Source organism: Streptomyces sp. NPDC048600 (assembly GCF_055587025.1).
Genome location: NZ_JBVJGZ010000004.1, coordinates 199,486 through 303,677, shown reverse-complemented (window position 1 = coordinate 303,677; position 104,192 = coordinate 199,486). Strand labels below are relative to the sequence as shown.

Here is a 104,192-nt window from a genome sequence, read left to right as displayed (position 1 = left end):
TCGCGAGGGAGGTGTTTTTTTTTTTCTTTTGTAGTGGGGGTTCTTCGTTTTATGGACCAGGGGCGATTTGAGAGGCAAACAGCGAAAGGGACGCGCCCCCCCCCCCCCCCTCCCCCCCCCCCTCGCCTGCTCCGTTGTGCGGATGTCACTCTCGGCCGCCGTGCCGCCGCGCTCGTTCCGGCTGCGGCAGGCGGCGCGGCGTCGGCGGTCCGCCGCGGATCCGGCCCTCGTCGTCCAGCGCGATCGAGGCCACACCGATGTCTCGGCCGCCGTCCTCGCCCCGACCGGCCGCACCCGGTCGTCGCCGGCGAGGACGGCGGCAGCCCGGTGGCGCCGGTCAGTGCGCCATGTCCTGCTCCTGCTCGCCCGCGTGCGCGGCGGTGAGCAGGTCCCCGAGGTGGCCGGCGATCGCGCCGACGGTGGGGTGGTTCCACAGCAGCGTGGCCGGCAGGGCGACCCCCAGGTCACGCTCCAGCGCGACCCGGATCGCCGCGGCGAGCAGCGAGTCGACGCCCGCCTCCGTCAGCGGCCGGTGCACCGAGACCGCGTCCGGCTGCGCGCCCAGCACGTTCGCCACCCGGCGCCGCACCTCGTCGAGCAGATACGCCGACAGCTCCTCGCCGTCCAGCTCCATCCAGTCCGGCACCTCGGCGGGCTGCGCCGAGTCGTCCCGGGCCAGTTCGGAGAGCAGCGCGGGCCGCGGACCGGTGTGCCCGCGCAGCAGCCCCAGCACCGCCACCACCGCGCCGGCCGGCGCCGCGGCCGTCTGGTCGAAGGCCCGCAGCGCCTGGTCCGGGGCGATGTCGCAGGTGCCGCGCGCGGAGAGCTCCATGTCCGTGGCCTGGGCGGCCGTGGCCATGCCCATGCCCCGCCAGCTCGTCCACGCCAGGGCCACCGACTCGGTCGCCCCCGCCGCCCTGCGGTGCGCGGCCAGCGCGTCCAGGTAGGCGTTGGCGGCGGCGTACGCGCCCTGGCCGGGCAGGCCCAGCAGCGGGCCGGCCGACGAGAACAGCACGAAGAAGTCCGTCGAGCCGGGCGGGAACAGCTCGTGCAGGACCAGCGCGCCGTCGACCTTGGGCCGCATGACCGCGCGGACCGCGTCCTCCTCCAGCTGGTGCAGCAGCGCGCTGTGCACCGTACCGGCGGCGTGCACCACACCCCGTACCGGCGGCAGGTCGAGCGCGTCCAGGGCGGCCTTCACGGCGGCCGCGTCGGTGATGTCGGCCGCGACCGTCCGCACGGTCACCCCCGCCGCCTCCAGCCGGCGCAGCGCGTCGACCCGCGGGTCGCCCTGCGCCCACTCGGCGCGCGGCGGGACCGGCGTACGGCCCAGCAGCACGATCCGGCGCGCACCCCGCGCGGCGAGATGGCCGGCCAGCTCCAGACCGAGCACACCGAGACCGCCGGTGACCAGGTACGTGCCGTCCGGGCGGCAGGCGAACTGCGCCCCGTCCGCGGCCGGTTCGGCGGGCAGCAGGCGCACGGTGTGCACCTCGCCGTCCACCACCGACAGCACCGGCTCGGCGGGCCGCAGATGCAGCAGCGCGAACAGCGGCTCGACGGGAAGCTGCGACCAGGGACGGGCCGGCAGATCGACGACACCGCCCCAGAAGTCGGGGTGCTCGCTGGCCGCGACCCGGCCCAGACCCCACAGCGGGGACCCGGCGAGCGAGGAGGCGTCCGCGCACTCGCGCACCCCGCGCGTCAGGCACCACACCACCGGCTTGCGGCCGGGCAGCGCGGCGATCTCCGCCATCAGGCGCACGAACTCCGTCGCCACCTCGGCCGGTTCGGCGCTGTCGGGGGCGTAGAGGACCTGGTCGGCCTCCTCCAGACGGCGGCGCGAGACGCTCACCGTCACCCCGCGCGCGGCGGCCTCCGGCACCAGCGCGCACGCCAGCTCCGTCGGGCCCAGCACCAGCAGCGTGCCACCGGGCCGGTTCGAGTGCGCGGTGGTGTCCAGCGGGAAGGGCTGCCAGGCCGGTTCGAAGCGCTCGGCGCCGGTGCGCTGCTCGTCGGACAGGTCGCCGTCGAGCTCGCCGTAGCGCAGCCCGCGCAGCGTCACCACCGACTCCTCGCCGTCCGCCTCGCCGCGTACGTCCACATGCACGGTGAGCGGCTGGTCGGGGTCGAGCCGTACGTCGATGACGGCGGTGCGCGGCGCCGGGCCGCGGCGGGTGACCCGGTCGATGTACGCGGGCATCCGCAGCACGGCCGGGCCGGAGAAGATCACCGAGGCCATGGACAGCGCCGCGTCGAGCACCGCCGCCCAGGTGGCGTCCCGGTCGGCGCGCACCGACGCGGTCAGCGTGCCGTCGCCGCTGTACAGCTCCTCGATCGTCCACGGGTAGCCCATGTCGGCCACACCGAGCTGCGCGAGCCGGTCCACCACGTGGTCGGGGTCGAGCACGTCGGAGGCGCCGGTCGGGCCGAGCGGTTCGGCCGACGCGGCCGAGCGGTCCCCGAGGGTGGCCGTGGTGTGGGTGAGCCAGGCGTTGTCGGGCGAGCCCAGCGCGCGCGAGACGAGCCGCAGTCCGCTCTCGTCGGACACGATCTGCACCTGCCGGGTGTCCTCCTGCGGCACCACCACCGGCTGGCGCAGATGGACGTCCGTCAGGGTGTCGGTGCGGCCCGCGGTGAAGAAGGTGTTCAGCAGCACGGTCGCCGGCACGATCTCCGTGCCCAGCACCGGGTGCCGGCGCGGGTACGGGCGGGTGCGCAGGTCGAGCGTGGTCTGCCAGACCCGTACGTGCGAGCCGTGCACGGCCGCCTCGGTGCCGAGCAGCGTGTCCTGCGGCGAGGGAGCGTCGAACCGGCCGTCCACCCAGTGCCGTTCGTGCCGCCACGCCGTGGTGGGCAGGTCGGCGAGCGCGCCGCCGGACTGGAGCACGGCCCAGTCCACGGGCACGCCGTGGCAGTGCAGCCGGGCCAGCGAGGTCAGCAGCGTCAGCCGCTCCGGCTTGTTGCGGCGCAGCGACGGCACGACCAGCGCGTCGCCCGCGCCGCCGAGGGTCTCGGTGATCGAGTGGCTGACCACAGGGTGCGCGGACACCTCGAGGAACAGGCGGTGCCCGTCCTCGACGGCCGCCCGCACCGCCTGGTGGAACCGGACGGCGTTGCGCAGGTTCCCGGCCCAGTAGCGGGCGTCCTGCGGCAGTCCGGCGCGCGGGTCGTCCACCGCCGTCTGGTACAGCGGCACACTCGGGGTGCGCGGCTCCAGATCGGCGACCGCGGCGGCCAGTTCACCGCTGATCAGGTCCATCTGCGGGCTGTGGAAGGCCACGTCGGAGTCGATGCGGCGGACGGTCCAGCCGAGCTCCGTCCACTGTTCGGCGGCCTCGTCCACCGCCGGGATGTCACCGGCGACCACGGTCGAGGCGGGGGCGGCGGCGATCGCCGCGCACAGCGCGTCCGTCGCGCCGATGCGCTCCCGGACCTCCTCGAACGGCCGGTCCACCATGATCATGGCGCCCTGGCCGGCCACCTTGCGCAGCAGGGCCGAGCGGCGGCACACCAGCCGCGCCCCGTCCTCCTCGGTGAGCGACCCGGCGGTGACCGCCGCGGCGATCTCACCGACCGAGTGACCGATGATCGCGGCGGGCTCCACGCCGTGGCGGCGCCACACGGCGGCCAGACCGATCTGCACGGCGAACAGCATCGACTGGATGATGTCCACCGAGCCGAGGTCACCGCCGGTGAGCACCTCGCGGGGCGTGACGCCCAGCTCCTCCGCGAAGACGGGCCCGAGCCGGTCGATCGCGGCGGCGAACACCGGCTCCCGCTCCAGCAGTTCACGGCCCATGCCGGACCACTGGGCGCCGTGCCCGGAGAACACCCAGACCGGCCGCTCCGGGCGCCCCGGGAACTCCCCGGTGACGACCCGCTCGTGCGCCTCGCCGTCGGCCAGCGCGGTCACCGCGGCGGCCAGTTCCGTCTCGTCCGAGGCCAGGACCACGGCACGCGCGCCCAACTGGGCCCGGCGGTGGGCGAGGGTGTGGCCGAGGTCGGCCAGGGAGTGCGCGCCGAGGGAGTCCCTCAGCCGTGCGGCCTGTGCGGCGAGGCCCGGGGCGGTCGCCGAGGAGACGGGGAAGAGCAGGGGGCCTTCGGCCGACGCGGCGGGGGCCTCCTGCGTCCCGTCCGCCACGGCTCCGGCGTCGGGCGCCTGCTCCAGCACGACGTGCGCGATCGTGCCGCCGTAGCCGTAGCTCGCCACACCCGCGCGCCGCGGGCGCCCGGTCTCGGGCCACGGCGTCGGCTCGGTCACGACACTCAGCCCCGAGGTCTCCCACGGGATGTCCCGGCGCGGCCCCTCCACAGTCACGGTGGGCGGTATCAGACCGTGGTACATCGCGAGCGCGGTCTTCACCAGGCCCGCGACTCCCGCCGCCGCCTCGCAGTGGCCGATGTTGGTCTTCACCGAGCCGATCAGACAGGGCTGTCCGGCGCGGCGTCCGGCGCCCACCACCTCGGCCAGCGCCGACGCCTCGATCGGGTCGCCCACCCGGGTGCCGGTGCCGTGCGCCTCGACGTAGTCCACCTCGGCCGGGTCCACGCCCGCCGCGGCGTACGCCTTGCGCAGCAGATGCGCCTGAGCGGCGGGGCTCGGCGCCATGATGCCGTCGGTGCGGCCGTCCTGGTGCACCGCGCTGCCGCGGATCACCGTGATGACACGGTCGCCGTCGCGACGGGCGTCGGACAGCGTCTTGAGGACGACTACCGCGCAGCCCTCTCCGCGGCCGTAGCCGTCGGCCGCCGAGTCGAAGGCCTTGGAGCGGCCGTCGGGCGAGATGGCGCCCGCGTGGTCCAGGACCGTGGTCAGACCCGGGCCCGCCATCAGCATCACACCGCCCGCGAGGGCCACCGGCGTCTCCCCGGCGCGCAGCGCCGCGCACGCCTGGTGGATCGCCACCAGCGAGGACGAGCAGGCGGTGTCGACCGCGACGGACGGGCCGCGCAGGTCGAAGGTGTAGGAGATGCGGTTGGGCACCCCGCACAGCGAGGAGCCGATGCCGGTCCACGCCTCGACGCCCGGCAGGTCCTCCAGCAGGCGCCGGCCGTAGTCGTCGGTGCCCACGCCGATGAACACACCGGCGTCGCTGCCGGCCAGCGCGGGGGCGGGGATGCCCGCGTGCTCCAGGGCCTCCCAGGCCACCTCCAGCGCGAGCCGCTGCTGCGGGTCCAGCTGGCGGGCCTCGGTGGCGGAGATGCCGAAGAAGGAGGCGTCGAACCCGGCGATGTCCTCGAGGAAGGAGCCGTGGTCGGTGACCCGGGAGAGCACCGCGGCGTTCTCCCGGGACTGCGCGCGCTGCGGCGCCCAGCGCTCCTCGGGGATCGGGCCCGACACGTTCACCGCGTCGAGCAGCAGCCGCCACAGGGCGTCGGGGGAGTCGGCACCGGGCAGACGGCAGCCGATGCCGACCACCGCGATCGGCTCGGCGGCGTTCGACGGCTGGGGGTTGAGGTCGTTCATGGCGTCACCGCTCACGGGTCGGCGTCGGCCGCTGTCGGCGACGCGGGGAAGGCAGGGGGCGCGGGAGAGGAGGGCGCTCAGGCATACATGACCGCCTTGTCCCAGTCCTCGCCCTCGGCGAAGAGATAGCGGGCCTTGAGGATGTCGCGCTGCGCGGTCAGGGCGGAGGCGGGCACCAGCGTGCCCAGTGGCAGGGCGGTGATGCGGTGCGGCACACCCAGTTCGCGGTCGACGGCCGCGCCCAGCTCCTTGGCCGCACGCTCACGCACCGCGTCGGGGGCCTCGAACTCCAGGACCACGGCGTCCCGTTCGGCCCTCGCCCGCCAGAACAGCACCTCGTACTCGGCCGGCAGGGAGAAGACCAGCTCCTCCAGCTGCTGCTGGGTCACCGAGGAGGAGCCCACCGGATGGGCGGTGCCCGCCCGGCCCAGGACCCGCACGGTGGGCAGCAGCCAGCCGCAGCGGCACGGCGCGTCGGACACCTCGACCTCGTCGGCGAGGTTGTAGCGCAGCAGCGGCATCGCGTCGCGGTACAGCGGCGTGACGACGATCTGGCCGCGTCCGGTCGGGGACAGCCTGCCGGTGGCCGGGTCGTACACCTCGAACACCGCCCGGTCCGCCCACAGATGCAGCGTTCCCTCGGGGCACTGCCCGGCGATCGTGCCGGTTTCCGTGGAGCCGTACTCCTCGACCAGCGGGATGCCGCCCCAGACCTCGCTCAGCCGCCGCCTGCGCACCTCGGTGAGCGGCTCGGCGGCGGTGAAGAAAGCGCGCAGGTGGGGGAAGTCGCGCTCCGGGCGCAGTCCGGCCGCCCGCGCGGCGGCCGCGAGCATGGCGATCTCGGTCGGGTTGCACCAGACCAGCGTCACGTCCAGGGAGCCGAGCACCCGCACCATGCGGGACAGCGGGGTGGCGAGCGAGCGGGCGTCGCCGGGGACGACGGTGGCCCCGCGCAGCCGGCCGGCCGCCTGGGCCAGATGCCCGGTGATGACCAGCCCGTAGGGCGTGCGCACCAGGAAGGTGTCGGACGGGCCGATGCCCACCCACTTGCGGGCGAAGCGTTCGGCGAGGTCGGTCCAGTCGCCGTCGGTGTAGTAGGAGGCGGTCGGCTCACCGGCCGTGCCGCTGGACTCGTGGTAGGTGGCAAGCTCCTTGCGGGGCACGGCCAGCATCCCGAACGGGTACTGGTCGCGCAGGTCCTGCTTGGTCGTGAGCGGGACCTCGGCGAAGTCGTCGGCGGAGCGCGGAACTTCACGGCCCTCGTAGCGGGCTGAGTAGAACGGCGAACGCAGCGCCTGGGCGAGCACCCGCGGCAGCCGGGCCCTCTGAAGCTGTGCGAGTTCGGCGGGACTCGACCAGTCGCCCTGCTCCGGACGCGACGTGGACATGACTGCTCCCCTCGTGGATGCCTGACCGCCGACGGGGACACGGCTCGGCGGGATCGCGGCCAGCACAACATCCGGGGCGCGCGCGGATCGCGAGTAGTGGCTACTTATTCGGGCCGCCACGGGCCTCCTGCGCAGGCCGTGGGCGGGTTCCACCCACGAGCCGGGGCCGGAGGGCGGTCGACCGGATGAGTACCGGCCACTCATGAGCGACGGGCACGCGTGATGTTGTGCTGGCGCCCAGGCATCCCCTGCCGCTTGCACACGGATCGAGCCAGAAGGAGTCGGCGCGATGAGGACTGCGCACCTGTACCTCGCCGGGATCGGCAGCCATCTGCCGCCCCTGTTCCCGGCCGAACAGGCGGTCGCGGAAGGCCTGTACGACGAAGGCGCCCGGGAGGCGTCGGGCATGGTCTCGGCCGCCGTCAGCGAGTCCACCCCCGCGCCGCAGATGGCGATCGAGGCCGCCCGGGCGGCCCTGGCGGACTCCGGGCACGGTCCGGACGACATCGGCGTCCTGCTGCACAGCTACACCCACCACCAGGGCCCCGACGGGTGGTCCGCGGTGCACTACATCCTCAACAACACCGTGGACCGGCCCGTCCCGGCCGTCGAGGTCAAGCAGGGCTGCCTCGGCATGATCGCCTCCCTGGAGATCGCCGCGAGCCGGCTGATCGCCAACCCCACCCATGACGCCGCGCTGATCACCACCGGCGACAACTACTCCACCCCGGGCGTCGAACGCTGGCGCGCCTCGGGCCTGTTCGTGCTCGCCGACGCGGGCTCCTCGGTCGTGCTCTCGCGCCGCTCCGGCTTCGCCGAACTGCTGGCCGTCGGCTCGCTGTCCGACTCCTCCATGGAGATCCTGCACCGGGCCGGCGAGGAGTTGTTCCCGCCCGGCGTCACCCGCGGCCGGGGCCTGAACTTCGCCGAGCGCGCCGAGAAGGTCCGCGAGCAGTGGGCCGAGGGCAAGGCCCCGCCCATCAAGAACTTCGGCGACCGGGTCGCGGAGATCACCGAACGCACCCTGAAGGAGGCCGAGGTGACGTTCGACCAGATCACCAAGGTCTGCCACGTCGGCATGGGCCGCCCCGCGCTGGAGGCGATGTTCCTGCTGCCGCTGGACGTGCCCGAGGAGAAGACGGTCTGGGAGTACACCAGCACCATCGGACACACGGGTGCCGCCGACCTCTTCCTCGGCCTGGAGCACGTCTGGCGCACCGGGCAGGTCGTCCCCGGCGACCACGTCCTGCTGATCGGCGCCAGCACCGGCATGGAGGCCGGCGCGGCCGTCGTACGCATCACCGAGCCCGCACCGGAAGCCGAGTAGGAGCCCGTGATGCTCGACGGATGCACCCCCTGGCCCGAGGACGTCGCCCGGCACTATCGCGACCAGGGCATCTGGACCGGCGAGACACTCGGCGGTGTGCTGCGCGACCTGGCCGCCCGGCACGGTGACCGCACCGCGCTCGTGCACGGTGAGCGCCGCGTCTCCTACACCGAACTCGACCGCTGGGCCGACCGGCTGGCCCACGGCTTCGCCGCCCACGGAGTGAACGCCGACGACCGGATCGTCGTCCAGCTGCCCAACGTGCCGGAGTTCGTGGCCATCGTCCTCGGACTGCTGCGCCTGGGCGCCAAGCCCGTGTTCTCGCTGCCCGCCCACCGCTCCACCGAGATCACCCACCTGGTGGAACTGAGCGGCGCCGTCGCCTACGTCGTGCCCGAGACGCACCGCGGCCACGACCACCGCGAGCAGGCCCGCCAGGTGCGGGCCGGCACCGGCACCCTGAAGTCCCTGTTCGTGCTCGGTGAGAGCACCGAGGGGTTCGTGTCGATCGCCGAGGTGGAGGCGGCTGCCCCCGAGAACCCGGCGCCGCTGCCCGAGCCCGACCCGGCCGACGTGGCGTTCTTCCTGCTCTCCGGCGGCACGACGGCCCTGCCGAAGCTGATCCCGCGCACCCACGACGACTACGTCCACATGTCGCGCCGCGCCGCCGCGGTCTGCGAGTTCACCGAGGACGACGTGTATCTCGCCGTCCTGCCCATCGAGTTCAACTTCGCCTTCGGCTGCCCGGGCGTCGTCGGCATCCTCCATGCGGGCGGCACCGCCGTCCTCGCCGACACCCCGAACCCCTCCGACTGCTTCCCGCTGATCGAGCGGCACGGCGCCACCGCCACCGCGATGGTCCCCTCCATCATGGCGCTCTGGCTCGATGAGGCCTCCTGGACCGACGCCGACCTGTCCTCGCTGCGGCTGGTGCAGGTCGGCGGGGCGCGGATGCTGCGCGAGTTCACCGAGCGGATCGAGCCCACGCTCGGCGCGAGGCTCCAGCAGGTGTTCGGCATGGCCGAGGGACTGCTCACCTTCTCCCGGTCCGACGACCCGGACGAGTCGGTGCTCACCACCCAGGGCAAGCCGGTCTCCGAGGCCGACGAGCTGCGGATCGTCGACGACGAGGGCCACGAGGTGCCGGCCGGCACCGTGGGCGAGCTGATCACCCGCGGCCCCTACACCCTGCGCGGCTACTACCGCGCCCCCGAGCACAACCGCCGCGTCTTCACCGAGGACGGCTTCTACCGCACCGGCGACCTGGCCAGGCTGACCGAGGACGGCGACCTCGTCATCGAGGGCCGGATCAAGGAGGTCATCATCCGCGGCGGCGACAAGATCAACGCCGGGGAGGCCGAGGAACTGCTGCTGCGGCAGCCCGGCATCACCGGCGCCGCCGTCATCGGCGTGCCCGACGAGTTCCTCGGCGAGCGGATCTGCGCGTTCCTCGTGGCCGAGGGCGACGAGATTCCGCTCGCCGACATCAAGCGGGCCGTGCACGCCCAGGGCGTCGCCGAGTACAAGCTGCCCGACGTCGTGCGCTACGTACCCGAACTGCCCCTGACCCCGCTCGGCAAGGTCGACAAGAAGGCGCTGGCCGCCTCGGCCGCGGCCGCAGAGAAAGGCTGACGTGGACACCATGACGCCGCCCACCGAACACGAGCTGCGCGCGATCCTCGCCCCCGTGCTGGGCATCGAGCCGCGCGCCATCGACCCCGACACCAGCCTCGTCGTGCTGGGCATCAGCTCGCTGGAGGTCATGCGCCTGGTCAGCCGCTGGCGCAAGCAGGGCGTCCGGGCCGACTTCGAGGCGCTCATCGGCGAACCGACCCTCAAGGGCTGGCTCGCCCACTTCGCGACCCTCGCCGGACCCGAGGGCCAGGCCGCCGGGGAGGCGCGATGAGCACCCTGCTGATATCCGGCGGCACCGTCTACACCGCCGACGCCCAGGAGTCCGTGCACGCCCGCGGCGCCGTCCTCGTCGTCGACGACCGGATCGTGGCCGTCGGCCCCGCCGCCGAGGTCGAGCGGGCCGTCGCCGCCCTCACCCCGGAGCAGCGCGGCGACCTGCGCACCCTCGACGCGAGCCGCATGATGGTGCTGCCGGGCCTGGTCAACGACCACTGGCACGAGATGTTCGCCATGGGCTTCCCGCTGCGCGGCGCCCTGCGCCCGGTCTCGGACCGCGAGGACCAGGTCGCGTTCCTCGGCGGCGGCGGCAGCATGCACGAGGTCTCCGCCACCTTCGACCGCTTCGACGACCTGATCGCCGGCCTCACCCCGGACGAGGCCCAGGCCATCGCCGAGTACTCGATGTGGACCCAGCTGCGCGGCGGTGTCACCACCCTCGGCGACATGGGCTCCCTCAACCGGCCCGCCTCGATGGTCGCCGCCGCCCGCCGACTCGGTCTGCGCTTCTCCGCCAGCACCTGGGCGAGCGACGCCGTCTGCCCGGCCGACGCCACCGGGTTCCGGCGCACCCGCGACGCCGACACGATCCTCGCCGGTGTCGAGGAACTGCTCGGCCAGGTCGCGAAGGACACCACCGGCCGGCTGCGCTGCCGCCCCAGCATCGCCTACGTCACCAACATGACGGACGAACTCGCCACCGGCATGGCGGACCTGATCGCCCGTCACGACCTGCCGTTCGCCACCCATGTGGGCGCCCTGCGTCACGAGGCCGACGTCCTGCGCGCCTACTACGGCTCCACCGGACTGCGCCGCCTCGCCGAACTCGGCCTGGTCGACGAGCGGCTGACCGCCGCGCACGCCGCGTTCCTCGACGACGACGAGCAGAAGCTGATGCTCGCCGGCCACGCCCACATCAGCCACTCGCCCGCCAAGTACGGCCCCTCCGGCGAGTCCGCGGTCACCGAGACCGGCGTCGTGCCCGCCCTGCGCCGCGCCGGACTGGACGTCTCCCTGTCCACCGACGGCTCCTCGCTGCCCAACGCGGGCATGGCGGAGGCCATGCGCGCCGCCTGGCAGATGTACAACGAGCTGAGCGCCGACCAGACCGAGGTACGGCCCACCGACGCCCTGGCCATGGCCACCCGGCTCGGCGCCAAGGGCCTGCGCTGGGACGACCAGGTCGGCAGCCTGGAGCCGGGCAAGCAGGCCGACCTGGTGCTGATCCCCACCGACGACTACCGCTATCTGCTCAACTCCCGCCCGCTGGAGAGCTTCCTGTGGCTCGGCGGGTCCGCGGACGTCGACACCGTCATCGTCGGCGGCCGCACCCTGATCTCCGGCGGCAAGGGCGTCGAGGCCGACGAGAACGGGCTGCGCGAGCGCTACCTCGAGGCCCTGCGCGGCTTCACCACCCGCGTCCTGCGCGTCCCCGACGAGGTCGTCGGACGTGTCCTCGGGCAGGTGTCGCGATGACCGCCCTGGTCACCGGCGCGGCCGGCGGCATAGGCACCGAGATCGCCCGTGCCATCGCCGCCTCCGGTGCCCCGGTCGCCCTGCTCGACCGTGACGCCGACGCCCTCGGTGAACTCGCCGAGTCCCTGGAGGCCGACGGCCGGCGCGTGCTGCCGGTCCCCGTCGACGTCACCGACAGCGCCCAGGTCGACGCCGCCGTCGCCAAGGCCGAGGCCGAACTCGGGCCCGTGGAGCATCTGGTGAACGCCGCCGGAGTGCTGCGCAGCGGCCCCGCCGGGGACCTCAGCGACGAGGACTGGAACACCACCTTCGCCGTCAACGCCACCGGTGTCTTCCACACCAGCCGTGCCGTGGCCCGGCTGATGGTGCCGCGCGGGCGGGGCGCCATCGTCACCGTCGCCTCCAACGCGTCCGCCACCCCGCGGATGTCGATGGCCGCCTACTCGGCGTCCAAGGCGGCCTCCGCCATGTTCACCAAGTGTCTCGGCCTGGAACTGGCCGCCCACGGCATCCGCTGCAACGTGGTCGCCCCCGGCTCCACCCGGACCCCCATGCTGACCGCTCTCCAGGGCGACGCGGCCGAGCGGGCCTCCATCGACGGGGTGCCCCGGGACTACCGGGTGGGCATTCCCCTCGGCCGTATCGCCGAGCCAGGGCACATCGCCGACGCCGTCCTGTTCCTGCTCTCCGAGCGCGCCGCCCACATCACGATGCACGAGCTGACCGTCGACGGCGGAGCGGCCCTGGGCGTCTGACCGGCGGCCAGGACCCGGGTTCCACCACCGGGCCTTCGGCACCCGGACCCCGACCGGGGCCGCCCTCGGACCTCTCGGACCCTGACCCGACCAGGCCCGGGAGCGGCCCCTCCCGCCTCCGCCGCCCGTCCCCACCCGGAAAGGACCCCACGTGGCGATCGCGCCGATCGACCCGTACCCGATGCCGTCCGCGGCCGAGCTCCCGGTGAACACCGTCTCCTGGTCCGTCGACCCGCAACGGGCCGTGCTGCTGGTGCACGACATGCAGCACTACTTCCTCGCCCCGTTCGCCGAGCACGCCCGGCCCCGTACCGACCTGATGGACAACGTCATCGCCCTGCGCGAGCGCTGCCGGGCCCTAGGCGTACCCGTCGTCTACACCGCCCAGCCCGGCGGCATGAGCGACGAACAGCGCGGCCTGCTCAAGGACTTCTGGGGAGCCGGGATGTCCGCCGAACCGGCCGACCGCGAGATCCCCGGCCCGATCGCCCCGCGTTTCGGCGACACCGTCCTGACCAAGTGGCGGGCCAGCGCCTTCCACCGCACCGGCCTTCTCGACCTGCTGCACGAGCACGGCCGCGACCAGCTCGTCATCTGCGGGGTCTACGCGCATGTCGGCATCCTGCTCACCGCATGCGACGCGTTCGCCCACGACATCCAGCCGTTCGTGGTCGCCGACGCCGTCGCCGACTTCAGCCCCGAGTACCACCACATGGCCCTGGAGTACGCCGCGACCCGGTGCGCCGTCACCCAGCCCACCGCCACCGTCCTGCGGTCGCTGACCGCGGCGGCGTTCGCCGGCGCCGGAGGCGCGTGATGAACACGCTGGAGGAACTGGTGCGCACCGGGGGCCCGTTCGCCCTGCTGCACCGTCCCGAACGCGGCACCCCCGGCCATGTCGACCTGCTGACGGGCGAGTTCACCGAGGTCGCCACCACGCAGGAGCTGCCGGTGCCCGACTTCGGCGACCCCGACACCCACGAGGTCCTCGCCGTCCTGCCGTACCGCGTGGTCGGCGAGCGCGGCTACGAGCACCACGGCGACGACGACGCCAAGGAGCCGCTGCTCGCCATGCGCGTGCGCGGCCAGGAACGACTGCCCGTCGCCGAGCTGCTCGACCGCGTCCTCGCCTGGCCCGTCAGCACCGACGAGGGCACCTTCCACCCCGACGACGAGGCGTACGGCGACCTGGTCCGCCGGGTCCTCGCCGAGGAGATCGGCCGCGGCGAGGGCGCCAACTTCGTCCTGAAGCGCAGCTACATCACCGAGATCCACGACTGGTCCGTGCGCACCGCGCTCGCCCTGTGGGGCCGGCTGCTGCGCGGCGAACCGGGCGCCTACTGGACGTTCCTGATCCACACCGGCACCCGTACGTTCATCGGCGCCAGCCCCGAGCGGCATGTCAGCCTCGACGACGGCGTCGCGGCGATGAACCCCATCAGCGGCACCCACCGCTACCCGCCGGGCGGCCCCACCGAGGAGTCGGTGCTGTCCTTCCTCGCCGACGCCAAGGAGACCAACGAGCTCTACATGGTCCTCGACGAGGAACTGAAGATGATGAGCCGCGTGTGCGACACCGTGCACGTGGTCGGGCCGAACCTCAAGGAGATGGCCCATCTCGCCCACACCGAGTACCACGTCGTCGGCACCACCACCCGCGACGTCCGCGACATCCTGCGCGAGACACTGCTCGCGCCGACCGTGACCGGCAGCCCTGTGGAGAGCGCCTGCCGGGTCATCGCCCGCACCGAGCCCACCGGCCGCGGCTACTACTCCGGCGTCGCCGCGCTCATCGGCCGCGACGCGGCCGGCCGCCGCCGCATGGACTCCGCCATCATGATCCGTACGGCGGACATCGACGGCACCGGCCGCATGGACCTCGGCGTCGGCGCCACCCTCGTCCGTGACTCCGACCCCGCCAAGGAGGCCGCGGAGACCGCCGCCAAGGCCGCCGGACTGCTCCGCGCCCTGGACCGCACCGGCACCACCGCCGCGCCCACGGCCGCGCTCGGCGGCCTGCCGCGGGTGCGCGAGGCCCTGGAGCGGCGCAACGCCCCCCTGGCACCCTTCTGGCTCGGCGCCGCACCCGCCCGGCCCGCGTCCGGACAGAAGCTGCTCATCGTCGACGCCGAGGACACCTTCACCTCGATGTGCGCGCTCCAGCTGCGCAGCCTCGGCCACGAGGTGGACGTCCGCCGCTTCGACGAGCCGTACCGCATCACCGGCTACGACCTGGTCCTGCTGGGCCCCGGTCCCGGCGACCCGCGCGAGCGCAGCCACCCGAAGATCGCCCATCTGCGCGCGGTCACCGGCAGCCTGCTCGACCTGCGCATCCCGTTCGTCTCCGTGTGCCTGAGTCATCAGGTGCTCTCCGGGCTGCTCGGCCTGGACCTGCGCCGCCTGCCGTTCCCCAACCAGGGCGTGCGCCGCACCATCGACCTCTTCGGCGCCCCCACGCCCGCGTACTACTACAACACCTTCGCCGCGCACAGCGACACCGGGCTGCTGGACAGCCCGCTGTGCCCCGGCACCGTGGAGGTCGCCCGCGACCCCGCGACCGGCGAGGTGCACGCCCTGCGCGGCCGCGGCTTCGCGTCCGTGCAGTTCCACCCCGAGTCTGTGATGACCCGTCACGGCACGGAGATCCTCGACACCCTGGTCACCGGCGCACTGGCACCGGTGCCGCACGAAGCGGAGCTCTTCGCGTGACCACTGTGGCCGACCTTCCCGACGCCCATCTCGTGCAGAGCTGGCGTGCGCTGCCCGCCCGCCAGCAGCCCCCCTGGCCCGACCGCGCCGCCCTCGGCGCGGCCGTCGCCACCCTGGAGGCCAGTCTGCCGCTCGTCGTACCCCGTGAGTGCGACCGGCTGCGCAGCCGGCTCGCCGAGGTCGCCCGCGGCGAGGCCTTCCTCGTCCAGGGCGGCGACTGCGCCGAGTCCCTGGACGCCGTCAACGCCACCTCCATCTCGCTGACCGCCGGTCTCCTGCAACAGCTCGCGACCGTCCTCGGCTACGCCCTGTCCCGCCCCACGGTCACCGTCGCCCGCATGGCCGGCCAGTACGCCAAGCCGCGCTCCAAGCCCACCGAGGTCCGTGACGGCGTCGAACTCCCCGTCTACCGGGGCGACATGGTCAACGGCCACGCCTTCGACGCCGCCGTCCGCACCCCCGACCCGCACCGGCTGGTCCGCGCCTATCACGCCTCGGCCGCCACCCTGAACCTCGTACGGGCCTACGGCAACAGCGAGTCGGCCGGATACGCCCACGCGCTGGAGGGCGTCCTCGCCTTCGCCGGGTCCGGCCCCGCCGCCGCCCGGTACCGGCCGCTCGCCCGGAGCATCGTGGGAGCGGGCGGCTTCACCGGCTCCGGCGGCTGGCACACCCCCGGCGAACTGTTCATGTCGCACGAGGCGCTGCTCCTCGACTACGAGGCCGCGTTGACGCGCGTCGACCCCGCGACCGGACAACCGTACGCCACCTCCGGCCACCTGCTGTGGATCGGCGAGCGCACCCGCCACCCCGACGAGGCGCACGTCGACTACTGCGCCCGCATCGCCAACCCGCTCGCCGTGAAGGTGGGCCCCTCCGTCTCCGGCGACGAACTGCTGCGCCTCGTCGACCGGCTCTCGCCCGACAACGAGCCCGGCCGCCTCACCCTGGTCTCCCGCATGGGCACCGGCCGTGTCCGCGAGGCGCTGCCCGCCCTGGTGGAACGCGTCGTCAAGGAAGGCCGGTCCGTCGCCTGGGTCTGCGACCCGATGCACGGCAACACCGTCACCGCGCCCACCGGCCACAAGACGCGCCGCTTCACCGACGTCCTCGACGAACTCATGGGCTTCTTCGAGGTGCTGGGCTGCGCCGGGGCCCACCCGGGCGGGGTGCACCTCGAACTCACCGGCGACGACGTCACCGAGTGCGTCGGCGGCGGCATCGGCTTCGAGGACCTCGACAGCCGCTACCTCTCGCTGTGCGACCCCCGGCTCAGCCGCGAGCAGTCCCTGGAACTCGCCTTCCGTCTCGCCGAACGGCTCACCACCGGGAGCGCGTCGTGATCACCGGCGTCCTGACGGGCGCCCCCACGGCGCCCGTCCCGGTGGGCACCGCCACCGTGCCCGGCCCGGTCATCACGACCGGGCTGCTCGCGGGCATCCTGCCCGCCGGGGCGGCCACGGCCGAGACGCGGGCCGGTGAACTCCCCGACAGCGAACTCTTCCCGGAGGAACGGGCGTTGATCACCCGGGCCCTGCCCAAGCGGCGGGCCGAGTTCACCTCCGGCCGCGGCTGCGCGCACCGGGCGCTGGCCGGACTCGGTCTCGCGCCGGTGCCCGTCCTGCGCGGACCCAAGCGCGAGCCGCTGTGGCCCGCCGGGGTCACCGGCAGCCTGACCCACTGCCACGGCTACCGCGCGGCGGCCGTCGCCCGGCAGTCGGACTACGCCTCGATCGGCATCGACGCCGAGGAGGACAAGCCGCTGCCCGAAGGGGTGGTGGACCGGATCGCCCTGCCCGCCGAGCGCGCCCAGCTCACCAGGCCGGGCGGCCCGCACTGGGACACCCTCCTGTTCAGCGCCAAGGAGAGCGTGTACAAGGCATGGTTCCCGCTGACCGGCCGCTGGCTCGGCTTCGAGGACGCCTACCTCACCCTCCACCCCGGCGGCACCTTCGAGGCCCGTCTCCTGGTCGCAGGCCCTGTCCGCGTCTTCCACGGCAACTGGGTGGCCCGTGACGGCCTGCTGATCACCGCGATCGCCCACTCGGCGGCACAGCGCCGCTGACCGCGCGACACCACACCGCACGACGGCCGCGGGCCCCCGGACCACCTCCCCGCGGCCGACCTCCACGGCCACCCGGCCGCCTCCGAGCGGTACGTACGATCGGCGCGTGACGATCACCTACGACTGACGCGGCGAGGTCGACGACCACTCCCTCGACGCCCTGCACACGGAGGGCTTCGGCGGCCCGCCGGGCCGCATCGCCCGGCTCGAGCGGCACAGCCTCGGCTGGGTCTGCGCCCGCGCGGACGGTGCCATGATCGGCTTCGTCAACGTCGTCCGGGACGGGGGAGTCCACGCCTTCCTCCTGGACACCGTCGTCGCGGTACCCCACCGCTCCCGCGGGGTCGGAGCCCGGCTCGTCGCCCTAGGGCCCTTCTGACGAATCTCCGCGGCGTCGCGACGCCCGGCACGTACCCTCGCCGCACGGCGCGGAGCGACAGGTGGCTCCGCCACATGACCCTCCGCACCGCACACCGATCGCACGCACCGAACGCCGCTCCTTCTCCCACGGAGATCCATCAGAAGGGCCCTGGCCGCCGAAGAGGCCCGCGCCGCCGGCTGCCGCTGGCTCCATGTCGACTTCGAGGACCGGCTGCGCCCGTTCTGCTTCGACACCTGCGGCTTCCGCGAGACGGCCGCCGGGCTGATCTCTCTCCAGTCCTCCGCCGGTACTCCGCCCCCGGCCGCGCTTTGGCGGGTGGACGGCTGCGCCCTCGGCGTTTACCCTCCGACTCAACTAGTAAATTTATTGAGTACGTGAGCGAGGGATCATGCACCCGTTCCGCAAGGCCGTCGAGAACCGCGACTCCGCCGCCATAGAGGCGCTGCTCGCCGAGGACGTCGTGTTCACCAGCCCCGTGGCCTTCAAGCCGTACCCGGGCAAGGCGATGACCGCCGCGATCCTGCGGGGGGTGCTGCGGGTCTTCGAGGACTTCAGCTACGTCAAGGAGATCGCGAACCCCGACGGCCGCGACCACGCGTTCGTGTTCACGGCGACCGTCGCGGGCAAGCAGATCCAGGGCTGCGACTTCCTCCACTTCGACGAGGAGGGGAAGATCGACGACTTCATGGTGATGGTCCGCCCGCTGTCGGCGGCGCAGGCGCTGTCGGAGGCCATGGGAGCGCAGTTCGACAAGATCGCGGAGGAAGCGGCGGGCGAGTGACGGGGCGGGCGGCCGCCGGACCGGGGTGCCCCGGCCGGCGGGGCGCCCGGATGCGGCTCGCCTTCCCCCGCCGGGCGAGGGGAGGGCGAGCCGGGTGCGCGGTGGTCAGACCGCGTCGGAGAGCGCCGCGAACTCCTCGTCGGTGAGGGCGAGGGACGCGGCCCGGAGGTTCTCCTCCAGATGGGCCACCCGCGAGGTGCCGGGGATCGGCAGCATCACGGGGGAGCGGCGCAGCAGCCAGGACAGGGCGAGCTGCGCCGCGGTCGCCTCGTGCTGCTTGGCGGCTGCCTCCAACGGGCCTCCGGGGCGCGCCAGTCGGCCGGTGGCCATGGGGTACCAGGGGATGAACGCGATGTTCTCCGCCTCGGCGTAGGCGAGGACGTCCTCGGCGCCGCGGTCGGCGAGGTTGTACAGGTTCTGCACGGAGACGATCTCCGCGTGGCCGCGCGCCTCCTTCAGCTGCTCGACGCTCACCTCGGAGACGCCGATGTGCCGGATCTTGCCCTCGTCCTGGAGCAGCTTGAGCTCACCGAGCTGGTCGGCGAGCGGCACCCGCGGGTCGACGCGGTGCAGCTGGTAGAGGTCGATGCGCTCCAGCCCCAGGTGGCGCAGGCTCAGCTCCACCTGCTGGCGCAGATACTCCGGCCGGCCCACCGGCCGCCAGTCGTCGGGCCCGGACCGGGTCAGGCCGCCCTTGGTGGCGATGACCAGGTCGTCGGCGTACGGGTGGAGCGCCTCGCGGATCAGGCGCTCGCTGACGAAGGGGCCGTAGGAGTCCGCGGTGTCGATGAAGGTCACGCCGAGTTCCACGGCCCGTCGCAGGACGCGTATCGCCTCGTCCGGATCCTTCGGCTCGCCCCACACGCCGGGCCCGGTGAGCTGCATGGCGCCGTAGCCGAGCCGGTGGACGGGCAGGTCACCGCCGAGTGCGAAGGTGCCGGAAGCGGCGACGGGGCGGTCGCTGGAAGGTGAGCTCATGGTGGCGTTCCTTGTCGTACGGGCGGATGTCGACGGCCGCCGGTGAGCGCCGACTCGACGCCGCCCCCGACGGGCCCGCCCGTCAGTCTGTGGGACACCCGGCCCGGTGGCGGCGAGACCGGGGCCCACCATGTCAGGTCGGCTGCCCGAAGGGCCCTCGGCCGGTCGGCCACCGCCGTCCGGCCGGCCCGGCCCGGTCCCGTCGTCAGGCGAGCTTCTTGAGGACCTCGGCCGCGAGCGGGGCGGAGGAGGCGGGATTCTGGCCGGTGACCAGGTTGCGGTCGACGACCACGTTCGGCGCCCACGGCTCGCCGGCCCGCACGTCCACGCCGGCCTCGGTGAGACGGGTCTCCAGCAGCCACTTCGCCTTGTCGGCGAGACCGGCCTGAGTCTCCTCGGCGTTGGTGAACGCGGCGACCCGGTATCCGGCGAACGCGTTGGAGCCGTCCTCCAGGGTGGCGGCGAGCAACGCGGCCGGGCCGTGGCAGACCACGGCGAGGGGCTTGCCGGAGGCGAGGGTGTCGACGAGGAACTTGCCGGAGGCGGCGTCGACGGCCAGGTCCTCCATGGGGCCGTGGCCGCCGGGGTAGAAGACGGCGTCGAAGTCCTCCGGGCGGGCGTCCTCCAGCCGGATCGGGGCATGGAGCTCGGTGAAGGAGTCCAGCGTCGCGGCGACCTTGTCGGCGTTCTCCTGGCCGCCGTTGACCTCGGGCGCGAGGCTGCCCTTGTCGACGGTCGGCACGACACCGCCGGGGGTGGCGACGACGATCTCGTGGCCGGCGGCCTTGAAGGCCTCGTAGGGGGCGGCGGCCTCCTCGGCCCAGAAGCCGGTGGGGTGCCGGGTGCCGTCGGCGAGCGTCCAGTGGGTGGCGCCGGTCAGCACGAAAAGGATCTTGGACATGATGTCTCTCTCGAGGGTGCGGGCCCGGTGCGGGCCCGAGGGACAGGGCGGCACGCTCCGACGGTCCGCGGGATCCGATGTCCCGCGTCCGGACCGCCGGTGCGGCGATGTCCTCGAAGGTAGGCCGGTGATCCCCGGGTGACCAATGGGGAATCCGATGCCGGGCATCGGAATTCCGATGGATTCCGCGGGAATATGTTCCGCACGCCGCTGACCTGCACAGATGCTACGGCCGGGTCGGTGCCGGGGCGCCGAGGGCAGTACGCCGGTGGGGCGAGCGGCGACACGCCGGCCGCTCGCACCCCTCGGCGGGCCGACCCCGCTGGTTCACCTTGTCGTGCGCGGCGCCGCACGGCCCCGGCCGCCGTCCCGTCACCGCCCCCGCCCGCTTCGCGGCGCGGGCGGCCGCCGCTCCCCGGGGGCGCCGTCGAGCAGCCGGGCGAGGACGAGCATCGTCTCCAGCCGGCGGTCGGTGCCGGGCAGGGAGTCCCGGGTCACCTCGGCGATCTGCCGCAGCCGGTAGCGGACCGTCTGCTCGTGCACGAACAGCCTGCGGGCCGTGGCCACCGCGTTGTCCCCGCTCTCCAGATAGCTGAGCAGCGTGCGCAGCAGCGGTACGCGGCGGCGCTCGGGCAGCGACAGCAAGGGCCCCAGCGTCTCCGCCGCCACGGCGTCGAGCAGATCACCCGCCCTGGAGGCCACCAGAGCGGCGAGATGGTCGGCGCAGTCCAGCGGGGCCGCCGAGGGGAGCAGACCCCGCAGCGTCAGATCCACGGCGTGGCGGGCCCAGCGCAGCGAGTCCGCGGCGCGGGCGACCGGTACCACCGGACCCAGCGCCGCTCCCTCCGTCCGCAGCAGCGGGAACGGCTGCCGGTCGCCCGGCAGGATCACGAAGGGCGCGTCGGGACGGTGATGGGCCAGCGCCTCGTCCGGCAGCACGGCCCGCTCGGTGCGGGTGCCCGGCGGCAGCGCGAGCACGGTGACGGTGTCGGGCAGCGGCCACTTCGCCGCCTCCGCCAGGGCCGACAGCGACGAGAGGTCCATCGGCAGGTCCGCCACGAGCGCGTCCCGCAGCCGGGCCCGGCGCCGCCGCCCCGGTAACTCCTGCCCGCCCTCCTGCTCGAACCCGCCGAGCGCGGAGTCGACCGCGGTCTGGATCAGCGCACCGGCGCTCTCGATCAGGAACTCCAGCGTCGCCTCGGGCCATCGCAGGCGGTACGCGTCCTTGATGAACCGCCTGCGGGCCACCTGCCCGGCCACGCCCAGGGCCGTCCGCAGGGTGTCGACCGAGTGCCCGGCACGGCTGTGCTCCGCACCGATCCGCTGGTACAGCGCGGTCAGTTCGGCCGTCTGCGCGCCCCCGCCCGGCCCGGGGCCGAGCGTGGCGAGGAAGAGGCGCACGGTGCGTTCCACGATCCGGCGCACGGAGAAGTCCGGTGTGTCGTTGAAGGCGTCGGCGTACAGCGGCAGATGGGCCGCCACCTCGTGCTCCATCTCCCGCACGGCGGCCGGGACATGGCGTCCGAGGAGCCGGCGCAGTTCGTGCGGGGGCGGTGTGGCGGCGTAGGGCCGCGCCAGGGCGGTCGACGACATGGGCACGCTCCGGGGAGGACGGACTGTGGGGGGCGTCATCGTGGAACGCCCGTGCCGTGTGCGCCAAGCCTTGCCCGGCCGGGGCGGCCAAGACTGTCACCGCCCTGACACTTCTGCCCCCACCCGCTGTCGGTCACCTGCCAGGAATCGCTCACCGGGATGCCGGGTGCGGGCACCGGGGCCCGCGGCGGTGGGCTCAGGGCGTGGGCCTCACGGCGGCGGTGACTCGCGGGCGGTGCGCCCCGGGCACCGGCCTCACGGAAGCGGTGACTCGCGGACCCGGGGGCCCGACACGCCGAGCCCCGCGTGCGGGGCGAGCGCCAGCACGCCCACCTTGCCCGTGTGCCCACCGCGCTGCACCAGCCGGGCCGCCTCACCGGTCGCCTCCAGCGGATAGGTCACCGACAGGGCGGGCCGCAGCAGCCCGAGCTCCAGCAGGCGCTGGGTGGCGGCCTGTTCGTCGAGGTTGGCGCCGTGGCTGCCGATCACCCGCTTGAGCCGCATCCACAGGTACCGGTTGTCGAACTCGTGCAGATAGCCGGTCGTCGACCCGCAGGTCACCACCGTGCCGCCGCGCCGCACCACGTACACCGACACCCCGAACGTGGCCCGCCCCACGTGCTCGAACACGATGTGCGGGTCCTCACCGACGGCCGCCCTGATCAGCCGACCGAGCCGGCGCCCGGCCACGGACGGGTTCGCGGGCGTCCCCGCGTCGAGACCGATCTCCCGCCGGTCCACGACGGCATGGCAGCCGAACTCCCGCGCCCGGCGCGCCTTCTCCGCGCTGGAGACCACTCCGACGGCGATCCCGCCGCCGGCCCGCACGAACTGCGCGGCGTAGGCGCCGAGTCCGCCCGCGGCGCCCCAGATCAGGACCACGTCGCCCTGCTTCATCCGGGCGCCCCGGTCACCGACCAGCATCCGGTAGGCGGTGCCCGCGCACAGCGGACTGCTCGCCGCCTCCTCCCAGGTCAGATGGGCGGGCTTCGGCAGCAGCTGACTGGCGCGGGCGACACAGTAGTGCGCGAGGCCGCCGAAGTTGGTCTCGAACCCCCAGGCCAGCTGTGCGGCGCCCAGCATGCCGTCGGCGTGCGTGGCCGGGTCCTCGGCGTCGACGTACGCGGGCGTCACCACGACCCGGTCGCCGACCCGCCAGCGCCGCACTCCCGCGCCGGCGCGGACCACGATCCCCGCCGCGTCGGAGCCGATCACATGCTGCGGCGCGTCGTGCCGGGCGGCCCACCCGCCCTCGCGGCCGAACTGCCGCAGGAACGAGAACGTCGGCACCGGCGAGAACATCGCCGACCACACGGTGTTGTAGTTGATGCCGCTGGCGAACACGGCCACGAGCACCTCGTCCGGGGCGAGTTCCGGCAGGGGCACCCGGCCGACATGGATCGACTTGCGGACGTCCCTGTCGTCGACGCCGGAGAACATGCCGACGTCCTCGGCCCGCAGATGGGCGGCCAAGTAGGTGGAGGGCAAGGGCAGTTCGGCGAGTTCGGCGGGCGTGGCGCCGGCCACCGCCGCCTCGGCGAGCGGATCGCGTTCCATGGGATTCCTTTCGGGCTCGGCCCGGTCCGGGTCAGATGGGCGGCAGCCCGAGTCCGGCGGCGAGCGTCGGCCACGACGCCTCGAACTCGTGCCGCCAGGACGACCAGGCGTGCGAGCCGCCCTGGTACAGATGGGTCCGCGCGGGCACGCCCAGTTCGGCCAGGCGCGCCGTGAACCCCCGCGCCTGTCCCCATAGCGTCCCCTCCAGCAGCGCGCCCTCCAGATTCCCGAAGTCGCCGCCGGGTGTCCCTCGCCCCTGCGCGATGTACAGACGGGTGCCGGCGAGTCGTCCGGCGAGCGCGTACGGGTTGTGCGCGGCCCAGTTGACGCGCTGGAGCAGCGGGCTGCCCCACAGCGAGACGGGCGGCAGCTGCTCCCGGGCCACGATCGCGTGCACGACCGTGACCATCCCCGGCGCCGTCGTGTCCAGGACACCGCTGTAGGAGGCCGCCGCGCCGAAGGAGCCGGGTCTGCGCGCGGCCAGGGCGAGTGCGCCGTAGCCGCCCGTGGACACCCCGGCGACGGCCCGCCGGGAGCCCGCGTGGAAGGTGTCGCGCAGCACTCGCGCGAGCTCGTCCAGCTGGAACGTCTCGTAGTCGGGGCTCGTGCGGCCGAAGTTCCACCAGTCGGTGGGGATGCCGGTGGGGCCCGAGGACGGCATCACGGTGATGACGTCCTGGCTCGCCAGGAAGCCCTCGACGTCCGTCTCCCGAGTCCACGACGTGTGGTCGTCGTGCGCGCCCTGGAGCAGATACAGCACCGGCCGCTCGCGGTCCGGCGCGTCGGCGTACGACCGCGGCAGCAGCACCCGTACGGGGACGTCGGCGCCCACGGCCGGGGAGCGCACGGTCAGGTCGACGGTGCGGTCGTCGAGCCACCGCTGTCCGACGACCCGGGCGTCGACGGCCGGCGGTGTGCCACTGGCCGTGTGCAGGGCGCCGACGGTGGCGAGGAGGGCGGCGACGACGGTGAGGGCCGTCGCGCGCGGGGATCTGTGGCGGCGGTGTCGGGGCATGACGGCTCCGTTTCGGTCTGCCTGCCGAGAGGGTCAGCCGGCGGTGAGGGCCTGCGCCAGCCGGACGGCCAGCGCGTTCACCACCGGCGGGTCGAGCAGTTCCAGGTGATGGCCGGGAAGCGGGGCGAGGGTGAGGTCGGCGCAGTACGCGTCCCAGCCGAGCGCGGCGTCCGTCCGCTCGTAGCGGGTGTCGCGCACGGTGTGCGGGGCGGGCCGGGTCGCGCGGTAGAGGAGCGTACGGCCGCGGTAGGGGCCCGGCGTGTGGCTCTCTCCCGTGCGCAGGTCCAGGTACGAGGCGCGCTGGTGCGCCAGGGCCGCCGCGGGAGGGCCGGCGGCCTCGCGCAGCAGCCGGAGCACGAGGTCGATCCGCCCGGCGTCGTCCAGGCCGGCCAACCGCCCGTAGGGGATGTCCAGTTCGGCTCCGTACGTGCGGCGGACGTACGCCGCGAAGTCCGTGAAGCGGCGCCGGGCCTCGTCGGCCGGTGCCTCGCCGGCCCGGGGCGGCAGCGGGAGCACCGAGTCGATCAGGACGAGCGCGCCGACCTCGCCGTGCGCGGACAGCTGCCGCGCCGCCTCCTGGGCGACGACTCCGCCGTAGGACCAGCCGCCCACGATCCACGGTCCGTCGGGCCGCAGCAGCCGGACGCGACGGGCGAACTCGGCGGCGCGTCCGGGGACGTCGGCCGGTTCCTCGACCCGGTCGAACCCGAACACGGGCCGCTGTCCGTCGAGCCGGTCGGCCAGGCGGGCGTACACCTCGGACGAGCCGCCCGCCGCGTGCGCGAGGAACAGCGGGGTGTGCGGACCGTCGCCGGGGAACACGCGCAGGACCCCGGAGGTGCCCGTCGGGGAAGTCGCCCGAATGGGCTCGGGGGTGTCCGGTGGAGGCGTCCGCGGCGATGGTTCGAGGGTGTCCGGTGGAGGCGTCCGCGGGGATGGCTCCGTGGCACCCGACGGGGGAGTCGCCCCTGCGGGCTCGGTCGTCTCCGCCCGCTCCGCGCCGGGGAGGAGACGCGCCAGTTCGCGCAGGGTCGCCCGGCGCAGCAGGACTCCCGGCTCGGGTGCCGCCCCGAACTCCCGCTCCAGGGCCGCGCGGATCCGCACCGCCATGAGCGAGTCGAGGCCCAGATCGGAGAGCGCCACATCGGGGTCGAGCCGGTCGGCGCCGTGGCCCAGCACTCCGGCGGCCAGCAGGCGCAGCCGCTCCAGCGGGGTCGCCCCGGACTCCGGTGCCCTCGCCTCGGTGGGCGGCGGCTCGGGTGTCTCGCCCGCCCAGAAGCGCCGGTGGTGCCAGCGGGGCGAGGGCACGTCCACGATCCGCGCGCCCCGGTGCAGCGTCTCCCGCGGGGCGGGCGGTGTCACGCCGTGCACCAGGAGCGAAGCGAGGGAGGAGCGGAAGGTGACCGCGTCGTCGGTGTCCCTGAGCAGTGTGGGCAGGACCAGGGACGGCCCCGCCCCCACGGCCTCCAGGGTGCGGCGCAGGGCGTGCGGCTGGGTGGCGTGCGGGGCGACCTCGACGAACACCCGGTGTCCGTCCTCGGCCGCCGCCCGCACCGCCTGCGTGAACCGCACCGGCCGGCGCAGATTGGCCAGCCAGTACGCCGTGTCGTACGGGTCGGCGGCCCGGGGATCGTCCAGGACCGTGGAGTAGCGGCGGTGCGCGGGCGGGGCGTGGGGAACCTCTCCCAGCCCGGCGGCGAACGCCCCCAGCAGCGGGGTGACGTCCGGGGAGTGCCCGGCGCCGGACACGGGCAGCCTGCGGGCGAAGCCGCCGTCGGCGGTGACCCGGGAGACGAGCGCGTCGACGTCCGCCGCCGGGCCCGTGACCACGCACTGAGCGGGCGCGGAGTGCACGGCCACGGTCAGCGACCGCGACGGCCCCACGAGCGGCGCGATGCGGCCGGCCGGCAGGTCCACCACGGCCATCGCGCCGCCGCGCAGGGTCGACAGCAGCCGGGAGCGCACCGCGACCACGCGCGCTCCCGTCTCCGGATCGAGGGCCCGCGCCGCGACCGCGGCCGCGATCTCGCCGAGGGAGTGACCGATCACCGCCGCCGGTTCCGGGCCGTAGGACCGCCACAGCTCGGCGAGCGCGACCTGGAGGCCGTAGAGCACCGGCATGACGACGGCGGGCGAGGACAGGTCGGCGTCCGGCTCGGTCGCCGCGCGCAGGGAGACCCCGGCCGTCTCGCGCAGCACCGGCTCCAGCCGGTCCACTGCGGCGGCGAACGCCGGTTCCGAGGCCAGGAGTTCGCGGCCCATGCCGGGCCACTGCGACCCGTAACCGGAGAAGACCCACACCGGCCCCGGGGCCGGTGCCGCGAGCTGCCCGCCCGTGACGAGGTGCGCGTCCGGGGCGCCGACCGCCATGCGGCGCAGCGCCGTCTCGGCGGTGGCCCGGTCCCGGGCGACGACGGCGGCGCGCCGCGGGCCGCGACCGGTGCGCCCCGCCAGGGTCCGGCCGAGGTCGCGGAGCCGGGTGCCGGCGCCCTCGGGGGAGCCGAGCCACTGCCCCAACTCACCTGCCTGGGAGCGCAGTCGGGCGTCCGTCGGGGCGTCGAGGAGGAGCACGGCAGGCTGTTCCCGCGGCGCACGGGCACCGCGCGGCAGCGGGGCGCGGTGCTCGGTGAGCGCCACATGCGCGTTCGTGCCGCCGATACCGAACGCCGAGACTCCCGCGGTCGCCCGGCCCGAGTAGCGCGGCCAGGGCTCGGGCGAGGTCACCACGCGCAGACGCAGCGCGGCGAAGTCGATGTGGGTGCTGGGCCGTACGAAGTGGAGCTGCGGCGGGAGTTCGTCGTGATGCAGGGCCAGCACCGTCTTGACGAGCCCGGCGATGCCCGCGGCCGCCTCCAGATGCCCGAGGTTCGCCTTCACCGAGCCCAGCAGCAGCGGCTGCTCGGCGGAGCGGTCCCGCCCGAGCACCGCTCCGAGCGCGCTCGCCTCGACCGGGTCGCCGAGCGGTGTGCCGGTGCCGTGCGCCTCCACGTAGTCCACCGACGCGGCCCGCGGGCCGTGCGCCCGCGTCAGCAGGGCCCGCTGTGCGGACGGGCTGGGGGCTGTCAGGCCGTTGGAGCGGCCGTCGGAGTTCACCGCCGTGGCCGTGACGACGGCGAGGACGCGGTCGCCGTCACGTTCGGCGTCGGCGAGCCGTTTCAGGACGACGACCCCGCAGCCCTCGCCGCGCACCATGCCGTCGGCGGCCGAATCGAAGGCCTTGCAGCGGCCGTCGGCAGCGAGTGCACCCGCCCGCTGGAAACCTGCCGTCACGGCGGGCGAGAGCAGGACGTTGACGCCGGCCGCCAGCGCCAGGTCGCAGGTACCCTCCCGCAGACCGCGTACCGCGTGGTCCACCGCCACCAGCGACGACGAGCAGGCCGTGTCCACGGCCAGGCTGGGGCCGCGCAGGTCCAGCGCGTACGACAGCCGCCCCGCCGCCACGCCGAGCGCGGCCCCGCTCACGGTCCACGGTGTCACCGTGTCCAGGCCTGCGGTGGTGAGACGGGCGTAGTCGCTGCCGCTGATGCCGACGAACACCCCGGTCCGGGTTCCGGCGAGGGACGGGGCGGGCAGTGCCGCGTGGTCGAGGGCCTCGCGCGTGACCTCCAGCAGCATCCGCTGCTGAGGGTCGAGGGCGACGGCCTCGTCGGCTGCGACACCGAAGAACTCCGCGTCGAATCCGGCCAGGTCGTCGAGCACACCCCCATGGCGGCTGAGTCCCGGGGGCAGCCCCGCGCCGGGCGGCAGGAACGCCCGCCAGCGTTCCTCGGGCACGATGCCGACGGCGTCGCGGCCCTCCGACAGCAGCCGCCAGTACGCGGCCGGCGAGTCGGCCCCGCCCGGGAAACGGCACCCCACCCCGACGACGGCGACGGGTTCGGCCCCGTCGGCCGGGGTGCCGGCGTTCGCGAGAGGCGCGGTGCCGCCCTTGCCCTCGGTCCCGTCGACACGCCCCGCGTCGCCTCCCGACCCGGCCCCGTCCTCCGGCCGCGCCCCGGACGTGAGCGCCGCCACCAGGGCGCCCGGCGTGGGCGACTCCCACAGCAGTGTGGGCGGCAGCCGTCGCCCCGTGATCTCGGCGAGCATGCCGCTGAGGGCGACGGCGTCCCGTGAGGTGAGACCCAGTTCGGCGAAGGGCCGGTCGTCGGTCACCTCGGCGGGCGCCACGCCGTACCACGCGCCGAGTCGCTCGACGAGCAGCTCGCGGACACGGCCGCCGGGGCTCGTCGCGGCGCTCATCGCGGGGCTCCCGCCGGGGAGCGCAGGGCTCCCGTCAGGAACCGCTCCCGGCACGCGGCCCTCGCCACCTTCCCGCTCGAGGTGCGTGGCACCTCCCCGGCCGGGACCAGCACCAGTTCGGACAGCCGCAGGCCGTGCCGCGCGGCGACCGCGCCGCGGGCCGCCAGGACGGCCTCGCGCAGCGCCGTCGCGTCCACCTCCGCGCCCCGGACTGTCTCCGCGACCACCACGAGATCCTCGTCCCCGGGCCGGTCCGCGCGCGGGACGCGGAACGCGGCGAGCCGGTCGCGGCGCACCAGCGCCACCGCGGACTGCACGGACTCCTCGATGTCCTGCGGGTAGTGGTTGCGGCCGTCCACGATGAGCAGGTCCTTCAGCCGTCCGGTCACCACGAGTTCGCCCCGGTGCAGCGCGCCGAGGTCACCGGTGCGCAGCCAGCCCCCGCGGAAGGCGTCGGCGGTCCGCTCGGGCCGCTTCCAGTAGCCCGCGGCGACATTGGGCCCGCGGACCTGGATCTCGCCGACGCGGTCCTCGTCGAGCACGGCCCCGGTCTCCGGGTCCGCGATCCGCAGCTCCTGCCCGACCGGCCGCCCGCACACGGTGAGCCGTGCCGCGCCGCCCGGACGCTCCTCGACCCGGCCCGCCGCCAGCGCGGCCGGGTCGCACTCCAGCACCCTCGGCGGCTCGGTGCACCAGGCCGCGGCCACGAACACCGTCGCCTCGGCGAGACCGTACGCGGGGCTGAGCGCCTCGTCGGGCAGGCCGGTCGCGCTGAACCCGGCACGGAACCGCTCCAGGGTGCCCGGCCTGACCGGCTCGCTGCCGTTGAGCAGCGCGGCGACCCGGTCGAGCCGCAGCCCGGCCGTCTCCTCCTCGCCGACGCGGGTGACGCAGTAGTCGTAGGCGAAGTTGGGGGCGGCGCTGATCGTGCCCCGGTAGCGGCCCAGCAGCCGCAGCCAGCGGGCCGGCCGTTCCAGGAAGGCCACCGGGTCCAGCAGGACGGAGGCGTACCCGGCGTACACCGGTGCCGCGGCGCTGAGGATCAGTCCCATGTCGTGGAACAGCGGCAGCCAGCCCACGGAGGTGCTGTGCCGCGGTGCGAGTCCGAAGGCGAGGGTGGCCTGCCGGGCGTTGGCGACGACGTTCGCGTGCGTCACCATCACGCCCGACGGGCTGCCGGTGGAGCCCGAGGTGTACTGGAGGTAGGCGATGTCGTCCGGAGCGGTCCCGGGCGGTTCGAACCCGGGCCCGGCCGAAGGGAGTTCGTCCACCGCCGACACGGGCACCCCCTCGCCCGCGAACGCCCGAACGGCCTCCCGGGAGGCACTGTCCGCCAGCAGCCGGGCGGGTTCGCAGTCGTCGAGCACGGCCCGCAACCGGCCCGCGTGGCCGGGCAGTTCAGGGCCGAACAGCGGTACGGCGACCACGCCCGCGTACAGGCAGCCGAGGAACGCCGCCACGTAGTCCAGGCCCTGCGGCAGCAGCAGCGCCACCCGCTCCCCGGGACGGACCGTGCCCACCAGGTGCGCGGCGACCGACCGGGCCCGGGCGTCCAGGGCGTCCCAGGTGAGCGTGCGATGGGTGCCGGGGGAGTCCGGCTCGGGGAAGTCGACGTAGGTCAGGGCGCGTTCCTGGGCCCGGTGGACGGCCCAGTGCCGCAGCCGGTCGGTCAGCGACGACGGGTTCTCGGGTGGCGGCTCGGACATCTCGGCGACTCCCCAGGGGCGACGGGCTGTGCGGCTCGAGGCCCAAGGCTGGGGTGTCGCGGGGTGCGGGTGGAAGGCGATGCGCTGACAGTTCGTCCGGGCCGGACTGTCAGCGCGATGACAACCAGCGCGATGCCCGGGCGGCCGGCCCGCCGCTGCTCCTGGGCGGCCTTCGTCCAGGCCGCGGCCGCCGCGGCCGCCGTGGTCGTCGGCTTCGTCGGCCTGGTGTGGTTCTTCGAACGGGTGCTCGCCCCCGCCGGGGCGGCCCAGGGATCGCGCGAACGGGTCGGCGGAGCGCCGGGCCGGCGCGCGGACCGATGTGGCTGTGCCGTGTCTGGTCCACGGCCGCGCCACCGGATCACGACCCGTGGGACGTGCGTGAAAAGATGAATCGGTCATCCCCGCGAGAAAGGCGCTTTTTCATGTCCAGGGTCAAGCTGACCACGAACCACGGCAGCATCGTCATCGAGCTCGCCGACGCCGAGGCGCCCAAGTCGGTCGAGAACTTCCTGACGTATGTCAGGAACGGTCACTACAACGGAACGATATTCCACCGTGTGATCGACGGCTTCATGGTCCAGGGCGGTGGCTTCACGGCGGAGATGGCGCAGAAGCCCACCCTGGCGCCGATCACCAACGAGGCCGACAACGGCCTGAAGAACATCGCGTACACCGTGGCGATGGCGCGCACCGGCGAACCGCACTCCGCCACGGCGCAGTTCTTCGTCAACGTCTCCGACAACGACTTCCTCGACCACAAGGGCAAGACCCCCAACGCCTGGGGCTACGCCGTCTTCGGCCGGGTCGTCGAGGGCCAGGACGTGGTCGACCAGATCAAGAAGGTCCGCACCGCGACCCTCCGGGGCCACCAGGACGTGCCCACGCAGCCCGTCGTGATCGAGTCCGCCGAGATCGTCGGCTGACACCGGCGGCACGGCTACCGTCCTCGCCTTCGACCGTCGCGCCGCACGAGCGGCCGGGGGTCGAAGTGCGTGGCGGGACGGCCCTGTTCCGGCCGGCCTCCGGTCCGTCCCGCGGTCCGCCGGACATGCGGAACCGCTGCCGCGGACGGACAATGAAGGGTGGGGGGTTCCGAGTTGGCCAGGGTACGCGGGCCCGTCGAATCCGCGGACATTCGTAGGGCATCGAGCACCTTGCACACGTGAGGAGTCACCATGCCCATGCTTCTCATCAAGGGCTTCTACGACGTCAAGGGCACCCAGCCGGACGGGGACACGGTCGCCTTCACGGCCGAGAACCCGGAACACTGGGACCTCGTCGGCGGCGGGCGCGGGCGTGCCGTCGAGCACAGCGCCACGGGCCGGGCCAAGCTGCGGCTCGACGCCGTCGACGCACCCGAGACGCACTACGGACCCGGCAGGGTCCACCAGCCGCTGGAGTTCGCCCACGCGGCCCGTGACGAACTGCTCAACTGGCTCGGTTTCACCGACGTCCAGCGCGCGGGCAACGAGACCGTGACCGCCACGGTCCCGGAGACGGTGCCCGGCTTCGTCCTCACCCGCGCCGCCGACGTCCACGGCCGCTGCATCGCCCTCGCCGGACGCGGCACACACACAGAGGAGAGCGGCCGGGAGATCGACGTGAACGAGGCGGAGCTCGCCTCGACCGTCAACCACCGTCTCATCGCGGCGGGTTTCGCCTATCCGATGTTCTACCGCAGCCTGTTCACCTCGCTGCGGGCCGAACTGGCCGCCAGGGCGACGGAGGCCCGGGACACCGGCCGTGGCCTGTGGTCGGCCGACGTCACACTCACCGGCGCGAAGATCACCGGCCTGGGCACCATCACCGACGAGGCACTGCTGTTCCCCAAGCTGTTCCGCCGCCTGGTGGACTACCTGGCTCTCGGCATGCCGCTGAGCTGCCTCCCGGCCTATCTGGCCGGCGGGGGCGACCGTTACTCGATCCTGTCCACCGGTGAGCGCTGCGTGGGCCTCCACCGCGTCGTGGAGGTCACCGACGGCCAGACCGTGCGGATGACCCGGCCTCCCGAGGACCTGCTCTTCGAGGACGCCTGAGCCCGGACGCGGGGCAGCCGAACGGGGGGCCAGGGCCTCGGTCCTGGCCCGCCGTCACGCCCCGGGTCCGGTGGGCTCCCGTCGGCCGGGCGGGCCCGGGGCGTGACGGCGGGCCAGGCGTCCGTTCACCAACTGGGCCTACGACCTGCGGCCCCGCTCGATCAGGGCCTTCCGCACCGTGCGTACGTCCTCGTTCCGCACCGTGCGTACGTCCTCGTTCCGCACCGTGCGTACGTCCTCGTTCCGCTCGCCGTACCGGACGTCGGACGGAGCGACCATGACGACTCCGCTCCTGGTCTCTTCCCGTCTCCCGCGACCTGCGGCCGTGGGGCCGCGACCGTCCGGAATCGTGACCGACCGGGGCTGTGACCGACCGGGGCCGCGGTGCGGCGACCGGCGCCGATCCATTCGCCGGGCCCACGCTACGGAACCGGCGTCATCGTGGCGTCACGTCCGCGTCAACGCCGTGACGGCCGCGCCGGGCCGAATTGCAGGCGCTGTACGGCGGGCAGAAAATGATGAGGGCACGGCGCGTTGGGAGAATGGTGGTGGCTGCTCCTCCCCGGCTGCGACTGCTCGGCCAGTTCCATCTGGAACTCGCTGCCGAGACGGTCGAGCTTTCCCACAACGGCCAGCGGGTGATTGCGTACATGGGACTGCGCGGTCAGGTCTCGCGCACGGTCCTCGCCGGCACCCTGTGGCCCGAGGTGACCGAGGAACACGCGCGCGGAAGCCTGCGGACCACGCTGTGGAAGCTGCCCCGCGGCGAACCACCCCTGATCGGCTGCTACGGCGACACCCTGCTCATCACCCCCGCCCTGCGCGTCGACGTGCACGCCCTGACGCAGACGGCACTCGGCGTCGTACAGGGCGACGCCGAGGAACTCGACGACCTGCCCCCGCTGGGCATCCTGACCGGAGAGGACCTGCTGCCCGGCTGGGACGAGGACTGGGTGCTGCTGGAGCGAGAGCGGCTGCGCCAACTGCGGCTGCACGCGCTCGACGCGCTCGCCGAGGCCCTGGTGCGGCAGGACAGGCCCGCTCTGGCGATGGAGGCGGCCTGGGCGAGCGTACGCGCGGAACCGCTGCGGGAGAGCGCTCACCGTGCCGTGGTCTCGGCGCATCTCGCGGAGGGCAACGTCGCCGAGGCGGTGCGTCACTTCGAGGCGTTCCGCCGCATGCTCGACGAGGAACTCGGCGTGCCGCCCTCGCCCCGGTTCGCCCGGATGATTCCCGAGCGCCCCGGGGCCGGCGGCCGGAAGGCGGAGTCGGGCACCAGTGCGTTCGCGACTACTGGATCGGCTTCGACGACCCCCTCGAAGGACGCGTCCACTCCATGTACCTGGACGTCGAGGGACACGTGAGCACCGGGATCGGCAACAAGTTCGACGAGACCGCGCGGGACGACTCCGCGCCCACGGAGAGCGAGCGTGCGCTGTCCCTTGCCGCCGCGGGCCGCCCGCGGTGGCTGGTCGACGACGTCGACACCGACGCCACGCCTGAGGCACTCGTGGGTGTTCAGGTGGTGCGGCGCAGGCCCCCGGGCGTCTCGCTACCCGCTCCGGGTTCGGCACTCGCTCCGGGTTCGGCACCCGCTCCGGTCTCGGCACCCGCTCCTGTGCCGGGAGCAGCAGAGGACGCGGGCGGCATCGGGGGCAGGCCCTCGGCCAGGCCCGGCAGCAGTACGGGTTCCAGCCGGACCCGGTCCTGTGCCGCCAGGTACTTCGCCAGCCCCGCGGGCCGATAGCCGCTGACCCGGTCCCAGCGCTCCTTGGCCGGCACCGCCAGGAACTCGTTGCCGTCGGGCCGGCCCTCGTCGTCCACCGCCTCGCCGATCGGCCGGTCGAAGGGCTCGGACAGCCGGTACATCCCCTTGCGCGAGACATGCATCGGACCCGAACTGTCGGGCCGTACCCGGAAGTCGACGTTCTCCTCCGGCCTCATCACCTTCGGTCCCGACTCGCTCAGCGCGTCCGCGCCGAACTCCAGCCCGTGCCTGCGGGCCTGGTCGGCCATCCACAGCAGGGGGATGTCCGACAGACCCGTCTCCTTGTAGCCGCCACCGACATCGCAGTGCACCCCGGAGAACCACACCTGCTGGAGCTCCTGGCCCTCGCGGGCCGCGCCGGGCCGCTGGTGCCAGAGCGTCGGCCGGAACGCCGAGCGCTGTTCGTCGACGGCCAGCGCGTGGAAGGCCGCCCGGACCCAGCTGCTCAGATCGGTGTTGTGGAAGGCCCAGCGCGCGTTGAACCGCCGCGCGGCCGGCTGGAGCCAGGCGGCGCTCGGATACGGGATGCCGAGGGCGCCCACGGTGTCCCACACCCCGACGAAGCGGATCTCCGTCTCCCGTGCGTACGAGCGGCGGAACAGGGTGGATGCCGCGCCGTTCGGCGACTCGATGCGGCTGCGGTACAGCGCCCAGGCGTCCGGGATCCGGTCGGCGTGGTCCCGGCGCAGGATGCCGCAGTTGCGCACCAGCCCCGACAGACTGCGGGCGGTGAACGCGCCCCGGCTGAAGCCGAACAGGAACAGTTCGTCGTCGGGCTCGTAGGTCTCGACGAGGAAGCGGTAGGCGTCCACGACGTTGCGCGACAGGCCCACACCGAACGCGCCCCCGCGCAGCCGGTCGCGCCGGTGCGTACCGACACCGCTGTCGTAGTAGACGCGTTGTTCCTTGCCGCCGGCGGTACCGGGGACGACCGACAGGGCGACCTTGGCGACATTGGTCTTGCTGGGCTGGTCGGCGGAATTCCACGTGCCGTCACAACAGACGACGAGACGTTTGGCCATGACCATCCCTCCTCGCGAGAGCGCGGAGCGGCGCACAGCACCACTTCCATGCTCGCACCACACGGCGGGCCTCGCCAGGCGGAGGGCACGCGAGCGCGCACCGCCCCGCAGGCAGGGTTGGGGCGGGGTGCGACCAGGCCGGCCGGCCGTGCGCCGCGGCGGCTCGTTCGAGAGGCCCGCCCTGTTCGGGGCACGGCGTTCCGACACCCCGTCAGACCGCGCTCCCGGCCGGGCCCGTCACCGACGGCGTCCATCTGACTCGCCGCCCGGTCCTGGCTTCGACACGGTACGGCCGACGGAGCCGTGGCCGTGACGGAGCTCGACCGGGTACCCGTACGCGGTGCGGGGCGGTGGCCTGTCGGCCCGGCCCAGCCCTCTGTTCCGCAGACCCCTGTCGCAATTTCCTACTCGCCGGTAATGTGCGGACCCGTCCGCGATACGGGGAGTGGCATGGGCACCGTCACCGAGTTCGACGCCGTCGCCGAGCACGAGAGGACGCGGCTCGCGCTGGCCGGCGTGATCACCCGGCTCGTCGCGCTGCTGCGTGACGTACCCGACCCCGACGCGGCCTCCGGGGTCCCGAAGTGGACGGTGGCGGACGTCGGCGCGCATCTCGCGGCCGTGTACCTCGCGTTCACCTCGGCGGTCTCCACCGAGGAGGCCGTGGACTGGGACACGCTCCTGCTCCCCGGCGACGTGACCTTCGCGGACCGGATCACCGCGCTGAACGCCACGTCGATCGCCCTCCTCGGCCCCGACGAGCGCGCCCGGCCGGGCGAGTCCGTCGCCGAACGGGGCGAGAGGTTCCTGCGGGCGACCGAGGGACTCGCCCCGGACACCCCGGTCCCCACGCCCTGGTACGGGCCCGAGGCCGCTCTGACCCTGGCGACGGCGACCGGCATGCTGCTCAGTGAGAGCCTCCTGCACGGCCTGGACATCGCCCGCGGCGTCCGGCGCCCCTGGCCCGTCGGCCAGGACGAGGCCCGGCTGGTGCTCGGGCAGACCCTCCCGACGATGATGCCGCCGGCCCTGGACAAGGACCGCGCCCGCGGTGTCAGCGTCGCCTTCGATCTCGCGATCAAGGGCGGACCGCGGCTCGCGGTCGTCGTCGACGACGGGGCGATGACCGTGACCAGGAACGCCCCGCCGCGTACCTACGACTGCCGGATCACGGCGGTTCCGGCCGCGTTCCTCCTGGTCTCCTTCCATCGCGCACCCATGTGGCGGGCGATCGCCCTCGGGCAGCTGCGCGCCGGCGGCCGCAAACCCTGGCTCGCCCCACGGCTGAGCACGCTCACCGCCATACCCTGACCCGCCGGGCGACCGTTGTCAGTGGAGCGTGACAGCATCCGGTACATGAACTCCACCCCCACCCCTCTGCCTCCCCTTCCCCGTGCGAAGCCCGGCGAAGTGCTGCTCCTCTGCGCCTGTTACGAGGACGACGGCCGAGCCCGGTGGGGCGGACTGCTCGGCGAGATCGACGGCCGCCCCGAGGACGGCGTCCTGGTCCTGGACGGCCACCGCACACGGCTGCGCCCGGTCGAGGGCACCGGCTGGTCCTACCTGCGCGGCGGCAGCGTCCCCGCGCTGGTGCCGGACGGCGGCGACACCGCGCCGAGAGTCCTGGTCATGGCGGACATCCCCGTGGCCTACGGCGGCGACGGGCCGCTGCTGGTCGACCTGGCGGAGATACCCGGGCGCGGTGTCAGGGTCCCCTCGTCCCGCCTCGGCGCGATCCTGGACCAACTGCTCGGCGAGGAGCTGACGTTCGACGACCTGGTGCGTGGCATGGACACCCGCGGCATGTACCAGGGGGACTGCGGCCGGCCGGCGTTCCCTGCGCCCACGAACCCGTCGCGCCGGTCGTTCCCGCCGCTGACCGCGACGGACGCGTGTCTGCTGGTCCGCACCTGCTTCGACGACGACGAGGGCTGGCGCGCCCTGCTCGACGAACTCGGCGGCGCCGACGAACTGGGCTGGGTCGGCGCGGACCCGGACCTGGACGACATCGACGTGGACCACTTCCCCCTCACGGCGCTGGCCGTCGACGACCGGGCCTACGAGGGCCTCCTGCCGGGCCAGGTGCCCGCCCTGGTGCCGCCCGAGGAGCACACCACGCTGGTCGCCCTCGCCGACACCAGAACCTTCACGCAACCCGGCCGCCCGCTCACCGTCGTCGACCTCTACGACGCCCCGGGCCACACCGCGGTCCTCCCCTGCGACCAGGTCGGCTCGCTGGCCTGCAACCTGGACATCGCCAACATGGACTTCAGCGACTTCGTGGCCGTGGAGGGCGTACGGCCGTGGTGGGAGGAGTGACCACGGACGACCCCCGTGACGCCCGCGACGAACCGAGGCCGCCCGGCCCGACGCCGTGCCGTGGCTGAACCGCACACCGGGGGACCGCCGGGCACCACGCCGCCGGCCCCGGTCACATGCCCGTCGGGGCCGCCGCTCAGGCGCCCTGGCGTGTCAGGTAGTCCTCCCTCAGGGCGTCCAGGATCTCCGCCGCCTCGGTCAGGTCCGCGTGGCGGCAGCGGCGGGCGGCGGCCGTGAGGCGGACGACGGCGTCGTCGTAGCGTTCGAGGCCGTTGCCCTCGATCAGGGCGGCGACGCGGACCGCCTCGGCGCGGGGGACCTCGCCGTGCTCGCCGCCCCGTTCGTGCGCGGCGACGGCGGCCTCGGCCTGGATGAGGGCCTCGGGGAAGCGTTCGGCCTCGGCGAGGACACGGGCGCGGCGGTAGTGGACCGTGCCGGACTCGTACCAGGCGGTGAAGGTCTCGGTGTCCTCCGGGACGGCGGCCGCGACGGCGTCGGCGCGGGTGAGGTGTCCGAGGGCCTCGTCCACGCCGTCGGCACCACGGGCGAGCATGGTGAGCCGCGCGAACTCGCACATCATGTGCGTGATCAGGGACGGGTTCGCGGCCACGGCGTGCGCGGCCACGGCGCGTTCGTACGCCGTGGCGGCCGCGTCCCAGCGGTCGGCCATCGCCAGCGCGATCGCCGCCTCGGCCGCGACCAGGGTCTGGATGGCGGGGTCGTCCTCCCAGCCGGCGACGGCGTCCGCCAGCCGCAGGAACTCCTCGGCCGAGGCCAGGTACTCCGACAGCTCGCGCAGCCCGCGCGCCAGCGTCAGCCGGGCCTGGGCGCGCAGCCGTTCGTCCAGGGAGCCGGCCGCCTCGTCGGACAGGACCGACTCCAGCACGGCGACGGCGTCGGCCTGCTGCCCGCCGCGCGCCAGCACGTCCGCGAGCTGGAGCCGCGCCTCGGTGGCGTCGTCGAACGCCGACTCCTGGTCGTAGCGCGTCGCGGCTTCCGTGAGATGACGTACGGCGCCGGTGAAGTCGCCGGAGTGCGCCGCGGCATGGCCGACGAGCGAGTACGTCGCTGCCATCGGGAACTCGGTGTCGTCGTGGCGGACGGCCTCCACGATCGCCTGGTGCAGCACCTCGGCGGCCTCGGCGGGCTCGTCCTTGGACAGCAGGATCTGGCCGAGCATCGCGAGCGGACGCGTGGCGCGCCACGGACGCCCGGCCTCCGCCACGTCCTTCAGGGCCGCGCGCATCTCCTCCTCGGCCCGGTCCAGCTCACCGCGCCGCGCCGCCAGCTCACCGACGAACTGCCGTGCGTTGGCCACCTGGTGGGGCATGCCCAGCCGCTCCGCCTCGGAGCGCAGCCGCCGCGTGGCGTCCTCGAACCGCTCCAGGGCCAGGTCCGAGGCCTCCGGCAGCTCCCGCAGCACGTCCTGGTGCGCGGCGTACGCGCAGGAGAACAGCAGCGCGAGGTACTCCAGTTCACGCTCCGACCCCACCTCGGAGCCGAACGCGGCCTCCTCCTCGCCGACCGGCTCACCGGACAACGGCACCTCGGCCAGCAGCCGTTGGGTCTCCCGCAGCACCTCGTCGAGTTCGGACCGGGCCGACTCGGGAGCGGCGTCCACGGCGTCGGGGATCGTCGACCAGGCCAGCGCGCGGGTACGGGCGGAGAGCGCGTGCCAGGGCATGCCGAGCCCGGTGAACAGCTCCGCGGCACGCCGCAGTTCCGCGACGCTGTCCGTGCGGCTGCCGTCGTCGTGGGCGAGCAGCCGCGCGCGGTGCTCGGCGAGCTCCGCCTCCAGCAGGTCCGCCGGGCCGAGTGAGTCCTCGTGCGCTCCGCTGCCGTCCGCGAGACGCTCGGTGACGCGGGTCCACACGCGGATGCTGCCCGGGTGACCCTCCGTCGTCATACGCCGCGCCTCGCGCACCAGGGACACGAAGTCGTCGGGCAGGTCCGCAGCCGTGCCACGGACGGCCGCGGTGGGCGGCGCGGCGGCCGGGGTGCGGGTGACGGCCGTGCGCAGTCCCAGCGGCAGCGGCTCGTCGAGCAGCGGACGCTGGGCCAGACGCGCACCGCGGCGCTCCCCGACGGCCGGTGTGCCGTTGCGCGCGTCGAAGGCAGAGACCAGCTTCTCGGCCTCCGATCGTACGTGCGCGAGGAGTTCGAGCGCGGTCCAGCTCCGGCCGGGCGGGCCCGCGACGGGTGTGTCGGTGTGACCGTCCTCGGCGAGCCGGGCGAGCAGCACCTCGACGCCGGTGAGGAAGCCCAGCCGGTCCAGCGGTGCGCCGGTCGCCTCGAACAGCGGCCGGTTCTCGGCGAGGATCTCCAGCCCGCGGCCCTCGTTGCGCGACAGCGCGCAGAACTCCAGGTGCAGACCCACCTCGGCTTGCATGCCCGTGTTCCCGCGGGCCTGCCGGTAGCCGGTGAGGTGGTGCGAGCGGGCCTCGTCGGTGCGGCCGAGACGCAGCAGCGGCAGCAGGGCGCGCGCCTGGCTCATCTGCGGCTCCTCGCTGCACCCGGACGCCCCGGAGAGGACGGGGTGCCAGACCTCCAGGGCCGCCGCGTCGTCGCCCACGGTCACCTGGTGCCCGGCGAGGTACCGGATCTCGCAGGCCTCGCAGTCGCTCAGCTCGGTACGCGGCCGGGTGACCCACAGGTCGTAGGCGTCGTGCGGGCCGAGGCCGGTGTGGGCGGCCACGTGGTAGCGCATCGCGGCCACCGGCTGCATTCCGTGCTCGGCCGCCTCGTAGAAGCCCCGCATCCGGTCGATCCAGCCCCGGACCGTCGCCAGCGGCACGTCCGGCACCTGGAGCAGGGACGTCGTCACCCACTTGAAGCGCCAGAAGACCTGATGGGCCTCCCACTCGCTGAAGCTCTCCGGCACGGTCTCCCACAGCCGCAGCAGCCGCGCGAAGACCACCGGCGACTTACGGTGCTCACCGGTGAACTCGTACGCCGTCATCAGCTCCAGCAGCGCGGTGACGAGGACGTCGGGCTTCTCGAAGGGCTCCGCGGCCTCCACCAGCTCCTCGGCGGTGACGGTACGGGTGAGACCGTGGGGACGGTCGTGGTTCTCGCGCAGCGCCTCGACCACGGCCTCGGGGGTGTCCAGCATCTACAGTTCCTTCCGGGGCTCGGAGCCGGGTTCGGCCGGGCCGGGGTTGTGCATGGCGTGCGTGAGCAGCCCGATGAAGGCCCGGTTCAGCAGGGCGCTCTCGCTCGCCCGCAGCGGGCGGCGGCTGAGCAGCAGGGCCTGCCCGTACAGGGCCTCGGCGGTGGTCACTGCGAGACCGCGCTCGGCGATCGTGATGGCCTGGCGGACCAGCGGGTTGAGGTGGTTCAGCACCAGCTGGGCCCGCGGGGTGTCGTTGCGCAGCGAGCCGAGGATGTCCGCCCACAGACCGTCGCTCTCGGCCGCCAGGGACGACCTCGTCCGCTCGTGCCGCGCCTCCCGATTGTCGAGCAGCAGCGCGGGCGCGGTGACGGGCTGGAAGTCGCGCAGCACGACGTCGCAGTCGTGCACGCCGATCGTCTCGCGGGCCACGGCGAGGAAGGCCGCGGCCCGCAGCTCCGCCCCCGGGTCCACGGCGTCCAGATGCGCGGTGACGGTGGCCGGGTCCAGGTCCGTCACGGCCGTGCCCGGACGGATCTCCGGCAGCCGGTGCACCAGGTCACGGTCGTAGGTGTAGCCGCCGTTCACGACACCCAGGCCCGCCGCCGAGGCGATCGGGGCGACCTGCCGGAACTCCTCCACACTGCGTGTGACCAGGACCGTGGAGTGCGTACGGGAGAACTCCTCCAGCGTGACATTGCCGTCGGTCGTCTCGAACGGCAGCCACGGCAGCACGATCCGCAGCAGCTCGTCGTCGTAGCGGGCGAGCGCCTTCACCGCGAGGTGGTGCGTGTCGATGAAGCGGTGCAGCAGCGACGGGTCGCTGGCCGCGAGCCCGGTGAGCCAGTCCCGGATCCGCTCGCCCAGCGCGTCCCGTACGGCGGACAGGGTGCCGTCCTCGTACAGCGCCTCACGCGACGCGGTCGGCCGCAGGCTCGTCGTGTCCACGACGCAGCGCACGAAGAACGCCCAGTCCGGCAGCAGTTCGGGCGCCTGGTCGGTGAGCAGCATGCCCTTGAGGTGGACCCGGTGCCCGGCACGCTGCGCGGGGCTCACGGCGGTCGGCAGCACGTAGGCGACGCCGCGCAGTCCCGCCGCCGGCAGGTCGAGCTCGATGGTGTCGAGCGGAGTGAAGTCGAACAGGGTGCGGCAGTAGGCGGTGAACGCCTCGCGCCGCGCCAGCGGGGACCGGTGCGTCCGCTCCCACGGCGGTGTGTCGTTGACGCGGTGGCTCTCGCCGCGCGGTCCGACGACCGTCACCTCGTGCCGCAGCAGCCCGCCGTAGTGCCGGGCGAGCGACACGACCTGCTCGGGGCCGGTCCACTCGCTGTTGTCGGCGCGCGGGGTGAGCCGCACGGTGGTGCCCGGCTCGGGCATGGCCGAGGCGGGCAGCGTGCGGATCGTGTAGCGGCCGTCGGCGTGGCCGCGCCACTCGACCGCGGGCGCCGAGGGGTCGGCGGCGGTCCGGCTGACGACGGTGATCTCGTCGGCCACCACGAAACAGGCCAGCAGTCCGATGCCGAACTGCCCGATGAACTCCCCGCGCGCCGCGTCCAGTCCGGCCCCGTCGAGCGAGCCGTCCGCGCCGCGCTTGGAGCTGCGGCCGATGGTGGCGAGGAAGCGGTGGACGTCCGCCTCGGTCAGCCCGATGCCGGTGTCCGTGACGGTGAGCGTGTCACCGGTGCGGACCGTGATGGTTCCGGGCGCCCCGGGGTCCAGCGCCTGCCGGGCCGTGATGGCGTCCACGGCGTTCTGGAGCAGCTCGCGCAGGTAGACGCGGGGGCTGGAGTAGAGGTGGTGGGACAACAGGTCGACCAGGCCGCGCAGATCGACCTGGAAGGTGTGTGCGGTCTCGGAGTGTGGCACCTGACGGAGTCTTTCGGTGGGTGCGCCCGCGTGGTGCGTGTGCGGACGCGGACGGGAGGGGGCGGGGGCCGGAGGGCGGTGCGGGTCCGGCTGTGCGGTCTGTCCGGGAGCTGTGGTGCGGGTCCGGGAGGGGCGCGCGGGTGCGAGGGGGCGACCGGCCGGAGGGGGCGCGTGCGCGCCTCCGGAGGTCAGCGGCCGATCGACGACCTGGTGGCCCGGTACGCCGCCGCAGGGTCGGACCCGTTGATGTAGTACCAGGGGAACTCGGTGACCCGTCCCTCGGTGATCTGGAAGCACTCGCGTGCGGAGACGCGGTCCCCGGCGAGCGCGAAGGCCATGGCGAAGGTGTTGAGGACCTGGTTCCAGGCGCCGTGTCTGACGAAGTCCGGGTGCCGGTAGGAATGTTCCGCCGCCTCCCGCAGGGACAGCGTCACCTCGGGCCGACGCATGTACGCGTCGTCCGCTCCCCGGTCGAGGGACAGCCACTGTTCGATGTGCCCGATCGCGACGAGCTGTCCGAGCAGGGTGCCGGCGGGCGCGCCGAACGCGGCCTCGCGCGCGAAGGAGTGCATCTCCTCGTGCGAGCCGCCCCACTTGTCGCAGATCTGCTGCAACTGCTGCTGATGGGCGCCCAGATGCTGCGGCTGACGGCGCACGGCGGCTTCGAAACGGCGGCGGGCTACCTGCCGGCCGACCTGAAGGCCGCGACCGGTCATCTGGAGGCCGTACCAGGGCGAGACCCACTCCGGCTCGCGCTCCGCGACTTCGTACAGCCACTCCTCGGCCGTGTGCAGCCGGGCGTGGAACACCTCGAACTGTGAACGCGAGACGTCCTTGGCGCGAGCCCCCGTACGCGCCTCCCAGGCCCAGCTGACGTGGCGGATGCCCGCCACGAGCCGGGGCAGCGGCGCCTCGGGCTCCGCCTTCAGGACGTCCGCGATCCACCGCTCGACCCCCGCGGTGTCCGCCACGGCCCACAGCAGTTCGGTGCGGTCCTCCTTCTCGGACCGCGCCTCCAGAACCTCGCGCACGGTCGCCCAGTCCGCCGCCTCGGCGGCTTCCCGGACGCGCCGCACCTCGGGGTCGCCGGAGTCCTGCTGCACGCGCGCGCCGGGCTGCCCGGTCCACTTCCCCAGCGTGAGCCCCAGCTTCCGGAGCAACGCCATCTCCCACCCCTCGCAGTGTCCTGACGCGGGAGGCCGGTGATCACCCCTCCCGTGGGGATAGTGAGTATCACGTGCCACCGACATTCGCACATCCGTTTAGGTCTGGTGTGCGCGGTAGTTGGCGGACGAGGTCGCCGTGGCGCACGGAGGGCGCGCCGACCGAGCCGGACGCCGCCTTCAGGCTCGGAACCCGCGCCCTGGGCGCACTGTCCCGGCGGACCTGGACGCGGCCGCGGCGATTCCCCGCTCGGTCCGAAGACCGGCCTGCCGCCCCGCGGAAGGAGACCGGCGCGTCCGGAGGCCGCCGCCCCGGTCGGGCGGCCGGGCCGGAGTCCGGACCTGGAGTTCCGGCCGCGTGGCACGGGGCCGGCCTCCGGACGCACCGCCATCCTGCCCGGCGGTGATGCATGGCCGGGAGCACAGGAGTGCCGGGGGGGGGGGGGGAGGGGGGGGGGGGGGGGGGGGGGGGGGGGGGGGTGGGGGGGGGAAGGGGGGGGGGGGGGGGGGGGGGAGGGGGTCGCTGTTGCANNNCGTACGTCCCCCCCCCCCCCCCCCCCCCCCCCCCCCCCCCCCCCCCCCCCCCCCCCACCCCCTCCCCCCCCCCCCCTCCCTCCCCCTCCCGCCCCCCCCCCCCCCCCCCCCCCCCCACCGCCATCCTGCCCGGCGGTGATGCATGGCCGGGAGCACAGGAGTGCCGGCGCCCGGGGTCCACCGGGCGCCGACGGGTCAGCAGCCGATCGTGCCCCTCTCAGACGGGCATCGGCCGGTCAGCAGCCGATCGTGCCCCTGCGCAGGGCGTGGCCGCCGTCGTTGGCGTCGTCGGCCCAGTAGACGGGCTTGGAGCCGCCGACGCATTCGTCCGAACCGGCCACGGAGAAGCCCTCGTTGTTGTAGTCGGGCATGCCCGTGGGGCGGTTGTACACGGCGACGGTGGCGAAGGATCCGGAGGTGTCGACCCGCATGGTGCGGTGCTGGCCGCCGCACGTGTTGTCGCAGACGGCCCACAGACGGGAGGCCGCGGGCTCCCACTGAAGCTCCATGACACCGCTCATACCGCTGCTGACGGAGGCGATATGGGTGAATGCGCCCGAGTCCTGCAGGACGTAGCCGTGGATCATGCCGGTGCCCTCGACGCCGACGAAGAACACGCCGCCGGTGTGGGCGCCGTAGCGGGCCGGGTCGTACGCGGCGCCGGTGGAGGCGTCCTTGAAGGCGGCGCCGGTCAGGGCGGCGTCCGGGACCCAGGTGACGGCCTCGAAGCCGGCGTTGGAGCCGACCGCCGGGAGGTCGGCGGTCAGGTTCCACTCCCGGGCGGCGGTGAGCGAGGTGCCCGTGCCGCCGACGTCGTACTTCAGGACGGACAGCCGGCTGGTGCCCGAGGCGTCGCCGTTGCGCTCGCTGGCGACGAACACACCGGCCGAGGAGCCGCCGCCGGTGACGGTGACACCCTCGCCGTCGGCGGTCCCGGTGCCGCCGGTGAAGCGCAGCGTCTTGCCGGAGGACCAGCCGTTCGCCGTGTCGGGGGTCCAGCCGCCGGAGCCGTCGGGCAGCAGACGCCACAGCCTGCCGCTGTTCTGGGCGCCCCACATCACGCCTCCCTCCTGGTACAGGCCGCTGAGGTCGCTGCCGAAGACGTTGGAGGCGTCGGCGTTCGCGACGGAGCTGCCGCCGGGCCAGGCCACCGGGGTGGAACCGCCGCCGGTGCCGCAGCTGTTGGCCGCGCCGAGCGTCAGGGCGGCCGAACGGAACGCGCCGGTGCCGTCGGGACAGCGCGACCAGGAGGGCGCGGAGTGCGAGCTCCAGGTGAAGCTGTCGACCAGTGTGCTGCCGTCGGCCAGGTAGAGGCGGGCCTTGTCCGAGGAGCCCAGACCGAACTTGGCGTGCACGTCGAAGGAACGGAACGCGCCCGGAGCCAGCGTGGTGCCCGAGGCGATCTTGTACGAGGAGCTGTTGTTGTCGTCCTTGAGGACCCAGCCCGAGACGTCGATCGTGGCCGTGCCCTTGTTGTACAGCTCGATGGAGTCGTCGACGCTTCCGGTGGTCACCACCTCGTTGATGCGGATGTCGTCGGCCGGGGCCGCATGGGCCGGCGCGGCGGTGAGGGCACCGGCGGCCAGCGCCGGTACCGCGACGAGGGAAAGGGCGAGGTTACGGCGCTTACGGCGGGCGCGCGCTGCGGTCACGAGGTCCGTCCCGGAGTGAGGCATGAACAGGGCGGGCATGACGGTCGCGGTGACGGTGGAACAACACCCCTCCGCCGGGGAGGCGTTTTGTGAACGATGGCCGAAGTGATCGTTCCGCGCGCCGGCCGTCGTGCCGTACGCCGTGCTCGGGCCAGGACGTTCCGCGCCGGCCGTCCTGCCGTGCCACGCTCAGACCAGGACGTTCCGCACACCGACCGCCGTGCCGTAAGCCGTGCTCAGGCCAGGACGTTCAGCGCCCCCGGCCGCACCCGTACCGTCACCGGAAGCGCCGCGTCGACCTCGCCGTCCGCCCCGTACGGGACGTTGCGGTCGGCCTCGATGCGGATCTCCTTGCCGCGCAGCACCTCGACCTGGGGCCGCCGCAGATGGGCGCCGGTCTTCAGCTCGTTCATCATCGTGAAGAACAGGCGCTTGGGGGCGTGCGAGATCACCACGACGTCCAGCAGCCCGTCGTCGAGGCGTGCGCCCGGGGCGATGTTGCGGCCGAAGCCGTAGTAGCCGGAGTTCGCCGCGACCACGGTGTAGCCGCTGCGCTCGTACGGCACGCCGTCGATGGTGAGCCGGTAGGCGGCGGGCCGCCAGCCGAGCACAGCGCGCAGCCCGCCCGCGTAGTACGACGCGGCTCCGCGCAGCAGCCGGGAGGCGTTGGCGTGATGGTTGGCCACCGCGTCGACGCCCGCGTAGACGCTGCCGAGGACGTGGACGCGGTCGTGCACCGCGGACTCCACCTCGATGGTGTCGACCGCGCGCGGCGTGCCCTCCAGCAGCACCCGGGCGAGGCCGGGGGCGTCGGTGGGCAGGCCGAGCGCACGGGCGAAGTCGTTGCCGCGCCCGGCGGGGACCAGGCCGAACACGGTGTCGGTGCCGCTGAGCGCGCCGCCGACGCACCCGGCCATGCCGTCGCCGCCCACGGCGAGCACCACATGCCCCTGCTCCCCGGCGCGCCGGGCGAGCTCCTGCGCGTGCTCCAGGCTGAGGCTGTACTCGGTGTCGAGCCGCGCGCCCGCCTCCCGCAGCGCTCTGGCCAGCGGGAGCAGGCCCGCCGCCCCGCTGGAACCGCCTGCGGCGGGGTTGACGACGGCGGTGAACTGTCGCATGGATCAGGCCTCCGGGCGGCAGGTTACGGGGACGGACGGCGGGAAGGGTACCGGCGGCCTCGGGGGCCGCCGACGGGTCGGCTGGAGCGTCGGCCGGCGGGTCAGCGGACGGGGAGGAGGACCCCGGGGCTGAGCACTCCGGCGGGGTCGACCTCGGCCTTGACGGCCTGGAGCATCCGGATGCCCAGCGGGCCGATCTCCCGGGCGTACCAGTCGCGGTGGTCGGTGCCGACGCCGTGATGGTGGCTGATGGTGCCGCCGGCCGCGAGGATCGCGTCGTTCGCGGCCCGCTTCACGGGCTCCCAGTGCGCGACGGCGTCCTCGCCCTGTGCCGAGACGACGGTGAAGTAGAGCGAGGCGCCGTTCTCGTAGGTGTGCGAGATGTGGCACATGACCAGCGGCGGGGTGCCCGCCGCGGTCAAGGTGGCGGTCAGCGCCTCGCGCACCGCCGCGTACAGCCCCGGCAGCGCGGACCAGAACCCGGCCGTCTCCAGCGTCTCGGCGAACGCGCCCGCGTCGAGCAGCGCGTCACGCAGATAGGGGGCGTTGTAGCGGCCGTGCTCCCAGCGGTCGCCGGGTTCCTCGCCGAGGTACTCGCCGCCGCAGGCGAGGAGGACCTCACGGGCCGCGGCGCGCCGGGCGGCGGTCTCCTCCTCGGTGCCCTCGTAGCCGGTGACGGCCATGCAGCCCGAGGGCTGCGGGGTGTCCCCGGAGCCGATGGCGTCGGGCTGGGCCAGGCCGATGAACGTCTCCGTCTCGTCGGACAGCCTCAGCACGGTGGGCCGCGGGCCGTCCTGCGCGAGACGGCGCAGGGCGGCGGTGCCCTCCTCGAAGGAGGCGAAGCGCCAGCCCTCGTAGACCCGCTTGCGCGGCAGGGGGCGGACGCGCACGGTCACGGCCGTGATGACGCCGAGCGCGCCCTCGGAGCCGAGGATCAGCTGGCGCAGGTCGGGGCCCGCCGCCGAGCGCGGGACGCGGCCGGTCTCCAGGGTGCCCTCGGGCGTGGCGACGGTGAGGGCGAGGACCATTTCGTCGAAGCGGCCGTACCCGGAGGAGGCCTGGCCGCTGGAGCGGGCCGCGGCGAAACCGCCGACGGTCGCCCACTCGAACGACTGCGGGAAGTGGCCGAGCGTGTAGCCCTGTTCGTTGAGCAGTTCCTCGCACCGCGGTCCGCGCAGTCCGGGCTGGATCGTGGCGGTGCGGGACACCTCGTCGACCGCCAGCAGGCGGTCGAGACGGCGCAGGTCGAGCGCGACGAACGGACGCTTGGTCTCGGGCTTCAGCCCGCCGACGACGGACGTGCCGCCGCCGAACGGGACGGCGGACAGGCCGTGGGCGGCGCAGACGCGCAGGACGGCCAGCACCTCGTCGTGGTCGGCGGGCAGCACGACGGCGGCCGGGATGTCGTCGACCTCGCCCGCGCGGATGCGCAGCAGGTCGGGGGTGGACTTGCCGCGGGTGTGCCGGACGCGGCTCTCGGCGTCCTCGCGCAGCGCGTCCTCGGCGGCGACCGCCGCCCGCAGCGCGGTGCGCGCCTCGTCGGTGAGGGCCGGGGCCGGCACCTCGATGTCGCCGAGGTCCGCCGGGCCGCTCGTGCGGGGGGTGACGCCGAGCAGGTCGCGCAGCAGGCCGGTCACCGAGTCGGGCAGCGGGGCCGCCTTGGCCGGGTCGCCCCAGCCGCTCCACAACATGTCCACTTCGAAGGTTCCTCACGGTTCGGTCCACGGACGGCTCTGGCGCTCGCCCCGCGCTGCATTACACTGTGACACATGACGCCCATTCGTCACAACGCCCAGGACAAGGCCGCGGACAACGCCTCGGACGCCGATCCCGTACTCGACGCCGCCCGCGACTGCGTGCTCGCCGTCGGCGTACGGCGCACCACCCTCACCGATGTCGCCCGGCGCGCGGGCGTCTCCCGGATGACGCTCTACCGGCGCTGGCCCGACGTACGCACCCTGGTCGGCGACCTCATGACCCGCGAGTGGATCGCGGTCGCCGTCGACGCCATGCCCACCGCCGACGACACCCGGCCGGTGCGCGAGCGCGTCGTCGACGGACTCGTCGCCGGAGCCGCGGCGTTCCGCGCCCATCCGCTCTTCCACAAGATCGTCGACGTCGACCCCGAACTGCTGCTGCCCTACATCCTCGACCGCAGGGGCGCCAGCCAGGAGGCCCTCCTGGAGCTCCTCGCCACCGCGCTCGACGAGGGCCACCGGGACGGCTCCGTACGGCACACGCGGACGGACCTCCAGGCCCGCTCCGTGCTGCTCGTCGTCCAGTCCTTCACGCTCTCGCTGCGCACCATGACCGACGAGACCGACCCCGAACTGAGTGAAGCCGCCTTCCTCGACGAACTGCGCACGCTGCTGGAGAGGACCCTCACGCCATGAACCCCACGAGCAGCCCCGACCTGCCCGGCTCCTCGCTCGACGCCGCGCGCCGCCGGCGCGAACTCGCCGAACTCGCCGACGGCACCCAGGTCGACGTCCTGGTCATCGGCCTCGGCGCGACCGGGGCGGGCGCCGCCCTCGACGCCGCCACGCGCGGGCTCACCGTCGCCGCGATCGACGCCCACGACCTCGCCTTCGGCACCTCCCGCTGGAGCTCCAAGCTCATCCACGGCGGACTGCGCTACCTCGCCTCCGGACAGCTCGACGTCGCCCACGAGAGCGCCGTCGAGCGCGGCGTCCTCATGGAGCGCACCGCCCCGCACCTGGTCCGCGCCCAGCCCTTCGTGCTGCCCCTCACCCCGCTGGTGAGCCGCGGTCAGGCCGCCCTCGCCCGGGCCGGCTTCCTGGCGGGCGACATGCTGCGCGCCGCCGCCCGCACCTCACGCCGTACGCTGCCCGCCCCGCGCGCCCTGTCCGCCGTCGAGACCCGCCACTTCGCCCCGGCCCTGCGCACCGGCGGCCTGCGTGGCGGCCTGCTCTCCTGGGACGGCCAACTCACCGACGACGCACGCCTGGTTACCGCGGTCGCCCGCACCGCGGCCGCCCACGGTGCCCGCGTCCTCACCCGCACCCGCGCCCTGGAGATCACCGGCGACGGCGCCCGCGTCCGCGACGAGACCACCGGCCAGGAGCTGCGCGTCCGCGCCCGCGCCGTCGTCAACGCGGCGGGTGTCTGGGCCGGCGGCCTGGTCCCCGACGTCCGTCTGCGCCCCTCCCGCGGCACCCACCTCGTGCTGCGCTCCGAGGCCCTCGGCCGGCTCGCCGCCGGACTGCACATCCCGATCCCCGGCGAGACCAACCGCTTCGTCCTCGTCCTGCCCCAGGGCGACGGCCGCGTCTACGTCGGCCTCACCGACGAACCCGTCGACGGCGAGATCCCCGACGTGCCGGAGGTCCCCGAGACCGACATCGGCTTCCTCCTCGACGTCCTCGGCTCCGCGCTCGACGTCACCGTGCACCGCGACGACCTGGTCGGTGCCTTCGCGGGCCTGCGCCCCCTGCTCGACACCGAGGGCAGCCGCACCGCCGACATCTCCCGCAGGCACGCCGTGCTCACCACGCCCGACGGCGTCGTCACCGTCGTCGGCGGCAAGCTCACCACCTACCGGCGCATGGCCCAGGACGCCGTGGACGCCGCCGTGGCCGCCCGCCGTCTGCTCGCCGGGCCCTGCCGCACCGCCTCCCTCCCGCTCGTCGGCGCCGCGGACCAGGACACCCTGGCCCGCCTCGACGTCCCCGCCCGCCTGGTCCGCCGCTACGGCACCGAGGCCCGGGCCGTCCACGCCCTCGGCCTGGAGGACCCCTCCCTCGCCCGCCCGGTCGTCCCCGGACACCCTGTCACCGGCGCCGAACTCCTCTGGGCCGTCCGCCACGAAGGCGCCCTCGACGAGGCCGACCTCCTCGACCGCCGCACCCGCATCGGCCTGGTCCCGGCGGACCGCGCCGTCGCGGAGCGGACGGCCCGGGACCTGTTCGCCCACTCGGCCTGACCGTTCGAGACGGGCGTCATGGGCGGCCATGACGCCCGCCGCCCCCTCCCGGCGGGCGAACACGGGGACGAACCCCCACGGCGAATTCGAACGCGACTGCGACCCGCACGGCACAGGGGGCGACCCGGATACCACCGGGCCGGATGACGACCGAGTGAACCCTGCTTGTTCGCTGCCTCTGAACTAGTTTTCAGTGCACCCTCACGGGAATGAAGAACACCTGAATCAAGCGCCCCTCGCGCGAGGGGAGTTGACGGTGGGGGAACGGGAAGGCAGGCCCCTTCGCGAGGCGTCGGGGCGACGTGATCTTCGCTTGGCGACGGACCGGCTCGGACGGCGCCGCTCGGCGTGCCCCCGTCCGGGCCGAGGGGGACAGTATGAGTGCTTCAACAGGCGTGTTCGTGCCCAAAGTCGTGGTGGCCATAGATTTCGGCACCCATGGATCCGGGTTCGCATGGGCGACCGTGTCGAATTTGCAGGACGTCACCAACAATCGCTACATCGCTTACCAGAACTTCGTGAAGCACGGAGGCAGCAGCTCCTATCCGAAGGATCTGACGGCGGTCCTGGCCGACGCCCAAGGGGTGGTACGGGAGTTCGGCTTCGAGGCGCGCAGGCGCTGGCAGATCGAGCTGAATCAAAAGAATCCGAACAACTTCGGTTACGCGAGCCGATTCAAGATGGCACTGCGGGCGGACGCCCCTTCCTCCGACGTGCCGCGCTTCCTCGGCAGCCTCGCCGGAGCGGACCGCCGGGTCGTGCGTGAACTGATCACCGCCTACCTCGGCAAGATGTACCGGACGGCACTCCAGGAGATCGGCGCGACCGGCTACCGCGGCAGCGCCCTCGCCTACGAGGGGGACGACATCCGCTGGTGTATCACCGTTCCCGCGATCTGGAAGGACGCCGAGAAGCGCGCGATGCGTGACGCCGCGGAGGCGGCCGGCCTGCCCGCCGACGAGGAACGGCTCCTGCTGGTGAGCGAGCCGGAGGCGGCCGCGGTGTACTGCGCGCTCACCTCGGGCACCCTGCTCGGGCCGGCCCGGCCGGAGGGGCGGCTCGACGTCTGGACGGCCGGCAGCAGGTTCATGGTCGTCGACTGCGGCGGCGGCACCGTCGACATCACCAGCTACCAGATCCGCGCGGAGGGCGTCGGCGACGACCGGCTATCCGAGATCGGGCTCGCCGACGGCGGAGCGCTCGGCTCGGCCTACATCAACCAGCACTTCGTCGACCGCGTCCTCGCCGACCGGTTCGGGGCCGAGCGGCTGAAGGAGCTGAAGGTCTCCCACTCCAAGGAGATCACCCTGCTGGAGGACCGCTGGGAGGAGTGGAAGGTCGGCCTGCACTCCGAGACGGCGCCCGGCGGCGCGCCCGTCATCACCACGCCCTGCGACATAGAGATCCCGGGACGGCTGTGGGAGGCGCTGCCCCGCGCCACCCAGGAGCGGCTCCAGGACGAGGCCTACGGCGACCCCTACCACCTCGTGCTCACCCCGGCCGAGGTCGCCATGCTGCACGAGGCGGTGGTGGGCCCGGTCCTGGACACCATCGAACGCCAGCGGCGGCTGGTCGTCGGCGGCCCGGTGAAGGGCGTCGACCAGATCGTCATCGTCGGCGGCTTCGCCCGCTCCACCTATCTGCGCGACCGGATCGCCCACCGGTTCGGCGACGAGGTCAAGGTACTGATCCCCCAGGACCCGGCCGTAGCCGTCCTCGGCGGAGCCGTCCACTTCGCCTACGACCCCTCGGTGATCTGGGGCCGGCGCTCGAAGTACACGTACGGCTACGCCTGTTCGAAGCTCTTCCGTGAAGGGGTCGATCCCGTGGAACGGCGCTTCGAAGACGAGGACGGCGACGTCATGTGCCGCGGCCGCGTCCATGTGGTGGTCAGGCGCGGTGAGCTGGTCGAGGCCGACGAACGCAGGACGTCCGCGATGAAGATCGCCCAACGAGACCTGCGCTCGTTCGACATCGGCCTCTACGCCACCTACAGCGACGAACCGCAGTACACCGACGAGCCGGGCTGCGAACGTCTGGGCACGGTGGCGGCGGATGTCTCCGGCTCGGTGCATCAGGACTCGTCCAAGCGACTCGTTGATGTGTACTACGCGTTCGGCGGCACGGAGATCTCGGTGGAGACCAGGGACCGCATCAGCGAGGTGCGCCGCAAGGCGGCCATCGCGTTCACCGAGCTGTACGGACGTCACGGCGGAGCGGGGAGCTGACCCATGCACGAAGACACGTACAGAGGCGGCCAGAGCGAGGACGAGACGAGCCTGTACCACGACAGGGGAGTCTGGCGAGGAGTCAAGGTGCCGTCATCGGCGAAGCGGGACAAGTACCAGAAGGACCTGGACGACTGGTTCCAGTGGCTGCGCGCGGAGCTGCAGGAGGACCTGAGGCAGCAGAGCCGGTTCCTCGTCGCCCAGACCCGCAACCGGGCCGACGGCCTGCGCCAGGCCTTGGACGCCCTGGCCGACCGGCTCGACGGGGTGGACCGCAGGCTCGACGGGGTGGACCGCAAGGTGGACCGGCTGCTGGACGCCCTGCGGGAACAGGGAGTGCGCAACGCCATCGACGACGGCCGGGCCACCTCGGACAAGCATCGCAGGCACCTCGAACTGGCCCAGAAATACCAGACGTTGGTCCGGCAGGACCTGCTCGTCCTCGGGCGCCTGCTCTGTCCGAAGGGGGAGGACGCCACGGACCTGGCGCGCCGCCGCGCCCAGGTGGTCGCCCAGCTCGTGGAGCAGCTGTTCCAGCCGCTCGACGAGCCCATGTCCAAGCAGTCCGACGACGTCCTCGGACGGCTGACGGAGCTCGGGCACGAGACCGAGGCCGCCCAGTTCCGGGGCCTGTTCGGCGCGGTCTTCCGCAAGGCCGCCGAACTGCGCGGCACCGTCGCCGGACTGCCGCTCACGGCCGAACTGGACTTCGCGGTGGACGTGAGCGTGCTGCCCGCGGACGAGTACCAGGCGTGGAACCCCTCGCCGGGCGAGGGCATGGCCCCCGAGTTCCTGGTCGCGCCCGCGTACCGCGTCGGCGGCGAACGGCCGCAGCCCCTCAGCACACCCTTCGTGTTCGTGGCACCGGCGGTCGCCCCATGAAGAGACGAGCACTGAACCCGTCCGACGTCGCCGGCGGGGTCCCGCTGGTGGGCGACCGGCTCCTGCTCGAACTGCTCAACGACCTGCACACCGCCGACGATCTGGTCCGGGCCTCCGTGCGCGAGGGCTTCTTCGCCCGGCTCCTCGGCCAGGTCACCGGTCACCGGCGCCGCAGGGACCTCATCGTGAAGGGCTCCCTGGCCGGCGCCCAGCGCGACACGCTCTCCTGGGTGTCCAGCCTCACCGGACGCCTCGCGGTCACCGACCTCGCGGTCGCCGAGGTCGCCGACGAGGTCGGCCGGGTCGGCGGCCGGACGGAGGAGCTCGACGCGCGCCTGAAGGGGACGGAGCAGGGAGTACGGGAACTCGCCTTCGTCGTAGCCGAGTTGGCCGAGCACGCAGGGAACACCTTCGGGCAGCACGACGAACGGCTGCGCAAGATCGAGAGCAGCCTGGCCATCGACAACGCGGTACGCCGGTGGCGGCACCCGCATCGCGACGCGCGCCTCGGCTGGCTCTGCGCGGCGGTGCTGCTCGCCCGCGAGGTCGCCACCGGCCCCGCCGGGGAGCTCGCCGTCTCCAAGGGCGGCGGGCACATCGAGCGGGAGCTGGTCGAGCGCATGTTCCAGGATCCGCCCACGCCGTGGTACGAGGGCGTGCGGTCCGTCGTAAGCATGCTGGCCGAGGCGACCCGCGAACTGCCCAGCGACGACCACCGGTTGATGGTGGCGGAACTGCTGGGCGAGGGCCTGCCGGACGGAACGGCCTGTGGACGCGGCCCGTTGACCGCCGCGCTGAGCGGCACGGCACTGGCCGCCGCGACGCCGGACGCGGACCACACGGCCGTCGCCCGGACGGCACTCGGACGGGCCGTCGGCAGCGGCAGCAGCTATGTCGCCGGCAGCCTGACCGCCGAGGAACTGCTCCGCCAGATCGTCAGGGAGCAGTTCGCGGAGGCAGCGACGCGACGCACCCGGCTCCAGGCGGCCGAGGGCAACTCGTGACCGGGGAGCAGGGGTTCGCCCGGATCGGACGCCAGGCACTGGCCGTCGCACATGACCCGCGCACCCCCCGACCCGCGCCGACCCCCGGCCCCGCCGACCGGACACCGCCGCCACGCGCGCCGCACCAGCCCGTGCGCATCGGCCTGGTCCTGGCGGGCGGCGGGGCCAAAGGCTCCTACGAACTGGGCGTCCTGGACTACATGGCGGAGCGGGGCGCCCAGGTGTCCGCGATCGCGGGCACCAGCATCGGCGCGCTCAACGGTGCCGTGCTGGCGAGCGCGGAGTCCTTCTTCCACGGCGTCGAGCGGCTCGCCGCCTTCTGGGAGCGCTTCACCACCCGCATGGGCGTCCTGCCGTCCGACAGCCTGGGGCTGCCGCTCGACGAGGCGGGCGTCGCCGTGGAGGGCACGCCACGGCAGTTGCGGCGCCTGCTTCCGCGCCTGCTGGCGCTCAAGGAACGCACCGCCCTGCTGGAGGAGCTGATCGACGAGGCGGTCGACCCCGAACGCATCCGGGCCGGGCTGCCCGTCTGGGTCACCGCCTATCCCCTGATGGACCACCAGAGCGTCCCCGTGGAACTGCGCCACCTGGTGGAGATCGTCCGCTGGGCGGGCGGGTCCCGCGCCAGCATCATCCGGCTGAACGACCTCGCGACGCACCAGGTCCGCGAAGCCGTGCTGGCGAGCGCCGCCCTGCCCTTCATCTTCCCGACGCGCGTGATCGACGGGTGCGCCTACCTCGACGGAGGGCTGGGCCGCGGGGACCGCACCCCGGTGCGCGCCTTCGCCTCGGCCGAGCACTGCGACATCCTCGTCGTCCTGCATCTGCACCCCGACGCCCCCGTGGCGCCGGGCGCGGCGACCGGTCTGCTGCGGGTAGACATCCGGCCCAGCGTGCCGGTCGTCCCGCCCGGCCCCTTCGGCCCGCTGACCGGCCTGATGGACTTCTCCCCCGACCGGGTCGCCGCGCTGCGCGCCCTGGGCTACCGCGACGCGACCGTCCGCTTCGACGAGATCGAGCACCTGCTGTCCCGCCGGGGCGCACTCGACGAGGCCGAGTCCACGATGCTGGCCGCCGTGCGGCGCCTCAAGGACGTTCCGTCCGTGCCGTGACCCGAGCGCCCTCACCAAGGAGCCCCGTTGTCCGACCGCCTGCACGTCCTCACGGCCATCTACCAGTCCGACCGCGCCGACCGCTCCAGCACCCTCACCGTCAGCCTCGCGACGATGGGCGCCGCGGTCACCTACCTGGTCGGCACGATCGCCTTCTACGACAAGCTCGACCTGCTGGGCTGGGCGATCAGCCTGCTGCCCTTCCCGCTGGTGTGCGTGCTCGCGTTCCAGGCGCAGCTGGTCAACCTGGCCGGTGTGCGGGCGCGTTCCATCCTCACCCTCGAACAGGCGCTCCTGGACGCGGTGGAGCCCGCCACCGGCTCCACGCTCGACCGCACGGCCATCGGCGTCACGGCCAGCGAGCGGGCGCTGAACCTGCACACCGCCGTCCGCTGGCAGCGCGCCGCGATCCTCATCGCCTATGCCGGCGTGGGCCTGATCGACGTGCTGTACATCGTCCTCATGCTGATCAAGGCCGCCCCGTATCTCGACGGTTGGATCGCCGTCCCCGCCACCGCCTACGGGGTGCTGCTGGTCGTCATCTCCCTGGCCTGGCAGCACAGCGTCGCCAATCTCGACCTCGGCGCGATCGGCGGCCCCTGAGGCGGCCGACGGCGGGGCGCGGCGGACGCGCGTGACCCTCGCGGCGAAAGAGTTCCAAGTTTATTCCCGGTTCGATTGAACACTCCGGCGCACCCTCGCGTATGGCATCCCAGGGGGAACTCATGACCGCGTAGACCAACGCGTAGGAGTACGAACGTGGGACGCAACACACGCAGACGCCCGACCGGTGCCAGGCGCGCGACTTTCGCAGCCGTCGCCCTGATGCTGGGCGGTGGAGGACTGGTGGCGGTGAATGTGTACGCCTCCGCCACGGGCGGCGACGCCGGTGAGACGACGAGCGCGTGGGGCGCCGCCACGATCGACTGCCCCGACGTGGGCGAACGGCTCACCTCGGTGCCGGACGACGCACGCGAGGGAGTGGACAAGGAACTCGCCACACTGGACCAGCAGATCGCCGACGCCTATCGGCAACTCCAGGAGCAGAGCGGCGGTTCGGCCGAGGGCTCGCCCGAGGACCTGATCCTCAAGCCCCTGACGGACCAGCGGTCGGAGACGATCGGACGCATCGCCGGAGTGCTGGAGGGCGCGGGCGAGCAGCCGGAGGACCTCGGATCGCTGGCCCCGTGCACCCTTGTCGAGGCCGAGGGCGCGCAGAACGGCGGCGCGGCGGACGGCTCCGGCGAGCAGGCCGGGAACGACGGCCAAGAGGGCGACGGGGGTCAGGGCGACGGCGGCCAGGGCGGCATCGGCGGACAGGCCGGCAACGGTCCCGTCGCCGAGGACTACGCCGACATCACCACCGTCCAGCCCAACGTGGCCGACCCGCAGCAGTCGGACGGGGCTTCGCAGGGTACGTTCGCCAGCAGCTGCGGCGTCAACGCGCAGGGCCTGTTCAACTCGGACAATGTGATCGTCGCGCCCGGTGTCACCAACGGCGCGCATCACTTCCACGACTACATCGGCAACCAGGACAACGACGCCTTCGCGAGCGACGACGACCTCGCTGCCGCCGGCACCAGCTGCGTGGACCAGGGCGACAAGTCCTCCTACTACTGGCCGGTGCTGCGGCTCCAGAACGGCACCCAGGAGCAGGACGCCCAGTCGCCCGGCGGCGGCATCGAGGGCAACGCCGGTGAGATCGTCACGCCGAAGGACGTCACGCTGAACTTCGTGGGCAGCCCGGTGAGCGAGGTCACCGCGATGCCGCGGCTGCTGCGCATCATCACCGGCGACGCCAAGTCCTTCGTGAACGGCCCCGGCAACGCCAACGCCTCCTGGAGCTGCACCGGCTTCGAGGACCGGCAGCTGAAGGACAAGTACCCGCTCTGCCCGTCCGGCAGCGACGTGGTGCGCTCCTTCAAGTTCCAGAGCTGCTGGGACGGCCGCAACATCGACAGCGCCAACCACCGCACCCATGTGGCCTTCGCCGACGGCTCGGGCAACTGCCCCTCCGGCTTCCAGGCGATCCCGCAGCTGGTGCAGCGCATCGTCTACGACGTCGACGCGCCGAGCCTGAACGACGGCGGGCAGACTACGCCGTTGTTCGCGGTGGACTCCTTCCCCGAGCAGCTGCACAAGCCGCAGACCGACCACGGTGACTTCATCAACGTCTTCGACGAGGGCCTGATGGGCGAGATGGTCGACTGCATCAACGAGGGCCGTCAGTGCGGCGCCGGTGCCGGAGGCGGCAACGGTGGCGGCGACAACGGCGGCGATGACGGCGGCGACAACGGCGGCGGTGACGGCGGCGACAACGGCGGCGGTGACGGCGGCGACAACGGCGGCGGTGAACAGCCGACGGCCGCTCCGGAGGACCCGGACGGCGGTGGCAACGGCGGCGCTGAGCCGCCGGCCGAACCGGGCGACGGCACCGAGGAACCGCCCGGCGGCGGTGCCGGTGACGGCGGCGACCCGGCCGAGGAGCCTTCCGAGGCTCCCCGCGACGAGCCCACCGAGGCCCCGGCCGAGGAGCAGCCGCAGGCCCCGGGCAACGAGCAGCCGCAGGCCCCCGGCAACGAGCAGCCCGACGCCCCCGGCGGTGACCAGGCCGAGGCCCCGAGCGTGGAGCCCAAGTCGGCGGGCACGCCGAGCGCGGCGGCCCCGCCGGCCACCACGTCGCCGGAGTCGGGTGCCCAGCCCGGCTACGACGACCAGGGCGCCGGTCAGCAGGTGTCCGCTCCCCAGGGCGACCGCGGTCCGCTCGCCGACACCGGTGCGAACCTGTGGCCCGCCGCGGCCGGTTCGGCCCTGCTGATCGGCGGCGGTGTTCTCCTGCTGCGCACCAGGCGCGCCTCGATGCGCCGCTGACGCGCCCGGCCTCCCGGCAGCAGGCAGAACGCGATGTGCCCCGGTGCCCCGCAGTGCGGGACACCGGGGCACATCCGTGTCCGGCGGCCCCTACCGCGTGCGGACTCCGCGTACACCCCATTGCAGAATCGTTCCCTCTTTGTGTGACAGATCCGCTGATGTGAGAACCTCGCGGGGGTCCGGCTCGTTGAGCGGCGCATGAACGACTTGGGTTCGTCCGGTGCGCTGCTGCGGGGCCGGCTGCTGGGCACCTACTGGATCGACGAGGCCGCCGGGGACACCCGCGGCTGCGACTGCTGTCCGTCCGGCACACCGGGGCGACGGGCCGACACGGCCGTCCGGGTCTGGCTGACCGCCGTCGGCCTCCTGTGTGTGGCCGCCGCCGTCGTGATGGCCGTCATCGACTCGGCCGCCGCCTCCGCGGCGGTGCCCCCGTGCCGCGCCGACGTCGTCGCCGAAGCCCGCGCCCCGCGGTCCGTGGCGCGGGTGGCCGCCGGTGCGGACGAGGCCTCCCGATGCGAGACGGCGGACGCCGCGGTGATCTCCGGTGCGCGGCGGCGCTGACCCGCTCTTCGGGAGAGTCTCTTCGGGAGGGTGAAGGGCACACGACCATCCGGACGCCGTACGCGTGGCGTGCGACCCGGTGCGGGGCGGCTGGTGTGCCCTGAGAGGTCCAGGACGCGTCACCCGCGAAGGAGACACCCGGCATGCTCGGACAGACACAGGCTTTCAGCGGCTTCTCGGTCGACGACCTCGACCGGGCCCGCGGCTTCTACGGCGAGACGCTCGGCCTCGACGTCGAGGAGTCCGGGCAGGGCGAGATGCGGATGCTGACCCTCAAGCTCGGCAGCGGCGCGCAGGTCTTCGTCTACCCGAAGCCGAACCACACCCCGGCGACCTTCACCATCCTCAACTTCCCCGTCGACGACATCGACGAGGCCGTGAGCCGGCTGGAGGCGCGCGGTGTCGCCCTCGAGCGCTACGCCGGTTTCGAACACGACGCCAAGGGTGTCGTCCGCGGCGCCGGGGGCGACGGCCCGGCCGCCATCGCCTGGTTCACCGACCCCGCCGGGAACGTTCTCTCCCTGATCCAGGAGAACTGACCCCCGCTGCCGGGAGCTTGAGTCTCCTGGCGGAGCCGGGGCGACGCCCGGCCCACGCAGGAGCGGCTCCGGCGGACGCGACGCCCGCGCCCCGGAGCCGCGCGCACGAGCTGGCGCCCGCCGGTGCGACCAAACCCACCGGGGTGCCACCGGGGGTGCCGCCCGGCCCCTCGCCGGTCGCGGCGAACTCGACCACGGGACCGCTCCCCGGCGCCCGCGAGACCGCGCCCGGCGACCACGGAACCGCTCCCCGGCGACAGCGGCCTCACCCTGGGACATCACCGCCGGTCAGAGCGTCGCCAGCCACCCCCGGGCCCCGTTCCGGACCGCTCCCGAACCCCCGTTCCGGACCCCGGCCGAGCGCGCCCCGCACCACCGTGACCAGCACCTCACGCCCCGCCTCGTGACCGCCGCACGGATTCGGCCGTTGAGCCCGAGGCGGAGAACGGCGGCGGGGACGAGCCACCGGTTCTTCGCGAAGAGGACGGAACCCGCGCCGAACGGCGCGTTCCTCCTTATCGTGGACAGGCACAGCGACTGCGGGGCCGAGGTGGGCGGTATGCACAATCCGGAGATCGACTACGAGGCGGTCTTCCACGCCCTGCCCGGCATGGTCGCCCTGCTCACCCCCGACCTGGTGTACGCCGACGTCAACGAGGACTTCGTCCGGCAGTCCGACCGCACCCGGGAACAGCTCATCGGCCGGTACATCTTCGACGTCTTCCCCGAGAACACCGAGGACCCCGCCGCGGCCGGCGGCATGCGGGACGTCGAGGCGTCGATGAACCGGGTGGTGGCGACGGGGGAGCGCGACACGATGGCGCTCCAGCGCTACGACATCGCCGACCCGGTGCTGGCCGGACGCTGGCGGGAACGCTACTGGAGCCCCGTCAACGCGCCGGTGCTCGGGCCCGACGGACAGGTCTCGCTCATCGCGCACCGGGTGGAGGACGTCACCGAGCTGATCCGGGCCCGCGGCGGGACGGGCGACAACGGACGGGCGCGGGTCCTGGAGGCCGAGCTGTACACCAGGGCCCGTGAGCTGCAGGAGGTCAACGAGCGGCTGCGCCGGGCGCACGACCGCGAGCGTGAGGTCGCCCTGCGCCTCCAGGAGGCGATGATGCCCCCGCCCGGGCTCGTGGGGCACCACCGTGCCGCCGTGCGCTACAAGCCCGCCGTCCGTGACCTCAACGTGTGCGGCGACTGGTACGACCTGGTCGATCTGCCCGGCGACCGGATGGCCGTGGCCGTCGGGGACGTGGTCGGGCACGGTCTCGCGGCGGCCTGCGCGATGGGCCAGCTGCGCAGCGCGCTGAGCGCGGCCACCCGGATCGCAGGCGGCCCGGCCCAGGCGCTGGACGCGGTGGAGGTGTACGCGCGTTCCGTCGACGGGGCCCTGTCGACGACGGTGGCGACGGTGTTCATCGACTGGGAGGACCACAGCCTCGTCCACAGCAGTGCCGGGCACCCGCCGCCGGTGCTGCTCGACGCCGACGGCACGGTGATCCTCCTCGACGACGCGACGGACCCGCCCCTCGGCGCCCGCCCGGAACCGCTGGCCCGGCCCCAGGCGCGGGTGCCCTTCAGCCCGGGCGCCCTCCTGCTGCTGTACACCGACGGGCTGATCGAGCGCCGGGGCGAGGACATCGACGACGGTCTCACCCGGCTGGCCAAGACCCTCGTCCGGCGGCGGAGCGACGACTGCGAGGCCCTGGCCGACGCGCTCCTCGCGGACCTGCTCCCCGCAGAGGGCAGCACCGACGACACGGCCCTGGTGGTGATCCGCCTGTAAGGACGGTGCGAGAACGCCCCGGGTGGTCGGTGGTCGCCCGCGCCCGCGCGACGGAGCCGCACGCCCCTTGTGAGGGGGGTGCCCTGCCGGCCGACCTTTCAGGGGCGCGGGGAACTGCGCGACCAGCCCCCCACGGCCCGCAGGCGGCAGCCCGTCGCACCGCGCGCGCTCTTGGGGGCGGGGGGAACTGCGCAGGCTTTTCAGGGGCGCGGGGAACTGCGCGACCAGCCCCCCACGGCCCGCAGGCGGCAGCCCGTCGCACCGCGCGCTCTTGGGGGCGCGGGGAACTGCGCGACCAGCCACTCGCCAGGCCGACCCCTCAGCCAGGCCGGCCCCCCCGCTCGGCGGCCCCCCCAGCCGGCCGGCCTCAGTACGGCAGCCCCTCCGACGCGGCACACAACGCGGCGTACAGACTGCCCACGAGTTCCTCGGCCGGCGCGTCGGCGCGGTCGGCGAAGCGCAGGGCGAAGTCCTCCGCCCCGGCGCGCAGGGCCGAGTTGAGGGTGGCCGCGTGCACCCGTACCCGAAGGTCGGCGCTGTCGGCGCCGGAGCGCCGGGCCAGCAGGTCGGCGAGGACCGGGAGCGCGTCGTCGTGGGCCTGGAGCCAGACCAGCCGCAGCGCCGGTTCCGTGCGGGTCATGCGGATGAGGTCGAGCACCGCGCGGTCGGCGCCCGGCAGGTCCCCCGTGTCGAGGGCGAGCCGGAGGAAGTCCAGCAGCGGGAGATCGGCCGGCCATTTCCGCAGGGCCTCGACCGCCGTGTCCAGGCCCGCCATGAGCAGCGGGCGGACACAGCTCTCCTTGCTGGGGAAGTGCCGCCACAGCGTGCGGGCGGAGATGCCGACGGCCTGGGCGATGTGCTCGCCGGTGGTCCGGGTGACGCCCTGTTCGGTGAACAGCCGGACGGCCTCACGTGCGATCTCGTACCGCAGGGCGGCCTTGCGGCGTTCGACGAACGAGGCCGGCCCCTGCGGCGGCAGTCCTCGCACGGTCTCGCCCGGTGCCGGTTCCCGCACCGATTCCCCCTCCCGCAGACGAGCCGTCAGGATAGCCGCGCCGTTCGAATGACTCTCGCAGACATCTTGTCACTCAGTGACACCGTCCGTACGCTCCTCAACTGACCGACGAGTAACAAGTCGCGGCCGGACCCTCCGCCGCGCCCTGGTTCCGCCGTAGGCCCGACCGGCCGACGCCCCACGCACCACGCCCGTCCCTCAGTGGTTCCCTCGCGCGCACGTGCACCGGAGTGGGGCCCTGAGGCATGCCACGCCCCCACGACGCGTGGCGCCCCACGACTCCTCGACGAAGCAGGGAATGAGCCGCATGACCCCTCAGCTGTCCACGCAACCGCCTCCCCATGACCCCGCCCGGCCCGTCACCGGACGGACAGGCTCAGCGCGGCGTGAACGGACCATCGCCCGGCGGACCTTGTCGGCCGTCGCCCTGGTGATGTCGGCCGGCCTCGCCACCCAGATCCCGGCGGCCGCCGCCGCACCGGCAGCCGCCCAACAGGTCTCCACGGGCGTCGGCTTCTACGACCCCCCGGCCCGACTCCCGGCCACGAACGGGGCATTGATCCGCACCGAGGCGCTGCCCCTCGCTCTCAGCCTGCCCGGCATCAACGGCCCGCTGCCGGGCACGGCCACCCGCATCATGTACAGGTCCACGGACTCCGGCGGCCGGCCCGTCGCCGTCACCGGCGCCTACATCGAGCCCTCGGCCAGGTGGGGCGGGTCCGGACCGCGTCCGCTCGTCGCACTGGCCCCCGGCACCATGGGGCAGGGCGACGCCTGCGCCGCGTCCAAGGCGCTGGAGAAGCCGCTCTCCGTCGCGGACGGCGCGGTGTCCGTGGGATACGAGAACCTGGCCGTCCACCGCATGCTCGCCAAGGGCATCGCTGTCGTCGTCACCGACTACGTGGGCCTCGGCACCACCGACCGCGTGCACACCTACGTCAACCGGCTGGACGGCGGCCACGCCGTGCTGGACGCCGTCCGGGCCGCCCGCGCACTGCCCGGCACCTCGGTCACCGCCCACTCGCCCGTCGGCCTGTACGGCTACAGCGAGGGCGGCGGAGCCACCGGATCGGCGGCCGAACTCCAGCCCGCCTACGCGCCGGACGTCGTCCTGGCCGGAGCCTATGTGGGCGCACCGCCCGCCGACCTCGTCGAGGTGCTCAAGGCCGTGGACGGCAGCACGCTCGCCGCCGCGCTCGGCTGGGCCGTCAACGGCCTCGTCCAGTCCGACCCCGAGATGAAGCCGGTCCTGGACTCCTACACCAACGACAAGGGGGTCGAGGCGCTCGCGGACCTGTCCACCGCCTGCGTCGGCAACGGCATCTTCGGCTACGCCGGGACCAGGTCGACCTCATGGACCAGGAACGGGGTGTCGGTCGCGGACATCGTCGCCGCCGAGCCCACCGTCCTGGCGATCCTCGACAAGCAGCGTCTCGGCGGGTCCGTCCCCGCCGCCCCCGTGCGCGTGGCCACCGGCACCCACGACAACCTGGTCACCCACGCCCAGGCCCGCCGGCTCGCCGCGGACTGGTGCGCCCGGCAGGCTCCCGTGACCTACGCGCCGATCGGGATCCCCGATCTGGGCGAGAAGCTGATCAACCACTTCCTGCCCCTGATCACCGACCAGGGCGACGCCATCGACTGGCTCACCGACCGGCTCGAGGGTGTTCCCGCCACGTCCAACTGCTCGACGCTGGGCGGCTGATCGCGGACACGCCCGAGGGGCGCGAGCACATCGTGTGCTCGCGCCCCTCGGAACGGCCGGGCTGGTCAGGCGGCCTCGCCGAGCCACAGGTCGGGGCCGAAGACCTCGTAGTGGATGTCGGCGGCCGGCACACCCCGGCGCAGCAGCTCGCCGCGCACGGCGCGCATGAAGGGCAGCGGCCCGCACAGGTAGGCGACCACGCCCTCGGGCAGCGGCACCTCGTCCAGGTCGGCCTGTCCGAGCCGGGCCCCCTCGGGCAGTTCGCCCTCGCCCGCGCTCTCGTACCACAGGTGCAGCGCGGCACCCGGCAGCGCCTCCGTGAGCGTGTGCTGCTGGGCGTGGTGGGCGTGGTCGGCGGGCGTGCGGTCGGCGTGCACCACGGTGACCGGGCGGGTGGCGCCGTTGGCGGCGAGGTGGTCGAGCATGGAGAGCATCGGCGTGGTGCCGATGCCGGCCGAGGCCAGAAGCAGCGGGGTGTCGCCCGCCGGCAGCACCAGGTCGCCGAAGGGCGCGGAGACGCTGAGCTCGTCGCCGGGCAGCGCGTGGGCGTGCAGCCAGGCCGAGACCTCGCCCTGCGGACCCTCGCCGCCGCGTACGCGCTTGACCGTGATGCGCCAGTCCGAGCCGCCGGGCGCGGCGGAGAGGCTGTACTGGCGGATCTGCCGTGCGCCGTCCGGGAGTTCGACCTGCACGCTGACGTACTGGCCGGGCCTGAAGGCGCCGGCGGGGGTGCCGTCGGGGCGGCGCAGGACCAGCGAGACGGCGTCGGGCGTCTCCTCGTGGCGCTCCGCGACCACCATGGGCCGCCAGCTCGCACCTTCGGGTACGCCCGCGTCCCGGTACAGGCCGGCCTCGATGGCGATCAGGGCGTTCGCCATCAGCCAGTAGACCTCGTCCCAGGCGGCGGCCACCTCGGGGGTGACGGCCTCGCCGAGGACCTCGACGATCGCCGCGAACAGGTGCTCGTGCACGATCTTGTACTGCTCGGAGGTGACGCCGAGGGCGGCGTGCTTGTGGGCGATGCGGGACAGCATCGCGTCGGGCCGGGTCTCCGAGTGCTCCAGCAGCGCGGTGGCGAACGCGGCGATGGAGCCCGCCAGGGCCTGCCGCTGCTCGCCGTTTGCCTGGTTGCCGCGGTTGAACACGTCGCGCAGCAGCTCGGGGTGGGCCGCGAACAGCCGTGAGTAGAAGCGGCCGGTGATCTCGCCGATGGCGGCCCCGACGACGGGGAGGGTGGCGCGGACGACCGGCGCGGACTGCTCGGACAGCATGGAGACTCCCTTAATTGGTATTTGATCTTCGTATTTTCGGGCGCGCGTCATCGCGGTACGGCGTGCTGCTGTGAACGGACGGTTCAGTCGGGACGGCTGCTCAGACCGATGAGGACCGGCCCGGTCGGCGGACCCACGAGATCGCCGACGGTCAGGGGATCGAGGGTGGCGTAGAAGGCCTGCTGAGCGGTGCGCAGCGCGCCCCGCAGCCGGCAGGCGCCCCGCAGCGGACAGGGCGGATCTCCCTCGCACGCCACGACATCCCCCTCACCCTCCAACTCCCTCACCAGCCAGCCGATCGACGCCCGCCGCCCGAACGGGGTGAGGTCCAGTCCGCCGCCCCGTCCACGACGTGCCTCGACCACCCCGAGCTGCCGCAGCCGGCTGACCACCTTCGCCATGTGGGCGTACGGCACGGCGACGGCCTCGGCCACCTCCCGGGTGGTGGGGGAGTCGTCCTCCTCGCAGACCGCGAGCCGCATCACGGCGCGCAGCGCCAGGTCGGAGAACTTCGTCAACCGCATGTCTGTGACGCTACCAAATGCTCATCTGCGATTCGCATTTGAAAGGGGCGAAACGGCGGTGGAGAACCTCACAGGCCCCGCGGCCGACATGGGGCCGAACGGCCCTGGACACGAGCGGGCTCCCACAGCGCGGCACCGTGCTGCCGCACCCCCGACCCGTCCCGGACGGGCACGCACCCCGCGCGCCGGGTACGTGTAGGGCAGGGCGCCGTCCCGGCGCCCTCACGACAGGGAGGCCACCGCCCATGCGACTGCTGCCGGAGCTCGGCCCCGTGCGCGACCGGGTCGGCGAGGCGATCTTCTCCCGGGTGGCCGGACCCGAGGGCCCGGCGAACCGCGCCCGCATCCACGGCTCGCCGGGACCCCGCTGGTTCGGCCCCGACCGGCCGGTGCGCCGGGTGCACGGAGACGCCTCGATGTTCACCGGCGGACTGGCCGCCCTGCTCCTGCAGTCGCTGCACCCGCTGGCCATGGCCGCCGTGGCGGGACACTCCGGTTTCCGCGGCGACCCCTGGGGGCGGCTGCAACGGACCAGCACCTTCCTCGCCGTCACCACCTACGGTCCCGCCGACAGCGCCCAAGGGGCCTGCGACCGGGTGCGTGCCGTGCACGACACCGTGCGCGGCACGGCGGCCGACGGCCGCTCCTACGCGGCCGCCGACCCGCATCTGCTGTGCTGGGTGCACATCGCGGAGGTCGACTGCTTCCTGCGCGCCCACCAGCGCTACGGCGCCCACCCGCTGGACGCCGCGGGCTGCGACGGCTACGTCGCCGACATGGCCCGCATCGCCACCGCCCTCGGCGTCCCCGACCCGCCGGCCGACCGCGCCGGACTCGACCGGCGGCTGGCCGAGTACCGGGACGAATTGCGGGCCACACCCGAGGCCCGCGACACGGCCCGCTTCCTGCTGCTGCGGCCGCCCGTGCCGCTGCTCGCCCGGCTGCCGTACGCCGTGGTCGCCGCCAACGCCGTCTCCCTGCTGCCCGACTGGGCCTCGCGCGAACTGAGGCTGCCCCGGATCACCGTCGCCGAGGACCTGTGCGTGCGGCCGCTCGGCACGGCCGTGACCGCCGGGATCCGCTGGGCGATGGCACCCTCCCGCGCCCGCGTCCGGGCGGGCGGAGTCCGGCCGTGACACCGCGCCGGCGAGTGCGCCCGTCCGGCGGGCGATCTTGCGGCCGAGGTCCCAGAATGACCGTGTCGGCGTACCCTCGGACGTCCCCTGAGCCGCTCCCGGCCGGGGAGGCCCCCCTCGGGTGGGCTGTCGGCCCGAGCCGGAGGGATGGACAGCGATGGCGGACGACAGGACCGGTCCACCCTCCGATCCTGGTCCGCCGGACGAGGGGCGGGAGCAACGCCCGCTCCGCGGCACGGTCCTGACCCGGCTGAACGCCGTCCCCGGAGTCCGGGCCGCCAGGACCTACCGGCGGGAATGGCTCACCAAGGACGTGGTCGCGGGCGTCGTCCTCACCACCCTGCTCGTCCCGCAGGGCATGGCCTACGCCGAACTCGCCGGACTCCCGCCCATCACCGGCCTGTACACCACCATCCTCTGTCTGCTCGGGTACGCGGTGTGCGGTCCTTCCCGCATCCTCGTCCTCGGCCCGGACTCCTCGCTCGGGCCGATGATCGCCGCGACCGTGCTGCCCCTGGTGGCCGCCGACGGCGACCCCGGCCGCGCGGTCGCCCTGGCCTCCATGCTCTCGATCATGGTCGCGGGGATCATGATCCTGGCCTCGGTGGCGAAGCTCGGCTTCATCGCCGACCTGATCTCCAAGCCGACGATGATCGGCTACATGAACGGCCTGGCCCTCACCATCCTGATCGGCCAGCTGCCCAAGCTGCTCGGCTTCAAGGCCGACGCCGACGACCTGGTCGGGGAGTGCGTCGGGCTGGTGCAGGAGATCGCCGACGGGGCGGTGGTGCCGGCCGCGGCCGCCGTGGGCATCACCGGGATCGTGCTGGTCCTGCTGCTCCAGCGGGTCGTGCCCAAGGTGCCCGCCGTGCTCGTCATGGTGGTCCTGGCCATCGCCGCCGTCACGGTCTTCGACCTCGGTGAGCACGGCGTCAGCCTGGTCGGCGAACTGCCCGAGGGCTTCCCTCCGTTCACCCTGCCCGAGGTACGCGCCTCCGATCTCGCCCCGCTCATCGGCGGGGCGCTCGGCATCGCCCTGGTCTCCCTGGCCGACACGATCTCCAACGCGTCCGCCTTCGCCGCCCGCACCGGCCAGGAGGTCCGCGGCAACCAGGAGATGATGGGCGTGGGCGTCGCCAACCTGGCCGCGGGCCTCTTCCAGGGCTTCCCCGTCAGCACCAGCGGCTCCCGCACGGCGGTGGCGGAACGCGCGGGCGCCAGGAGCCAGCTCACCGGAGTCGTCGGCGCCGCGCTGATCATCCTCATGCTGCTGCTCGTGCCGGGCATGTTCCGCAACCTGCCCCAGCCCGCCCTGGCCGCTGTCGTGATCACCGCCTCGCTGTCGCTCGCCGACGTGGCGGGCAGCGTACGGCTGTGGCGCCAGCGCCGCACGGAGTTCCTGCTGTCGGTCGCGGCCTTCCTCGGCGTGGCCCTGCTGGGCGTGCTGCCGGGCATCGCCATCGCCGTGGGCCTGTCCGTGCTCAACGTCTTCCGGCGCGCCTGGTGGCCGTACGCGGCCGTCCTCGGCCGGGTGCCGGACCTGGAGGGCTTTCACGACGTACGGTCCTATCCGCGGGCCGAGCGGCTGCCCGGTCTGGTGATCTACCGCTTCGACGGTCCGCTGTTCTTCGCCAACGCCAAGACCTTCCGCGACGAGGTGCTGCGGCTCGCCCGGACCGAGCCCCGGCCCGAGTGGATCGTCGTCGCGGCCGAGCCGATGACGGACGTGGACACCACCGCCGCCGATGTGCTGGAGGAACTCGACGAGGCCCTCAACGCCGACCACGTCCATCTGGTCTTCGCCGAACTGAAGGACCCCGTCCGCCGCAAGATCGAGGCGTACGAGCTCACCCGCACCATCGACCCGCGGCACTTCTTCCCGACGGTGGAGAGCGCCGTGGCCGAGTTCCGCCGACGCACCGGGGCCGAGTGGACGCAGGCCGGTCCCGGGCAGACGCCACCGGCCGGGGACGGGCGGTGAGCGGGGCGGACCCGCGCGACGGCCGGCCGGGCCCGGCCCCGCCCCGCGTCAGCCGGCCGGCCCGGAGACCCCGGCGCCGGTGACCCGGCCGTCGCGCACCTCGGCGATCCGGTCGGCCGCGCCGAGATGGGCGGGGTCGTGCGTGACCAGGACGGTGGCGGTGCCCCGCTCGCGGGTGAGGCGGCCGATGAGCCCGACGACGGCGGCGCCGCGTTCGTGGTCGAGGGCGCTGGTGGGCTCGTCGACCAGGAGCACCGCGGGGTCGTTCATCAGCGCCCGCGCGATGTTGACGCGCTGGCGCTGCCCTCCGGAGAGCTGGTGGGGCCGCCGGTGCGCCTGGCCGGCGAGCCCCACCGCGTCGAGGAGGTCCCTGGCCCGGCCGCGCGCCCGGGAGGCGGAGCGGCCGTCGATGTGCGCCATCACCTGGAGCTGCTCCACGGCGGTGAGCGACGTCAGCAGGTTCGGCTGCTGGAAGACGATGCCGATCCGGTGCCGGCGCAGCTCGGTGAGCTCGGCGCGGGTCAGGCCCGTCGTGTCCGTGCCGTCGACGGTGACGGTCCCGGCGTCGGGGGTGACGAGGGTGGCGGCGACCGCCAGCAGACTGGACTTGCCGGAGCCGGACGGGCCGGCCACGACGGTCAGGGTGCCCGCGGGGACGTCCAGACGGACCCGGTCGAGGGCGGTGATCCGGCCGTCGCCGTCGGGGTAGGTGAGGACGACGTCGGTCAGCTTCAGGCTCATCGGGCGCTCCCCAGCGCGGTCAGCGGGTCCACGGACGTGACACGGCGGACGGACAGGGCGGCCCCGAGCGCCCCGAGCAGGACCATCACGGCGGCCGGAACGAGCAGGGCCGAGGGCGTGAGCACGAACGGCACCGAGGACCCGGACACCGCGGCACCGATCGCGGCGGCGAGCACGGTGCCCGCCGCGGTACCGCCGGTGAGCAGGACCAGCGCCTGCCCCAGGGCGTCCTTCAGCAGGTGGGAGGTGCTCGCGCCGAGTGCCTTGAGCACGGCGGTGTCGGCGCCGCGCTGCAGGGTCCAGACGGTGAAGAAGGCCCCGACGACCAGCGCCGAGATCGCGAACAGGAAGCCGCGCATCAGCTGGAGCGAGCCGTTCTCGGAGGCGTACGACCCGATCGCGGTCAGGGAGTCGTCCTTGGAGACCGTCCGTGTGCCGGCCGCCCGGTCGACGGCGGCGGGGTCGGTGTCCGCACCGGTGCGCAGGGCGATCACGGTCGCGACCGCGCCGGAGCGGGCCCCGGCCGAGGGCGCCGTCCGCTGCCAGACGGCGAGACTCGTCCAGACGACCGGAGTGTGACTGAAGGACGCGTCGCCGCGCACGGCCGTCACCGTCAGCCGCTGCCCGGCCAGGTCGAAGGCGTCACCGGGCCGCAGGCCGAGGTCGTCGGCGGCCGTGGCCGACAGCACGGCGGCAGGCCCCTTCAGCGTGGCGCTGTCCGGAGCGAGCGGGGAGCCCTGCCGGACGCCGAGGACGGACACCGCGGCACGGCGCCCGTCCGCGCTCGCCCGCGTCGTGCCGATGCCCAGCGGCTCGGCCGCGCGGACCCCCGGCGCGGCCGCCCAGCGCCGCAACTGCTCCTCGGTGACGGTGGAGTCGGAGTAGGACAGGTCCCGGCCCTCCCCGGGCGCGCCGAACGCGATCCGGTCGGCGGGCAGGCCGGTGATCGCGGAGACGTTCTGCCGGCCCAGCCCGGCGGTCAGTCCCGACAACAGCCCGACCAGCAGGGCGATCAGCACGATGACGGCTCCCATCAGGGCGAAACGCCCCTTGGCGAACCTCAGATCTCTCCAGGCGACGAACACGGCCTCGGCCTCGTCCTCTCCGGTGGCGGCATGACGACTCCACCGTCCCCGCCGCGGCCCGGTGAGCACATCTGGCGGGGGAGGGGACTCCTCGCATCACAAGGCCGTACCCGGGTTCCAACTTTCGATGGAGGCAGCCCGGCGCCCGGCTTCCTTACAGTGGAAGGACTGTGAACGCATCCACCCCCGTCCTGACCCCGACCGCCCGTGCCCTGGCCTGGTGCCTGCACCTGCTGACCGCCGGCCTGCTCGCCCTGGCGGCCGGCCGGGCCGTCGCCGACGCGCGGCCGCACGCCGCGGCCGTCGTCGCCGCCGCGGCGGCCTGTGCCCTGGCCTGCGCGGCCGGACCGCTGATGCCCCGCGTCCACCGCTCCCGGCGTGCCGCCCTGTGGTGGCTCGCCGTCGTGGTCGCGCTCTGGCTGGTCCTGCTCGGGCTGTCCGCCGACGCGGTGTGGGTGGCCTTCCCGCTGTACTTCCTCCAGCTCCACCTCCTGCGCCCGCGCGCCGCGCTGCCCGCCGTGGCCGCGACCGCCCTCGCGGCGATCACCGCGTACGCCGTTCACCAGGCGTCCTTCGCCCCGGCCATGGCCATCGGGCCCGCGCTCGGCGCCGCCGTCGCGGTGGCCGTGATGTGGGGGTACGAGGCCCTGTACCGGGAGAGCGAACGCCGCAGGCGGCTCATCGAGGAGCTCACGGCCACCCGCGCCGAACTGGCCCGCGCCGAGCACACCGCGGGTGTCCTGGCCGAGCGCGAACGGCTGGCCGGCGAGATCCACGACACCCTCGCCCAGGGCCTGTCCAGCATCCAGCTCCTGCTGCGCGCCGCGGAGCGCGCCCTGCCCGCCAGGCCCGACACCGCCGCCCGTCATGTGGTGGCCGCGCGGCAGGCCGCCGTGGACAACCTCGCCGAGGCCCGCCGCTTCGTCGCCGCCCTCACCCCGCCCGCGCTGGACGGCGGCAGCCTCGCCGACGCGCTGGAACGCCTGTGCGCCACCACCAGCGCCCGGCACCGGCTCGCCGCCCGCTTCGAGCTCACCGGCGACCCCGCCGCGCTGCCGACCGCGCACGAGGTGGCCCTGCTGCGCGTCGCCCAGTCCGCTCTGGCCAACACCGTCCGCCACGCCGACGCCGACTCCAGCGAGATCACCCTGCGCTACGTCGGCGACCAGGTCAGCCTGGGCGTCGTCGACGACGGCGCGGGCTTCGACCCCGGCGCGCTGTCCGGCCCCGACGCCGAGAGCGGCGGCTTCGGTCTCAGGGCCATGCGCGCCCGTATGCACGCGCTCGGCGGCACCCTGACCGTCGACTCGGCCCCCGGAAAGGGCACCACCCTGTCCGCCCGGCTGCCCCTGACCGCGCCCAGGGCGAGCGAACACGGGGCCCGCGCATGACCGGCACCTCCATCGGCCTCCTGCTGGCCGACGACCATCCGGTGGTCCGCGCCGGTCTGCGTGCCGTGCTGGAGACCGAGCCCGGCATCGTCGTCGTGGCCGAGGCCGCCACTGCCGAGGACGCCGTGGCACGCGCCGCCGTGGGGGACATCGACGTGGTGCTGATGGACCTGCGGTTCGGCGGGGGCATGAACGGCGCCGAGGCGACCGCCCTGATCACCGCCCGGCCGGGCGCTCCCCGGGTCGTGATCGTCACCACCTACGACTCCGACGCCGACACCCTGCCCGCCATCGAGGCCGGCGCGACGGGCTACCTGCTGAAGGACGCCCCGCCCGAGGAACTGGCCGCCGCGGTCCGCACCGCCGCGGCCGGCCGCACCGCCCTCGCCCCCTCGGTCGCCGAGCGGCTCCTGAACCGGCTGCGCACCCCCGGCACGGCCCTGACCCGCCGGGAGACCGAGGTCCTCACCCTGGTCGCCGAGGGCCTGTCCAACCAGGCCGTCGGACAGCGTCTCCACCTGACCGAGGGCACGGTCAAGTCCCATCTCGCCCGCGTCTACACCAAGCTCGGCGTCGACTCCCGCACCGCCGCCGTCGCCACGGCCACGAACCTCGGGCTCATCCGCCGCTGAGGGGCGATGCGCGGAGGGGCACGGGTCCCTCGTCGCCACGGGGGCCGGCCCGGCCTCACGCCCCGCCCTCCTCACCCGCGAGAATCACCCGCCCCGCCGCGAACAGCCGCGCACACCGCATCGCCATCGCCTCGGGCGACTCGCCAGGACGGCTGATCCACCAGCGGACCAGGGCCGTGGCCAGGCCTCGCCAGGCGTAGGCGAGCGCGTCGGCGTCGAGCGGGTCGTCGGCACCGGTCGCGTGCAGCAGCTCGGCGGAGCCGATCGCGGCGAGCTCGTCGATGGCGCCGCGAAAGCGGGCGGCGCGCCCGGCGGCCTCGCTGCCGGGCGGCAGCGAGGGGTCGTAGAGGACGAACCAGGCCTCCCGCTGCCCCTCCAGGGCGGTGAACAAGCCGTGCAGCACCCGCAGCGGTGTGGGCCGCGACGCCGTGCCGGGTTCGGCCATCGCGGTGCGTACGGCGCCCAGCAGCCGTTCGCCGACCGGCTCCAGACAGGCCAGGTAGAGGTCCTGCTTGCTGCCGAAGTACTGGTGGACCAGGGCCTTGGTGACGTCCACGCGGGCGGCGACGGCGGCCACGGTGGTGGCCTCGTAACCGTGGCGGCCGAACTCCTCGACGGCCGCGGCGAGGATCTGCCGTTCTCGCTCGGCCCTCGGCACGCCCTTGGTGCCGGCCCTGGGGTGAGGCGTTGTCATGGAAGTGAATTTACCCTACGGTAATTTACCGATGGGTTAATTACCGTGACCAGGCAGGGAGCACCGCTCATGCTCAAGACGGCGACCGACACCGGCAGCACCCGCACCCGCTCCTGGTGGGGCTGGGGCTACGCCGACGCCCACCCCGACGACGCCGAGTGCGCCGCGCTCGGCGCCCTGCTCCCGGGCACCCTCGCCCGCCCGCTGCCGATACCCCGGGTGGCCGACCTGTCCGTGGGCCGCCCCGGTGCGACACCCCCGGCCTCCCTGGCGCACCTGGTGACCGACGACCCCGCGGCGCGTGCCGCCCATGCCATGGGCCGCGCGTACCGCGACGTCATCAGGGCCCTGCGCGGCACGCCCCGCCGCATCCCCGACCTGGTCGCCCGCCCGGCCGGTGACCAGGACGTCGCCGACCTGCTGGACTGGGCGGGCGGGCACGGCGTCGCCGTGATCCCCTTCGGCGGCGGCTCCTCCGTGGTCGGCGGGGTGGAGTACCGCGGCGACGCCCACCGCGCCGTGCTCTCGCTGGACCTGACCGCGATGGACCGCGTCCTGGAGATCGACACGCGCGGCCGCGCCGCCCGTATCCAGGCCGGTGCCCTCGGCCCGGTGCTGGAGGCCCAGTTGCGGCCGCACGGCCTCACGCTGCGGCACTTCCCGCAGAGCTTCGAGTTCTCCACGCTCGGCGGCTGGCTGGCCACCCGGGCGGGCGGCCACTACGCCACGGTCCACACCCACATCGACGACTTCGTCCAGTCCCTGAGGGTGGTCGCGCCCGCCGCGACGGGCGCCTCCTGGCGGCTGCCCGCCTCCGGCGCCGGACCCTCGCCCGACCGGCTGTTCCTGGGCTCCGAGGGCGCGCTGGGTGTCATCACCGAGGCATGGATGCGCCTTCAGGAACGCCCCCGGTTCAAGGCCTCCGCGTCCGTGGCGTACGGCGACTTCGGGGCCGCGCTGGAGGCGGTCCGCGCCCTCGCCCAGTCCGATCTGGCCCCGGCCAACTGCCGTCTGCTCGACCCCGGCGAGGCCATGCTGTCCGGTGCCGCGCAGGACGGCTCCTCCGTGCTGGTCCTCGGCTTCGAGTCGGCCACCGCGCCCGTCGACGGCCGCCTCGCGACCGCCCTGGACCTGGCCCTCGCGCACGGCGGCCGTGTCGACACGCCGGCGTCGGGCGGTGACGCCCCGGCCGACGCCGCCGTCACCGCGTGGCGCTCGGCGTTCCTGCGCATGCCCTATCTGCGCGACGGTCTCGCCCGCATGGGTGCCGTCGTCGACACCTTCGAGACCGCGGCCGGCTGGGACACGGTCCCCGCCCTGATCGACGCCGTCCGTACCGAGGTGGCCGCGGCCGCCACCAAGGCCACCGGGCACACCGCGACCGTCAACTGCCGTCTGACCCACGTCTACCCGGACGGCGCCGCCCCCTACTTCACCGTGGCCGTCGCGGGCCGTCCCGGTGACGAGGTCGCGGTCTGGGACGACATCAAGGCCGTCGCGGCGGACGTACTGCACCGCCACCGCGCCACCATCACCCACCACCACGCCGTCGGCCGCGACCACCGCCCCGGCTACGACCTCCAGCGCCCGGAGCCCTTCGCCCTGGCCCTGCGCGCGGCGAAGGACGCGCTCGACCCGCACGGTGTCCTCAACCCCGGGGTCCTGCTCGGCTGACCGGGTCCGGTCGCGGGGCCCCGGTCCTGCGGCCTCCGCGGCGTCAGGTGCGTGCTCCAGGGTCCATCCGCACCGCCGGTCGCGGGGCCCCCGGACCGGCCTGGACGCCACCGTCGCCTACGGCCCGAACGGCCAGGGCCTCACGGGCAGCGGCCTGCACGACCTCGGCGGACCCGTGGGCCACGCCGAACAGATCCTCACGGTCCGCCCGCTGCACCAGGGTTGAAGGGCCGGGCGCCGGTCATGACGGGTATCCGGTGGTACGGCGTTAGGGTCGCGGCATGACCGACAACACCCTTCGCTCCGTCACCGTCGAGCGCATCGGCACCGGCCGCTTCGTGGCCACGAACGCCCGTGGCGGCACCGTCACCTTCGGAAGTTCCTCGGACCCGGACGCGGAGACCGAGTTCACGCCGGTCGAGCTGCTGCTCGCCGCGCTGGCGGGCTGCAGCGCCGTGGACGTGGACGTGGCCACCGGGCGGCACGCCGAGCCGGACCTGTTCACCATCGTGGCGAGCGGCCACAAGATCAGCGACGACCTCGGCAACCGGCTCACCGACCTCCGGGTCACCTTCTCCGTGTCCTTCCCCGACGGCGAGGGCGCCGAGCGGGCCCGGGCGATCCTGCCCAGGGCCGTGAAGACCTCGCACGACCGGCTGTGCACGGTCAGCCGGACCGTGGAGACGGGTACGCCCGTCACCGTCACGGTCGAGGAGGACTGAGCACCGCCGAGCCCCTGGCTGAACCCGCGCTCAGTGACGGTCGGGCGGCGGGGACGGCAGCGAGGTCAGGCCCGGGGCCGGTTCGGGCCAGACCAGCAGCACGGGGCACGGGGCGTGATCGACGACGAAGCGGCCCGCCCGGCCGAGGCTGTGCGGGCCCAGATGGGTGTGGTCGCCGTCGCGGGCCAGGATCAGCAGATCGGCGTGCTGCGCGGCGGTCACGACCTCGTGCTCGACGCGCCCGGTGCGCTCGGTGAGGGTGCAGGGGCGGCCGAGCCGGTTGGCCGCCGCCTGGAGGAGCTGCCGGGCGGAGGTGGCGGCGAGGTGCTCCATGCGGGTGCCCGGGTCGCGCTCGGGGTGACCGCGGCCGAGGAGCCCCGCGAAGGCGCCGTGCGCCGCGCCCGGCACGTCCGCCGGGGTGACGTGGAGCAGGACGATGTCGGCGTCCCCCGGCACCTGGGTGAGTGCGGCGTCCACACAGGCGGGCCAGGTGCCCTCGACGATCCAGACGACCACGGGCATGGAGTCAGCCTCCTCCGAGCACGGCGAGTGAGGCCCACAGTGCCAGTACCGCCGCGCCGAGGCTCGCCGGAACGGCATACAGACCGAGCATGGTGAACTCCTTCAACTCCACCTCGCCGTCGTGCGCGTGCACGATCCGCCGCCACAGCAGCGTGGCCAGCGACCCGGCGTAGGTGAGGTTCGGCCCGATGTTCACTCCGAGCAGCACCGCCAGCACCGCACCTGGTCCGGACGGAGCCGTGAGCGGCAGCAGCACCAGCACCGCGGGCAGATTGTTGATCAGGTTGGCCAGTACGGCGGCCAGCGCGGCGATCCCCAGCAGGGCGGGCAGCCCGGTGCCGTCGGGGACGACCCGGCCCAGCGCCGTGTCGAGCCCGTTGTCGACGACCGCGCGCACCACGACGCCCAGCGCCAGTACGAACGCCAGGAACGGCACCGAGGCCGAGGCCAGCAGTGCCTTCGGGCCGGTACGGCGCCGGGCCAGCGCGCGCACCGCCAGGGTGAGGGCCCCGGCCAGGGCGGCCCAGGCCGGGTCGATGCCGACCGCCGAGGCGACGACGAACCCGGCCAGCGTGCAGACCACGGTGACCAGCGCGAACACCGGCAGCTCGGGCGCGTCCGCGCTCGGCGGTGCCTCCGCCCCCGCGTCCAGGTCGGTGGCGAAGAAGCGCCGGAACACCGCGTACTCGACGGCGATCGCCACCAGCCACGGCAGGGCCATCAGCGCGGCGAACCGGGTGAAGCTCAGCCCGCTGGCCGTGAACGCCAGCAGGTTCGTCAGATTGGAGACCGGCAGCAGCAGCGAGGCCGTGTTGGACAGATGCGTGCACGCGTAGACATGCGGCTTGGGGCGGGCTCCGAGCCGGGCGGCCGTGACGAACACGACCGGCGTCAGCAGGACCACCGTGGCGTCCAGGCTCAGCACCGCCGTGATCGCGGAGGCGGCCACGAACACCTGCCCGAGGAGCCGGCGCGGCCTGCCCGCGGCCGTCCGCGCCATCCAGGCCCCGCAGGCGTGGAACAGGCCCTCGTCGTCGCAGAGCTGGGCGAGGACCAGGACCGCCGCCAGAAAGCCGATCACCGGCCCGAGCCGGGCGGCCTCGTCCACGGCGTCCTCCAGGGAGATCGCCCCGGCGGCCACCACCAGCACGGCGGCGGGAACGGCGACCACCGCCTCCGGCCGGCCGAAGGGCCGGACGATCGCGCAGGCCAGCACCAGCACCAGCAGGGCCGCGGACAGCGTCTCCGCGAGCGGGGCGTTCAGGATCGGTTCCCTTCTGTGGAGCGGCGGCCGTGTCTGTGGAGCGGCGGCCGTGACGCTCATGGATCATGGCGAATCCGCCCCTCCGCCTCAAGGCGTGCCGGTCATGGATCATGGCGAAACCGCCCCCTCCGCCTCAAGCAACGACGCGTCCCGAAACGCCCCCGGGCGCCTCGCCGCTCGCTGCCGCTGCCGCGCTCAGCGCGCCCGCCCGGACGCACTCGACCGCCCGGCCGGACGCGCCGGTTCATCGTCCGGCACGGGGTCGCCGCCGGCGATCCGGGTCAGGTCGGCCGCCAGCGACTCCAGCCACGCCACGGTCGCGAAGTACAGGCGAGGCGCGCCCGGCGGCTCCGCGAGGAACTCCGTGCGGTCGGGGGCGGCCCGGGGCGGCGGCGCGGTCGGGGTGTCCGCGCCGGGGTCCAGCGCCGCCGAGACCAGCAGCATCCGCGCCGCCACCCGGTCCCCGAGCCGGGACAGCGAGTCGGCCGCCGGGTGCGACAGCCCGGCCGGGGGCGGCTCCAGCAGACGTTCGGAGCCCCACAGCGTGTGGTGACCGGCGATGAGGGTCGCCTGCCAGTCCACCCGCGCGGCCGCGGCCCGGCTGCCGGTGCCGGGCGAGGCCGTACCGTGCGCGGTCCCGCCGAAGTGGTTCGGCTCGGTCTGGAACTGGGCGTAGGCCGACTCCGCGAGGATCAGCGCCTGATGCAGCGACCGGTGACCGGGCGCGCCGGACGGCAGGGCCACCGCCCCTCCACCGGTCAGCGACGCCGCGGTCGCCACCACCACCTCGGCCGCCCTGCGCAGGAGCTCGGCACTCACGCGCCGCAGCTCGTCGTGCGCGCCGCGCGGCCAGGCCAGCACACCGAAGACCGCGCCGATCGCACTCCCGACCAGCACGTCGAGCATCCGCACCTCCGCCAGCTCCCAGGTGGGAGGCGCCAGCTGCGCGAACACCAGCGACACCAGCACGGTGAACAGCCCCTGCGCCCAGCCGACGCCGCGCACCGGCCCGACGGTGAAGGCGAACAGCATCCACAGCGGCAGCGCCACGGCGTAGAACGAGGTGTCGGTGCCGACCAGGGTCAGTGTCACCGCCGTCAGCAGCGCCCCGGCCAGGGTGCCCGCCAGGGCGAGGCGGATGGTGTGCCAGGTCGCGTCCAGGGTGGTCCGGGTGAGCGTGAGCGTCGCCAGCATCGCCCAGAAGCCGTGCGGCAGCGTGTCCACACCGGCGACGAGCCGGGCCGCCGTGAGGGCCAGCGCGATGCGCACCGCGTTCTGGAAGAGCACCGAACGGCTCCCCGCGTGGCCGCGGACCCGGTGCCACCACAGGACCGGCGCCCGGACCGAGGTGTACCAGAACCGTTCCGCGGACACCTCCACCGCGGCGTGCCGGCCCCGGACCGCCCGGTCGGCCGCCGCGCCCAGGGCCAGCGCGGCATCGGCGATCTCCAGCACGGCGGCGTGCTCGCGCAGCACGGCGGGCGGGACGCCGGGGCCTTGGGCGCGGGCCGCACCGCCCGCCGACAGGTCCGAGAGACGGTCGTGCGCCGCCGTCAGTGACTCGTACGCGGCCGTCGGCGACGGCCCCGCCCGCAGACAGTCCGCGCTCGCCCCGGCCAGCTCCGCCACCGCGCCCAGCACGGCGGTCACCTCGCGCCCCGGCGCGCGGGGCGGGGCGGGCAGCCGCGCGAGACGGTTGAGCAGGGTCCTGGTGACGAGGCCGGTGTGCGCGAGGGCGCGATGGCGGACGCCCGGCCCGGCGGGGCGTTCCGCCTCGGGCACCTTCAGCGCCCGCAGCGCCGATGAGGCCTCCAGCGCCGCTCGCCGGTCCCCGTCGGGCAGCACGTACGGCGCCTCGGCGAGCAGCCGCGCGCAGCGCCCGGCGGTCAGCGCGGCACGGGCCGTCCGTTCCCGGTACGGCACGGGGGAGGGCTCGGGGAAGAGCAGCGCCTCGGCGGCGGCCAGGAGCACCAGCCCGGTCGTCGTACCGATGAGCCGGTCGTCGAGCGAACCGGGATCGTACGGCGGGAAGGACGGCAGGATGTACAGCAGCTGCAGGCCGGGTGCCACCCCCGCCGGACGCGGACCGCCCACGGCGGCGAAGGCCAGCGCGAAGCCGACCACCAGCATGCCGGCGACGGCGCTCCAGGTCCGCACCGACAGATAGGTGCCCACGACCACCAGCACCCAGCACACCGGCAGCACCCGCAGGACGATCCCGGCCCGCTCCCGTCCCGTGCCCGGGATCCTGGACAGCCCGCCCAGCGCCACCGCCGCGAACAGCGCGTAGGTGGCCGCGACGGGCCGGTCGAGGCCGTAGCGGAAGAGGTAGAAGCCGGCCGCCGCGGCCGACGCCACGCGCACCGCGCGCCGTCCGGAAGCGGTATAGGCCGCCGGGGTCCACCCGGCTGGGACACCCCACACCCCTTCAGCATCACCCACCTCACCCGCCACGGCACCCGCCCGGCGGTGCCGCCCGGGCGCCGGCGCGGGGAGTTCACGCCCGCCCACCCCGCCCTGTGCGCCGCCCTTAACTCTTCAAGATCGGATCAGGAGACATCGACGTAATAAGCGCTGCGTACCGTCGGGACCAGTGGCGATGGACCGAGTACTGCAAGGAGGCGCCCGTGGCCGTGCCGGGCTCGCGCACCGAGGGGACGACGAAGGTGCGGACGGTCTGCTCCTACTGCGGGGTGGGCTGCGGCATGGTCCTCGACGTGGGCATGGGGCCGGACGGGCGTCGTACAGTGCTGAAGGCGACGGGGGACAAGGAGCACCCGGCGAACTTCGGACGGCTGTGCACCAAGGGGGCGACCACCGCGGACATGCTCGCCGCTCCCGGGCGGCTGGGCACCGCGCTCGTGCGGTCGGACCGGGGCGAGGAGCCGCACCCCGTGCCCGTGGCGGACGCCGTCGCCGAGACGGCCGCCCGGCTGCGCCGCATCGTCGACGAGCACGGACCGGACGCCCTGGCGTTCTACGTGTCGGGCCAGATGAGCCTGGAGGCGCAGTACCTGGTCAACAAGCTCGCCAAGGGCTTCGTGCGAACCAACCAGATCGAGTCGAACTCCCGGCTGTGCATGGCCAGCGCCGGCACCGGCTACAAACTGTCCCTCGGCGCCGACGGCCCGCCCGGCTCGTACCAGGATCTCGACAAGGCGGACGTCTTCCTCGTCATCGGCTCGAACATGGCCGACTGCCATCCGATCCTGTTCCTGCGAATGATGGACCGGGTCAAGTCGGCGGGCGCCCGGCTGATCGTCGTCGACCCCCGGCGCACCGCCACCGCCGACAAGGCCGACCTGTTCCTCCAGATCAGGCCGGGCACCGACCTCGCCCTGCTCAACGGCCTGCTGCACCTGCTGCACGCCGGCGGGCACACCGACCCCGCCTTCATCGCCGCGCACACCGAGGGCTGGGAGGAGATGCCCGGCTTCCTCGCCGACTACCCGCCCGCCACCGTCGCCGAGATCACCGGCATACCCGAGGAGGACATCCGCGAGGCCGCGCGGCTGATCGGCGAGGCGGGGGAGTGGACGAGCTGCTGGACGATGGGCCTGAACCAGTCCACGCACGGCACCTGGAACACCAACGCCCTGGTCAACCTGCATCTGGCCACCGGCGCCATCTGCCGCCCCGGCAGCGGCCCGTTCTCCCTGACCGGACAGCCCAACGCGATGGGCGGCCGCGAGATGGGCTACATGGGACCCGGCCTCCCCGGACAGCGCTCGGTGCTCGCCGACGCCGACCGGGCCTTCGTCGAGGAGCTGTGGCAGCTCCAGCCGGGCACCGTGCGGGCCGACGGCGTCGGCAGGGGCACGGTCGAGATGTTCCAGAAGATGACCGACGGCGAGATCAAGGCCTGTTGGATCATCTGCACCAACCCGGTCGCCTCCGTCGCCAACCGCAAGACCGTCATCGAGGGCCTGGAGGCCGCCGAGTTCGTCGTCACCCAGGACGTGTTCGCCGACACCGAGACGAACGCGTACGCCGATGTCGTCCTGCCCGGCGCGCTGTGGACCGAGACCGAGGGCGTCCTGATCAACAGCGAGCGCAACCTCACCCTCGCGCGCCCCGCCGCGGACCCGCCCGGCGAGGCGATGGCGGACTGGCGGATCATCGCCGCCGTGGCCCGCGCGATGGGCTACGGCCAGGGCTTCGCGTACGACAGCGCGGAGGAGGTCTTCGAGGAGCTGAAGCGCGCCTGGAACCCGGTGACCGGCTGGGACCTGCGCGGGGTGAGCTACGAGCGGCTGCGCGCCACGCCCGTGCAGTGGCCGGCCGCGAGCGAGGACGGCCCCGACCGCAACCCGATCCGCTACCTCGGCGCGGACGGCACCCCCACGTTCCCGACCGCGAGCGGCCGCGCCGTCTTCCACGCCCGCCCGCACATCCCCGCGGCCGAGATGCCCGACGACGACTACCCGTTCGTCCTCAACACCGGCCGCCTCCAGCACCAGTGGCACACCCTGACCAAGACGGCCAAGGTCGCCAAGCTGAACAAGCTCGACCCCGGCCCCTTCGTCGAGGTGCACCCCGAGGACGCCGCCGCGCTGGGCCTCGCCGAGGGCGACTCGGTGGAGGTGGCCTCGCGGCGCGGCCGGGCCGTGCTGCCCGCGGTCGTCACCGACCGGGTGCGCCCCGGCTGCTGCTTCGCCCCGTTCCACTGGAACGACCTGTTCGGCGAGTACCTGAGCGTGAACGCCGTGACGAGCGACGCCGTCGACCCGCTGTCCTTCCAGCCCGAGTTCAAGGTGTGCGCGGTGTCGCTGACGAAGGCGGCCACGCCGGTCACGGTGCGGACCCCCGCGCTCACGGGCGAACCGGCGCGGGCCGCGACGCCCGCGCCCGTGCCGGTGCTCGCCGCGGGCCCGGCCCTCTCGCCGACGTCCGTGACCCCCTCTCCCTTCGGACTGAAGCTCGCCCCGCCGCCGCCCGTCCTCGCCGACCACGAGCGGCTGTATCTGACCGGCTTCCTCGCGGGCATCCCCTACGGCGCCCCGGGCGTCCCCGTCCTGCCGCCCGACGCCCCGTTCAGCCCCGAGCACGCGGTGTGGGTGAACGGCGTCCTGGCCGGGATGTACGCCAGGACCGACACCTCCGCCGCCCCCACGCCCGGCGGTCTCTCCGGCACCCCGGCCCGGCCCGGGGACCCGCCGCGCCGCCAGGTGCTCGTGCTGTGGGCGTCGCAGACCGGCAACGCCGAGGAGTTCGCGAACGCCACGGCCGAGCGGCTCAGCGCGGACGGCCACCCCGCCTCACTGCTGCCCATGGAGGACGCCGACCTCGCCGCGCTGCCCTCCGACGCCGACCTGCTGCTGATCACCAGCACCTTCGGCGACGGCGACGCCCCGGACAACGGCACCGTCTTCTGGGACGCCCTCGCCGCGGCCGACGCCCCGCGCCTGCGGGGCCTGCGCTACTCCGTACTGGCCTTCGGGGACTCCTCCTACAACGACTTCTGCGGCCACGGCCGCCGGCTGGACCTGCGGCTGGCGGAGCTGGACGCCGAACGCCTGGCCCCGCGCATCGACTGCGAGCCCGACTTCGAGACCGAGGCGGCGGCCTGGCTGGACCAGGTGAGCACCGCCCTGAAGACCTCAGAAGCCGCAGCCCCCGCGGCGCACGCACCCGCGCCGCAGGCCCCCGCCCCCGCGGCGTACGCACCCGCCGCGCCGGCGGCGCCCAGGCCCGCCCGCCCCGCCGTCCTCACCGCCCGGCTCACCGGCAACCGGCTGCTGAGCCTGCCCGGCGCGGGCAAGGAGGTCCGGCGCTTCACCTTCGACACCCGGGACAGCGACACCCCGCTCGTCTACGAGGCCGGCGACGCCCTCGCCGTGCACCCGGCCAACCAGCCGGACCTCGTCACGGAGTGGCTGGCCGTCACCGGACTCGACGCGGACACGGCCGTCCAGGTCAGGAACGCCGGCGAGGTGACCTTCGCCGAGGCCCTGCACCGCCACCTGGACATCACCCGGGTCACCCCCGACCTGCTGCGCTTCGCCGCCGACCGCACCCGCGACCCGCGCGAACTGCGCAAGCTGCTGCGCCCGGACAACAAGGACGGGCTGGCCCAGTGGTCCTGGGGCCGTCAGGCCGTCGACGTGGCGGCCGAGTTCGGCCCGCGCGCCGGGGCGCAGGAGTGGGCCGACGTGCTCGGACGCCTCCAGCCCCGGATGTACTCCATATCGTCCAGCCCGCTCGCCGACCCCGGCCTGGTCTCCCTGACGGTCTCGGTCGTCCGCTACGAGAACCTGGCAGGCCGCGCCCGCCAGGGCGTGTGCTCCCCCTTCCTCGCCGACGCCGAGCCGGGCACGCCCGTCCCGGTCCGTGTCCAGCGAGCACCGCACTTCCGGGCGCCCGCCGACCCGTCCGTCCCCACGGTGATGGTGGGCCCGGGCACGGGGGTCGCGCCGTTCATCGGCTTCCTGGAGGAGCGCAGGGCCCGCGGCCACCGCGCCCCGAACTGGCTGTTCTTCGGCGAACAGCACCGGGCGACCGATTTCTACTACGAGCAGGAGCTGTCCGGCTTCCTCGCCGACGGCACGCTCACCCGGCTGGACACGGCCTTCTCACGGGACCAGCGCGCCAAGGTCTACGTCCAGGACCGGATGCGCGAGCACGGCCCGCTTCTGTGGTCCTGGCTCCAGGACGGCGCCCACTTCTACGTCTGCGGAGACGCCTCCCGCATGGCCAAGGACGTCGACCGGGCCCTGCGGGACGTCGTCTCCGTGCACGGCGGCCTGGACGAGGTCGAGTCGGCGGCGTACGTCAAGCAGCTCGCCGCCGACAAGCGCTATGTGCGGGACGTGTACTGAGCCCCGCCCGGTCAGACGGTCGCGAGGGAGACCTCCGTCGACTTGAACAGCGCGGTGACGGTGGAGCCCTCCGCCAGGGCCAGGTCGGTGACGGCGTCCTTGGTGATCGAGGCGGTCAGCTCGGCGCCCTCGACGGCGACCCGGACGGTGGCCATAGCGGCGCCCGCCGAGACCGCGCGCACGGTGCCGGGCAGCCGGTTGCGGATGGACAGACCGTCCACCGGGCCGGTGGCCAGCGCCACTTCCGTGGCCTTGACCAGGGCGTGCACGGCGGAGCCCGGGGCGAGTCCCAGCTCGTCGACGGCGTCGACGGTGATGGCGGCGGTCACCTCCTGACCGCCGGTGAGGCGGACCCTCACGGTGGCCATGGCCTCGCCGGGGGTGACGGAGGTGACGGTGCCGGGGATCTGGTTGCGGATGCTCAGGCTCATGGTCGGACGCCTCGCAGACGGGGGAATGCAGCGGTTTCGGACGTTTCGCGTTCTTCGCGACGCACCCTAGCCCGCCCGGCCCGCCCGTCCCGTTCCTCAGGCGCGGTACGCGTGTGTCTGGGTCGCCTTCACCGTCGCCCACACCGTGACCCCGGGGTGCAGGCCGAGTTCGGCCGCGGCGACCGTGGTCAGGTCGGCCGTCAGCGGGAGCTCGCCCGTGAGGTCGGCGCGGATCTGGTCGCCGTGGGTCTCCAGGCCGGCCACCTCGCACCGCCACAGGTTGCGGGCGCTGGAGCCGGTGGGGCGGTCGCGGTGCAGGGTGACCGCGCCGGGCGGGAACGCGACGAACACCGGGCCCGTGAGGTCCTCGGTCGTCGTGATCCCGGGCCCGTCGTCGACCCGCACGGTGTGCCCCCGGGCCTGCCCCCGGTAGAGGTTGAGGCCGACCAGCTGCGCGATGTAGTCGGTGCGCGGATGGCGGGCGATGTGGGACGGGGTGCCCTCCTGCACGACCCGGCCGTCCTCGACGACCACGAGCCGGTCGGCCAGCACCATGGCGTCCAGCGGATCGTGCGTGACGAGCACGGCGACCGCCTCGAAGTCGGCCAGGTGGCGGCGGAGCTGGGCGCGCACGTCCAGCCGGGTGCGGGCGTCGAGGGCGGCCAGCGGCTCGTCGAGCAGCAGCAGCCGGGGCCGGGTGGCCAGCGCCCGGGCCAGGGCGACGCGCTGGGCCTGGCCGCCGGAGAGCTTGCGCGGTCTGCTCCCCGCGTGGTCGGTGAGCCCCATGCGCGCCAGCCACTCGGCCGCCTGCGCGCGGGCCTCCGCCTTGCCCGTGCCGTGGCAGCGCGGCCCGAAGGCCACGTTGTCCAGCGCGGACAGATGCGGGAACAGCAGGTAGTCCTGGAAGACGACACCGACCGGGCGGGACTCCGGCGGCAGCCCGTCCAGCTCCACGCCGTCCAGCCGCAGCCGGCCGCCGGACAGCGGGACGAGACCGGCGAGGGCCCGCAGGGCGGTCGTCTTGCCTGCCCCGTTCGGGCCGAGCAGCGCCACCACGTCGCCGGGAGCCGCCGTGAGCGTCACGTCGAGCGTGAAGGAGCCGAGGCCGACGACGAGCCGGGCGTCGAGCCCCTGGTCGTCCCCGACGGCGACCCGCGTGGTCTTCTCGGTGTCGGTCATGAGGCGGTCATCCAGCGGTCCCGGAGCCCCGCGAGCACCGCGATCGACACGGCGAGCAGGACCAGACTGAGTGCGATCGCCGCCTCCGGGTCGCTCTGGAGGGCCAGGTAGACCGCGAGCGGCATGGTCTGCGTACGGCCGGGGAAGTTCCCGGCGAAGGTGATCGTCGCGCCGAACTCGCCCAGCGCCCGCGCCCAGGCCAGCACGGCGCCCGCCGCGATGCCCGGCGCGATCAGCGGCAGGGTGACCCGGCGGAACGCGGTGAAGCGGGAGGCGCCCAGGGTCTGCGCGGCCTCCTCGTAGCGCGGGTCGGCGGCCCGCAGCGTGCCTTCGACGCTGATGACGAGGAACGGCATCGCCACGAACGCCTCCGCGACCACGACACCGGCGGTGGTGAAGGGCAGGGTGATCCCGAACCAGGAGTCCAGCCACCGGCCCACGACCCCGTTGCGGCCGAGCGCCATGAGCAGGGCCACGCCGCCCACCACCGGGGGCAGGACGAGCGGCAGTGTCACCAGGCCGCGCACGAGACCGCGCCCGGGGAAGTCGACCCGGGCCAGCAGCCAGGCCAGCGGCACCCCGAACACCACGCTGACCGCGGTCGCCGCGGTGGCGCAGATGAGGGACAGCTGGAGGGCCTGCCACACCTCGGGGCTGGTCAGCAGCTCGGGCATGCTCCGCCAGGGGGCGCGCACGAGCAGCGCCACGAGCGGCAGGACCAGGAACGCCAGGCCGATCAGCGCGGGCACGAGCAGGGCCGGCGGGGCGCCCGTGCGCGTGCGGCGGCGCCGCGGCCGTCCCGTGCGGGGGCCGGCCGCGGCGCCGGTCGGATCGAGCGGGGTCACGGCTTCAGGAACCCGGCCTCGCTCAGGACCTGTCGGCCCTCCGCGGACCGCACGAGCGCGATGAACGCCTCGGCGGTCCCGGTGTTCTCCGACTCCTTGAGCAGGGTGATCGGGTATTCGTTGACGGCGTCGGCCGACTCGGGGAACTCCACGCCCTCCACCTTGTCACCCGCGGCCTTCACATCGGTCTTGTAGACGACCGCGGCGTCGGCCTCCTTCAGGACGACCTTGTTCAGGGCCGACTTGACGTCCTCCTCGTAGGAGACCGGCGTGAGCTTCAGCCTGCTCGCGTCCAGGGCCTTCTGCGCGGCGGCGCCGCAGGGCACCGCCTTGTCGCACAGCACGACCTTGAGGTCCGACTCCGTCAGATCCTTCAGGGAGCCGATCCTGTCCGGGTTGCCCGGCAGGGTGGCGATCTCCAGCTGGTTGCGCACGAAGGTGACGGGCGTGCCCGCGGCGTCGCCCGCGTCGGTGACGATCTTCATCGTCTTGGGGCTGGCGGAGGCGAAGACATCGGCGGGGGCGCCGCCGGTGATGCTCGCCGCGAGCGCGTCGCTGCCCGCGAAGCTGAAGGTGACCTTCGTGCCGGGATGCTGCTTCTCGAACCGCTTGCCCAGCTCGATGAAGCTCTCCCTGAGCGACGCGGCGGCGAACACCGTCACCTCGCCGGACAGTTCGCCGGAGGCGGAGGCGGAGCCCGACGCGGTGGAGTCCGACTTGGCGGAGCTGTCCGAGTCCGAGGAGGAGCAGGCGCTGAGGGCCAGCAGCGCGGCGGCGCCGACGCCGGTCGTGCGAAGCGTACGGCGGGTCCGGCGCGCGGAACGGGTCATCACGGGTCCACTCCCTCTGGTCCTCGACGGACTCGGTGTCTCTCGACGGCCGCACGGGCCGTCCTGATCACGGCCCCGGCCGCCCGCCCCACGGTGTCGGCGCTGACACCGGGCGAGGTGGCCGCGTCCCTGATCCGATAGGTGCGCATGCGCCGATCATATTGCCGCAAGTGCGAGGGGAAAGTCTCCTGTCTCTTCGCATGAGCCGACTATTCTCGGCGCTGACCTCGCATGTGCGTTTCTACGGGACGCCGGGTCGGGTACGGTCGTGCGGGAGGTGGTGGTCTGTGACCCAGTCCCTCGCGGCTGCCCGTACGTCCGCCGGCGGGCCGGCGCGCATCGTCATCGCCGGTGATCTGGCCGGCCCGGCCCGGCTGACCGTGGCCGATCTGCTCGCCTGGCCCCAGCACGAGGCGCGGGTCGCCTTCGAGTGCGCCACCAGCGGGGTCCGGCACCACCGCTTCACCGGGCCGCTCCTGCACGACGTCCTGACCGACGCGGGCCCCGCCTTCGACCCGGCCCGCCGCAAGGACCGGCTGCGGTTCCTGATCGCCGTACGCGGGGCCGACGGGCACCGTGCCCTGCTGACCTGGGCGGAGATCGACCCGGACTTCGGCCGGGCGCCCGTCCTGCTCGGCGTCACCCTGGACGGCGCACCGCTCGACCGCGCCGGCCCCCAGCTGGTGCTGCCCCAGGACCGCTGCGGGGCCCGGTACATCAGCGGCATCGACTCGATCCGGGTGGACGGCGGCTACGCGCCGGCGGAGACGGCCCGGTGAGCGCCGGCCGCGGTCCGGGGCGTCAGCGGACCACGTCGAGGACCTGCTTCTGGACGCCGTTGGAGTAGGCCTCGTGCTCGACCAGCCGAAGCTTCTGGGCGTCCTTGTCGGTGGTGGAGAACAGGCGCTTGCCCGCGCCGAGCAGCAGGGGGAACACCAGCAGGTGATAGCGGTCGACGAGACCGGCGTCCGACAGCGCCTGGTTCAGGGTGGCGCTGCCGTGGACGATGATCGGCCCGCCCTCGGTCTCCTTCAGGGCGGCGACCTCGTCGAGGGAGCGCAGGATGCTCGTCTCGCCCCAGCCGTCGACGAGCCGGTCCTCGCCGAGGGTGGTGGAGACGACGTACTTCGGCATCTCCTTGTAGTCGGCGAATTCCTCCATGGCGGGCCACACCGGGCTGAACGCCTCGTAGCTGACCCGGCCCAGCAGCATCGCGCCGGCCTCCTTCTGCTCCCGGCCCTTGATCTCGAACGCCTCGGGGAGGAACTCGGTGTGCTTGAAGGTCCAGCCGGAGTTGCGGTAACCGGCCTCGCCGCCGGGCGCCTCGACGACGCCGTCGAGCGAGATGAAGGCCGTGGTGATCAGAGTGCGCATCGGAGTTCCTCGGTTCGTGGGTGTGTGGTGCGTGAGGTGTGCGGGTGTGTGGTGCGTGAGGTGTGCGGGGCGGGCGTACGCCGGCCGCGTGCCTGCGGGTGTCAGGCGAACAGCGCGCTCAGCCAGTGCTGCCATGCGGCGTCCGGGTCGGCCCCGTCGGGGGCCGGGGCGAAGAGGTGATGGAACATCAGCACCACGCCGGAGCCGTGGTGGAAGGTGTAGAGCCCGTCGGCGGTGCGCAGCTCGAAGCGCTCGTCGTCGGCCCAGGTCACCTCGCCGTCCAGCGGCGGCAGCCCGGCCGGTACGGCCCGCACCCGAGTGCCCGCCGTGACCGGGCCCGGCAGGGACAGGCCCCGGACGAGGGCCTCGCGGACCTCCCGCGCCGGCCGTTCGCCCGAAGGCGTCACCGCGAAGACGGGGACACCTGTTCGCCCGGCGAAGTGCGCCAGGTACTCGCGCAGGGTGTGCAGGTGGAAGGGCCAGCCGCGGCGCAGCGCGTCGTACTCGTCCTCCCAGTCGTCGCCGAGCAGGCCGCTGTGCACGACGCGCAGCACGGTGCTGCCCCCTTCACGTCCCTCGATCAGGTACTCGAAGGCCATGAAGCGGCCGTCCTCGGCGGCGGCCGTACGGCTGGCGAGGCGCTTGCCGGGCTCGAAGGCGCTGACGACGGCCTCCTCGCGCCGACCGCCGATGGTCATCGCGGAGACCCCGCCCTCGCGCGGCTCGATCTCGTTGCGGCCCATGAACCATGAGTCGACCCCGGGGCCGGTCGCGATGGCCTCCCAGACCTGGTCCGGGCTCGCCGGCAGTGTGATCTCCAGCTCGATCTCGAACGGGTGGGTCATCCTCGTGTCTCCTGTTCCGGTGCGGATTCGGTCCGCGGGCCCTGTGCGGTGCCGGACGCCGGGGGCCGGCCTGCCGGGCTCGCGGTCCCGGGGATCTGATGGAGCCCGACGACCACCCGGTTGCTGCGGCCACCGGGCGCGGACTCGTCGTGGTAACGGCTGACCAGCGCGGCGACGGCCTGGGACAACTCGTCGGCGAAGGCGGTGCGGTCGGCCGCGGAGGCGAACCGCACCTCCGCGTCGATGCCGAAGGTGGCGACCCGCTTGCCGGCCCGGGACGCGCCGGTCAGCAGGGTGCCCACCTCCTGCACCAGCCGGGCCCCCAGCGCCAGCAGCCAGCGGGCCGAGAGCTGGTCGGGCGCCCGGGAGGGGTCGGGGCTCACGGCGGCCAGGGCGCTGGGGGAGATCACGTACGAGGCGGCGGTGGCGCGGAACACCCGCTCGGTGACGTTGCCCTTGCGTCGTTCCTCGGCCAGCTCGACCAGGCCGTGCCGCTCCAGTTCCTTGAGGTGGTAGTTGACCTTCTGGCGTGGCAGCCCGAGGCGGGCGGCCAGCATCGCGGCCGAGCCGGGCTCGGACAGGGCGGCGAGGATCCGGGACCTGATCGGGTCCAGTGACGCCTCGGCCGCGGCGGGTTCTTCGATCACAGCGACGTCCAGCACCGTTCCAGGATCAAGCCGACAGAAAGATTTGTCAAGAAAAGAAAAGTTGTCGGTGGCTGGAGTGCCGGGAGCGCCGCGCCGTTCGCGGCAGCCGGTGCATCCGCCCCGTCCGACGGATCCGCTCCGCCCGCCCCGCCCGTCCGACGGATCCGCCGCGCCCGGCCCGCCGTATCGGTGCAAACCCAGGCGCGTCGGTCCCGACCTGACACACGAGGGTCCTGACCTGACACACGAGCGGCTCATGCGCCGCCTCGCGGCGCCGGCCTTCGCATACTCGGGGGTGCAAGCGACCGCCGCATCCCGGACGAAAACGCGGAGGACTGCTCCATGCGGACATTCGGCTACACATCCCGTCCCTCACGGGTCGTCTTCGGATCCGGCACGGTGGGCCGGGTCCGCGAGGAGGTCGAACGGCTCGGCTGCTCGCGGGTCCTGCTCCTGGCCGGCCCGGCCGTGGCGGAGCCCGCCGCGCGCCTTCGCGGCGTGCTCGGCGACCTCCTCGTCGCGGAGTTCGACGGCGCGGCCATGCACACCCCGGTCGAGGTGACCGAGCGGGCGCTCGACGTGCTCACCGGGGCCGGGGCCGACGGCATCGTGGCCCTCGGCGGCGGATCGACGACCGGCCTCGCGAAGGCCCTCGCCGTACGCACCGATCTGCCGCAGCTCGTCCTGCCGACCACCTACGCCGGCTCCGAGGTGACTCCCGTGCTGGGCGAGACCCGGGACGGCCAGAAGGTCACCCGGTCCTCCCCGGCGATCCTGCCCGAGACGGTCGTCTACGACGTCGACCTCACCCTCGCCCTCCCGCTGCCCCTGACCGTCACCAGCGGGATCAACGCCCTCGCCCACGCCGTGGAGGCCCTGTACTCCGCCGACGCCAACCCGGTCACCGACCGGCAGGCGCTCGACGCCGTCTCCCGCATCGCCGGCGCGCTGCCGCGCCTGGCCGCAGATCCGGCCGACCGTGAGGCGCGGGCCGACCTGCTGCAGGCCGCCTGGCTGGCCGGCACCTGTCTCGCCACGGTCGGCATGGGCCTGCACCACAAGCTGTGCCACACCCTCGGCGGCGGCTTCGGCCTCCCGCACGCCGCGACCCACACCGTGGTGCTGCCGCACGCCATGGCCTACAACGCGCCCGCGGTCCCCGAGGTGATGAGCCGCGTGGCCGAGGCGCTGGGCGTGCCCGACGCGCCCGGCGGTGTGTACGACCTGATCGCCTCCCTCGGCGGACCCACCTCGCTGCGCGAACTCGGCATGCCGGAGTCCGGCCTCGCCCGCGCCGGCGAACTGGCCACCTCGACGCCGTACCCCAACCCGCGCGAACTGACCGGCGAGGGTATCGCCGAGCTGCTGGCCGCGGCCTGGCACGGGCACCGACCGCAGGGCCCGCCCTCGACCCGGGCCGAGCTGGCCCGGCTCACCGACGAGGTGGTGGCCAGCTTCGCGCGGACCCCCGACCCCCGCGTGCGCACCCTGCTCGGCGGCCTCGTACGCCATCTGCACGCCTTCGTCGCCGAGAACGACGTCACCGACGCCGAATGGCAGTACGCCGTCGACTTCCTGACCCGGACCGGGCAGAACTGCGGCCCGACCCGCCAGGAGTTCGTGCTGCTGTCCGACACGCTGGGCATCTCCAGCGCGGTCGACCTGCTCACCAACTCCCGTACGCCCGACACCACTCCGTCGGCGGTGCTCGGCCCCTTCTACGTCGAGGGACCGCCCGAGGCCGTGCACGGCAGCGACATCTCCGGAGGGCTGCACGGCACCCCGCTGTGGGTGGACGTCCTGGTCACCGACACCGACGGAGAGACCCTCAAGGACGCCGTGGTGGACGTGTGGCAGTCCAACGAGGACGGCTTCTACGACGTCCAGCTGCCCGACCTCGACGGGCCGGTGCTGCGCGCCCGGCTGCGCACCGACTCCGACGGGCGGATCACCTTCTGGTCCATCCTGCCCTCCGAGTATCCGGTCCCCGGGGACGGCCCGGTCGGGCAGATGCTCGACGCGACCGGCCGGCATCCCTACCGGGCCCCGCACCTGCACTTCATGCTCGACGCGCCGGGCCACCGCCGGCTGGTCACCCAGCTGTTCGTGTCCGGCGGCGCGTATCTGGACAGCGACACCGTCTTCGGCGTCAAGCACGAACTCGTCGTCGACTTCACCTCGCACAGCGGCCCCACCCCCGACGGCCGCGAGGTCGCCGGCGAGTGGCGCCGGCTCGACTACACCTTCCGTCTCGCCCCCCAGGCCGGATGACCGAGGAGCGCCCGCCCATGACTTCCACCGACACGTACGACACCGACGTCCTCGTCGTCGGCAGCGGCCCCGCCGGCGGTGCCGCCGCCCTGCTGCTCGCCACCTACGGCATCCGCACCCTGCTGGTCACCAAGTACGGCTGGCTGGCCAACACCCCTCGGGCCCACATCACCAACCAGCGCACCATGGAGGTGCTGCGCGACCTCGGCGTCGAGTCCGAGGCGCTCACCTTCGGCAGCCCCTCCCGCATCATGGGCGACACGGTGCTGTGCACGGCGCTCGCCGGGGAGGAGATAGGCCGCATCCGCAGCTGGGGCACCGGGCCCTCGACGGCCACCGAGTACGGCGCCAAGAGCCCCTGCGAGATGATCGACCTCCCGCAGACCTATCTGGAACCGATCCTGGTGAACAACGCGGCCTCGCGCGGGGCCAAGGTCCGCTTCGACACCGAGTTCCTCAGCTTCACCCAGGACGAGCACGGCGTCACGGCCCTGCTGCGCGACCGGGTCCGCGGCGACGAGTTCACCGTGCGGGCCCGCTATCTCATCGGCGCCGACGGCGGGCGCAGCGCCGTCGCCGAGCAGCTCGACCTGCCCTTCGACGGACGCATGGCCAAGGCCGGCAGCATGAACATCGTCTTCAAGGCCGACCTGACGCGGTACGTCGCCCACCGCCCGAGCGTCCTGTACTGGGTGCTCCAGCCGGGCGCGGAGACCGGTGGCATCGGCATGGGCCTGGTCCGTATGGTCCGGCCCTGGAACGAGTGGCTGCTGGTGTGGGGCTACGACATCGAGCAGCCGCCCCCTCAGGTGGACGAGGAGTCCGCGCGGCGGATCGTGCGCGACCTGGTCGGCGACCCCGAGCTCGAGGTGGAGATCACCTCCACCTCGCTGTGGACGGTCAACCACGCCTATGCCAGCGCGTACGCGACCGGGCGGGTCTTCTGCGCCGGTGACGCCGTGCACCGTCACCCGCCGTCCAACGGCCTCGGCTCCAACACCTCCGTCCAGGACGCCTACAACCTCGCCTGGAAGCTCGCCATGGTGATCCGGGGCGAGGCCGGAGCGGCGCTGCTCGACACCTACAGCGCCGAACGCGCCCCCGTGGGGCGGCAGATCGTCGAGCGGGCCAACCTCAGCCGGGACCAGTTCGGCCCGATCTTCGAGGTGCTCGGCGTGGCCGGCGGTGGCGACACGTCCGCCATCGCCGAGGGCCTCGAGGGCATCCGGGCGCGGACGCTGGAGGGCGCCAAGAAGCGGCGCCTCCTCGAAGAGGCCATCCAGCTCAAGAACTACGAGTTCAACGCGCACGGCGTGGAGATGAACCAGCGCTACGTCTCCTCCGCGGTGCTCCCCGACGACGGCCCCGACGAGGTGTGGGCGGAGGACCGGGAGCTGGTGCACCAGCCGACGACCCGGCCCGGCGCCAAGCTCCCGCACGCCTGGCTCGTCGACGCGCACGGCGAGAAGGTCTCCACGCTGGACGTCGTCGGTGACGGCTCCTTCACCGTGCTGACCGGCCTGTCCGGCGGAGTGTGGGACACGGCGGCCGCCGCCTGCCGCGACGAACTCGGCGTCCCCCTGCGGCTGGTGCGCGTCGGCGACGACACCTCCCGTGACGCGTACGGCGAGTGGAGCCGGGTTTCCCAGATCGCCGAGGACGGTGTGCTGCTCGTCCGCCCCGACGGCCACATCGCCTGGCGGCGGGAAACCGCACCCGGCACCGGGGACGCGGCCCGGGACGAACTGCTCGGCGCCCTGCGCCGGGTGCTGTCGCGCTAGAGGGGACGGACGGATGGACAAGCAGGTGGCCACGGCCGCCGAGGCGCTGGCGGACGTGACGGACGGCCGGTCGTTCGCCGTCGGCGGCTTCGGACTCAGCGGAGTCCCCGAGGTCCTGATCGGCGCGTTGTACGACAGCGGGGCGACCGGTCTTGGCGTCGTGTCGAACAACTGCGGCGTCGACGGCCGCGGCCTCGGCGTCCTGCTGGCCGCGGGCCGTATCGCCCGGGTCACGGCCTCGTACATCGGTGACAACAAGGAGTTCGCCCGCCAGTACCTCGCGGGCGAGCTGGAGGTCGAACTGACCCCGCAGGGCACCCTCGCCGAGCGGCTGCGGGCCGGCGGCTGCGGGATCCCGGCCTTCTACACCCCGGCCGGCGTCGGCACCCAGGTCGCCGACGGCGGTCTGCCCTGGCGGTACGCGGCGGGAGGCACCTGCGGGACGGACTCCGGTGGGGCACCGGTCGCGGTGGCCTCGCCGCGCAAGGAGGTACGGGTCTTCGACGGTGTCGAGTACATCCTGGAGCACGCCGTCACCACCGATTTCGCCCTGGTCAGGGCCGCGCGCGGAGACCGGCACGGCAACCTGGTCTTCCGCCGCTCGGCGCGCAACTTCAACCCGCTGGCCGCCATGGCCGGGCGGATCACGGTCGCGGAGGTGGAGGAACTCGTCGAGCCGGGCGTGCTCGACCCCGACGAGATCCATCTGCCCGGTGTGTTCGTGCAGCGGGTGGTGGCCCTGACCCCGGAGCAGGCGGCCGACAAGGGAGTCGAGAAGAGAACGGTGCGCGAGCGATGAGCTGGACCAGGAACGAGATGGCGGCCCGCGCCGCGAGCGAGCTGCGCGACGGCGACTACGTCAACCTGGGCATCGGACTGCCCACCCGGGTCGCCGACTTCCTGCCGCCCGGCGTCGACGTCGTCCTGCACTCGGAGAACGGACTGCTCGGCGTCGGACCGTACCCCACGCCGGAGGAGGTCGACCCCGATCTCATCAACGCGGGCAAGGAGACCGTGACCGTACGGCCCGGCGCGGCCTTCTTCGACTCCTCGCTCTCCTTCGGCATGATCCGCGGCGGCCACATCGACACCGCCGTGCTGGGCGCCCTCCAGGTGTCCGTGCGCGGAGACCTGGCCAACTGGACGGTGCCCGGCCGGATGGTGAAGGGCATGGGCGGCGCGATGGACCTCGTCCACGGGGCCCGCCGGGTCGTCGTCCTGATGGACCACACGGCGAAGGACGGCAGTCCCAAGATCGTCGAGGAGTGCACCCTGCCGCTCACCGGCCGGGCCTGCGTGGACCGGATCATCACCGACCTGTGTGTGCTCGACGTGACCCCGGCCGGGCTCGAACTCGTCGACTGCGCACCGGGGGTGACACCCGCCGAGGTCGCCGCCGTCACGCCGCTCGGCACCAGCAGCTCCGTCTGAGCACACTCCCGGCCCTGGCCCGGGTTCCTTCCGGTACGCCGGGGTCCCCGGGCCCCCGGCGTACCGGCGCGGCGGGCCCGGTCAGATGACGGGCCGGCCCCGGCCGCTCACCCGGACCGGGCCCGGGGGGGGGTACAGGAGAGGGCACCCGGGCGCGCCCCACCACCGCCGGCCCGCCCTCAGGCGAACCGTCACTGCACGCGCGCCACGGCAACCCCAACGCGGCCCGCCCGCGCGGGTGGCGGCACCGGCGGCGGCATCACGCTCCTCGACGAAACGTAGGAACGGCCGTACGAATACGTAGATCTGCCGTGTGCGGGTACCGAGTCCGGGGCTCTGACCTGGGCTTGTCGGCGAGGCGGCACGGGGCCGGAGGGGGACGGGCGGCCGCGGGGCCGCACCGGGGGTGACGGTTCGCCGTCCCGGTGCGCTGCACCCACTGATGAGCATGTACTTCCACCTCCGCGCGGTGCCGGCCCCGGCCCTGCGCAACAGCGCCGCCTGGATGCAACGACTGTTCGAGGACGACGGGGACGCCGTCCGTGACCGTGTCGGACGCCACCGCGAGAAGGTGCTCGACCGCTACTACCTCGACCACGAACTTCTCTACGCCGGTACGCCGCCCCACCACACGGCCCCGGGCCCGCACGCCCAGGTGGTGCTGGGCGGCCGGCCGGTCTTCCACCCCGACCCGTACAAGCCGCCGTTCCTGCTGCTGACCGCGGCCCGCACGGCCCAGGTCGCGTCCTACCTGAACACGGCCGACTTCGACGTGCTGTGGCAGCGGGCGCGGGTGCCGCTGACCGTGGGCGCGGAGAGCACGGCGCCGCGGACCCGGGCGGTCCTCGCCGAGGTCCACCGCGATCTCACCGCCTTCTACACGACCGCGGCCGGCTACGGCGACGCCGTCGTGAAATGGCTGGTGCTCTAGGACCTGGAGCGGCTGAGGGGTCCGAGGAGGGTGGAGTCGAGCCGGTGGGTCAGGGTTCGGTGACCGGCCGTGGCGGTCCTGGTCCGGCGGGCGCTCCTCGCGCGGCGGCACTACGATCGGCCGTGGGGTCCGCGCGACAGCCTTCCGAGTCCACGTCGGGCCCCTGACCGGCGACGGACCACGAGCCCTCAGCCCGGAAGAAAGCCGATCTTCCGCCGGTCGTGTGGTCCTCGCGTGGTGGCCCATTCCCGGCGCTCCTCGGAGGCCCATGTCCCGGCACCGTTTCAGCCGCCAGGCGAAGGCCGACGCCCTGCTGGCCAAGCTCGACCAGCTCACCGCGCAGGCGTTGGAGCAGACGGAGCTGCACCGGGCCCGGATAGAGCTGGCCGTCGTGCTCCAGCGCGGGATGCTGCCCGACTACCTGCCCGAAGCGCCGGGCCTGCGGGCGGCGGCCCGGTACGCGCCCGCCCGCTCGGGCCTGGACATCGGCGGCGACTGGTACGACGGCTTCCGGCTCGTGGACGGGTCGCTGGCCTTCTCCATAGGCGACGTCCAGGGCCATGACGTGGAGGCGGCGGCCTTCATGGGGCAGGTCCGGATCGGCCTGCGCGCGGCGGCCGCGTTCACCACCGACCCCGGCGAGGTGCTGAGCCGCACGAACGACCTGCTCGTGTCGATGGACTGCGGCCTCTTCGCGACGTGCAGCTTCCTGCGTTTCGACCCGGCCACCGGCGAGCTCCTCGTGGCCCGCGCCGGCCATGTCCCCGCGGTGTGGGCGTCGACCGACGGCCGGGGCGGCGTCATGGAGGACGAGGGCGGCGCCCCCCTCGGCATCGTGCCCGGCACGGGCTTCCCGGTCACCCGCTACCGCCTGCCCGAGCGAGGCGCGATCGCGCTGGTCACGGACGGGGTGCTGGAGGGGCCGGCGTTCCCGATCGAGTCCGGGCTGGACGAGGTGCTGCGCATCGTCCGCTCGGGGGCGGACGACGATCCGGACCGGCTCGCGGCACGGGTCATCGAGGTGGCCGACCTGACCGGGCACACGGACGACGCGGCGGTGCTGGTGCTGGGGGCTGCGGGACGCGAGTGACAATGGCGCGGCGGCGGGCGTGTCACGGCCCGTGCCGCGCCCGGCATGGCGTGTCATGGCGGACGTGGTGCGTTTCGTGGGCCTGCGACGTCCGGCTGCGACGGGGTTCACGATCCTCGTCGTGGCGGCCGCCTACGCCGTCACGGGCATGCTGGGCCTGCTGTCCCAGGTAGTCGTCGGAGGCGCCCGCATCACCCCGCTCTGGCCGCCCACCGGTGTGGCCGTGGCCGCCCTGCTGATCGTCGGCGTCCGGATCTGGCCGGGCATCGCCCTGGGCTCGCTGCTGGTCATGGCGAGCCTCGGCCCGCTCACCCCCGGCGCCCTCGTGATCGCGGCGGGCAGTGTGGCCGGGCCGCTGTGTTCCTGGGCGCTGTTGCGCCGTGTCGGATTCCGCAGCGAGATGGACCGGCTCAAGGACGGCCTCGCGCTCGTCTTCGGAGGCGCTCTCGCCGGGATGCTGGTCAGCTCGGCGGTGGGCAGCGTGACGCTGCTCGTCCGCGGCGGGCTCACCGGGAACGAGTTCTGGTCGGTCTGGTCGGCGTGGTGGACCGGCGACGCCATGGGCGTCCTGGTGGTCACGCCCCTGCTGCTCGGGCTGCGCAACGCCATGCCGTTCAAGGACAGCGGCATGGGCGAGTGGCTGGAACGCGCGCTGCTGGTTGCCGCCACGGTGGCCATCACCGCGGCCGTCACCGACAGCCCGCTGCATCTGCTGTTCCTGGTCTTCCCGCTGCTGGTCTGGGCGGCCCTGCGCACGCAGCTGATCGGCGCCGCGCCCTGTCTGCTCGCGCTCTCGGTACTCACCGTCGTCGCGACCACCAACCGCCGGGGTCCCTTCGCGGACCGCAGCCTGGTCGAGAACATGGTCGTCCTCCAGGGCCTCAACGGCGCGGCGGCCCTCACCACGCTGCTGCTGGTGGCCGTGGTCGCCGAGCGGGAGAACACCTACCGCAAGATCGAGGAGGCCTGCGCCGTCCTCAGCGAGGTGGTGGCCGGCCTCTCGCCGCCCGGCTCGCTGGGCCGACGGCTGCTGCCGGGGGAACGGGACACGGAGAAGCCCGATCGGCGCTGACGTGCGGGCCTCGGGCGTGTCCGGGGAGGTCTCGCCTGCCGGGCGACGCCTGGCACGTGCGCCCCAGCGCCTGTCGGGCAGGCGGGGATTCGTCAGGCAGAACCTGGCCGGCGCCCGTCCGGCAGGCCCGGAGCACGCTCACCGCCGACGTACCGCGCGTTGGGTCCCCACTCGGCCAGGGCCAGTGCCATGCACCACCGGCACAGGGGTGTGCCGCCGCGGCCGTACTTGTGGGTCTTGCGCTGGCAGGCCGCGCAGGGGCCGACCTGGTCGCCGGGGCAGATGAGTGCGGAGGGGTCGGGTTCGGCCGGCGGGGGTGCGGTGGTGTTCATGGGGCGGGTCCTTGTTCCGGGTGGCGTGTCCTCGGCCGGGTCGGGTGCGGGGGGATAACTCGATGATGCGCAGCGTTACGTCGGGCTCGCAGTGGGCGCACGCGGGCAGGGAGCCGGCGGTCAGGAGACGCCGGGCCTCCTCGCGGGTGATCGGCCGCCGCCGTGTTCCGGCCAGGTGGCAGGTGCCGGAGTGGACCCGCACGGGAGGGCGGCCGGTGCCGATGCCCAGTTCGACGATCCACTCCGGGGGCTCGGGGCGGACCCGGCGGCCGTGTTCCTCCTCGGCCTGCCGCCGCCGGATCTCGGCGATCCTGGCGTCGATCTGCCGCAGGCACAGCGAGTGCCACACCCTCAGGGTGTGCAGGCGGTCCAGATCGGGCGGCAGGTCATCGAACATATTTTTGATTCTAGAGCCGGCGATCACCCTGTGGCGCACTCGCGTGTTCGATTTTTTGTTCGATAACGTGGGGAAGGTGAAGCACTACCCCTTCCCCCCTGACCTGCTGCGACTGCAAGCCGACTGGCACCGCACCTACGCCGCCCTCGCCGCCCCGCACCCGGCACACAACACCTTCCTGCGCCGCCGCCTCCTGGCTCTGTCCGTGGAACTGCTCCGCCACCCGTACTGGTCCACCCCCGGCACCGGTCCCGCGGCCCGGGTGGAGCTCCGGGAGCGGGCCCGGGTTCCCGGAGCCGAGCCGGCCTCCGGCGGAGGAGTGTCCGGCGCGTGTCGAAGGACGGGGTGACCGTCCGCCCGTCTCGCCTCGCCGCGCCCGGGACATCGCATGTCACCCCCGGCGCGGCTCCGTCAGGGTGGGGTCCGCGTTGAGGATGCGGGACTGGAGGGTGGTGAGGGGCGGGCCCGGATCGACGCCCAGGTCGTGGACCAGGGTCCGGCGGATGCGCTGGTACACCGCGAGGGCCTCGGCGGTGCGGCCCTCGCGGTAGAGGGCGAGCATCCACAGGCCGTACAGGCGCTCGTTGTGCGGATTCTCGGCGCCGAGGGACTCCAGGGCCTCGGCCGCCTCGCCGGAGGAGCCGAGGCGGACGTCCAGTTCGGCCAGTTCGAGCTGGGCGGCCAGGCGCATGCCGGTGAGGCGGCGGCGTTCCAGGAGAGCCAGCGGCCCGGGGACGGACATCAGCGCGGTGCGGCCGTGCCATTCCGACATGGCCCGGCGGTAGGCGGAGCGGGCGTCCGCGGGGTCGGTGTCGCGGATGCGGCGCGCCTCGGTCAGGGCGTGGTGGAACCGCCAGAGGTCGGCGTCACCGGGCGCGGCCCGCAGGCCGTAGGCGGCGCCCTGCGAGAGGAGCAGGCGGGGCGCGGCGCGCCGGGGGCGGTCCGGTTCGAGGATCTTGCGCAGGCGGGCGGCGTACGTGGCCACGATGCCGTGCGCCCCGGCCGGGGGCGTGTCGCCCCACAGGGACCGGATGAGATCGGCGCGTTCCACCCAGGCGCCGCTGCGCAGCACGAGCGCGGCGAGGAGCGCGGTCTGCATGGGCGGGCCCGGAGCGAGACGCCGTCCGGCGAGCGAGACGCGGGCCATGCCGAGAAGCTCGTACTGGACGGGACGGTCGGGCGGCGGGGGCATGGACGACTCCTTTCCGGCGCTTGGTCTGGACCAATCATGCCCGGGTGGGCGGAACCCGGCACCGGGCCGAATGGACACCGGATGGACACGATTCCGGCACCTCTGGCCCAACCGCCGCTCATGTGGCACTAGTTGGTCTAGGCCATTCGCGGAGCCCGCCCGGCGAAGTACGCCCGGCGCGGCGCGCCATGGCCGCCTGCCTCCGCAGGCGCACGCACCTCTCCACCGCTCGGCGACGACCGGCAACCCCCATGAGAAGAGGCGCAATGAAACGTGCGAGACGAAAGCTCCCGGCACTGTTGACCGCTCTGCTCCTTCCGCTCGGCCTCCTGGTCGCGCTCGCCGGCCCGGCCCACGCGGCCCCGCCGTCGGCCACGTTCACCAAGTCCTCCGCCTGGGACACCGGCTACACCGGCCAGTTCACGATCAAGAACAACGGCACCACGACCCTCACCGCGTGGACGGTCGAGTGGGACCTGCCCGCGGGCACCACCGTCGGCGCCTACTGGGACTCGCTGATCTCCAGCTCCGGCGGCCACTACACGGCCAAGAACCGCGAGTACAACGGAACGCTCGCCCCGGGCGCCTCCGCGACCTTCGGCTTCGTCGCCTCCGGCACCGCGGCCCCCGCCAACTGCAAGCTCGACGGCGGCCCCTGCGACGGCTCGGCCGCCGACACCCCGCCCAGCGCCCCCGGCGCACCGCAGTCCTCGGGCGTCACCACCACCTCCATCGCCCTGACCTGGGCGGCGGCGACCGACGACAAGGGCGTGCAGAACTACGACGTGCTGCGCGGCGGCACGGTCGTCGCCACCGTCGGCGGCACCGCGTACACCGACACCGGGCTCACCCCCGACACCGAGTACACCTACACCGTCCGGGCCCGCGACACCGCCGGGCAGACCGGGCCGCCGAGCCCTGCCACCCGTATCCGCACCGGCTCCGACGGCGGAACCGACCGGCCGCCCACCGCGCCCGGCACCCCGCGCGCCGACGAGATCGGCGACACCACGATCCGGCTGAGCTGGACAGCGGCCACGGACGACCGGGGCGTCAAGAACTACGACGTGTTCCGGGGCTCCGTCCTCGCCGCGACGGTCACCGGCACCACGGCCACCGTCACCGGCCTCACCCCGGGCACCGACTACACCTTCACCGTCCGCGCCCGCGACACCGCCGACCAGGTCGGACCGCCCGGCGGCGCGCTCACCGTCAGGACCACCGGCGGTGACAACCCGTCGACGTACGCCAAGGTCGGCTACTTTACCCAGTGGGGCATCTACGGACGCGGCTACACGGTGAAGAAGCTGGACACCAGCGGCGCCGCGGCGAAGCTCACCCATCTCAACTACGCCTTCAGCAATCTCCACCCCACCCAGCTCACCTGCATGAACGGCGTCACCAAGGCGACCACGCCCAACCCGCAGGACCCCAACCAGGGCGACGGCGCCGGTGACTCGTGGGCCGACTACGAGCGCTCCGTGGGCGCCGCCGAGTCCGTCGACGGCGTCGGCGACACCTGGGACCAGCCCCTGGCCGGCAACTACAACCAGCTCAAGAAGCTGAAGGCCAAGCATCCGCACCTCAAGACGCTGATCTCGCTCGGCGGCTGGACCTACTCCAAGTACTTCCACGACGCGGCCCTCACCGACGCCTCCCGCAAGAAGCTGGTGTCGTCCTGCGTCGACATGTACATCAAGGGCAACCTGCCGGTCGTCAACGGCCGCGGCGGCACGGGCGTGGCGGCCGGCGTCTTCGACGGGTTCGACCTCGACTGGGAGTGGCCGGGCGCCGAGGGACACCCGGGCAACCACTGGTCGGCGGCCGACAAGGCCAACAACACCCTGCTGTTCGCCGAGTTCCGCCGCCAGCTCGACGCGCTGAGCGCCACCACCGGCAAGAAGTACCTGCTCACCGCGTTCACCCCGGCCGACCCCGCGAAGATCGACGCCGGCTGGGACATCACCACCCGCGACGGCACGCCCAGCGTCTTCGACTACATGGACTTCGCCAACGTCCAGGGCTACGACTTCCACGGCGCGGGCAGCGACAACTCCTGGGAGCCGAACCGCACCGGCCACCAGATCAACCTCTACCGCGACGAACAGGACCCCTACGCCACCGAGTTCAGCGTGCAGCGCGCCATCCAGACCTATCTGGACGCCGGGGTGAATCCCCGTCAGCTCACGCTCGGCCTCGCCTTCTACGGCCGTGGCTGGCAGCAGGTCGAGGACGGCGGCGCACACGGCGAGTGGCAGAAGGCGGGCGGCGCGGCACCCGGCCAGTTCCCGGAGGAGGCGGGGACACGCGGCTACGACAACCTGATGAGCTCGGTGCCCGGCCTCACCGTGTACCACGACGAACAGTCCGTCTCCGCCTACGGCTACACCGGCAACAACGGCCAGTGGTGGAGCTTCGACGACGCCTGGACCATCGGCAAGAAGGCCGCCTGGATCAGGAGTCAGGGCCTCCTCGGCGGCATGGTCTGGGAGATGTCCGGTGACAGCGGCACCCTGATGACGGCGCTGGACACGGGTCTGCGCTGACACCCGGCCCGGCGCACCGGTGACGGACCCCTCCGCAAGAAGGCGGGG

79 protein-coding genes and 3 pseudogenes are annotated in these 104,192 nt (G+C 73.8%); 46 read left to right on the top strand and 36 right to left on the bottom strand.

Going from position 1 to position 104,192, the window contains the following annotated elements:
- Positions 1-337: 337 nt before the first annotated feature.
- Positions 338-5,470: a type I polyketide synthase gene (locus ACZ6SQ_RS07535; protein WP_469557650.1), complete on the bottom strand. Its 5,133-nt coding sequence runs from the start codon at positions 5,468-5,470 to the stop codon at positions 338-340.
- Between the two features lie 77 nt (positions 5,471-5,547).
- A complete protein-coding gene (locus ACZ6SQ_RS07530; protein ID WP_469557648.1) occupies positions 5,548-6,858 on the bottom strand; it encodes a phenylacetate--CoA ligase family protein in 1,311 nt (436 codons plus the stop codon).
- A gap of 289 nt (positions 6,859-7,147) precedes the next feature.
- Here ACZ6SQ_RS07530 and ACZ6SQ_RS07525 point away from each other — a divergent pair, with 289 nt between their 5' ends.
- The 12 genes and pseudogenes from ACZ6SQ_RS07525 to ACZ6SQ_RS07470 all read left to right on the top strand — a co-directional run bounded on the left by ACZ6SQ_RS07525 (position 7,148) and on the right by ACZ6SQ_RS07470 (position 18,264).
- Complete coding sequence (locus ACZ6SQ_RS07525) at positions 7,148-8,185, top strand: ketoacyl-ACP synthase III family protein (protein ID WP_469557646.1); 1,038 nt, start codon at positions 7,148-7,150, stop codon at positions 8,183-8,185.
- Positions 8,186-8,194: 9 nt separating this feature from the next.
- Positions 8,195-9,817 carry a (2,3-dihydroxybenzoyl)adenylate synthase gene (locus ACZ6SQ_RS07520; RefSeq protein ID WP_469557644.1) on the top strand — a complete coding sequence of 541 codons (1,623 nt, stop codon included), beginning with the start codon at positions 8,195-8,197 and terminating at the stop codon, positions 9,815-9,817.
- A 10-nt stretch (positions 9,818-9,827) separates the two neighbouring features.
- Positions 9,828-10,091 carry a phosphopantetheine-binding protein gene (locus ACZ6SQ_RS07515; RefSeq protein WP_469557850.1) on the top strand — a complete coding sequence of 88 codons (264 nt, stop codon included), beginning with the start codon at positions 9,828-9,830 and terminating at the stop codon, positions 10,089-10,091.
- The gene (locus ACZ6SQ_RS07510) at positions 10,088-11,572 is read left to right on the top strand and encodes an amidohydrolase family protein (protein ID WP_469557642.1); all 1,485 of its coding nucleotides are present in this window, start codon (positions 10,088-10,090) and stop codon (positions 11,570-11,572) included. The genes ACZ6SQ_RS07515 and ACZ6SQ_RS07510 overlap by 4 nt, the downstream gene beginning before the upstream one ends.
- Positions 11,569-12,327: a 2,3-dihydro-2,3-dihydroxybenzoate dehydrogenase gene (locus ACZ6SQ_RS07505; RefSeq protein ID WP_469557640.1), complete on the top strand. Its 759-nt coding sequence runs from the start codon at positions 11,569-11,571 to the stop codon at positions 12,325-12,327. Before ACZ6SQ_RS07510 ends, ACZ6SQ_RS07505 begins: the two co-directional genes overlap by 4 nt.
- A gap of 151 nt (positions 12,328-12,478) precedes the next feature.
- Positions 12,479-13,144: an isochorismatase family protein gene (locus tag ACZ6SQ_RS07500; protein ID WP_469557638.1), complete on the top strand. Its 666-nt coding sequence runs from the start codon at positions 12,479-12,481 to the stop codon at positions 13,142-13,144.
- Entirely contained in the window at positions 13,144-15,036 is a 1,893-nt protein-coding gene (locus ACZ6SQ_RS07495) for an anthranilate synthase family protein (protein ID WP_469557636.1), read from the top strand. The genes ACZ6SQ_RS07500 and ACZ6SQ_RS07495 overlap by 1 nt, the downstream gene beginning before the upstream one ends.
- Complete coding sequence (locus tag ACZ6SQ_RS07490) at positions 15,033-16,379, top strand: 3-deoxy-7-phosphoheptulonate synthase class II (protein ID WP_469557634.1); 1,347 nt, start codon at positions 15,033-15,035, stop codon at positions 16,377-16,379. Before ACZ6SQ_RS07495 ends, ACZ6SQ_RS07490 begins: the two co-directional genes overlap by 4 nt.
- A gap of 83 nt (positions 16,380-16,462) precedes the next feature.
- The gene (locus ACZ6SQ_RS07485; protein ID WP_469557848.1) at positions 16,463-17,101 is read left to right on the top strand and encodes a 4'-phosphopantetheinyl transferase family protein; all 639 of its coding nucleotides are present in this window, start codon (positions 16,463-16,465) and stop codon (positions 17,099-17,101) included.
- Between the two features lie 160 nt (positions 17,102-17,261).
- Positions 17,262-17,465 (top strand): annotated as a pseudogene (locus ACZ6SQ_RS07480) (GNAT family N-acetyltransferase); the annotation flags it as partial.
- Between the two features lie 162 nt (positions 17,466-17,627).
- Positions 17,628-17,756, top strand: a pseudogene (locus tag ACZ6SQ_RS07475) (GNAT family N-acetyltransferase); the annotation flags it as partial.
- 115 nt (positions 17,757-17,871) lie between these two features.
- On the top strand, positions 17,872-18,264 hold the full coding sequence (locus ACZ6SQ_RS07470; RefSeq protein ID WP_469557633.1) for a nuclear transport factor 2 family protein: 393 nt from the start codon (positions 17,872-17,874) through the stop codon (positions 18,262-18,264).
- A 105-nt stretch (positions 18,265-18,369) separates the two neighbouring features.
- Here the strand turns inward: ACZ6SQ_RS07470 and ACZ6SQ_RS07465 are convergent, their stop codons facing one another.
- The 7 genes from ACZ6SQ_RS07465 to ACZ6SQ_RS07435 form a co-directional block, all read right to left on the bottom strand.
- Positions 18,370-19,242 carry an aldo/keto reductase gene (locus ACZ6SQ_RS07465; RefSeq protein WP_469557631.1) on the bottom strand — a complete coding sequence of 291 codons (873 nt, stop codon included), beginning with the start codon at positions 19,240-19,242 and terminating at the stop codon, positions 18,370-18,372.
- A gap of 205 nt (positions 19,243-19,447) precedes the next feature.
- Positions 19,448-20,143 (bottom strand): type 1 glutamine amidotransferase domain-containing protein, encoded by a 696-nt coding sequence (locus tag ACZ6SQ_RS07460; protein WP_469557629.1) that lies wholly within the window; start codon positions 20,141-20,143, stop codon positions 19,448-19,450.
- A gap of 372 nt (positions 20,144-20,515) precedes the next feature.
- Complete coding sequence (locus ACZ6SQ_RS07455) at positions 20,516-21,736, bottom strand: helix-turn-helix domain-containing protein (protein ID WP_469557628.1); 1,221 nt, start codon at positions 21,734-21,736, stop codon at positions 20,516-20,518.
- 255 nt (positions 21,737-21,991) lie between these two features.
- Positions 21,992-23,293: a crotonyl-CoA carboxylase/reductase gene (ccrA, locus tag ACZ6SQ_RS07450; protein ID WP_469557626.1), complete on the bottom strand. Its 1,302-nt coding sequence runs from the start codon at positions 23,291-23,293 to the stop codon at positions 21,992-21,994.
- A 31-nt stretch (positions 23,294-23,324) separates the two neighbouring features.
- Positions 23,325-24,308, bottom strand: a complete 984-nt coding sequence (locus ACZ6SQ_RS07445; RefSeq protein ID WP_469557624.1) for an alpha/beta hydrolase — start codon at positions 24,306-24,308, stop codon at positions 23,325-23,327.
- Positions 24,309-24,341: 33 nt separating this feature from the next.
- Positions 24,342-28,547: a beta-ketoacyl synthase N-terminal-like domain-containing protein gene (locus ACZ6SQ_RS07440; protein WP_469557622.1), complete on the bottom strand. Its 4,206-nt coding sequence runs from the start codon at positions 28,545-28,547 to the stop codon at positions 24,342-24,344.
- A complete protein-coding gene (locus tag ACZ6SQ_RS07435) occupies positions 28,544-30,253 on the bottom strand; it encodes a fatty acyl-AMP ligase (protein WP_469557620.1) in 1,710 nt (569 codons plus the stop codon). Before ACZ6SQ_RS07435 ends, ACZ6SQ_RS07440 begins: the two co-directional genes overlap by 4 nt.
- Before the next feature lie 422 nt (positions 30,254-30,675).
- Here ACZ6SQ_RS07435 and ACZ6SQ_RS07430 point away from each other — a divergent pair, with 422 nt between their 5' ends.
- Both ACZ6SQ_RS07430 and ACZ6SQ_RS07425 read left to right on the top strand, forming a co-directional pair.
- Positions 30,676-31,176 (top strand): peptidylprolyl isomerase, encoded by a 501-nt coding sequence (locus ACZ6SQ_RS07430; RefSeq protein WP_469557619.1) that lies wholly within the window; start codon positions 30,676-30,678, stop codon positions 31,174-31,176.
- 252 nt (positions 31,177-31,428) lie between these two features.
- On the top strand, positions 31,429-32,289 hold the full coding sequence (locus tag ACZ6SQ_RS07425) for a thermonuclease family protein (protein WP_469557618.1): 861 nt from the start codon (positions 31,429-31,431) through the stop codon (positions 32,287-32,289).
- Positions 32,290-32,427: 138 nt separating this feature from the next.
- Here ACZ6SQ_RS07425 and ACZ6SQ_RS07420 read toward each other — a convergent pair whose 3' ends face one another.
- A complete protein-coding gene (locus ACZ6SQ_RS07420) occupies positions 32,428-32,568 on the bottom strand; it encodes a hypothetical protein (RefSeq protein ID WP_469557616.1) in 141 nt (46 codons plus the stop codon).
- Positions 32,569-32,837: 269 nt separating this feature from the next.
- Here ACZ6SQ_RS07420 and ACZ6SQ_RS07415 point away from each other — a divergent pair, with 269 nt between their 5' ends.
- Positions 32,838-33,653, top strand: a complete 816-nt coding sequence (locus ACZ6SQ_RS07415; RefSeq protein ID WP_469557615.1) for an AfsR/SARP family transcriptional regulator — start codon at positions 32,838-32,840, stop codon at positions 33,651-33,653.
- A gap of 154 nt (positions 33,654-33,807) precedes the next feature.
- Here ACZ6SQ_RS07415 and ACZ6SQ_RS07410 read toward each other — a convergent pair whose 3' ends face one another.
- Positions 33,808-35,079, bottom strand: coding sequence for a DUF2235 domain-containing protein (locus ACZ6SQ_RS07410; protein WP_469557613.1), 1,272 nt, complete (start codon positions 35,077-35,079; stop codon positions 33,808-33,810).
- Positions 35,080-35,529: 450 nt separating this feature from the next.
- Between ACZ6SQ_RS07410 and ACZ6SQ_RS07405 the strand changes: the two genes are divergently transcribed.
- Positions 35,530-36,390 (top strand): maleylpyruvate isomerase N-terminal domain-containing protein, encoded by an 861-nt coding sequence (locus tag ACZ6SQ_RS07405; protein WP_469557612.1) that lies wholly within the window; start codon positions 35,530-35,532, stop codon positions 36,388-36,390.
- 45 nt (positions 36,391-36,435) lie between these two features.
- Positions 36,436-37,398, top strand: a complete 963-nt coding sequence (locus ACZ6SQ_RS07400; RefSeq protein WP_469557611.1) for a DUF6924 domain-containing protein — start codon at positions 36,436-36,438, stop codon at positions 37,396-37,398.
- Positions 37,399-37,534: 136 nt separating this feature from the next.
- Here ACZ6SQ_RS07400 and ACZ6SQ_RS07395 read toward each other — a convergent pair whose 3' ends face one another.
- The 6 genes from ACZ6SQ_RS07395 to ACZ6SQ_RS07370 form a co-directional block, all read right to left on the bottom strand.
- The gene (locus ACZ6SQ_RS07395) at positions 37,535-40,510 is read right to left on the bottom strand and encodes a hypothetical protein (RefSeq protein WP_469557610.1); all 2,976 of its coding nucleotides are present in this window, start codon (positions 40,508-40,510) and stop codon (positions 37,535-37,537) included.
- On the bottom strand, positions 40,511-42,373 hold the full coding sequence (locus ACZ6SQ_RS07390) for an HSP90 family protein (RefSeq protein WP_469557608.1): 1,863 nt from the start codon (positions 42,371-42,373) through the stop codon (positions 40,511-40,513).
- Positions 42,374-42,561: 188 nt separating this feature from the next.
- Positions 42,562-43,539, bottom strand: a complete 978-nt coding sequence (locus ACZ6SQ_RS07385) for a hypothetical protein (protein WP_469557607.1) — start codon at positions 43,537-43,539, stop codon at positions 42,562-42,564.
- Positions 43,540-44,306: 767 nt separating this feature from the next.
- Positions 44,307-45,722 carry a lamin tail domain-containing protein gene (locus tag ACZ6SQ_RS07380; protein WP_469557605.1) on the bottom strand — a complete coding sequence of 472 codons (1,416 nt, stop codon included), beginning with the start codon at positions 45,720-45,722 and terminating at the stop codon, positions 44,307-44,309.
- 236 nt (positions 45,723-45,958) lie between these two features.
- Positions 45,959-46,840: a diacylglycerol/lipid kinase family protein gene (locus ACZ6SQ_RS07375; RefSeq protein ID WP_469557602.1), complete on the bottom strand. Its 882-nt coding sequence runs from the start codon at positions 46,838-46,840 to the stop codon at positions 45,959-45,961.
- 101 nt (positions 46,841-46,941) lie between these two features.
- On the bottom strand, positions 46,942-48,537 hold the full coding sequence (locus tag ACZ6SQ_RS07370) for an FAD-binding oxidoreductase (protein ID WP_469557600.1): 1,596 nt from the start codon (positions 48,535-48,537) through the stop codon (positions 46,942-46,944).
- 72 nt (positions 48,538-48,609) lie between these two features.
- Here ACZ6SQ_RS07370 and ACZ6SQ_RS07365 point away from each other — a divergent pair, with 72 nt between their 5' ends.
- From ACZ6SQ_RS07365 to ACZ6SQ_RS07315, 11 genes are all read left to right on the top strand, one after another.
- Positions 48,610-49,233 carry a TetR/AcrR family transcriptional regulator gene (locus ACZ6SQ_RS07365; protein WP_469557598.1) on the top strand — a complete coding sequence of 208 codons (624 nt, stop codon included), beginning with the start codon at positions 48,610-48,612 and terminating at the stop codon, positions 49,231-49,233.
- The gene (locus ACZ6SQ_RS07360) at positions 49,230-50,783 is read left to right on the top strand and encodes a glycerol-3-phosphate dehydrogenase/oxidase (RefSeq protein ID WP_469557596.1); all 1,554 of its coding nucleotides are present in this window, start codon (positions 49,230-49,232) and stop codon (positions 50,781-50,783) included. Before ACZ6SQ_RS07365 ends, ACZ6SQ_RS07360 begins: the two co-directional genes overlap by 4 nt.
- 377 nt (positions 50,784-51,160) lie before the next feature.
- On the top strand, positions 51,161-53,011 hold the full coding sequence (locus ACZ6SQ_RS07355) for an Hsp70 family protein (RefSeq protein ID WP_469557594.1): 1,851 nt from the start codon (positions 51,161-51,163) through the stop codon (positions 53,009-53,011).
- A gap of 3 nt (positions 53,012-53,014) precedes the next feature.
- The gene (locus ACZ6SQ_RS07350) at positions 53,015-53,893 is read left to right on the top strand and encodes a hypothetical protein (RefSeq protein WP_469557593.1); all 879 of its coding nucleotides are present in this window, start codon (positions 53,015-53,017) and stop codon (positions 53,891-53,893) included.
- Positions 53,890-54,897 carry a diguanylate cyclase regulator RdcB family protein gene (locus ACZ6SQ_RS07345; RefSeq protein ID WP_469557591.1) on the top strand — a complete coding sequence of 336 codons (1,008 nt, stop codon included), beginning with the start codon at positions 53,890-53,892 and terminating at the stop codon, positions 54,895-54,897. The genes ACZ6SQ_RS07350 and ACZ6SQ_RS07345 overlap by 4 nt, the downstream gene beginning before the upstream one ends.
- Positions 54,894-56,009 carry a patatin-like phospholipase family protein gene (locus ACZ6SQ_RS07340; protein ID WP_469557589.1) on the top strand — a complete coding sequence of 372 codons (1,116 nt, stop codon included), beginning with the start codon at positions 54,894-54,896 and terminating at the stop codon, positions 56,007-56,009. The genes ACZ6SQ_RS07345 and ACZ6SQ_RS07340 overlap by 4 nt, the downstream gene beginning before the upstream one ends.
- A gap of 27 nt (positions 56,010-56,036) precedes the next feature.
- Positions 56,037-56,612 carry a hypothetical protein gene (locus ACZ6SQ_RS07335; protein WP_469557588.1) on the top strand — a complete coding sequence of 192 codons (576 nt, stop codon included), beginning with the start codon at positions 56,037-56,039 and terminating at the stop codon, positions 56,610-56,612.
- A gap of 222 nt (positions 56,613-56,834) precedes the next feature.
- Positions 56,835-58,880, top strand: a complete 2,046-nt coding sequence (locus ACZ6SQ_RS07330) for a DUF1996 domain-containing protein (RefSeq protein ID WP_469557845.1) — start codon at positions 56,835-56,837, stop codon at positions 58,878-58,880.
- Positions 58,881-59,078: 198 nt separating this feature from the next.
- On the top strand, positions 59,079-59,444 hold the full coding sequence (locus ACZ6SQ_RS07325; RefSeq protein ID WP_469557586.1) for a hypothetical protein: 366 nt from the start codon (positions 59,079-59,081) through the stop codon (positions 59,442-59,444).
- Between the two features lie 143 nt (positions 59,445-59,587).
- Entirely contained in the window at positions 59,588-59,983 is a 396-nt protein-coding gene (locus tag ACZ6SQ_RS07320; protein ID WP_469557584.1) for a VOC family protein, read from the top strand.
- A 559-nt stretch (positions 59,984-60,542) separates the two neighbouring features.
- Positions 60,543-61,775, top strand: coding sequence for a PP2C family protein-serine/threonine phosphatase (locus ACZ6SQ_RS07315; RefSeq protein ID WP_469557582.1), 1,233 nt, complete (start codon positions 60,543-60,545; stop codon positions 61,773-61,775).
- Positions 61,776-62,142: 367 nt separating this feature from the next.
- Here the strand turns inward: ACZ6SQ_RS07315 and ACZ6SQ_RS07310 are convergent, their stop codons facing one another.
- Positions 62,143-62,790 (bottom strand): TetR/AcrR family transcriptional regulator, encoded by a 648-nt coding sequence (locus tag ACZ6SQ_RS07310; protein ID WP_469557580.1) that lies wholly within the window; start codon positions 62,788-62,790, stop codon positions 62,143-62,145.
- Positions 62,791-63,223: 433 nt separating this feature from the next.
- On the opposite strand from ACZ6SQ_RS07310, the gene ACZ6SQ_RS07305 reads away from it, so the two are divergent.
- Positions 63,224-64,495 (top strand): lipase family protein, encoded by a 1,272-nt coding sequence (locus tag ACZ6SQ_RS07305; RefSeq protein WP_469557843.1) that lies wholly within the window; start codon positions 63,224-63,226, stop codon positions 64,493-64,495.
- Positions 64,496-64,560: 65 nt separating this feature from the next.
- Here ACZ6SQ_RS07305 and ACZ6SQ_RS07300 read toward each other — a convergent pair whose 3' ends face one another.
- Entirely contained in the window at positions 64,561-65,766 is a 1,206-nt protein-coding gene (locus tag ACZ6SQ_RS07300; protein ID WP_469557579.1) for a globin domain-containing protein, read from the bottom strand.
- 83 nt (positions 65,767-65,849) lie between these two features.
- Positions 65,850-66,290 carry an RrF2 family transcriptional regulator gene (locus tag ACZ6SQ_RS07295; RefSeq protein WP_386381844.1) on the bottom strand — a complete coding sequence of 147 codons (441 nt, stop codon included), beginning with the start codon at positions 66,288-66,290 and terminating at the stop codon, positions 65,850-65,852.
- A gap of 245 nt (positions 66,291-66,535) precedes the next feature.
- On the opposite strand from ACZ6SQ_RS07295, the gene ACZ6SQ_RS07290 reads away from it, so the two are divergent.
- Positions 66,536-67,426, top strand: a complete 891-nt coding sequence (locus tag ACZ6SQ_RS07290) for an oxygenase MpaB family protein (protein WP_469557577.1) — start codon at positions 66,536-66,538, stop codon at positions 67,424-67,426.
- Between the two features lie 157 nt (positions 67,427-67,583).
- Positions 67,584-69,407: a SulP family inorganic anion transporter gene (locus tag ACZ6SQ_RS07285; protein ID WP_469557575.1), complete on the top strand. Its 1,824-nt coding sequence runs from the start codon at positions 67,584-67,586 to the stop codon at positions 69,405-69,407.
- 48 nt (positions 69,408-69,455) lie between these two features.
- Here the strand turns inward: ACZ6SQ_RS07285 and ACZ6SQ_RS07280 are convergent, their stop codons facing one another.
- Both ACZ6SQ_RS07280 and ACZ6SQ_RS07275 read right to left on the bottom strand, forming a co-directional pair.
- Positions 69,456-70,148 (bottom strand): ABC transporter ATP-binding protein, encoded by a 693-nt coding sequence (locus tag ACZ6SQ_RS07280; RefSeq protein ID WP_469557573.1) that lies wholly within the window; start codon positions 70,146-70,148, stop codon positions 69,456-69,458.
- Complete coding sequence (locus ACZ6SQ_RS07275) at positions 70,145-71,233, bottom strand: ABC transporter permease (RefSeq protein ID WP_469557571.1); 1,089 nt, start codon at positions 71,231-71,233, stop codon at positions 70,145-70,147. The genes ACZ6SQ_RS07280 and ACZ6SQ_RS07275 overlap by 4 nt, the downstream gene beginning before the upstream one ends.
- Before the next feature lie 170 nt (positions 71,234-71,403).
- Here ACZ6SQ_RS07275 and ACZ6SQ_RS07270 point away from each other — a divergent pair, with 170 nt between their 5' ends.
- The gene (locus ACZ6SQ_RS07270) at positions 71,404-72,624 is read left to right on the top strand and encodes a sensor histidine kinase (protein WP_469557569.1); all 1,221 of its coding nucleotides are present in this window, start codon (positions 71,404-71,406) and stop codon (positions 72,622-72,624) included.
- The gene (locus ACZ6SQ_RS07265; RefSeq protein WP_469557567.1) at positions 72,621-73,256 is read left to right on the top strand and encodes a response regulator; all 636 of its coding nucleotides are present in this window, start codon (positions 72,621-72,623) and stop codon (positions 73,254-73,256) included. Before ACZ6SQ_RS07270 ends, ACZ6SQ_RS07265 begins: the two co-directional genes overlap by 4 nt.
- Positions 73,257-73,311: 55 nt before the next feature.
- Here ACZ6SQ_RS07265 and ACZ6SQ_RS07260 read toward each other — a convergent pair whose 3' ends face one another.
- Positions 73,312-73,950, bottom strand: a complete 639-nt coding sequence (locus tag ACZ6SQ_RS07260; protein WP_469557566.1) for a TetR/AcrR family transcriptional regulator — start codon at positions 73,948-73,950, stop codon at positions 73,312-73,314.
- Between the two features lie 69 nt (positions 73,951-74,019).
- On the opposite strand from ACZ6SQ_RS07260, the gene ACZ6SQ_RS07255 reads away from it, so the two are divergent.
- Positions 74,020-75,624, top strand: a complete 1,605-nt coding sequence (locus ACZ6SQ_RS07255) for an FAD-binding oxidoreductase (protein WP_469557564.1) — start codon at positions 74,020-74,022, stop codon at positions 75,622-75,624.
- 281 nt (positions 75,625-75,905) lie between these two features.
- Complete coding sequence (locus ACZ6SQ_RS07250) at positions 75,906-76,346, top strand: OsmC family protein (protein ID WP_469557562.1); 441 nt, start codon at positions 75,906-75,908, stop codon at positions 76,344-76,346.
- A gap of 30 nt (positions 76,347-76,376) precedes the next feature.
- Here ACZ6SQ_RS07250 and ACZ6SQ_RS07245 read toward each other — a convergent pair whose 3' ends face one another.
- The 3 genes from ACZ6SQ_RS07245 to ACZ6SQ_RS07235 all read right to left on the bottom strand — a co-directional run bounded on the left by ACZ6SQ_RS07245 (position 76,377) and on the right by ACZ6SQ_RS07235 (position 80,496).
- Complete coding sequence (locus ACZ6SQ_RS07245) at positions 76,377-76,868, bottom strand: universal stress protein (RefSeq protein WP_469557560.1); 492 nt, start codon at positions 76,866-76,868, stop codon at positions 76,377-76,379.
- A gap of 4 nt (positions 76,869-76,872) precedes the next feature.
- Positions 76,873-78,192, bottom strand: a complete 1,320-nt coding sequence (locus tag ACZ6SQ_RS07240) for an SLC13 family permease (RefSeq protein ID WP_469557558.1) — start codon at positions 78,190-78,192, stop codon at positions 76,873-76,875.
- Positions 78,193-78,327: 135 nt separating this feature from the next.
- Positions 78,328-80,496 carry an FUSC family protein gene (locus ACZ6SQ_RS07235; RefSeq protein ID WP_469557557.1) on the bottom strand — a complete coding sequence of 723 codons (2,169 nt, stop codon included), beginning with the start codon at positions 80,494-80,496 and terminating at the stop codon, positions 78,328-78,330.
- A 341-nt stretch (positions 80,497-80,837) separates the two neighbouring features.
- Here ACZ6SQ_RS07235 and ACZ6SQ_RS07230 point away from each other — a divergent pair, with 341 nt between their 5' ends.
- Complete coding sequence (locus tag ACZ6SQ_RS07230) at positions 80,838-84,950, top strand: molybdopterin-dependent oxidoreductase (protein ID WP_469557841.1); 4,113 nt, start codon at positions 80,838-80,840, stop codon at positions 84,948-84,950.
- 11 nt (positions 84,951-84,961) lie between these two features.
- Here ACZ6SQ_RS07230 and ACZ6SQ_RS07225 read toward each other — a convergent pair whose 3' ends face one another.
- The 4 genes from ACZ6SQ_RS07225 to modA all read right to left on the bottom strand — a co-directional run bounded on the left by ACZ6SQ_RS07225 (position 84,962) and on the right by modA (position 88,235).
- On the bottom strand, positions 84,962-85,381 hold the full coding sequence (locus ACZ6SQ_RS07225; protein ID WP_469557555.1) for a TOBE domain-containing protein: 420 nt from the start codon (positions 85,379-85,381) through the stop codon (positions 84,962-84,964).
- Between the two features lie 96 nt (positions 85,382-85,477).
- The gene (locus tag ACZ6SQ_RS07220; RefSeq protein ID WP_469557553.1) at positions 85,478-86,560 is read right to left on the bottom strand and encodes an ABC transporter ATP-binding protein; all 1,083 of its coding nucleotides are present in this window, start codon (positions 86,558-86,560) and stop codon (positions 85,478-85,480) included.
- Positions 86,557-87,405, bottom strand: a complete 849-nt coding sequence (locus tag ACZ6SQ_RS07215) for an ABC transporter permease (RefSeq protein WP_469557551.1) — start codon at positions 87,403-87,405, stop codon at positions 86,557-86,559. Before ACZ6SQ_RS07215 ends, ACZ6SQ_RS07220 begins: the two co-directional genes overlap by 4 nt.
- Positions 87,402-88,235, bottom strand: a complete 834-nt coding sequence (gene modA / locus ACZ6SQ_RS07210; protein ID WP_469557549.1) for a molybdate ABC transporter substrate-binding protein — start codon at positions 88,233-88,235, stop codon at positions 87,402-87,404. Before modA ends, ACZ6SQ_RS07215 begins: the two co-directional genes overlap by 4 nt.
- 287 nt (positions 88,236-88,522) lie before the next feature.
- Here modA and ACZ6SQ_RS07205 point away from each other — a divergent pair, with 287 nt between their 5' ends.
- On the top strand, positions 88,523-89,014 hold the full coding sequence (locus ACZ6SQ_RS07205; protein WP_469557547.1) for a molybdopterin-dependent oxidoreductase: 492 nt from the start codon (positions 88,523-88,525) through the stop codon (positions 89,012-89,014).
- A gap of 22 nt (positions 89,015-89,036) precedes the next feature.
- Here the strand turns inward: ACZ6SQ_RS07205 and ACZ6SQ_RS07200 are convergent, their stop codons facing one another.
- From ACZ6SQ_RS07200 to ACZ6SQ_RS07190, 3 genes are all read right to left on the bottom strand, one after another.
- Complete coding sequence (locus ACZ6SQ_RS07200; protein ID WP_469557545.1) at positions 89,037-89,609, bottom strand: dihydrofolate reductase family protein; 573 nt, start codon at positions 89,607-89,609, stop codon at positions 89,037-89,039.
- 101 nt (positions 89,610-89,710) lie between these two features.
- Positions 89,711-90,454 carry an SRPBCC family protein gene (locus tag ACZ6SQ_RS07195; protein ID WP_469557544.1) on the bottom strand — a complete coding sequence of 248 codons (744 nt, stop codon included), beginning with the start codon at positions 90,452-90,454 and terminating at the stop codon, positions 89,711-89,713.
- Positions 90,451-91,116: an ArsR/SmtB family transcription factor gene (locus tag ACZ6SQ_RS07190; RefSeq protein WP_469557542.1), complete on the bottom strand. Its 666-nt coding sequence runs from the start codon at positions 91,114-91,116 to the stop codon at positions 90,451-90,453. The genes ACZ6SQ_RS07195 and ACZ6SQ_RS07190 overlap by 4 nt, the downstream gene beginning before the upstream one ends.
- Before the next feature lie 327 nt (positions 91,117-91,443).
- Here ACZ6SQ_RS07190 and ACZ6SQ_RS07185 point away from each other — a divergent pair, with 327 nt between their 5' ends.
- The 7 genes from ACZ6SQ_RS07185 (at position 91,444) to ACZ6SQ_RS07155 (ending at position 99,677) form a co-directional block, all read left to right on the top strand.
- The gene (locus ACZ6SQ_RS07185) at positions 91,444-93,372 is read left to right on the top strand and encodes a maleylacetate reductase and hydroxyquinol 1,2-dioxygenase domain-containing protein (protein WP_469557540.1); all 1,929 of its coding nucleotides are present in this window, start codon (positions 91,444-91,446) and stop codon (positions 93,370-93,372) included.
- A gap of 17 nt (positions 93,373-93,389) precedes the next feature.
- On the top strand, positions 93,390-95,153 hold the full coding sequence (locus ACZ6SQ_RS07180) for an FAD-dependent oxidoreductase (protein ID WP_469557538.1): 1,764 nt from the start codon (positions 93,390-93,392) through the stop codon (positions 95,151-95,153).
- Between the two features lie 13 nt (positions 95,154-95,166).
- On the top strand, positions 95,167-95,952 hold the full coding sequence (locus ACZ6SQ_RS07175) for a CoA transferase subunit A (RefSeq protein WP_469557537.1): 786 nt from the start codon (positions 95,167-95,169) through the stop codon (positions 95,950-95,952).
- A complete protein-coding gene (locus ACZ6SQ_RS07170) occupies positions 95,949-96,584 on the top strand; it encodes a CoA transferase subunit B (protein ID WP_469557535.1) in 636 nt (211 codons plus the stop codon). Before ACZ6SQ_RS07175 ends, ACZ6SQ_RS07170 begins: the two co-directional genes overlap by 4 nt.
- Positions 96,585-97,032: 448 nt before the next feature.
- A complete protein-coding gene (locus ACZ6SQ_RS07165) occupies positions 97,033-97,515 on the top strand; it encodes a DUF1877 family protein (RefSeq protein ID WP_469557533.1) in 483 nt (160 codons plus the stop codon).
- A gap of 268 nt (positions 97,516-97,783) precedes the next feature.
- The gene (locus ACZ6SQ_RS07160; protein ID WP_469557530.1) at positions 97,784-98,605 is read left to right on the top strand and encodes a PP2C family protein-serine/threonine phosphatase; all 822 of its coding nucleotides are present in this window, start codon (positions 97,784-97,786) and stop codon (positions 98,603-98,605) included.
- A gap of 55 nt (positions 98,606-98,660) precedes the next feature.
- On the top strand, positions 98,661-99,677 hold the full coding sequence (locus ACZ6SQ_RS07155) for an MASE1 domain-containing protein (RefSeq protein WP_469557528.1): 1,017 nt from the start codon (positions 98,661-98,663) through the stop codon (positions 99,675-99,677).
- A gap of 92 nt (positions 99,678-99,769) precedes the next feature.
- Here the strand turns inward: ACZ6SQ_RS07155 and ACZ6SQ_RS07150 are convergent, their stop codons facing one another.
- Positions 99,770-100,009 carry a hypothetical protein gene (locus ACZ6SQ_RS07150; RefSeq protein ID WP_469557855.1) on the bottom strand — a complete coding sequence of 80 codons (240 nt, stop codon included), beginning with the start codon at positions 100,007-100,009 and terminating at the stop codon, positions 99,770-99,772.
- Positions 100,010-100,088: 79 nt separating this feature from the next.
- Positions 100,089-100,406 (bottom strand): annotated as a pseudogene (locus tag ACZ6SQ_RS07145) (DUF6233 domain-containing protein); the annotation flags it as partial.
- 76 nt (positions 100,407-100,482) lie between these two features.
- On the opposite strand from ACZ6SQ_RS07145, the gene ACZ6SQ_RS07140 reads away from it, so the two are divergent.
- Positions 100,483-100,755: a hypothetical protein gene (locus tag ACZ6SQ_RS07140; protein WP_469557526.1), complete on the top strand. Its 273-nt coding sequence runs from the start codon at positions 100,483-100,485 to the stop codon at positions 100,753-100,755.
- 42 nt (positions 100,756-100,797) lie between these two features.
- Here the strand turns inward: ACZ6SQ_RS07140 and ACZ6SQ_RS07135 are convergent, their stop codons facing one another.
- Entirely contained in the window at positions 100,798-101,598 is an 801-nt protein-coding gene (locus ACZ6SQ_RS07135; RefSeq protein WP_469557525.1) for an AfsR/SARP family transcriptional regulator, read from the bottom strand.
- Between the two features lie 251 nt (positions 101,599-101,849).
- Between ACZ6SQ_RS07135 and ACZ6SQ_RS07130 the strand changes: the two genes are divergently transcribed.
- The gene (locus ACZ6SQ_RS07130) at positions 101,850-104,144 is read left to right on the top strand and encodes a glycosyl hydrolase family 18 protein (RefSeq protein ID WP_469557522.1); all 2,295 of its coding nucleotides are present in this window, start codon (positions 101,850-101,852) and stop codon (positions 104,142-104,144) included.
- Positions 104,145-104,192 lie beyond the last annotated feature (48 nt).

Excerpts from the sequence above, each read along its gene's own strand:
- ACZ6SQ_RS07225 (WP_469557555.1), bottom strand. The coding sequence starts at position 85,381 with ATGAGCCTGAGCATCCGCAACCAGATCCCCGGCACCGTCACCTCCGTC.
- ACZ6SQ_RS07420 (WP_469557616.1), bottom strand. The coding sequence starts at position 32,568 with ATGGTCGCTCCGTCCGACGTCCGGTACGGCGAGCGGAACGAGGACGTA.
- ACZ6SQ_RS07180 (WP_469557538.1), top strand. The coding sequence starts at position 93,390 with ATGACTTCCACCGACACGTACGACACCGACGTCCTCGTCGTCGGCAGC.
- ACZ6SQ_RS07280 (WP_469557573.1), bottom strand. The coding sequence starts at position 70,148 with ATGAGCCTGAAGCTGACCGACGTCGTCCTCACCTACCCCGACGGCGAC.
- ACZ6SQ_RS07150 (WP_469557855.1), bottom strand. The coding sequence starts at position 100,009 with ATGAACACCACCGCACCCCCGCCGGCCGAACCCGACCCCTCCGCACTC.
- ACZ6SQ_RS07130 (WP_469557522.1), top strand. The coding sequence starts at position 101,850 with ATGAGAAGAGGCGCAATGAAACGTGCGAGACGAAAGCTCCCGGCACTG.
- ACZ6SQ_RS07355 (WP_469557594.1), top strand. The coding sequence starts at position 51,161 with ATGAGTGCTTCAACAGGCGTGTTCGTGCCCAAAGTCGTGGTGGCCATA.
- ACZ6SQ_RS07320 (WP_469557584.1), top strand. The coding sequence starts at position 59,588 with ATGCTCGGACAGACACAGGCTTTCAGCGGCTTCTCGGTCGACGACCTC.
- ACZ6SQ_RS07300 (WP_469557579.1), bottom strand. The coding sequence starts at position 65,766 with ATGCTGTCCGAGCAGTCCGCGCCGGTCGTCCGCGCCACCCTCCCCGTC.
- ACZ6SQ_RS07170 (WP_469557535.1), top strand. The coding sequence starts at position 95,949 with ATGAGCTGGACCAGGAACGAGATGGCGGCCCGCGCCGCGAGCGAGCTG.
- ACZ6SQ_RS07200 (WP_469557545.1), bottom strand. The coding sequence starts at position 89,609 with ATGCGCACTCTGATCACCACGGCCTTCATCTCGCTCGACGGCGTCGTC.
- ACZ6SQ_RS07255 (WP_469557564.1), top strand. The coding sequence starts at position 74,020 with ATGCTCAAGACGGCGACCGACACCGGCAGCACCCGCACCCGCTCCTGG.
- ACZ6SQ_RS07405 (WP_469557612.1), top strand. The coding sequence starts at position 35,530 with ATGGGCACCGTCACCGAGTTCGACGCCGTCGCCGAGCACGAGAGGACG.
- ACZ6SQ_RS07160 (WP_469557530.1), top strand. The coding sequence starts at position 97,784 with ATGTCCCGGCACCGTTTCAGCCGCCAGGCGAAGGCCGACGCCCTGCTG.
- ACZ6SQ_RS07530 (WP_469557648.1), bottom strand. The coding sequence starts at position 6,858 with ATGTCCACGTCGCGTCCGGAGCAGGGCGACTGGTCGAGTCCCGCCGAA.
- ccrA (WP_469557626.1), bottom strand. The coding sequence starts at position 23,293 with ATGGAACGCGATCCGCTCGCCGAGGCGGCGGTGGCCGGCGCCACGCCC.
- ACZ6SQ_RS07495 (WP_469557636.1), top strand. The coding sequence starts at position 13,144 with ATGAACACGCTGGAGGAACTGGTGCGCACCGGGGGCCCGTTCGCCCTG.
- ACZ6SQ_RS07165 (WP_469557533.1), top strand. The coding sequence starts at position 97,033 with ATGTACTTCCACCTCCGCGCGGTGCCGGCCCCGGCCCTGCGCAACAGC.
- ACZ6SQ_RS07135 (WP_469557525.1), bottom strand. The coding sequence starts at position 101,598 with ATGCCCCCGCCGCCCGACCGTCCCGTCCAGTACGAGCTTCTCGGCATG.
- ACZ6SQ_RS07425 (WP_469557618.1), top strand. The coding sequence starts at position 31,429 with ATGCCCATGCTTCTCATCAAGGGCTTCTACGACGTCAAGGGCACCCAG.
- ACZ6SQ_RS07505 (WP_469557640.1), top strand. The coding sequence starts at position 11,569 with ATGACCGCCCTGGTCACCGGCGCGGCCGGCGGCATAGGCACCGAGATC.
- ACZ6SQ_RS07445 (WP_469557624.1), bottom strand. The coding sequence starts at position 24,308 with ATGCCCCGACACCGCCGCCACAGATCCCCGCGCGCGACGGCCCTCACC.
- ACZ6SQ_RS07175 (WP_469557537.1), top strand. The coding sequence starts at position 95,167 with ATGGACAAGCAGGTGGCCACGGCCGCCGAGGCGCTGGCGGACGTGACG.
- ACZ6SQ_RS07510 (WP_469557642.1), top strand. The coding sequence starts at position 10,088 with ATGAGCACCCTGCTGATATCCGGCGGCACCGTCTACACCGCCGACGCC.
- ACZ6SQ_RS07350 (WP_469557593.1), top strand. The coding sequence starts at position 53,015 with ATGCACGAAGACACGTACAGAGGCGGCCAGAGCGAGGACGAGACGAGC.
- ACZ6SQ_RS07220 (WP_469557553.1), bottom strand. The coding sequence starts at position 86,560 with ATGACCGACACCGAGAAGACCACGCGGGTCGCCGTCGGGGACGACCAG.
- ACZ6SQ_RS07285 (WP_469557575.1), top strand. The coding sequence starts at position 67,584 with ATGGCGGACGACAGGACCGGTCCACCCTCCGATCCTGGTCCGCCGGAC.
- ACZ6SQ_RS07330 (WP_469557845.1), top strand. The coding sequence starts at position 56,835 with ATGCTGGGCGGTGGAGGACTGGTGGCGGTGAATGTGTACGCCTCCGCC.
- ACZ6SQ_RS07305 (WP_469557843.1), top strand. The coding sequence starts at position 63,224 with ATGTCGGCCGGCCTCGCCACCCAGATCCCGGCGGCCGCCGCCGCACCG.
- ACZ6SQ_RS07240 (WP_469557558.1), bottom strand. The coding sequence starts at position 78,192 with ATGAGCGTCACGGCCGCCGCTCCACAGACACGGCCGCCGCTCCACAGA.
- ACZ6SQ_RS07440 (WP_469557622.1), bottom strand. The coding sequence starts at position 28,547 with ATGAGCGCCGCGACGAGCCCCGGCGGCCGTGTCCGCGAGCTGCTCGTC.
- ACZ6SQ_RS07395 (WP_469557610.1), bottom strand. The coding sequence starts at position 40,510 with ATGCTGGACACCCCCGAGGCCGTGGTCGAGGCGCTGCGCGAGAACCAC.
- ACZ6SQ_RS07465 (WP_469557631.1), bottom strand. The coding sequence starts at position 19,242 with ATGAGCTCACCTTCCAGCGACCGCCCCGTCGCCGCTTCCGGCACCTTC.
- ACZ6SQ_RS07515 (WP_469557850.1), top strand. The coding sequence starts at position 9,828 with ATGACGCCGCCCACCGAACACGAGCTGCGCGCGATCCTCGCCCCCGTG.
- ACZ6SQ_RS07385 (WP_469557607.1), bottom strand. The coding sequence starts at position 43,539 with ATGGCGTTGCTCCGGAAGCTGGGGCTCACGCTGGGGAAGTGGACCGGG.
- ACZ6SQ_RS07360 (WP_469557596.1), top strand. The coding sequence starts at position 49,230 with ATGAACCCCACGAGCAGCCCCGACCTGCCCGGCTCCTCGCTCGACGCC.
- ACZ6SQ_RS07250 (WP_469557562.1), top strand. The coding sequence starts at position 75,906 with ATGACCGACAACACCCTTCGCTCCGTCACCGTCGAGCGCATCGGCACC.
- ACZ6SQ_RS07245 (WP_469557560.1), bottom strand. The coding sequence starts at position 76,868 with ATGCCCGTGGTCGTCTGGATCGTCGAGGGCACCTGGCCCGCCTGTGTG.
- ACZ6SQ_RS07295 (WP_386381844.1), bottom strand. The coding sequence starts at position 66,290 with ATGCGGTTGACGAAGTTCTCCGACCTGGCGCTGCGCGCCGTGATGCGG.
- ACZ6SQ_RS07290 (WP_469557577.1), top strand. The coding sequence starts at position 66,536 with ATGCGACTGCTGCCGGAGCTCGGCCCCGTGCGCGACCGGGTCGGCGAG.
- ACZ6SQ_RS07315 (WP_469557582.1), top strand. The coding sequence starts at position 60,543 with ATGCACAATCCGGAGATCGACTACGAGGCGGTCTTCCACGCCCTGCCC.
- ACZ6SQ_RS07535 (WP_469557650.1), bottom strand. The coding sequence starts at position 5,470 with ATGAACGACCTCAACCCCCAGCCGTCGAACGCCGCCGAGCCGATCGCG.
- ACZ6SQ_RS07470 (WP_469557633.1), top strand. The coding sequence starts at position 17,872 with ATGCACCCGTTCCGCAAGGCCGTCGAGAACCGCGACTCCGCCGCCATA.
- ACZ6SQ_RS07230 (WP_469557841.1), top strand. The coding sequence starts at position 80,838 with ATGGTCCTCGACGTGGGCATGGGGCCGGACGGGCGTCGTACAGTGCTG.
- ACZ6SQ_RS07460 (WP_469557629.1), bottom strand. The coding sequence starts at position 20,143 with ATGTCCAAGATCCTTTTCGTGCTGACCGGCGCCACCCACTGGACGCTC.
- modA (WP_469557549.1), bottom strand. The coding sequence starts at position 88,235 with ATGACCCGTTCCGCGCGCCGGACCCGCCGTACGCTTCGCACGACCGGC.
- ACZ6SQ_RS07345 (WP_469557591.1), top strand. The coding sequence starts at position 53,890 with ATGAAGAGACGAGCACTGAACCCGTCCGACGTCGCCGGCGGGGTCCCG.
- ACZ6SQ_RS07260 (WP_469557566.1), bottom strand. The coding sequence starts at position 73,950 with ATGACAACGCCTCACCCCAGGGCCGGCACCAAGGGCGTGCCGAGGGCC.
- ACZ6SQ_RS07455 (WP_469557628.1), bottom strand. The coding sequence starts at position 21,736 with ATGTCGTCGACCGCCCTGGCGCGGCCCTACGCCGCCACACCGCCCCCG.
- ACZ6SQ_RS07185 (WP_469557540.1), top strand. The coding sequence starts at position 91,444 with ATGCGGACATTCGGCTACACATCCCGTCCCTCACGGGTCGTCTTCGGA.
- ACZ6SQ_RS07375 (WP_469557602.1), bottom strand. The coding sequence starts at position 46,840 with ATGCGACAGTTCACCGCCGTCGTCAACCCCGCCGCAGGCGGTTCCAGC.
- ACZ6SQ_RS07525 (WP_469557646.1), top strand. The coding sequence starts at position 7,148 with ATGAGGACTGCGCACCTGTACCTCGCCGGGATCGGCAGCCATCTGCCG.
- ACZ6SQ_RS07325 (WP_469557586.1), top strand. The coding sequence starts at position 59,079 with ATGAACGACTTGGGTTCGTCCGGTGCGCTGCTGCGGGGCCGGCTGCTG.
- ACZ6SQ_RS07195 (WP_469557544.1), bottom strand. The coding sequence starts at position 90,454 with ATGACCCACCCGTTCGAGATCGAGCTGGAGATCACACTGCCGGCGAGC.
- ACZ6SQ_RS07520 (WP_469557644.1), top strand. The coding sequence starts at position 8,195 with ATGCTCGACGGATGCACCCCCTGGCCCGAGGACGTCGCCCGGCACTAT.
- ACZ6SQ_RS07265 (WP_469557567.1), top strand. The coding sequence starts at position 72,621 with ATGACCGGCACCTCCATCGGCCTCCTGCTGGCCGACGACCATCCGGTG.
- ACZ6SQ_RS07410 (WP_469557613.1), bottom strand. The coding sequence starts at position 35,079 with ATGGCCAAACGTCTCGTCGTCTGTTGTGACGGCACGTGGAATTCCGCC.
- ACZ6SQ_RS07365 (WP_469557598.1), top strand. The coding sequence starts at position 48,610 with ATGACGCCCATTCGTCACAACGCCCAGGACAAGGCCGCGGACAACGCC.
- ACZ6SQ_RS07400 (WP_469557611.1), top strand. The coding sequence starts at position 36,436 with ATGAACTCCACCCCCACCCCTCTGCCTCCCCTTCCCCGTGCGAAGCCC.
- ACZ6SQ_RS07155 (WP_469557528.1), top strand. The coding sequence starts at position 98,661 with ATGGCGGACGTGGTGCGTTTCGTGGGCCTGCGACGTCCGGCTGCGACG.
- ACZ6SQ_RS07430 (WP_469557619.1), top strand. The coding sequence starts at position 30,676 with ATGTCCAGGGTCAAGCTGACCACGAACCACGGCAGCATCGTCATCGAG.
- ACZ6SQ_RS07435 (WP_469557620.1), bottom strand. The coding sequence starts at position 30,253 with ATGTCCGAGCCGCCACCCGAGAACCCGTCGTCGCTGACCGACCGGCTG.